Source organism: Streptomyces sp. AC512_CC834 (genome assembly GCF_019049325.1).
GTDB lineage: Bacteria > Actinomycetota > Actinomycetes > Streptomycetales > Streptomycetaceae > Streptomyces.
The window spans coordinates 114,929-228,424 of sequence record NZ_JAGMUO010000011.1; the positions used below are offsets into that span (position 1 = coordinate 114,929).

At 71.2% G+C, this 113,496-nt stretch carries 105 protein-coding genes, 5 tRNA genes and 1 riboswitch (2 of these 111 only partly in view); of the genes, 36 read left to right on the forward strand and 74 right to left on the reverse strand.

Annotation, left to right across the window (positions count from 1 at the left end; translation table 11 throughout):
• Positions 1–978, forward strand: the 3' portion of a protein-coding gene (locus KUM40_RS02340; RefSeq protein ID WP_217162250.1) for an FAD-dependent monooxygenase. Its footprint begins 225 nt before the window's first position; the window shows 978 of its 1,203 coding nt (coding positions 226–1,203); its start codon lies off the left edge, out of view; the stop codon is at positions 976–978.
• On the opposite strand, the gene thiD is transcribed toward KUM40_RS02340, so the two are convergent.
• Both thiD and KUM40_RS02350 read right to left on the reverse strand, forming a co-directional pair.
• The gene (gene thiD, locus KUM40_RS02345; RefSeq protein WP_217162252.1) at positions 959–1,807 is read right to left on the reverse strand and encodes a bifunctional hydroxymethylpyrimidine kinase/phosphomethylpyrimidine kinase; all 849 of its coding nucleotides are present in this window, start codon (positions 1,805–1,807) and stop codon (positions 959–961) included. The two genes, KUM40_RS02340 and thiD, sit on opposite strands and share 20 nt — an antisense overlap.
• Entirely contained in the window at positions 1,804–2,772 is a 969-nt protein-coding gene (locus KUM40_RS02350; protein ID WP_217162254.1) for a thiamine-phosphate kinase, read from the reverse strand. The genes thiD and KUM40_RS02350 overlap by 4 nt, the downstream gene beginning before the upstream one ends.
• 245 nt (positions 2,773–3,017) lie before the next feature.
• Here KUM40_RS02350 and KUM40_RS02355 point away from each other — a divergent pair, with 245 nt between their 5' ends.
• Entirely contained in the window at positions 3,018–3,251 is a 234-nt protein-coding gene (locus KUM40_RS02355; protein WP_019328745.1) for an Lrp/AsnC family transcriptional regulator, read from the forward strand.
• A 257-nt stretch (positions 3,252–3,508) separates the two neighbouring features.
• Here KUM40_RS02355 and KUM40_RS02360 read toward each other — a convergent pair whose 3' ends face one another.
• From KUM40_RS02360 to KUM40_RS02370, 3 genes are all read right to left on the reverse strand, one after another.
• The gene (locus KUM40_RS02360; RefSeq protein WP_217162256.1) at positions 3,509–4,678 is read right to left on the reverse strand and encodes a D-alanine--D-alanine ligase family protein; all 1,170 of its coding nucleotides are present in this window, start codon (positions 4,676–4,678) and stop codon (positions 3,509–3,511) included.
• 163 nt (positions 4,679–4,841) lie between these two features.
• Positions 4,842–5,852 (reverse strand): NAD(P)H-dependent glycerol-3-phosphate dehydrogenase, encoded by a 1,011-nt coding sequence (locus tag KUM40_RS02365; RefSeq protein WP_217162261.1) that lies wholly within the window; start codon positions 5,850–5,852, stop codon positions 4,842–4,844.
• The gene (locus KUM40_RS02370; RefSeq protein WP_217162263.1) at positions 5,849–6,694 is read right to left on the reverse strand and encodes a 1-acyl-sn-glycerol-3-phosphate acyltransferase; all 846 of its coding nucleotides are present in this window, start codon (positions 6,692–6,694) and stop codon (positions 5,849–5,851) included. Before KUM40_RS02370 ends, KUM40_RS02365 begins: the two co-directional genes overlap by 4 nt.
• Before the next feature lie 143 nt (positions 6,695–6,837).
• Between KUM40_RS02370 and cofC the strand changes: the two genes are divergently transcribed.
• Together cofC and KUM40_RS02380 are read left to right on the forward strand one after the other, a co-directional pair.
• Positions 6,838–7,476 (forward strand): 2-phospho-L-lactate guanylyltransferase, encoded by a 639-nt coding sequence (cofC, locus tag KUM40_RS02375; protein ID WP_217162265.1) that lies wholly within the window; start codon positions 6,838–6,840, stop codon positions 7,474–7,476.
• Positions 7,477–7,486: 10 nt separating this feature from the next.
• Positions 7,487–7,702: a hypothetical protein gene (locus KUM40_RS02380; protein WP_217162266.1), complete on the forward strand. Its 216-nt coding sequence runs from the start codon at positions 7,487–7,489 to the stop codon at positions 7,700–7,702.
• Between the two features lie 156 nt (positions 7,703–7,858).
• On the opposite strand, the gene KUM40_RS02385 is transcribed toward KUM40_RS02380, so the two are convergent.
• The 4 genes from KUM40_RS02385 to leuC all read right to left on the reverse strand — a co-directional run bounded on the left by KUM40_RS02385 (position 7,859) and on the right by leuC (position 11,183).
• A complete protein-coding gene (locus tag KUM40_RS02385) occupies positions 7,859–8,509 on the reverse strand; it encodes an HU family DNA-binding protein (protein WP_217162269.1) in 651 nt (216 codons plus the stop codon).
• Between the two features lie 138 nt (positions 8,510–8,647).
• Positions 8,648–8,878 carry a hypothetical protein gene (locus KUM40_RS02390; RefSeq protein WP_030188537.1) on the reverse strand — a complete coding sequence of 77 codons (231 nt, stop codon included), beginning with the start codon at positions 8,876–8,878 and terminating at the stop codon, positions 8,648–8,650.
• 275 nt (positions 8,879–9,153) lie between these two features.
• Positions 9,154–9,747 carry a 3-isopropylmalate dehydratase small subunit gene (leuD, locus tag KUM40_RS02395; RefSeq protein WP_217162271.1) on the reverse strand — a complete coding sequence of 198 codons (594 nt, stop codon included), beginning with the start codon at positions 9,745–9,747 and terminating at the stop codon, positions 9,154–9,156.
• A 5-nt stretch (positions 9,748–9,752) separates the two neighbouring features.
• Positions 9,753–11,183 carry a 3-isopropylmalate dehydratase large subunit gene (gene leuC / locus KUM40_RS02400; protein ID WP_217162273.1) on the reverse strand — a complete coding sequence of 477 codons (1,431 nt, stop codon included), beginning with the start codon at positions 11,181–11,183 and terminating at the stop codon, positions 9,753–9,755.
• Positions 11,184–11,380: 197 nt separating this feature from the next.
• Here leuC and ndgR point away from each other — a divergent pair, with 197 nt between their 5' ends.
• The gene (ndgR, locus tag KUM40_RS02405; RefSeq protein WP_217162275.1) at positions 11,381–12,097 is read left to right on the forward strand and encodes an IclR family transcriptional regulator NdgR; all 717 of its coding nucleotides are present in this window, start codon (positions 11,381–11,383) and stop codon (positions 12,095–12,097) included.
• A 78-nt stretch (positions 12,098–12,175) separates the two neighbouring features.
• On the opposite strand, the gene KUM40_RS02410 is transcribed toward ndgR, so the two are convergent.
• The 7 genes from KUM40_RS02410 to KUM40_RS02440 form a co-directional block, all read right to left on the reverse strand.
• Positions 12,176–12,715 (reverse strand): DUF4188 domain-containing protein, encoded by a 540-nt coding sequence (locus KUM40_RS02410; RefSeq protein WP_217162277.1) that lies wholly within the window; start codon positions 12,713–12,715, stop codon positions 12,176–12,178.
• Positions 12,716–12,846: 131 nt separating this feature from the next.
• Positions 12,847–12,919: transfer RNA gene (locus KUM40_RS02415), tRNA-Glu, on the reverse strand.
• Between the two features lie 44 nt (positions 12,920–12,963).
• Positions 12,964–13,035: transfer RNA gene (locus KUM40_RS02420), tRNA-Gln, on the reverse strand.
• A gap of 20 nt (positions 13,036–13,055) precedes the next feature.
• Positions 13,056–13,128, reverse strand: a tRNA-Glu gene (locus KUM40_RS02425).
• 87 nt (positions 13,129–13,215) lie between these two features.
• Positions 13,216–13,288 (reverse strand) — tRNA-Glu (locus KUM40_RS02430).
• 40 nt (positions 13,289–13,328) lie between these two features.
• Positions 13,329–13,400 (reverse strand) — tRNA-Gln (locus KUM40_RS02435).
• A gap of 92 nt (positions 13,401–13,492) precedes the next feature.
• Positions 13,493–14,227 carry an HAD family hydrolase gene (locus KUM40_RS02440; protein ID WP_217162279.1) on the reverse strand — a complete coding sequence of 245 codons (735 nt, stop codon included), beginning with the start codon at positions 14,225–14,227 and terminating at the stop codon, positions 13,493–13,495.
• A 107-nt stretch (positions 14,228–14,334) separates the two neighbouring features.
• Between KUM40_RS02440 and KUM40_RS02445 the strand changes: the two genes are divergently transcribed.
• Positions 14,335–14,619 (forward strand): hypothetical protein, encoded by a 285-nt coding sequence (locus KUM40_RS02445; RefSeq protein ID WP_217162281.1) that lies wholly within the window; start codon positions 14,335–14,337, stop codon positions 14,617–14,619.
• Between the two features lie 19 nt (positions 14,620–14,638).
• Here the strand turns inward: KUM40_RS02445 and KUM40_RS02450 are convergent, their stop codons facing one another.
• The 4 genes from KUM40_RS02450 to KUM40_RS02465 all read right to left on the reverse strand — a co-directional run bounded on the left by KUM40_RS02450 (position 14,639) and on the right by KUM40_RS02465 (position 17,721).
• On the reverse strand, positions 14,639–15,034 hold the full coding sequence (locus tag KUM40_RS02450) for a RidA family protein (protein ID WP_217162282.1): 396 nt from the start codon (positions 15,032–15,034) through the stop codon (positions 14,639–14,641).
• A 143-nt stretch (positions 15,035–15,177) separates the two neighbouring features.
• On the reverse strand, positions 15,178–16,662 hold the full coding sequence (gene gltX, locus KUM40_RS02455; protein ID WP_217162284.1) for a glutamate--tRNA ligase: 1,485 nt from the start codon (positions 16,660–16,662) through the stop codon (positions 15,178–15,180).
• Complete coding sequence (locus tag KUM40_RS02460) at positions 16,655–17,431, reverse strand: fumarylacetoacetate hydrolase family protein (RefSeq protein ID WP_217162286.1); 777 nt, start codon at positions 17,429–17,431, stop codon at positions 16,655–16,657. The genes gltX and KUM40_RS02460 overlap by 8 nt, the downstream gene beginning before the upstream one ends.
• A gap of 101 nt (positions 17,432–17,532) precedes the next feature.
• A complete protein-coding gene (locus KUM40_RS02465) occupies positions 17,533–17,721 on the reverse strand; it encodes a hypothetical protein (protein ID WP_217162484.1) in 189 nt (62 codons plus the stop codon).
• Positions 17,722–18,322: 601 nt separating this feature from the next.
• On the opposite strand from KUM40_RS02465, the gene KUM40_RS02470 reads away from it, so the two are divergent.
• The 8 genes from KUM40_RS02470 to KUM40_RS02505 all read left to right on the forward strand — a co-directional run bounded on the left by KUM40_RS02470 (position 18,323) and on the right by KUM40_RS02505 (position 29,237).
• Positions 18,323–22,360: a nitrate- and nitrite sensing domain-containing protein gene (locus KUM40_RS02470; protein ID WP_217162288.1), complete on the forward strand. Its 4,038-nt coding sequence runs from the start codon at positions 18,323–18,325 to the stop codon at positions 22,358–22,360.
• 9 nt (positions 22,361–22,369) lie between these two features.
• Entirely contained in the window at positions 22,370–22,783 is a 414-nt protein-coding gene (locus tag KUM40_RS02475; protein ID WP_217162474.1) for a roadblock/LC7 domain-containing protein, read from the forward strand.
• 111 nt (positions 22,784–22,894) lie between these two features.
• Positions 22,895–23,293, forward strand: a complete 399-nt coding sequence (locus KUM40_RS02480; protein ID WP_003973454.1) for a DUF742 domain-containing protein — start codon at positions 22,895–22,897, stop codon at positions 23,291–23,293.
• On the forward strand, positions 23,274–23,849 hold the full coding sequence (locus KUM40_RS02485; protein WP_030188517.1) for an ATP/GTP-binding protein: 576 nt from the start codon (positions 23,274–23,276) through the stop codon (positions 23,847–23,849). Before KUM40_RS02480 ends, KUM40_RS02485 begins: the two co-directional genes overlap by 20 nt.
• Positions 23,850–24,250: 401 nt before the next feature.
• Positions 24,251–27,583 carry a nitrate- and nitrite sensing domain-containing protein gene (locus tag KUM40_RS02490; RefSeq protein WP_217162290.1) on the forward strand — a complete coding sequence of 1,111 codons (3,333 nt, stop codon included), beginning with the start codon at positions 24,251–24,253 and terminating at the stop codon, positions 27,581–27,583.
• An 11-nt stretch (positions 27,584–27,594) separates the two neighbouring features.
• Positions 27,595–28,008, forward strand: a complete 414-nt coding sequence (locus KUM40_RS02495) for a roadblock/LC7 domain-containing protein (RefSeq protein ID WP_030948713.1) — start codon at positions 27,595–27,597, stop codon at positions 28,006–28,008.
• A 94-nt stretch (positions 28,009–28,102) separates the two neighbouring features.
• A complete protein-coding gene (locus KUM40_RS02500) occupies positions 28,103–28,675 on the forward strand; it encodes a DUF742 domain-containing protein (RefSeq protein WP_217162292.1) in 573 nt (190 codons plus the stop codon).
• Entirely contained in the window at positions 28,656–29,237 is a 582-nt protein-coding gene (locus tag KUM40_RS02505; RefSeq protein ID WP_009314218.1) for an ATP/GTP-binding protein, read from the forward strand. Before KUM40_RS02500 ends, KUM40_RS02505 begins: the two co-directional genes overlap by 20 nt.
• A gap of 334 nt (positions 29,238–29,571) precedes the next feature.
• Here KUM40_RS02505 and KUM40_RS02510 read toward each other — a convergent pair whose 3' ends face one another.
• From KUM40_RS02510 to KUM40_RS02520, 3 genes are all read right to left on the reverse strand, one after another.
• Positions 29,572–29,769: an acyl-CoA carboxylase epsilon subunit gene (locus KUM40_RS02510; protein WP_123626370.1), complete on the reverse strand. Its 198-nt coding sequence runs from the start codon at positions 29,767–29,769 to the stop codon at positions 29,572–29,574.
• 17 nt (positions 29,770–29,786) lie between these two features.
• Complete coding sequence (locus KUM40_RS02515) at positions 29,787–31,370, reverse strand: acyl-CoA carboxylase subunit beta (protein ID WP_217162294.1); 1,584 nt, start codon at positions 31,368–31,370, stop codon at positions 29,787–29,789.
• Between the two features lie 154 nt (positions 31,371–31,524).
• A complete protein-coding gene (locus KUM40_RS02520; protein WP_217162476.1) occupies positions 31,525–33,879 on the reverse strand; it encodes a polysaccharide lyase 8 family protein in 2,355 nt (784 codons plus the stop codon).
• Between the two features lie 165 nt (positions 33,880–34,044).
• On the opposite strand from KUM40_RS02520, the gene KUM40_RS02525 reads away from it, so the two are divergent.
• A complete protein-coding gene (locus tag KUM40_RS02525; RefSeq protein ID WP_217162296.1) occupies positions 34,045–34,602 on the forward strand; it encodes a YceI family protein in 558 nt (185 codons plus the stop codon).
• Here KUM40_RS02525 and KUM40_RS02530 read toward each other — a convergent pair.
• Together KUM40_RS02530 and KUM40_RS02535 are read right to left on the reverse strand one after the other, a co-directional pair.
• On the reverse strand, positions 34,589–35,170 hold the full coding sequence (locus KUM40_RS02530) for an isochorismatase family protein (RefSeq protein ID WP_217162298.1): 582 nt from the start codon (positions 35,168–35,170) through the stop codon (positions 34,589–34,591). The genes KUM40_RS02525 and KUM40_RS02530 overlap by 14 nt on opposite strands.
• Positions 35,171–35,174: 4 nt before the next feature.
• The gene (locus KUM40_RS02535; RefSeq protein WP_217162300.1) at positions 35,175–35,837 is read right to left on the reverse strand and encodes a TetR/AcrR family transcriptional regulator; all 663 of its coding nucleotides are present in this window, start codon (positions 35,835–35,837) and stop codon (positions 35,175–35,177) included.
• A gap of 75 nt (positions 35,838–35,912) precedes the next feature.
• Between KUM40_RS02535 and KUM40_RS02540 the strand changes: the two genes are divergently transcribed.
• The gene (locus KUM40_RS02540; RefSeq protein ID WP_217162302.1) at positions 35,913–36,851 is read left to right on the forward strand and encodes a DMT family transporter; all 939 of its coding nucleotides are present in this window, start codon (positions 35,913–35,915) and stop codon (positions 36,849–36,851) included.
• 14 nt (positions 36,852–36,865) lie between these two features.
• Here KUM40_RS02540 and KUM40_RS02545 read toward each other — a convergent pair whose 3' ends face one another.
• The 3 genes from KUM40_RS02545 to KUM40_RS42040 all read right to left on the reverse strand — a co-directional run bounded on the left by KUM40_RS02545 (position 36,866) and on the right by KUM40_RS42040 (position 40,349).
• Positions 36,866–38,218, reverse strand: coding sequence for a hypothetical protein (locus KUM40_RS02545; RefSeq protein ID WP_217162304.1), 1,353 nt, complete (start codon positions 38,216–38,218; stop codon positions 36,866–36,868).
• A 91-nt stretch (positions 38,219–38,309) separates the two neighbouring features.
• Positions 38,310–39,914: a citramalate synthase gene (gene cimA, locus KUM40_RS02550; RefSeq protein WP_217162306.1), complete on the reverse strand. Its 1,605-nt coding sequence runs from the start codon at positions 39,912–39,914 to the stop codon at positions 38,310–38,312.
• Positions 39,915–40,223: 309 nt separating this feature from the next.
• A complete protein-coding gene (locus KUM40_RS42040) occupies positions 40,224–40,349 on the reverse strand; it encodes a hypothetical protein (RefSeq protein WP_302180785.1) in 126 nt (41 codons plus the stop codon).
• A gap of 403 nt (positions 40,350–40,752) precedes the next feature.
• Between KUM40_RS42040 and KUM40_RS02555 the strand changes: the two genes are divergently transcribed.
• Both KUM40_RS02555 and KUM40_RS02560 read left to right on the forward strand, forming a co-directional pair.
• Positions 40,753–41,088 carry a hypothetical protein gene (locus KUM40_RS02555; RefSeq protein WP_217162308.1) on the forward strand — a complete coding sequence of 112 codons (336 nt, stop codon included), beginning with the start codon at positions 40,753–40,755 and terminating at the stop codon, positions 41,086–41,088.
• Positions 41,089–41,323: 235 nt separating this feature from the next.
• Complete coding sequence (locus KUM40_RS02560) at positions 41,324–42,481, forward strand: serine hydrolase (RefSeq protein WP_217162310.1); 1,158 nt, start codon at positions 41,324–41,326, stop codon at positions 42,479–42,481.
• Positions 42,482–42,542: 61 nt separating this feature from the next.
• On the opposite strand, the gene KUM40_RS02565 is transcribed toward KUM40_RS02560, so the two are convergent.
• From KUM40_RS02565 to KUM40_RS02580, 5 genes are all read right to left on the reverse strand, one after another.
• Complete coding sequence (locus KUM40_RS02565) at positions 42,543–43,631, reverse strand: branched-chain amino acid aminotransferase (RefSeq protein ID WP_217162311.1); 1,089 nt, start codon at positions 43,629–43,631, stop codon at positions 42,543–42,545.
• A gap of 335 nt (positions 43,632–43,966) precedes the next feature.
• A complete protein-coding gene (locus KUM40_RS02570) occupies positions 43,967–45,019 on the reverse strand; it encodes a 3-isopropylmalate dehydrogenase (RefSeq protein ID WP_217162312.1) in 1,053 nt (350 codons plus the stop codon).
• Between the two features lie 80 nt (positions 45,020–45,099).
• Complete coding sequence (locus tag KUM40_RS42045; RefSeq protein ID WP_302180786.1) at positions 45,100–45,231, reverse strand: hypothetical protein; 132 nt, start codon at positions 45,229–45,231, stop codon at positions 45,100–45,102.
• A 306-nt stretch (positions 45,232–45,537) separates the two neighbouring features.
• Complete coding sequence (gene pruA, locus KUM40_RS02575; protein ID WP_217162313.1) at positions 45,538–47,178, reverse strand: L-glutamate gamma-semialdehyde dehydrogenase; 1,641 nt, start codon at positions 47,176–47,178, stop codon at positions 45,538–45,540.
• Positions 47,179–47,226: 48 nt separating this feature from the next.
• A complete protein-coding gene (locus tag KUM40_RS02580) occupies positions 47,227–48,153 on the reverse strand; it encodes a proline dehydrogenase family protein (RefSeq protein WP_217162314.1) in 927 nt (308 codons plus the stop codon).
• Positions 48,154–48,317: 164 nt separating this feature from the next.
• Between KUM40_RS02580 and KUM40_RS02585 the strand changes: the two genes are divergently transcribed.
• Positions 48,318–49,538, forward strand: coding sequence for a CdaR family transcriptional regulator (locus tag KUM40_RS02585; RefSeq protein ID WP_217162315.1), 1,221 nt, complete (start codon positions 48,318–48,320; stop codon positions 49,536–49,538).
• A 139-nt stretch (positions 49,539–49,677) separates the two neighbouring features.
• Here KUM40_RS02585 and serA read toward each other — a convergent pair whose 3' ends face one another.
• The 6 genes from serA to KUM40_RS02615 form a co-directional block, all read right to left on the reverse strand.
• On the reverse strand, positions 49,678–51,267 hold the full coding sequence (gene serA, locus KUM40_RS02590; protein WP_217162316.1) for a phosphoglycerate dehydrogenase: 1,590 nt from the start codon (positions 51,265–51,267) through the stop codon (positions 49,678–49,680).
• A 300-nt stretch (positions 51,268–51,567) separates the two neighbouring features.
• Positions 51,568–52,566: a ketol-acid reductoisomerase gene (gene ilvC / locus KUM40_RS02595; protein ID WP_217162318.1), complete on the reverse strand. Its 999-nt coding sequence runs from the start codon at positions 52,564–52,566 to the stop codon at positions 51,568–51,570.
• 118 nt (positions 52,567–52,684) lie between these two features.
• Complete coding sequence (gene ilvN / locus KUM40_RS02600; protein WP_217162329.1) at positions 52,685–53,209, reverse strand: acetolactate synthase small subunit; 525 nt, start codon at positions 53,207–53,209, stop codon at positions 52,685–52,687.
• A gap of 21 nt (positions 53,210–53,230) precedes the next feature.
• Complete coding sequence (locus KUM40_RS02605) at positions 53,231–55,090, reverse strand: acetolactate synthase large subunit (RefSeq protein ID WP_217162331.1); 1,860 nt, start codon at positions 55,088–55,090, stop codon at positions 53,231–53,233.
• 243 nt (positions 55,091–55,333) lie between these two features.
• The gene (locus KUM40_RS02610; RefSeq protein ID WP_254394450.1) at positions 55,334–58,504 is read right to left on the reverse strand and encodes a bifunctional diguanylate cyclase/phosphodiesterase; all 3,171 of its coding nucleotides are present in this window, start codon (positions 58,502–58,504) and stop codon (positions 55,334–55,336) included.
• A 311-nt stretch (positions 58,505–58,815) separates the two neighbouring features.
• The gene (locus KUM40_RS02615; protein ID WP_217162333.1) at positions 58,816–59,757 is read right to left on the reverse strand and encodes a 2-hydroxyacid dehydrogenase; all 942 of its coding nucleotides are present in this window, start codon (positions 59,755–59,757) and stop codon (positions 58,816–58,818) included.
• A gap of 75 nt (positions 59,758–59,832) precedes the next feature.
• Here KUM40_RS02615 and KUM40_RS02620 point away from each other — a divergent pair, with 75 nt between their 5' ends.
• Both KUM40_RS02620 and KUM40_RS02625 read left to right on the forward strand, forming a co-directional pair.
• Positions 59,833–60,831 (forward strand): aldo/keto reductase, encoded by a 999-nt coding sequence (locus tag KUM40_RS02620; protein WP_217162335.1) that lies wholly within the window; start codon positions 59,833–59,835, stop codon positions 60,829–60,831.
• Between the two features lie 525 nt (positions 60,832–61,356).
• A complete protein-coding gene (locus KUM40_RS02625; RefSeq protein ID WP_254394417.1) occupies positions 61,357–62,532 on the forward strand; it encodes a sorbosone dehydrogenase family protein in 1,176 nt (391 codons plus the stop codon).
• An 8-nt stretch (positions 62,533–62,540) separates the two neighbouring features.
• Here KUM40_RS02625 and KUM40_RS02630 read toward each other — a convergent pair whose 3' ends face one another.
• The 16 genes from KUM40_RS02630 to KUM40_RS02705 form a co-directional block, all read right to left on the reverse strand.
• Positions 62,541–62,738, reverse strand: a complete 198-nt coding sequence (locus KUM40_RS02630; protein ID WP_217162338.1) for a DUF6191 domain-containing protein — start codon at positions 62,736–62,738, stop codon at positions 62,541–62,543.
• Between the two features lie 38 nt (positions 62,739–62,776).
• Positions 62,777–65,959 carry a LuxR family transcriptional regulator gene (locus KUM40_RS02635; protein WP_217162339.1) on the reverse strand — a complete coding sequence of 1,061 codons (3,183 nt, stop codon included), beginning with the start codon at positions 65,957–65,959 and terminating at the stop codon, positions 62,777–62,779.
• Positions 65,960–66,114: 155 nt separating this feature from the next.
• Positions 66,115–66,300, reverse strand: coding sequence for a hypothetical protein (locus KUM40_RS02640; RefSeq protein ID WP_217162341.1), 186 nt, complete (start codon positions 66,298–66,300; stop codon positions 66,115–66,117).
• Between the two features lie 198 nt (positions 66,301–66,498).
• Positions 66,499–67,149 (reverse strand): hypothetical protein, encoded by a 651-nt coding sequence (locus tag KUM40_RS02645; protein ID WP_217162343.1) that lies wholly within the window; start codon positions 67,147–67,149, stop codon positions 66,499–66,501.
• Between the two features lie 35 nt (positions 67,150–67,184).
• Positions 67,185–67,769: a GNAT family N-acetyltransferase gene (locus KUM40_RS02650; RefSeq protein ID WP_217162345.1), complete on the reverse strand. Its 585-nt coding sequence runs from the start codon at positions 67,767–67,769 to the stop codon at positions 67,185–67,187.
• Positions 67,747–69,993 (reverse strand): MMPL family transporter, encoded by a 2,247-nt coding sequence (locus KUM40_RS02655; protein ID WP_217162352.1) that lies wholly within the window; start codon positions 69,991–69,993, stop codon positions 67,747–67,749. The genes KUM40_RS02650 and KUM40_RS02655 overlap by 23 nt, the downstream gene beginning before the upstream one ends.
• A 222-nt stretch (positions 69,994–70,215) precedes the next feature.
• On the reverse strand, positions 70,216–71,730 hold the full coding sequence (gene gatB, locus KUM40_RS02660) for an Asp-tRNA(Asn)/Glu-tRNA(Gln) amidotransferase subunit GatB (protein WP_217162353.1): 1,515 nt from the start codon (positions 71,728–71,730) through the stop codon (positions 70,216–70,218).
• Between the two features lie 15 nt (positions 71,731–71,745).
• Positions 71,746–71,985, reverse strand: coding sequence for a hypothetical protein (locus KUM40_RS02665; RefSeq protein WP_217162355.1), 240 nt, complete (start codon positions 71,983–71,985; stop codon positions 71,746–71,748).
• On the reverse strand, positions 71,982–73,475 hold the full coding sequence (gene gatA / locus KUM40_RS02670; RefSeq protein ID WP_217162357.1) for an Asp-tRNA(Asn)/Glu-tRNA(Gln) amidotransferase subunit GatA: 1,494 nt from the start codon (positions 73,473–73,475) through the stop codon (positions 71,982–71,984). The genes KUM40_RS02665 and gatA overlap by 4 nt, the downstream gene beginning before the upstream one ends.
• Positions 73,476–73,480: 5 nt before the next feature.
• Positions 73,481–73,777: an Asp-tRNA(Asn)/Glu-tRNA(Gln) amidotransferase subunit GatC gene (gene gatC / locus KUM40_RS02675; protein WP_003973500.1), complete on the reverse strand. Its 297-nt coding sequence runs from the start codon at positions 73,775–73,777 to the stop codon at positions 73,481–73,483.
• 317 nt (positions 73,778–74,094) lie between these two features.
• Positions 74,095–74,274 carry a hypothetical protein gene (locus KUM40_RS02680; RefSeq protein WP_217162359.1) on the reverse strand — a complete coding sequence of 60 codons (180 nt, stop codon included), beginning with the start codon at positions 74,272–74,274 and terminating at the stop codon, positions 74,095–74,097.
• A 32-nt stretch (positions 74,275–74,306) separates the two neighbouring features.
• Positions 74,307–76,529 carry a bifunctional diguanylate cyclase/phosphodiesterase gene (locus KUM40_RS02685; RefSeq protein ID WP_217162361.1) on the reverse strand — a complete coding sequence of 741 codons (2,223 nt, stop codon included), beginning with the start codon at positions 76,527–76,529 and terminating at the stop codon, positions 74,307–74,309.
• Between the two features lie 257 nt (positions 76,530–76,786).
• Entirely contained in the window at positions 76,787–78,994 is a 2,208-nt protein-coding gene (gene ligA / locus KUM40_RS02690) for an NAD-dependent DNA ligase LigA (protein WP_217162363.1), read from the reverse strand.
• A gap of 15 nt (positions 78,995–79,009) precedes the next feature.
• On the reverse strand, positions 79,010–80,005 hold the full coding sequence (locus tag KUM40_RS02695; RefSeq protein ID WP_217162365.1) for a methionine synthase: 996 nt from the start codon (positions 80,003–80,005) through the stop codon (positions 79,010–79,012).
• Positions 80,006–80,187: 182 nt separating this feature from the next.
• The gene (locus KUM40_RS02700) at positions 80,188–80,886 is read right to left on the reverse strand and encodes an SDR family oxidoreductase (protein WP_217162367.1); all 699 of its coding nucleotides are present in this window, start codon (positions 80,884–80,886) and stop codon (positions 80,188–80,190) included.
• Between the two features lie 18 nt (positions 80,887–80,904).
• A complete protein-coding gene (locus KUM40_RS02705; protein WP_217162369.1) occupies positions 80,905–81,444 on the reverse strand; it encodes a TIGR00730 family Rossman fold protein in 540 nt (179 codons plus the stop codon).
• Positions 81,445–81,561: 117 nt separating this feature from the next.
• Between KUM40_RS02705 and KUM40_RS02710 the strand changes: the two genes are divergently transcribed.
• Positions 81,562–81,885: a DUF427 domain-containing protein gene (locus KUM40_RS02710; protein WP_217162370.1), complete on the forward strand. Its 324-nt coding sequence runs from the start codon at positions 81,562–81,564 to the stop codon at positions 81,883–81,885.
• A 37-nt stretch (positions 81,886–81,922) separates the two neighbouring features.
• Positions 81,923–82,702 carry an alpha/beta fold hydrolase gene (locus KUM40_RS02715; RefSeq protein ID WP_217162372.1) on the forward strand — a complete coding sequence of 260 codons (780 nt, stop codon included), beginning with the start codon at positions 81,923–81,925 and terminating at the stop codon, positions 82,700–82,702.
• Positions 82,703–82,717: 15 nt separating this feature from the next.
• Here the strand turns inward: KUM40_RS02715 and KUM40_RS02720 are convergent, their stop codons facing one another.
• Positions 82,718–83,287, reverse strand: a complete 570-nt coding sequence (locus KUM40_RS02720) for an ATP-binding protein (protein ID WP_308401050.1) — start codon at positions 83,285–83,287, stop codon at positions 82,718–82,720.
• A 348-nt stretch (positions 83,288–83,635) separates the two neighbouring features.
• Between KUM40_RS02720 and KUM40_RS02725 the strand changes: the two genes are divergently transcribed.
• From KUM40_RS02725 to KUM40_RS02740, 4 genes are all read left to right on the forward strand, one after another.
• Complete coding sequence (locus KUM40_RS02725) at positions 83,636–84,487, forward strand: helix-turn-helix transcriptional regulator (protein WP_217162374.1); 852 nt, start codon at positions 83,636–83,638, stop codon at positions 84,485–84,487.
• A 2-nt stretch (positions 84,488–84,489) separates the two neighbouring features.
• Positions 84,490–84,702: a DUF397 domain-containing protein gene (locus tag KUM40_RS02730; RefSeq protein ID WP_217162376.1), complete on the forward strand. Its 213-nt coding sequence runs from the start codon at positions 84,490–84,492 to the stop codon at positions 84,700–84,702.
• Positions 84,703–84,778: 76 nt separating this feature from the next.
• Positions 84,779–85,048: a Scr1 family TA system antitoxin-like transcriptional regulator gene (locus KUM40_RS02735; RefSeq protein WP_302180789.1), complete on the forward strand. Its 270-nt coding sequence runs from the start codon at positions 84,779–84,781 to the stop codon at positions 85,046–85,048.
• An 8-nt stretch (positions 85,049–85,056) separates the two neighbouring features.
• Positions 85,057–85,398 (forward strand): DUF397 domain-containing protein, encoded by a 342-nt coding sequence (locus tag KUM40_RS02740; RefSeq protein WP_217162380.1) that lies wholly within the window; start codon positions 85,057–85,059, stop codon positions 85,396–85,398.
• On the opposite strand, the gene mnmA is transcribed toward KUM40_RS02740, so the two are convergent.
• Positions 85,283–86,410: a tRNA 2-thiouridine(34) synthase MnmA gene (gene mnmA / locus KUM40_RS02745; protein WP_217162382.1), complete on the reverse strand. Its 1,128-nt coding sequence runs from the start codon at positions 86,408–86,410 to the stop codon at positions 85,283–85,285. The genes KUM40_RS02740 and mnmA overlap by 116 nt on opposite strands.
• Positions 86,411–86,470: 60 nt before the next feature.
• On the opposite strand from mnmA, the gene KUM40_RS02750 reads away from it, so the two are divergent.
• Positions 86,471–87,235 (forward strand): N-acetylmuramoyl-L-alanine amidase, encoded by a 765-nt coding sequence (locus KUM40_RS02750; RefSeq protein WP_217162383.1) that lies wholly within the window; start codon positions 86,471–86,473, stop codon positions 87,233–87,235.
• Between the two features lie 82 nt (positions 87,236–87,317).
• Here the strand turns inward: KUM40_RS02750 and KUM40_RS02755 are convergent, their stop codons facing one another.
• The 3 genes from KUM40_RS02755 to KUM40_RS02765 all read right to left on the reverse strand — a co-directional run bounded on the left by KUM40_RS02755 (position 87,318) and on the right by KUM40_RS02765 (position 89,111).
• On the reverse strand, positions 87,318–88,487 hold the full coding sequence (locus KUM40_RS02755) for a cysteine desulfurase family protein (RefSeq protein WP_217162385.1): 1,170 nt from the start codon (positions 88,485–88,487) through the stop codon (positions 87,318–87,320).
• Positions 88,488–88,603: 116 nt separating this feature from the next.
• Positions 88,604–88,891 (reverse strand): DUF4190 domain-containing protein, encoded by a 288-nt coding sequence (locus KUM40_RS02760; protein ID WP_217162387.1) that lies wholly within the window; start codon positions 88,889–88,891, stop codon positions 88,604–88,606.
• 52 nt (positions 88,892–88,943) lie between these two features.
• Complete coding sequence (locus KUM40_RS02765) at positions 88,944–89,111, reverse strand: hypothetical protein (RefSeq protein ID WP_217162389.1); 168 nt, start codon at positions 89,109–89,111, stop codon at positions 88,944–88,946.
• A gap of 128 nt (positions 89,112–89,239) precedes the next feature.
• Here KUM40_RS02765 and KUM40_RS02770 point away from each other — a divergent pair, with 128 nt between their 5' ends.
• The gene (locus tag KUM40_RS02770; RefSeq protein WP_217162391.1) at positions 89,240–89,875 is read left to right on the forward strand and encodes a TetR family transcriptional regulator; all 636 of its coding nucleotides are present in this window, start codon (positions 89,240–89,242) and stop codon (positions 89,873–89,875) included.
• A 61-nt stretch (positions 89,876–89,936) separates the two neighbouring features.
• On the opposite strand, the gene KUM40_RS02775 is transcribed toward KUM40_RS02770, so the two are convergent.
• A complete protein-coding gene (locus KUM40_RS02775) occupies positions 89,937–90,797 on the reverse strand; it encodes a thioesterase family protein (protein ID WP_217162393.1) in 861 nt (286 codons plus the stop codon).
• A gap of 50 nt (positions 90,798–90,847) precedes the next feature.
• Positions 90,848–91,621, reverse strand: coding sequence for a TioE family transcriptional regulator (locus KUM40_RS02780; protein ID WP_217162480.1), 774 nt, complete (start codon positions 91,619–91,621; stop codon positions 90,848–90,850).
• Between the two features lie 68 nt (positions 91,622–91,689).
• On the opposite strand from KUM40_RS02780, the gene KUM40_RS02785 reads away from it, so the two are divergent.
• Positions 91,690–92,895, forward strand: coding sequence for an erythromycin esterase family protein (locus tag KUM40_RS02785; protein WP_217162395.1), 1,206 nt, complete (start codon positions 91,690–91,692; stop codon positions 92,893–92,895).
• Between the two features lie 28 nt (positions 92,896–92,923).
• Here KUM40_RS02785 and KUM40_RS02790 read toward each other — a convergent pair whose 3' ends face one another.
• From KUM40_RS02790 to KUM40_RS02830, 9 genes are all read right to left on the reverse strand, one after another.
• Positions 92,924–93,583 (reverse strand): trimeric intracellular cation channel family protein, encoded by a 660-nt coding sequence (locus KUM40_RS02790; RefSeq protein ID WP_217162396.1) that lies wholly within the window; start codon positions 93,581–93,583, stop codon positions 92,924–92,926.
• 70 nt (positions 93,584–93,653) lie between these two features.
• On the reverse strand, positions 93,654–94,952 hold the full coding sequence (locus KUM40_RS02795; RefSeq protein ID WP_217162397.1) for an ABC transporter ATP-binding protein: 1,299 nt from the start codon (positions 94,950–94,952) through the stop codon (positions 93,654–93,656).
• Positions 94,953–94,981: 29 nt separating this feature from the next.
• Complete coding sequence (locus KUM40_RS02800) at positions 94,982–96,079, reverse strand: ABC transporter ATP-binding protein (protein ID WP_217162398.1); 1,098 nt, start codon at positions 96,077–96,079, stop codon at positions 94,982–94,984.
• Complete coding sequence (locus KUM40_RS02805; RefSeq protein WP_217162399.1) at positions 96,076–97,074, reverse strand: ABC transporter permease; 999 nt, start codon at positions 97,072–97,074, stop codon at positions 96,076–96,078. Before KUM40_RS02805 ends, KUM40_RS02800 begins: the two co-directional genes overlap by 4 nt.
• A gap of 108 nt (positions 97,075–97,182) precedes the next feature.
• Positions 97,183–98,985, reverse strand: coding sequence for an ABC transporter substrate-binding protein (locus tag KUM40_RS02810; protein ID WP_217162401.1), 1,803 nt, complete (start codon positions 98,983–98,985; stop codon positions 97,183–97,185).
• Positions 98,986–99,055: 70 nt separating this feature from the next.
• Positions 99,056–100,063 carry an ABC transporter permease gene (locus KUM40_RS02815; protein ID WP_217162402.1) on the reverse strand — a complete coding sequence of 336 codons (1,008 nt, stop codon included), beginning with the start codon at positions 100,061–100,063 and terminating at the stop codon, positions 99,056–99,058.
• A 354-nt stretch (positions 100,064–100,417) separates the two neighbouring features.
• Positions 100,418–101,215: an enhanced serine sensitivity protein SseB C-terminal domain-containing protein gene (locus KUM40_RS02820; protein ID WP_217162403.1), complete on the reverse strand. Its 798-nt coding sequence runs from the start codon at positions 101,213–101,215 to the stop codon at positions 100,418–100,420.
• A gap of 191 nt (positions 101,216–101,406) precedes the next feature.
• On the reverse strand, positions 101,407–102,174 hold the full coding sequence (locus KUM40_RS02825) for an enhanced serine sensitivity protein SseB (protein WP_217162404.1): 768 nt from the start codon (positions 102,172–102,174) through the stop codon (positions 101,407–101,409).
• 151 nt (positions 102,175–102,325) lie between these two features.
• A complete protein-coding gene (locus KUM40_RS02830) occupies positions 102,326–102,994 on the reverse strand; it encodes an ATP-binding protein (protein ID WP_217162405.1) in 669 nt (222 codons plus the stop codon).
• A 179-nt stretch (positions 102,995–103,173) separates the two neighbouring features.
• A riboswitch (glycine riboswitch) is annotated at positions 103,174–103,267 on the forward strand.
• Between the two features lie 156 nt (positions 103,268–103,423).
• On the opposite strand from KUM40_RS02830, the gene gcvT reads away from it, so the two are divergent.
• The 4 genes from gcvT (at position 103,424) to KUM40_RS02850 (ending at position 107,766) form a co-directional block, all read left to right on the forward strand.
• Positions 103,424–104,557, forward strand: coding sequence for a glycine cleavage system aminomethyltransferase GcvT (gene gcvT, locus KUM40_RS02835; protein ID WP_217162406.1), 1,134 nt, complete (start codon positions 103,424–103,426; stop codon positions 104,555–104,557).
• An 85-nt stretch (positions 104,558–104,642) separates the two neighbouring features.
• Complete coding sequence (gcvH, locus tag KUM40_RS02840; protein ID WP_217162407.1) at positions 104,643–105,020, forward strand: glycine cleavage system protein GcvH; 378 nt, start codon at positions 104,643–104,645, stop codon at positions 105,018–105,020.
• Positions 105,021–105,034: 14 nt separating this feature from the next.
• On the forward strand, positions 105,035–106,300 hold the full coding sequence (glyA, locus tag KUM40_RS02845; protein WP_217162408.1) for a serine hydroxymethyltransferase: 1,266 nt from the start codon (positions 105,035–105,037) through the stop codon (positions 106,298–106,300).
• Positions 106,301–106,398: 98 nt separating this feature from the next.
• Entirely contained in the window at positions 106,399–107,766 is a 1,368-nt protein-coding gene (locus tag KUM40_RS02850; RefSeq protein WP_217162409.1) for an L-serine ammonia-lyase, read from the forward strand.
• Between the two features lie 126 nt (positions 107,767–107,892).
• Here KUM40_RS02850 and KUM40_RS02855 read toward each other — a convergent pair whose 3' ends face one another.
• Together KUM40_RS02855 and KUM40_RS02860 are read right to left on the reverse strand one after the other, a co-directional pair.
• On the reverse strand, positions 107,893–108,627 hold the full coding sequence (locus tag KUM40_RS02855; RefSeq protein WP_217162411.1) for a D-Ala-D-Ala carboxypeptidase family metallohydrolase: 735 nt from the start codon (positions 108,625–108,627) through the stop codon (positions 107,893–107,895).
• A 150-nt stretch (positions 108,628–108,777) separates the two neighbouring features.
• Entirely contained in the window at positions 108,778–109,071 is a 294-nt protein-coding gene (locus KUM40_RS02860) for a hypothetical protein (RefSeq protein ID WP_217162413.1), read from the reverse strand.
• A 195-nt stretch (positions 109,072–109,266) separates the two neighbouring features.
• On the opposite strand from KUM40_RS02860, the gene KUM40_RS02865 reads away from it, so the two are divergent.
• Positions 109,267–110,631, forward strand: a complete 1,365-nt coding sequence (locus KUM40_RS02865; protein ID WP_217162415.1) for a hypothetical protein — start codon at positions 109,267–109,269, stop codon at positions 110,629–110,631.
• Between the two features lie 106 nt (positions 110,632–110,737).
• On the opposite strand, the gene KUM40_RS02870 is transcribed toward KUM40_RS02865, so the two are convergent.
• Positions 110,738–113,188, reverse strand: coding sequence for an NB-ARC domain-containing protein (locus KUM40_RS02870; protein WP_308401051.1), 2,451 nt, complete (start codon positions 113,186–113,188; stop codon positions 110,738–110,740).
• 140 nt (positions 113,189–113,328) lie between these two features.
• Here KUM40_RS02870 and KUM40_RS02875 point away from each other — a divergent pair, with 140 nt between their 5' ends.
• Positions 113,329–113,496, forward strand: the beginning of a protein-coding gene (locus tag KUM40_RS02875; RefSeq protein WP_217162417.1) for a glycoside hydrolase family 25 protein. The gene runs 387 nt beyond the window's last position; the window shows 168 of its 555 coding nt (coding positions 1–168); the start codon lies at positions 113,329–113,331; its stop codon lies off the right edge, out of view.

A 113,496-nucleotide genomic window follows, 5' to 3' on the forward strand; every position in this document is an offset into this window, starting at 1 on the left:
ACCCACATGGGCCGGCAGACCGTCGTGGACGCCGACGGCACCCCGCGGGTGGACCTGCCCGCCGAGATGATGAGCGGGGACGTCGAGATCTTCCGCGGCGAACTGGCGAAGATCCTCCACGAGCGCACGAAGGACACCGTCGAGTACGTCTTCGGCGACTCGGTCGCCACGCTCACCGACACCCCGGACGGCGTGGACGTCACCTTCGAGCAGGGCGCCCCCCGCCGCTTCGACCTCGTCGTCGGCGCCGACGGCCTGCACTCGCGCACCCGCCGCCTGGTCTTCGGCGACGAGTCCCGGCACCTGCGCTTCCTGGACCACTACGTGGCCGGCTTCGGCATCCCCAACCACCTCGGCCTCGACCGCGCCGGCCGCCTCTACAGCGAGCCCGGCCGCGCCGTCTGCGTCGGCAACTACGACGGCGACCCGGAGCGCGCGGGCGCCCTGCTGGTCTTCCGCTCGGAGCAGTTGGCGTACGACCGGGGTGACGTGGCCGCGCAGAAGCGGATCCTGCGGGAGCGGTTCGCGGGGATGGGCTGGGCGGCGCCGGACGTGCTGAAGGCGCTGGAGGAGGCCGACGACCTGTACTTCGACGCGATCGCGCAGATCCACGTCGACCGGCTCGCCAAGGGGCGCGTCGCCCTGCTCGGCGACGCCGGGTACGGCGCCACCATGGGCGGCATGGGCACGGGCGTGGCGATCGTCGGCGCCCACGTCCTCGCCGGGGAACTCGCCCTGGCGGGCGGCGACCACCGCACCGCGTTCGCCGAGTACGAGAGCAGGATCCGGGACTTCGCCAAGGGCTGTCAGAAGATCTCCGGCAACGCGGGCCCGTTCTTCGCGCCGCCCACCGAGCGACGTATCCGCAGCCGCGACCGCATGTACCGGCTGCTCGGCCACCGCGTGATGGCCGGCTTCTTCAAGCGGCTCACTGAGAGGGCCGCCACGGGCATCGAGCTCAGGGAGTATCCCGCCTGAGCGCCCAGCCGTGGTCCACCGGTCCGATGCCGTCGCCGAGCGGGAACCCGGCCGCGATCGCCCCGGTGACGTACTCCTTGGCCGCCGCCACCGCCTCCGGCACCGACTGCCCCTTCGCCAGCCCGCACGCCACGGCCGAGGCGAGGGTGCAGCCCGTGCCGTGGGTGTGCCGGTTGTCGAGGCGGGGGGCGCGCAGCCAGTGCTCCTCGGAGCCGTCGGTGAGCAGGTCGACGGCGTCGCCGGCCAGGTGGCCGCCCTTGATCAGCGCCCAGCGCGGCCCGTACTCCAGCACGGCAGCCGCGGCCCGGCGCAGATCGGTGTCCGACTCGACCTGTACGCCGGTGAGTTGGGCGACCTCGTCGAGGTTCGGGGTGGCGACGGTGGCCACCGGCAGGAGCCTGGTGCGCACCGAGTCCAGCGCGGAGGCGGCGAGCAGCGCGTCCCCGTGCTTGGAGACGCCGACCGGGTCGACGACGGCCGGGGCGTCCGTGGCGCCGATCAACTCCGCGACGGTCTCCACCAGTTCGGCGGAGGAGAGCATCCCGGTCTTGACCGCCTGGACGCCGATGTCGTCCACGACGCTGCGGTACTGGGCCCGCACCGCGTCCACGGGCAGTTCCCAGGCGCCCTGCACGCCCAGGGAGTTCTGCGCGGTGACCGCGGTAAGCACGCTCATGCCGTGCGTGCCGAGGGCCAGCATCGTCTTCAGGTCGGCCTGGATGCCTGCGCCGCCGCCGGAGTCGGAGCCCGCCACGGTGAGTACCAGGGGCGGGACCAGAGGCGGGGCCGGGGGCGGGACGGCGGGCTGGGCCGGGGGTGGCGGTGTCACGACTCCACGTCCCCGCCGAAGTGGTCCCAGCCGCCCTTGCTCGTCCACGGCGCCCCGTCCACGGTCACCTGGGGCAGCGCCGAGGGGTTGAGGACCTCGCCGATGACCTTCCAGCGGGCGGGCAGCTTCACGTCCGGCGGGAAGGTCGCCACGATCGCGTGGTCCTCGCCCCCGGTGAGGACCCACTGCATGGGGTCGACGCCGACGGCCTGCCCGATGTCGTTCATCTGGGACGGGATGTCGATCTGCCCGGAGCGGACGTCGATCCTGACCTTGCTGGCCTCGGCGATGTGCCCCAGGTCGGCGATGAGCCCGTCGCTCACGTCGCACATCGCGGTGGCGCCGAGCCCGGCCGCGGCCGGACCCGCGTGGTAGGGCGGCTCGGGGCGGCGGTGGGCCTCGACGAAGGCGCGCGGCGAGCGGAAGCCGCGGGAGAGCACGGCGAACCCGGCGGCGGACCAGCCCAGCCAGCCGGTCACCGCGACGAGGTCGCCGGGCCGGGCACCGCCCCGGGTGACGGGCTCCTGGTTGCGCAAATCGCCCAGCGCGGTGATGGAGACGGTGATGGTGTCGCCGCGCACCACGTCGCCGCCGACCACGGAGGCGCCCGCGACCTGGCATTCGTCGCGCAGTCCGTCCATCAGCTCGGTCGGCCAGGTCACCGGCAGTTCGGCGGGCACGACCAGGCCGAGCAGCAGCGCGGTCGGCACGGCGCCCATGGCGGCGATGTCGGCCAGGTTCTGCGCCGCCGCCTTGCGGCCCACGTCATACGCGGTGGACCAGTCGCGGCGGAAGTGCCGCCCCTCCACCAGGATGTCGGTGCTGGCCACCACCCTGCGGTCGGGCGCGGCCACCACCGCGGCGTCGTCGCCGGGACCGACCCGGACCGCCGGGGTGGTGGTGAGACGGGAGGTGAGCTCCCTGATGAGCCCGAACTCCCCCAGCTCACCAACAGTCCCCTTCATCGCCTTGGCTCCCCTTCTGTCTGTGTCCGTGTCCGTGCCTGTGTCCGTGCCCGGTCGCGCGTCATCTCTGTCCTCGTTACGGTCGAAATGACCGTCGTCACGGTCGGCGTGATCGTCAACTCGTGTCATTCCGGCACCCCGGCGCGCAAGGCCCGAGGCCCGCGGGTCTCCCCGCGGAGAGCGGCTACGCGATACCGTGGCGTTCCTTTTCCCCACATGATCCTCGTGGCCGCTCTGGAGGTTCCGTGGTACAGGCGTACATCCTGATCCAGACGGAGGTCGGCAAGGCGTCGACCGTCGCCGAGACGATCAGCAAGATCCCTGGAGTGATCCAGGCCGAGGACGTGACAGGACCTTACGACGTCATCGTCCGCGCCCAGTCCGACACCGTCGACGAACTGGGTCGCATGGTGGTCGCCAAAGTCCAGCAAGTGGACGGCATCACCCGTACTCTGACCTGTCCGGTCGTCCATCTCTAGCCCCCTCTCCGCCCGCTCGCTCCCGCACCGGTTGATCGTCGCCGCAGGCTGCTCCTCAGCAGACGACAGCGAGTCGGCGGCGGTTCCCGGCCCCGGGCCGGGATCGCCATGCTGTGGCGTAACCCTGACAACCGGACAACCGGACCAGGCGCTGCCGCCTGCGGGCAGCGGGCAACGGACCGGGAAAACCCGCTGATCATACTGCGAGAAGGCGATCCCCGAGGGGATCGCCTTCTCGTTCGTGCGCGGGGGACGTCTCAGCGCAGTCCCGTGGGCCGCCGCAGCGCCGCCCGGACCAGCCGGTCCACCAGTTCCGGATAGCTCACGCCGCTCGCCTGCCACATCTGCGGGTACATGGAGATCGGTGTGAAGCCGGGCATGGTGTTGATCTCGTTGATGACGAACTCGTCGTCCTCGGTGAGGAAGAAGTCCGCGCGCACCAGCCCCTCGCAGGAGGCCGCGTCGAAGGCCGCCACGGCGAGCCGCTGGACCTCGGCGGTCTCCTCGGCCGTGAGCGGGGCCGGCACGACGCCGGGGGTGGAGTCGATGTACTTGGCCTCGAAGTCGTAGTACGCGTGCTCCGTGGGCGGCGGGATCTCGGCGGGGACGGAGGCACGGGGGCCGTCCTCGAACTCCAGCACCCCGCATTCGATCTCCCGGCCCCGCAGCGCCGCCTCGATGAGGATCTTCGGGTCGTGGCGGCGGGCCTCCTCGATCGCCTCGTCGAGGCCGGAGAGGTCGTCGACCTTGGTGATGCCGATCGAGGAACCCGCGCGCGCGGGCTTCACGAACAGCGGCCAGCCGTGCTCGCCGGCGAAGTCGACGATCTTCCTGCGGGCGCCGGGGCGGTCCTGTTCCCACTCGCGGGGCCGGATCACCACGTACGGGCCGACCTTCAGCCCGTAGGAGGTGAAGACCGCCTTCATGTACTCCTTGTCCTGGCCGACGGCCGAGGCGAGCACGCCCGCGCCGACGTAGGGCACACCGGACAGCTCCAGCAGCCCCTGGAGGGTGCCGTCCTCGCCGTACGGGCCGTGCAGCACGGGGAAGACGACGTCGACCTCGCCCAGCGCCTTGGGCACCGAGCCGGGTTCGCTGTAGACGACTTCACGGTTCGCGGGGTCGACGGGCAGCAGCACGCCGCCCTCGGTCGACTCGGCGAGTTCCTCGACGTCGGGCGTACGGCGCTCGGTGATCGCCATGCGTTCCGGTTCGTCGGCGGTGAGGGCCCAGCGGCCGTCTCTGGTGATGCCGATCGGCAGGACGTCGTACCGCGTCCGGTCGATGGCCGCGAGGACGGCGCCGGCGGTGACCACGGAGATCCCGTGTTCGGAGCTGCGCCCGCCGAACACGACGGCCACACGCGGTTTCCGAGGCGGCCGCTCCGGGCTGCGCTCAGGGCTCTGGGGGAGGTTCTCGGTGCTCATATCGCGTTGAGGGTACCCGCCCGTGCGGCCCCGAGACAGCGTCGGCGGGGCCGCGTGGCGCGGGGTGGAGCCGCAGGTTCCGTCCGGCGTCGCCGGGCGTCGCCCAGCGTGGCCCGGCATCGCTCGGCGTCGTTCGGCATCGCTCGGCGTCGTTCGGGATCGCTCAGCGTCGTTCGGGCTTCGCGCTGCGCGACATCAGCTCCTTCACGGCGACCACCGGGGACTTGCTCTCGTGGACGATGGCGACGACCGTCTCGGTGATCGGCATGTCGACGCCGTGCCTGCGGGCCAGATCCAGCACCGACTCGCAGGACTTGACGCCCTCGGCGGTCTGCTTGGTGACCGCGATGGTCTCCTCGAGGGTCATGCCCTTGCCGAGGTTGGTGCCGAAGGTGTGGTTGCGCGACAGCGGCGAGGAGCAGGTCGCCACCAGGTCGCCCAGACCGGCCAGTCCGGAGAACGTCAGCGGGTCGGCGCCGAGTGCGACCCCGAGGCGGGTGGTCTCGGCGAGGCCGCGGGTGATGAGGGAGCCCTTGGCGTTGTCGCCGAGGCCCATGCCGTCCGCGATGCCGACGGCGAGACCGATCACGTTCTTCACGGCGCCGCCCAGCTCGCAGCCGACGACGTCGGTGTTGGTGTAGGGGCGGAAGTACGGGGTGTGGCAGGCGGTCTGGAGGCGCTGGGCGACGGATTCGTCGGGGCAGGCGACCACGGCGGCGGCCGGCATGCGGGCGGCGATCTCACGGGCCAGGTTGGGCCCGGTGACCACGGCGATGCGCTCGGCGCCGACCTTGGCGACGTCCCCGATCACCTCGCTCATCCGCATCGCGGAGCCGAGTTCGACGCCCTTCATCAGCGACACCAGGACCGTGCCGGGCGCCAGGAGCGGCGCCCAGTCGGCGAGGCCCGCGCGCAGCGTCTGGGACGGGACGGCGAGGACGGTGAAGTCGGCGTCGCGTGCGGCCTCGGCGGCGTCGGTGGTGGCCCGCAGGTTCTCGGGGAGTTCCACGCCGGGCAGGTAGTCCGGGTTGGTGCGGGTGGAGTTGACGGCGTCGGCGAGTGCGGCGCGGCGCCCCCATAGGGTGACGTCGCACCCCGCGTCGGCGAGGACCGTGCCGAAGGCGGTGCCCCAGGATCCGGTGCCGAAGACGGCCGCCTTGACCGGCTTGCTCACGTGCTCTGCCCTTCTGCCTGCGGTCCCTGCGTCCGTGTCCTCGTCGACCGCGGCTGCGTCGGGCGTGGCTGTGACTGCCTCGGCTGTGGTGACTGCCTCGGCTGTGACTGCGTCTGCGTCCGGCGCCGCTGCTCGATCCGCTCGCGGCGCGGGTCGTAGGGGGTTTCGGGCGCCTTCTCGCCGCGGATCTCCTCCAGGTGGCGGGTGACGGCGGCCATGATGACCTCGGTCGCCTCCTTCAGCAGCTCCGCGGTCATCTCCTTGTCGTAGAACCGCGCCAGGTCGACCGGCGGGCCGGCCAGCACCTGGTGGGTCTTGCGCGGCAGGAGGCTGGGCTTCTTGGCGTAGGGCGGCAGGAGTTCGTTGCAGCCCCACTGCGCGACCGGGATCACCGGGCACCTGGTCTGAAGGGCGACGCGCGCGGCACCGGTCTTGGCGGTCATCGGCCAGCCGTCGGGGTCGCGGGTGAGGGTGCCCTCGGGATAGAAGGCGACGCACTCGCCGCGCTCCACGGCGTCGATCGCGGCCCGGAAGGCGCTCAGCGCGTCCGTGCTCTCGCGGTAGACGGGGATCTGTCCGGTGCCCCGCATCGCGGCGCCGACGAAGCCCTTCCGGAAAAGGGCGCTCTTCGCCAGGAATCGCGGGACGCGCCCGGTGTTGTACTGGTAGTGCGCGTACGCGAAGGGGTCGACGTGCGAATTGTGGTTCACGGCGGTGATAAATCCGCCCTCGGCCGGAATGTTCTCCATTCCCCGCCAGTCCCGCTTGATCAGAACCACCAGCGGCGGTTTGCAGATCACCGCGGCCAGGCGGTACCAGAAGCCGATTCTGCGGCGGGGCACGCTGACACCTTTCCTCCAGGGCCTGGGGCCGCACAAGTGTCGCCCCGGGCCGCCCGTCTGTCGAGAACACCGTACGCCCCGAAGAGTGAACCGCCAGGTCCCCCGGGTGACAATGACGGCGACGAGATAAGGACGGAACGCTCGTGCAGTGGACCTTGGTCGTACCCGTGAAGCCCCTTGCCCGGGCCAAGAGCAGGCTGTCGGACACCGCGGACGACGGGGTGCGGCCGGGGCTCGCGCTGGCGTTCGCACTGGACACCGTGGCGGCGGCGCTGGCCTGCCGGGAGGTCGCCGATGTGGCAGTCGTCACGGACGACGCACGGGCCGGACGGGAACTCGCGGCGCTCGGTGCGGGCGTGGTCGCGGACGAGCCCGGCGGCGGCCTGAACGCCGCGCTGGCGCACGGGGCGGCCGTGGTACGGGCGGCGCGGCCCGAAAGTGCGGTGGCCGCGCTCAACGCCGATCTTCCCGCACTCCGGCCCGCCGAATTGGCGCGGGTGCTGGCGGCGGCCACGCAATTCCGGCGCGCTTTTCTCCCGGACGCGGCCGGAATCGGCACCACCTTGCTGGCCGCGGCGCCGGGCTGTGAATTGGCCCCCGCTTTCGGCCCGGATTCGCGGGCCCACCACCGCGCCTCCGGCGCGGTGGAACTACGCCTCGGCGCGGTGGATTCCGTACGGCAGGACGTCGACACCGGCGATGATCTTCGCACCGCGCTGACGCTCGGGGTGGGGCCCCGTACGGCCGCGGTGACGGCGCGGCTGCTGATCGCCGGGCAGTAGGCTGCCCGGCATGCAGGCGACCGCGTACACGTACGACCCCGAAAGCCGCAGCGGGCAGGTGCTGCTCGACGACGGCACGCCCTTGCCCTTCGACGCGGCGGCGTTCGACGCGGGGGGCCTGCGGCTGCTGCGGCCCGGGCAGCGGGTGCGGATCGAGACCGAGGGCGCGGACACGAACTCGGACACGGGCCGCCGGATCACGCTGGTGACACTGCAGACGCTCTGATCGGCGGGGGCTTCCCGCCGGACCCCGGACACGCCGCGGGCCGGACTCCGAGAGGGAGTCCGGCCCGGCGCGTGAGTGCCCCTGTGCCTGTTCGCCTGCTGCTGCCTGCCAGTGCCTGCCAGTGCCTGCTACTACTTGCTACTGGCTACTGGCCTGCTACTTCTTGCGGGCGGTGGCCTTCTTGGCGGTGGTCTTGCGGGCGGTCGACTTCTTGGCCGGGGCCTTCTTGGCGGTCGCCTTCTTCGCGGGGGCCTTCTTGGCCGCGGTCTTCTTCGCCGCAGCCGTGGTGCTCTTGGCCGCGGACTTCTTGGCGGTGGTCTTCTTCGCCGTCGTCTTGGCGGCGCCGGTGGTCTTCTTGGCGGTCGCCTTCTTCGCCGACGCCTTCTTGGCCGCGCCCGTGGCCTTCTTCGCGGCGCCGGTGGCCTTCTTGGCGGCGGCCTTCTTGCCCGCGGCCTTGGAGATCGTGGCCGACGGGCCGGACAGGCTGCCCTTGGGGGCCTTCTTGACCGCGATGTCGTTCTTCGGGAGCTTCTTCGAGCCGCTCACCAGGTCCTTGAAGCCCTGGCCCGCGCGGAAGCGCGGCACGGAGGTCTTCTTGACCCGAACCCGCTCTCCCGTCTGGGGGTTGCGGGCGTAGCGGGCCGGACGGTCGACCTTCTCGAAGGAACCGAATCCGGTGACCGAGACCCGGTCGCCCGAGACCACGGCACGGACGAGGGCGTCCAGGACCGCGTCGACAGCGTCGGCGGCCTGCTGCCTGCCGCCCACCTTGTCGGCAATCGCTTCTACGAGCTGCGCCTTGTTCACGTCTTCCCCTTCGGAGACATCGCCAGAACGAATGTGTTCAAGCTTTTTCGCACGTTAGGCAGATATATACCGCAAATCAAACACGAAACGGGCTAATCACCCTTGTGCCGCAACGAACTCGGGCTGTCCCGGGCCTGTTCAGCCGTCCTCTTCGGGGAATCGACCCGCGTCGAGGTCGGCGGTGAACCGATCCAGACGCCTTGCCGCACCGGCGAGATCGTGTTTGGCCGCGGCCGTAATGACCAGCAGCTTCCGGGTCAGCGCCATCCGTACGCCCTCCGGGACTTGCAGTGCGCGCACTCTTGTGTGCGCTTCCTTGAGCCGGACCGCGACCGCCGTATAGAGCTCGAGTTGGCCGTCGTGTTCCATGCACAGATTGTGCCATCTGGGGCGAGTTGTCGCCTGCGCAGGGGGCAACTGCCGCCTCAAACGGCCTTCCGGGCACACCCGGAAGGCCAGCCTTCATGAGGTGCGTACCCCGGCAACAACGCCTCTAACGTGGGAAGTTGCGCGCCACATCCGTGACAGGCGCAGGCGGGCGGGACAAAAAACGGCCGTACCCCCGATCGGGCTGATCGGGGGTACGGCGAGGGTGTTGGGTGGCCGAAACTCGACCTTGCGGAGCCTCCTGGAAGTCCCGGGGGTCAGACCTGGACGGTCTGCGGCTTGAACGACGGGCGCTTCGCCTCGTACGCGGCGATGTCCGCCTCGTTCCGCAGGGTGATCGAGATGTCGTCCAGCCCGTTCAGCAGCCGCCAGCGGGAGTTCTCGTCCAGCTCGAAGGAGGCCGTGACGCCCTCGGCGCGGACCTCGCGGGCCTCCAGGTCGACCGTGATCTCGGCCTGCGGGTCCCGCTCCGTGAGCTCCCACAGCGCGTCCACGATCTTCTGCTCCAGGACCACCGTGAGCAGGCCGTTCTTCAGCGAGTTGCCGCGGAAGATGTCGGCGAAGCGGGAGGAGATCACCGTCTTGAAGCCGTAGTTCTGCAGCGCCCAGACGGCGTGCTCGCGCGAGGATCCGGTGCCGAAGTCGGGCCCGGCGACCAGCACCGTGGCGCCCTCGCGCTCGGGCCGGTTGAGCACGAACTCCGGGTCCTTGCGCCAGGCCTCGAACAGCCCGTCCTCGAACCCGTCCCGGGTCACCTTCTTGAGCCAGTGGGCGGGGATGATCTGGTCGGTGTCGACGTTGCCGCGGCGCAGCGGGACGGCCCGGCCGGTGTGCTTGGTGAACGCTTCCATGGCTCTCAGACTCCTGCGGGCGTGCGGACGTCGGCGGCGGACAGGTCGGCCGGGGAGGCCAGGTGGCCCAGGACCGCCGTCGCGGCCGCGACCTGCGGCGACACCAGGTGGGTGCGGCCGCCCTTGCCCTGCCGTCCCTCGAAGTTGCGGTTGGAGGTGGACGCGGAGCGCTCACCGGGGGAGAGCTGGTCCGGGTTCATGCCCAGACACATCGAGCAGCCCGCGTGCCGCCATTCGGCGCCGGCCTCCTTGAAGACCACGTCCAGGCCCTCGGAGACGGCCTGGAGCCCCACCCGCGCGGAGCCCGGCACGACCAGCATGCGTACGCCGTCGGCGACTTTGCGGCTCCGGACGATCTCGGCGGCGGCGCGCAGGTCCTCGATGCGGCCGTTGGTGCAGGAACCTACGAAGACGGTGTCCACGTTGATGGAACGCAGCGGCTGTCCGGCCGCCAACCCCATGTACTCCAGGGCCTTTTCGGCGGCGAAGCGCTCCGAAGCGTCTTCGTACGAAGCCGGGTCGGGGACGGCGGCGGACAGCGGCGCGCCCTGGCCGGGGTTGGTGCCCCAGGTGACGAACGGGGCCAGCTCGGCGGCCTCGATGACCACCTCGGCGTCGAACTCGGCGTCGTCGTCGGTGCGCAGCGTCTTCCAGTACTCCACCGCCGCGTCCCACTCCGCGCCCTCGGGGGCGTGCGGGCGGCCCTGGAGGTAGGCGAAGGTGGTCGCGTCGGGGGCGATCATGCCCGCGCGGGCGCCGGCCTCGATCGACATGTTGCAGATGGTCATCCGGGCCTCCATCGAGAGCTTCTCGACGGCTTCGCCGCGGTACTCCAGGATGTAGCCCTGGCCGCCGCCGGTGCCGATCTTCGCGATGATCGCCAGGATCAGGTCCTTGGCCGTGACGTCGTCGGGCAGTTCGCCGTTGACGGTGATCGCCATGGTCTTCGGGCGGGCCATGGGCAGCGTCTGGGTGGCCAGCACGTGCTCGACCTGGGAGGTGCCGATGCCGAACGCCAGGGCGCCGAAGGCACCGTGCGTGGAGGTGTGCGAGTCGCCGCAGACCACGGTGGTGCCGGGCTGGGTCAGGCCGAGCTGCGGGCCGACGACGTGCACGACGCCCTGCTCGACGTCGCCCAGCGGGTGCAGCCGGACACCGAACTCCGCGCAGTTGCCCCGCAGCGTCTCGAGCTGGGCCCGGGAGACCGGGTCGGCGATGGGCTTGTCGATGTCGAGCGTCGGGGTGTTGTGGTCCTCGGTGGCGATGGTCAGGTCGAGCCGGCGCACCGGACGGCCGCTCTTGCGGAGGCCGTCGAAGGCCTGCGGGCTGGTCACCTCGTGCAGCAGGTGCAGATCGATGAAGAGGAGGTCGGGCTCGCCCTCGGCGCGCCGGACGACATGGTCGTCCCAGACCTTCTCCGCGAGTGTCCTACCCATCGCTTTCCCTCCGGCCGGCGACAGCGCGCCGACCCAACTAGAGATCTTGGGGAAGCGGTGCCCTCACCCCTGTGTTTCCGGGCAACCGCCACCAGGCCCTTTCGTCACGGGCCGTTGTGACTTCGTGCCATCCAGAGTGGCGCGTTCCACGGAAAATTGAACTTGCGTTTCACAGAGTGAGACGGGAGTATCGTTTCATGGACAACAGTAGCGGCGTCGGCGTTCTGGACAAGGCGGCCCTCGTCCTGAGCGCTCTGGAGTCCGGCCCGGCCACCCTCGCGGGGTTGGTCGGTGCGACCGGACTGGCACGACCCACGGCCCACCGCCTGGCCGTGGCGCTGGAACACCACCGTATGGTGGCGCGCGACATGCAGGGCCGCTTCATTCTCGGCCCGCGCCTGGCCGAACTGGCCGCGGCGGCCGGCGAGGACCGCCTGCTCGCCACGGCGGGCCCGGTCCTCACCCACCTGCGCGACATCACGGGCGAGAGCGCTCAGCTCTACCGCCGGCAGGGCGACATGCGCATCTGTGTGGCCGCGGCCGAGCGCCTGTCGGGCCTCAGGGACACGGTCCCGGTCGGCTCCACGCTCACCATGAAGGCCGGCTCCTCGGCGCAGATCCTGATGGCCTGGGAAGAGCCCGAGCGCCTCCACCGCGGCCTTCAGGGCGCCCGTTTCACGGCGACGGCCCTGTCCGGCGTGCGCCGCCGCGGCTGGGCCCAGTCCATCGGCGAGCGCGAGCCCGGCGTCGCGTCCGTCTCCGCGCCGGTGCGCGGACCCTCCAACCGCGTGGTGGCCGCCGTCTCCGTCTCCGGCCCCATCGAGCGCCTCTCGCGCCACCCCGGCCGTATGCACGCGCAGGCGATCATCGACGCCGCCGGCCGCCTCTCCGAGGCACTGCGCCGCACCGGCTGACCATCCAGGACACCTGGACACCGGACACCTGACCGGTAACGGGCCCGCCTCAACGCCGCGGCGGGCCCCGCTCCGTTCTCAGACCCTGTCCGGGGCCTCTTCCCCGGCGGCCGCCTGCTCCTTCGACCGGTACGCGAACCGGTCCCGCGCCCGCATGCCCCGCTGCTCGAGCGGCACCTGTCCGTGCGCCGCCGCGAGGCCGAAGGCGGGCATGTCCGCGTAGATCGACTCGTACGACCCCTCGGGCACGACGTACGACTCGTGCCACAGCCCGACGTGCCCCCGGATCTTCCCCTTCCGTTCCTTCCGGTTGATGATCGCCCAGGCCCGGTGGTGGAACGTGTCGGGCGAGTGCGCGTACCGGTAGAGCTTCTCCTTGGACTCCCAGTACTGGACGACGTAGTACGTCCGCGGTGAGGCCGTCAGCAGGACGTGTCCCAGCAGTCCGCGTTCCGGGTCCTTGGCCAGCTCGCGGAGCATGCGCGGCATCGCCAGGAGGACGGGCAGCCAGTGGTGCACGGCCCAGAAGTGGTTGATCCGCATGCCGATCAGCAGGACGGTCACGTCCCCCTCGGCCGCGGCGGTGGTGCGGGCCGCTGTCGCGGACTTGCCCGGCATGACGCCTCCCCGTGTTGTCGAGCTGCACTGTCCGGATACAGCTCAGATGGTGGCGCCGTCCGTGGGGAGACACAAGGGAGTTGACGCACGAAGGGGCTCCCGCCGAAGCGGGAGCCCCTTCGGGACTCTTGTACCCCCGACCGGATTCGAACCGGCGCTACCGCCTTGAGAGGGCGGCGTGCTAGGCCGCTACACAACGGGGGCGTGGATCTTGCAAGCGTTCAATGTTGCACCGCCGCAGATCCGAGCTGGTCTACCAGGACTCGAACCTAGACTAACTGAACCAGAATCAGTCGTGCTGCCAATTACACCATAGACCAATGTGGTTTAGACCAGTTCGTACCCCCGACCGGATTCGAACCGGCGCTACCGCCTTGAGAGGGCGGCGTGCTAGGCCGCTACACAACGGGGGCCCTAGCGATCCCCACCCGGCGGTAGCCGGATGTTGTCCACGTGTGGACAGCGGGAGCGACCCAAGCTGTCCTCGCGGGAAGGATCTGTACCCCCGACCGGATTCGAACCGGCGCTACCGCCTTGAGAGGGCGGCGTGCTAGGCCGCTACACAACGGGGGCTTTGCGGATGGTGATCCGCGGCGCAGATAAGCTCTGCGAGCTGGCCTACCAGGACTCGAACCTAGACTAACGGAACCAGAAACCGTCGTGCTGCCAATTACACCATAGGCCACTGAAACGCAACCCCCGTTGGAGGTCTTGTCTTAGCGTGCGCCCCCGGATTTCCGACCTTTCGGCCCGCTCTCCGGCGGCGCAGGAAGAACATTACCTGAAGGTGGACGGGGCTCCAAAACGGGTATCGGCGCCGAGGAGCGCGGGAAGTTCGGCGAGAGAGGCGATGCGACGCGGCCCGGCCGGCGGGTCGACGGTCGCGTACACGCCGCCGCGGTCGATCCACACCGAGAGCAGTCCGGCATCCGCGGCTCCGCGTCCGTCGATCTCCGGGTGGTCCCCCACGTAGGCCACCTCGGACGGGGTGAGCGCGAGGGCGTCGCACGCCGCGAGGAAGGCTCCGGCCTCGGGTTTGGAGACGCCCAGCTCGGCGGCGCACAGGATGGCCTCGAAGCGGTCGTGCACACCGAGGACGCGCAGCTTGCGGTCCTGGACGGTGACGCTGGAGTTGGAGAGCACGGCGTGCCGGTGGCTGGCGGCGAGGGCGTCGAGGACGGGCAGGACGTCCGGGAAGAGGGACCAGGCGGCCTCGTAGTGCGTGACGTACCGCTGGAACCAGTCGTCGACCTCGGCGTCCGTCAACTCCGGCCGGCCCAGGAAGACCCGGGTGCGGTCGCGCCGCTGCGTGACGAAGTCCACCTCGCCGGCCGCGAAGCGGGCCCACTGCCGGTCGGTGATCTCCCGCCACCGCACGAGGGCCTCCTCCGCCGATCCGTACCCGGCGAGGAGTCCCTCGGCGACCAGGTGGGCGCGCATGCCCTCACGGTCGGCGGTGGTGTAGTCGAAGAGAGTGTCGTCGACGTCCCAGACCACGGCGCGAATGCTCATGATCCGACGGTACGCCGGGACGGGGTGGGCATGGTGCTCTTCGGCGGTCCGGGCATGCGCGGATGCCGTAGCGTGGGCAGACCGACGAGCGAAAGACCGAGCCCGCCATGACCTCGCGTCGCGTCCAGTTCACCGTCGAGGCCCGTGCGGCCTACGACGACCTGCCCGGCGAGCGCCGGGCCCATCTGGACCGGGCCGTGCGAATACTGGCCCGTGACCCGTTCCGGAAGAACTCGACCGCTCAGCTCGGCCCCGACGAGCACCTGCGCAAGGCTTACGTCGCTCCTGGCGTGATGCTGGAGTACATGGTGGCCGGAGCGGTCATGGTCGTCGTCGTACTGGAGATCTTCGACGAGAGCGCCTATCTCGTCGACGAGGCCGACGCGCAGTGACCCTCACTCGCGGGCGGCATCACTGGGCGGCGAGGCCCTCGATCTCGATGAGCATCCGCGGGTCGGACAGGGCCCGGACCTCGGCCAGCAGGCTGGCGGGGCGGCAGTCCGCGTCGGCCAGTTCGCTCAGCACGGCGTCGTAGTTGGCGGTCACCGTCTCGATGTCGACGGTGAAGATCCTGATCTGGACGAGGTCGCTCAGGGCGAACCCGGCTTTGCGCAGCGTCTCGTCCAGGCGCCGGAACGTCAGCCGGATCTGGCCGCGGATGTCGCCCACGGCTGCGATGCCGCCCTCGTCGTCGCGGGCCTCGTGACCGGCGAGCACGAGCCAGCGTTGCGGCTGTTCGACGACGACCGCCCGGTTGTAGGCCAACCGGTCCCCGAAGAAGCGTGGGTCGATGTCCTTACGGTGCATGCGCCCCAGTCTGCCGGGACGGCCATCTCGACGCCGGGTGTCGTGACCCGGGCGGGGGACGCGGGCGGGGGACGCGGGCGGGACGCGGGTGCGGCGGAGGGGCGGCGGCCTGCGCGGCTGCCGCCCCTCACCCCGGCGGTGCGTTACGCCGCGAGCCTCGCCAGCGCCGCGTCGATGCGGGCCAGCGCCTTCTCCTTGCCCAGGACCTCCAGGGACTCGAAGAGGGGCAGGCCGACCGTGCGGCCGGTGACGGCGACGCGGACGGGGGCCTGGGCCTTGCCGAGCTTGAGGCCGTGGGTCTCGCCGGCGGCCAGGACGGCCTCCTTGAGAGACTCGGAGGACGTCCAGTCGGCGGCGTCCAGCTTTTCCCGGGCCGTGCTCAGGAGAGCGTCCGAGCCCTCCTTCATCGCCTTCGTCCAGCTCGCCTCGTCGAAGACCGGCTCCGGCAGGAACAGGAAGTCGACGTTGTCCGTGATCTCGGAGAGCACCTTCAGGCGGGTCTGCGCGTGCGGCGCGATGGCCTGCCACTTGGCCTCGTCGAAGTCCGCGGGCGCCCAGGGTGCGACGGGGGCCTTCAGCCAGGGACGGCAGCGCTCGGTGAAGTCCTTGACCTCGAGGAGGCGGATGTGATCGCCGTTGATCGCCTCGCACTTCTTCAGGTCGAAGCGCGCCGGGTTGGGGTTGACGTCGGAGACGTCGAAGGCGGCGACCATCTCCTCGATCGTGAAGATGTCCTGGTCGGCGGAGAGCGACCAGCCGAGCAGGGAGAGGTAGTTGAGCAGGCCCTCGGGGAGGAAGCCGCGCTCCCGGTAGAGGTTGAGGCTCGACTGGGGGTCGCGCTTGGACAGCTTCTTGTTGCCCTCGCCCATGACGTAGGGCAGGTGACCGAAGGCGGGGACGTCCTTGGCGACGCCCAGCTCGATCAGCGCCTTGTACAGGGCGATCTGGCGCGGGGTGGAGGAGAGCAGGTCCTCGCCGCGCAGGACGTGGGTGATCTCCATCAGGGCGTCGTCGACCGGGTTGACGAGCGTGTAGAGGGAGGCGCCGTTGGCACGGACGATGCCGTAGTCCGGGACGTTCTCCGGGAGGTAGGTGATCTCGCCGCGGACCAGGTCCGTGAAGGTGAGAGCCTCGTCGGGCATCCGGAAGCGGACGATGGGCTCGCGGCCCTGGGACGTGTACTCCTCGACCTGCGCGGCGCTCAGGTCGCGGCAGTGGCCGTCGTAGCCGGAGGGCTTGCCTGCGGCGCGGGCGGCCTCGCGGCGGGTGTCCAGCTCCTGCTGGGAGCAGTAGCAGCGGTAGGCGCGGCCGGCGTCGAGGAGTTTCCGCGCGACGTCCTGGTAGATGTCCATGCGCTGCGACTGGCGGTACGGCGCGTGCGGGCCGCCGACCTCGGGGCCCTCGTCCCAGTCGAAGCCCAGCCAGCGCATCGAGTCGAGGAGCTGGTCGTACGACTCCTCGGAGTCGCGGGCCGCGTCGGTGTCCTCGATGCGGAAGACCAGCGTGCCCTGGTGGTGCCGGGCGAACGCCCAGTTGAACAGGGCGGTGCGGACCAGGCCCACGTGGGGGTTGCCGGTGGGGGACGGACAGAAACGGACGCGTACGGGGGAGCCGGGTGCGCTAGCCACGCTTGACAACCTTGTTGGTGAGTGTGCCGATGCCTTCGATGGTGACGGCGACCTCGTCGCCGACGCTGAGGGGGCCGACGCCGGCCGGGGTGCCCGTGAGGATCACGTCGCCGGGCAGCAGCGTCATCGCCTCGGAGATGTTGACGATCAGATCCTCGATGGAGTGGATCATCTCGCTGGTGCGGCCGAGCTGGCGCTGGCCGCCGTTGACCGTGAGCTGGATGGTCAGATCGCTCGGGTCCAGGTCGGTCTCCACCCAGGGGCCGAGCGGGCAGGAGGAGTCGAAGCCCTTGGCCCTGGCCCACTGCTTCTCGCGGCGCTGCACGTCGCGGGCGGTGATGTCGTTGGCGCAGGTGTAGCCGAAGATCACGTCCTTGACGCGTTCGCGCGGGACCTCGCGGCACATGCGGCCGATGACGACGGCGAGTTCGGCCTCGTGGTGCAGTTCCTCGGAGAAGGAGGGGTACTGGATGGCGTCGCCGGGGCCGATCACCGAGGTGGACGGCTTGAAGAAGGCGAACGGGGCGTCGGGCACCTCGTTGCCGAGTTCGCGGGCGTGCTCGGCGTAGTTGCGGCCGAAGGCGACGACCTTGTTGGGGAGTACCGGCGGCAGGAGCCGCACCTTGCTCAGGGGCACCTTGGTGCCGGAGAGCTCGTAGTCCGCGAACGGGATGCCCTTGATGATGTCGAGGACGAGCTGGTCCGGCTGGTCGCCCTCGACCGCGCCGAAGGCGACGTTCCCGTCGATGGAGAACCTGGCGATGCGCACGGGTTGCTTGGCCCCTTGACTGAGCTGGCTGGAGTCTGACGCTCCAGGCTAACGCGGCAAGAGGCCCCTGGCCGCTGAACGGTCGGCTGCCCGGTGTCGTACTACTCTGCGGCGGACGCCGCGACCGGAATCTCCATCAGCGTCGTGCGCCGGGGGTTGGCGGTCTGGGCGGGGAGCTCGACGGCGTGCTCCAGTTGTTCCGGCGTCTGCAGGTCGTCGGCGCCCTCGAGGTGCGCCAGCGTCGTGCGTCGCGGGTTGGCGATCTTGTGGAACATCATCGTCGTCTTCACGGTTGTACGAAGCCCTGTCATGTCCGGGCGCCCGAGGGGCTGGTGATACCCCTGCGAGGGCGCGGGTTGTCGGTTTTGCCTTCTCTGTAAAGCGTCAGGCTAAACATGCGATTCCCCGCCAACCCTGGGGGAGCCCACGATCTGGGTGTGAGTTTCCTCACTTATCAAGGGTCAAACCGGTCAATTGCGACGACAACGCCACCCCGACTAAACCGACATTGCACACCTGAAGGCACCATTCCGCTGCTGATCATGGCGACTGGGACACCCTCCACACCTCGACGATTCGCGCACATACATCCGGTTTGCGGGTGATCATCTTCTACGTCTGGTGACTCGACCCTCACGTGCTGTCACGTATCTCACGGCCTGTCCCATGGGCCTTGTTGGAGATCCTGCACTGTGCTGGAATTCCACGGACCGCCGCGGGATCGAGCCGGCGCAAGGGGGCGCACACCAGCGCCGAGCGGCGGCGAGAAGGGGGAGCCAGCGCCGGTCACTCACGACCAACACAGGGGCGTATTCAGGGCGCCCCTATGACGCCGACACCGTGCCCAGCCGTTCACGCGGAGGGGCGCCTGGTCCAGAGGTTGCGACGCTAGTGCAGGGACGTTTCAAGAGGGATGGCAGCGCTTCGGCAGAGCCGGAGCCGCAGGGCGGGACTGGCCCCAAGGCCGTCGGCTCCTCGCCCCAGCACGCCCAGAACCCGGGCCAGGACCAGTCCGGCGACGGCCAGGAGCGCGCCGGTCAGGCGACGGGCCCGTCCGCAACCGGCGAGAAGCCACCCAAGAAGCCGGCCAAGGGCTCGACCGGCCCCGGCCCGCGAATAGCGCTGCGCAACTGGCGGATCTCCACCCGTCTGGTGTCGCTGCTGGCGCTTCCGGTGGTCGCGGCGACCTCGCTGGGCGCACTGCGCATCAACCAGTCGCTGGAAGACATGCAGCAGCTCGAGAACATGAAGCTGCTGACCGAGATGACCAAGCAGGCCACGGAGCTGGCCGCCGCGCTCCAGGAGGAGCGCGACCAGTCCGCCGGCCCGCTGGCCCACGACTCGCAGTCCAGCGCGATCTCCGTCAAGGGCGACCGCGAGCAGACCGACCGGGCCCTGAAGAACTTCCTCGACCAGTCCGAGCAGATCGACGCGGCGAGCAAGGACGGCCAGCTCGTCGGCGTCCGGGACAGTCTCGTCGGCATCGCGAGCGACCTGAACGACCTGACCAAGATCCGCAGCACGGCGTACGAGGCGGAGGACAACTCGACCCAGACGGTCGAGTCCTACCACCGTCTGATCACCCACCTGCTCGACCTCTCCCAGGACATGGCGGAGGCGACCAGCAACTCCGACATGATCCAGCGCACGCGCGCCCTGTCGGCCTTCTCCTCGGCCAAGGAGTACGCGTCCATCCAGCGCGCTGTCCTCGCCGCGGCGCTTCCCGCGAACAACACCAGCAAGGGCGACCTCTCCGAGAACGACCGGCTGTACGCCCAGTCCGCGCTGCAGAGCCAGACGTCCGAGCTGCGCAGCTTCACCAGCATCTACGGCGAGGGCGCGGAGGACGTGCTCAAGCCGATCACCGAGGGCAACCCGGTGATCGAGACGTCCGACCAGTACGCCGGTCGCGCCCTCAGCAGGGAAAACGGCTTGGCGGGCCTGAAGTCCCGGTCCTACCAGGACTGGCTGGACGACAGCTCCACCAAGATCCAGCAGATGAAGAACATCGAGCTGAAGCTGCTGGAGGACATGGAGCAGCAGGCTCGCGAGCTGCGCAACGAGTCCGAGCAGGAGGCCATCCTCTCGGGTGTCCTGATCCTGCTCGTGCTCGGCGTCTCCCTGGTCGGCGCGTTCGTCGTGGCCCGGTCCATGATCCGCTCGCTGCGCCGCCTGGAGGACACCGCGACCAAGGTCGCCCAGGACCGTCTGCCCGAGCTGGTCAAGCAGCTCTCCGAGACCGACCCGCAGGACGTCGACACCTCGGTGGAGTCGGTCGGTGTGCACTCCCGGGACGAGATCGGCCGAGTGGCCTCGGCCTTCGACGACGTGCACCGCGAGGCGGTCCGCCTCGCCGCCGAGCAGGCCCTGCTGCGGGGCAACGTCAACGCGATGTTCACCAACCTCTCGCGCCGCTCCCAGGGTCTGATCCAGCGCCAGCTCTCGCTGATCTCCGAACTGGAGTCCCGCGAGGCCGACCCGGACCAGCTCTCCTCGCTGTTCAAGCTCGACCACCTCGCGACCCGCATGCGCCGTAACGGTGAGAACCTCCTGGTCCTTGCCGGTGAGGAGCCCGGCCGCCGCTGGACCCGGCCGGTCCCGCTGGTCGACGTGCTCCGTGCCGCCGCCTCCGAGGTGGAGCAGTACGAGCGCATCGAGCTGGCCTCCGTGCCGACCACCGAAGTCGCCGGCCGTGTGGTCAACGACCTCGTGCACCTGCTCGCCGAGCTGCTTGAGAACGCGACCTCGTTCTCCTCGCCGCAGACCAAGGTCAAGGTCACCGGTCACGCGCTGCCCGACGGCCGCGTGCTGATCGAGATCCACGACACCGGTATCGGCCTCTCGCCGGAGGACCTGGCCGCGATCAACGAGCGGCTCGCCTCGCCGCCCACCGTGGACGTCTCCGTCTCCCGCCGCATGGGTCTGTTCGTGGTCGGCCGCCTCTCGCAGCGCCACGGCATCCGCATCCAGCTCCGGCCGTCCGACTCCGGTGGTACGACCGCGCTGGTCATGCTGCCCGTCGACGTCGCCCAGGGCGGCCGCAAGCCGCAGCCCAAGCAGGGTCAGTCCGCGGGCAACGGCGGTCCCGCCGCCGCGCAGGCCGCCGCCGGTGTCGCCGCTGCCCGCCGTGGTGGCCAGGGCGGCGGTGCCCTCGCGGGCAGCGGTGCCTTCGGCGGTGGCGGTGCCCTCGGCGCCGGTGCGCCGGGCGGCCGGCTCGGTGCCGGTCCGGGACCGCGGGCCGCACTGCCCGGGCGCGACGCGGGCGGTTTCCCGGGTGCGCCGGGTGGCGCGCGCGGGCCCCAGTCCCCGGCGGGTCCGGGCCAGCAGAACCGACCGGCTCCGGCCGGCGCGGGTGCCGGTGCTGGTGCCGGTGCCGGTCAGGCGCCCGGTGCTCCGCAGGGCCTCCAGGCCGCGGGCATGAACGCGGCGCAGGGCAACGCCTCGCAGGCCAACGCATCGCAGGGCCAGGACATGTTCGGCGGCGGACGCGGTCCCTCCGCGCCCCCGCAGCGCGGCAAGCGCCGGGGCAACGGCAACGGCGACGCCGAGCAGGGCCGTCGTCCGCAGCTACCGCCGCGTGGCGGTCCGCGGGCCGAGCTGCCCGGCGGCAACCCGCAGCCGCGCGTGCCGAGCTGGAGCGACGAGAACGCGCAGCCGCCCGTGCCGCGTGCCTCGCTGGACGCCCCGCGCGGCCACGACGAGCCGGACAGCTCCCGCACCGGCCGGACGCCGCGCCACGACGAGCGGCAGGGCCCGGGTTCGACCGCGGAGATGCCGGCGGTGCCGCGGTTCGGCGAGCCCCAGTCCCCCGCCGCCACGGCCGAGTTCGCCCGCCCCGACTTCGACGCCCCGGCACCGCGCCGGGACGAGCCGCAGAACACGGGCCAGTTCGCCCAACCCGGCCAGAACCAGTACGAGCAGGATCAGTACGGCGGCCAGGACGACTACGGCCAGGACCAGTACGAGCAGGATCAGTACGGGCAGGGTCAGTACGGGCAGGGCCGGCAGGGTCAGAACAACCAGTACGGCCAGGGCGGCCAGGGCGGCTTGGACTCCCCGCAGAACGACCAGTTCGCGCGGCCCGAGCCGGGCGCCCCGCAGCAGGGCGGCGGAGCCTTCGTCCGCTCGGACGTCTTCGGCGGCGGCCAGCCCTCGCAGGCGGCTCCGAACGACCCCGCCCAGGCCGACCGGTTCCCCGGCGCCCAGGGCTACGACAACGGCTCCACCGGACAGCACAACCTGCCGGGCCGTCAGAACCCGGCCGCCACCGGCCAGTTCGAGCGCCCGCAGGCGGGCGGCACGCACGGCGGGAACGACTTCGGCGCCCCGCGTCCGCCGGCCCCGCAGCGTCCGGCCCCGCAGCGTCAGGCCCCGCAGCGCCCGGCCCCCCAGGAGCCCGCGGGCCAGAACGCCAACGGCACTCCCCCGCAGCAGCGGCCCGCAGACGGATGGGCGCTGCCCCCGGCCGCCGGTCCCGGTGACGGACGGACGCCGCTGTACGACACGCTGGAGACCAACTGGTTCCACGGCGACCGCGAGGCGAGGGCGCAGCAGGCCGCCCCGGCCGCGGCCCCGGAGCCGCAGGCCACCCAGCCCCAGACCCCGGCGGCCCCTCAGCGGCCCGCCACCTCCGCCTGGCGCAGCTCGCCGAACGACGATCTCGTCCGGCAGGCGGAACGCGTCCGGCAGCCGGCCGCGGGCGGAATCACCACCTCCGGCCTCCCGCGCCGGGTACCCCGGGCCAACCTCGTCCCGGGGACGGCTCAGCAGCAGTCGCAGCAGAGCGGTCCGGCGGTTTCGCGTGCGCCCGACGACGTGCGCGGCCGGCTGACCAATCTCCGTCGGGGAATCGCACAGGGCCGTCAGGCCGGTACCGGTAACGAACAGACCGGCAGCTATCCGCGGCCCACTCACCAGCAGGAGCGTTAGTTGAGTCCGATGAGCCAGGCGGCACAGAACCTGAACTGGTTGATCACGAATTTCGTGGAGAACACCCCAGGGGTGTCCCACACGGTCGTCGTGTCCGCCGACGGACTCCTTCTGGCCATGTCGGAGGGCTTCCCGCGCGATCGCGCCGACCAGCTCGCGGCCGTCGCCTCGGGGCTGACCTCGCTGACCGCGGGGGCGTCCCGCATCTTCGAGGGCGGCAACGTGGCACAGACGGTCGTGGAGATGGAACGAGGGTTCCTTTTCCTCATGTCCGTCTCGGACGGCTCGTCCCTCGCCGTCCTCGCGCACCCGGAGTGCGACATCGGCCTCGTCGGCTACGAGATGGCGCTCCTGGTCGACCGCGCGGGTGCGGTCCTCACACCCGACCTGCGCGCTGAACTACAAGGCAGTCTGCTCCACTGATCGGATCCGGCACCACCCGTGTTACCAAATCACCGTCCGGCCGCCACAATCCCCCCACCGGCCTCGTCAGACGGCTTGACTGACCGACTTGCTGTCCCGCCCGGAGGATTCATGACCCCGCCCACCGCCTCTCATGATCCGTACGCGGAGCCGTACGAGGACGAGGGCGACCAGCCGCTGGTACGTCCCTACGCGATGACCGGTGGCCGGACCAGGCCGCGCTACCAGCTCGCCATCGAGGCGCTGATCAGTACGACGGCCGACCCGGCAGCGCTCATGGGGCTGCTCCCCGAGCACCAGCGCATCTGCCACCTGTGCCGCGAGGTGAAATCGGTGGCCGAGGTGTCGGCCCTGCTGGCGATGCCGCTCGGTGTGGCGCGGATCCTGGTCGCGGACCTCGCGGAGGCCGGACTCGTCGCCATTCACCAGCCTGGCGGAGACGAGAACAACGGCGGTGCGCCTGACGTGACACTGCTCGAAAGGGTGCTCAGTGGACTTCGAAAGCTCTGACGGAGGCCGGGCGACCACCTCCGCGAAGATCGTGGTGGCCGGCGGCTTCGGCGTCGGCAAGACCACGTTCGTGGGCGCCGTCTCCGAGATCAATCCGCTGCGCACCGAGGCCGTGATGACCTCGGCCAGCGCCGGGATCGACGACCTCACACACGCCGGGGACAAGACGACCACGACGGTCGCCATGGACTTCGGCCGCATCACGCTCGACCAGGACCTGATCCTGTACCTGTTCGGTACGCCGGGCCAGGACCGGTTCTGGTTCATGTGGGACGACCTGGTGCGCGGCGCCATCGGCGCGGTCGTGCTGTGCGACACGCGCCGGCTGGCCGACTGCTTCCCGGCCGTCGACTACTTCGAGAACAGCGGTCTGCCGTTCGTCGTCGCGCTCAACGGCTTCGACGGGCAGCAGCCGTACAACCCGGACGAGGTGCGCGAGGCGCTGCAGATCGGTCCGGACACCCCGATCATCACGACGGACGCCCGGCATCGCGCCGACGCCAAGTCGGCACTGATCACGCTGGTCGAGCACGCGCTGATGGCCCGCCTGCGGTAGGTCCACGGGCGGTCACAGCCAAGTCGGCAGGGTCTACGTCACGTGGCGTAGACGGGACGGAGCCGACTGTGTCCTTTGACACGGTCGGCTCCGCTGTTCATAACGTTTCGGCAGAGGAATCGGGTGGTATCGACACGCGACGCGGTCAACTGGTCTCGCTGCGCGCACGAATGCCCCGTCTTTTGACGGGCCTCGCTCTTTATGACCGTTTTACGTGGGGCTTACATCACGTGTAACCCCCGCGTTCCACTGTTTGGAAGAGCGCTGGTCGCCGTGCTGGAATGCCGGAACCGTCCAATGGTCGAAGACGTACTCAGCAGTAGCACGTACTCGATGACGGACCGGGTTCTGAGACACAGCGGCACGACACAGGTGCCGACCGCCGAGAGGTTGTTGGTCGAGTGAGGCGAAGCAAGAACAGTCCCGAGCCATCGGCCCGGGGCAACTTCACCCCGCCGCCGCGCACAGCGGCGCCCGCCCCCGCGCCCACTGCGGAACCCAAGGCCGAACCCGCGCCGAGCGGCGGCCGGTTCTCGCCGCGCAACTGGCGGGTGGCCACCCGGCTGAACGCGATCCTGCTCATACCCGTGCTGGTCGGCCTCGTCATGGGCGGCTTCCAGGTGAAGAGCTCGATCGACACCTGGCAGGACGCCCAGGACGCCGAGAGCACCGCGCGCCTGGTACGGGCCTCCCTCGGCTACGCCAACGCCCTCTACAACGAGCGCGACATCACCGCGGCCCCGCTGCTGCAGGGCAAGGGCGAGAAGGACACGACCGTCACCCAGGCCCGTGAGGCCACCGACGAGGCGGCCGACGCGTTCGACGTGGCGGCCCAGGGCATGCCCGGCAAGGCCGGACTGGAGCGCCGGCTGAAGGTGTTCCGCGAGCAGGAGCCCAAGCTCCAGACGCTGCGGGCGGCCGCGTACACCTCCAAGCTCAAGGGCGTGGAGACCGAGGAGGGCTACACCGGCATCGCCCACCCCCTGATGGAGTTCGCCAACGAGCTCGGTCTGGGCACCGGCAACATCACCTCCTACGGCCGTACCGTCTACGCGATCTCGCTGACCAAGGCCGCGCTCTCCCTGGAGCGCTCCATCGGCATGCACATGCTGGTCAAGCCGGGTCCTGAGCCCAGCCACCTCGCCAGCCAGCGCGTCGCCCTCTCCTCGTACGCCTATCTCGAACGCATCGCGATCGAGGAGTACATCGGCGGCGGTACCGAGGCGGACGCGCAGAAGCTCGAGGACGCCGAGGCGAAGCTCAAGAAGGACGGCGCGGCCATGGCCAAGGAGGCCAAGGCCAAGGACCCGGACTACGTGCCGCCGCCGGCCAATCCCACCACGATGATCTCGGAGCTGGCCGGGCTCGAGTCCACGGACACCAGTGCGCGGGCCGAGCTGGCCGGGCAGGGCATCACGCCGGAGAACTGGTGGGCGGTCAACACCCTCAAGTTCGACGCGTACCAGAAGATCGAGTCGGACCTGGACGACAGGGCGGTGTCCGAGGCGTCCACGATCGCCGACGACGCCGAGCGCGACGCCTACATCACGGGTGCCGCGGTCGTCATCGCGCTGCTCGCCGCGTTCATCCTGGCCGGCATGGTGGCCCGCCAGATGAGCCGCTCCATGCGCCAACTGCGCAACGCCGCCTTCGGCATCGCCGAGCAGCGCCTGCCGATGCTGGTCGACCAGCTCTCCCGCACCGACCCCGGCCGGGTCGACACCCGGGTGCAGCCGATCCCGATCACCTCGAGGGACGAGATCGGCGAGGTCGCCCGCGCCTTCGACCAGGTGCACCGCGAGGCCGTCCGGCTCGCCGCCGAGCAGGCCCTGCTGCGGGGCAACATCAACGCGATCTTCACCAACCTGTCGCGCCGCAACCAGTCGCTGATCGAGGGCCAGCTCAGCCTGATCACCGAACTGGAGAACAACGAGGCCGAGCCCGACCAGTTGGAGAACCTCTTCCGGCTCGACCACCTCGCCACCCGTATGCGCCGCAACGGCGAGAACCTGCTGGTTCTCGCGGGCGAGGAGCCCGGCCGCCGCTGGGACCAGCCGGTTCCGCTGGTCGACGTGCTGCGCGCCGCCTCCTCCGAGGTGGAGCAGTACGAGCGCATCGAGCTGTCCGGCGTGCCGGAGGCGGAGATCCACGGCCGGGCCGTGACCGACCTCGTGCACCTGCTCGCCGAGCTTCTGGAGAACGCCACCACGTTCTCCTCCCCGCAGACCAAGGTCCGCGTCACCGCGACCCGGCTGCCCGACGGCCGCGTGATGGTCGAGATCCACGACAAGGGCATCGGCCTGACCGCCGAGGACTTCGCCGACATCAACCACAAGCTGGCCAACCCGCCGACGGTGGACGCCGCGATCTCGCAGCGCATGGGTCTGTTCGTGGTCGGCCGGCTGTCCGACCGGCACGGCATCCGCGTCCAGCTCCGCCCCTCCGGCGAGCAGGCGGGCACCACCTCGCTGGTCATGCTCCCGGACGCCATCACCCACGGTGGCGGCGGCGAGCAGCAGCCGCGCGACGAGTTCACCGTCTCGCAGATCATCCCGGAGCAGAACTTCCAGGGCGAGAACTTCGGCCAGGTCGGTCAGCCCATGCGCACCGCCGCCGAGCTGGGCTTCGACGACAGCCGGTACGCCGAGATCCCCGACGACATACGGGAGCTGGACCCGGTCGGCCGCTCGCTGATGCGCGAGGAGCGCCGCGCGGCCCTGGAGGCCCAGTCGCCCCCCGAGCTGCCGGGTCCGGCGGACCACGGCGGCGCCGAGAGCGCCGGGACGCCCGGGTTCCAGGACCGGTTCACCGGTCAGCAGCCCGGCTACGACCCCGGCGGGGACGGCTACCAGGGGCAGCAGCAGAACATCGGGTACGACCAGCAGAGCGGCGGGTACGACCAGCAGTCGGCGTACGCCGATCAGCAGCAGGCCTACCAGGAACCGCGGCAGCCGTCGTACGACGAGCAGTACTACGCGCCGAACGGCGGCCTGCCCGGGAACGAGGGCTACGCGGCCAACGGCGGTTACCCGGACCCCGGCTACCCGCAGCCCGGCCAGAACGGGCAGAACGGGCAGAACGGGCAGCAGCCGGCGGGCTCCGGCTCCCCCTCCCCGGAGAACTACTCGGCCTTCGAACAGCGACGCCACCAGGACGACTGGCCCCAGCAGGACGGATACCGGAACGGCTATCCGGACCAGTACCCCGCGGGTGCTCCTGGGGCGCAATCCGCGCAGGCCGCTGACGTGAACGAGGCGGACCGCGTAGGCTTCGACCGTCCGGGGCCGGCCCCCTCCGCCGCCCACGAGCTCACCGACGCCGGTCTTCCCCGCCGCGGATCCACCGCGAGCGGTGCGGGCGGAGCGGGCGACGCGGGGCACGTGAGCCAGGAGACGCCGGCCGCCGCCCCGGGAACGAACGGCGCGGACACCTGGCGGTCGGCCAACGACGACCGCTGGCAGCAGGCCTCGGCGCTGAGCAAGCCCAAGGCGGGCGGGGTGACCTCCTCGGGCCTGCCGCGACGGGTACCCAAGGCCAACCTGGTCGAGGGCGCCGCCGAAACCACTCCACAGGGAGGCCCCCAGGTCTCCCGCGCTCCGGAAGACGTCCGGGGCAGGCTGAGCAACCTGCGGCGCGGCGTCGAGCGAGGCCGCAACGCAGGCAGTGAAACGAACGGCCAGGGCACGGGGAATGAACACCGTGGTCCTGACAGCACCTACAACCAGGAGCGTTAGTTGTGAGCCCGATGAGCCAGGCGGCGCAGAACCTGAACTGGTTGATCACCAACTTCGTGGACAACACCCCGGGGGTGTCCCACACGGTGGTGGTCTCCGCCGACGGACTCCTTCTGGCGATGTCCGAAGGGTTCCCCCGCGACCGAGCCGATCAGCTCGCGGCCGTCGCCTCCGGTCTGACCTCGCTGACCGCCGGTGCCTCGCGCATCTTCGAGGGCGGCAGCGTGAACCAGACGGTTGTGGAGATGGAGCGCGGATTCCTCTTCCTCATGTCCATCTCCGACGGCTCGTCCCTCGCGGTTCTTGCACACCCCGAGGCGGACATCGGTCTCATTGGGTACGAGATGGCCCTTCTGGTGGACCGTGCGGGCACGGTTCTGACCCCCGATCTGCGGGCCGAGCTCCAAGGGAGCCTTCTCAACTAAAGGACAGACGGTGCGTTTTGGCGTCCCGTGGCCGTAAAGTTTCGGGACGCGGCTCCACAGCGATGGGTGCCAGGCACAGTCGGAGGAGGAAAAAGTGGCAACACCCCCAGGCGGTCCGTCATCGGGCAACTGGTCGTACGGCCCCGGTCAGGGACCGAGCGACGGCTCGGCGAACGGCTACGGCTACCCCTCCGTGCCGCGTCACCGGCAGCCGTACGCGCCGCAGGGCCCCGGCCCTTCGCCGTACGACCAGCCGCACGCTCCGCGCATCCAGCCCGTGCAGCCGCAGCGCCGCACCCCTGAGCCGGCGCCCGCAGGGGCGTCGAACAACCCCCTGGTGCGCCCGTACGCCATGACGGGCGGCCGCACCAGGCCCCGGTACCAGCTCGCCATCGAGGCGCTGGTGCACACCACCGCGCAGCCGCACCAGATGCAGGGCCAACTGCCCGAGCATCAGCGGATCTGCAACCTCTGCCGGGAGATCAAGTCGGTGGCCGAGGTCTCGGCCCTCCTGACGATCCCTCTCGGCGTGGCCAGGATCCTCGTCGCCGACTTGGCGGAGGCGGGCCTGGTCGCCATCCATCAGCCCGGCGGCGACGAGAGCGCCGGCGGCCAGCCAGACGTGACACTGCTCGAAAGGGTGCTCAGTGGACTTCGCAAGCTCTAGCGGAGGGCCTTCCCGCTCCACCACTTCCGCGAAAATCGTGGTGGCGGGCGGCTTCGGCGTGGGCAAGACCACGTTCGTCGGCGCCGTCTCGGAGATCAATCCGCTGCGCACCGAGGCCGTGATGACATCCGCGTCCGCGGGCATCGACGACCTCACCCATACGGGGGACAAGACGACCACGACGGTCGCCATGGACTTCGGCCGCATCACGCTCGACCAGGACCTGATCCTGTACCTGTTCGGTACGCCGGGCCAGGACCGGTTCTGGTTCATGTGGGACGACCTGGTGCGCGGCGCCATCGGCGCGATCGTGCTGGTCGACACGAGGCGGCTCGCCGACTGCTTCCCCGCCGTCGACTACTTCGAGAACAGCGGTCTGCCGTTCGTCATCGCCCTCAACGGCTTCGACGGGCAGCAGCCGTACAACCCGGACGAGGTGCGCGAGGCGCTGCAGATCGGCCCGGACACCCCGATCATCACGACGGACGCGCGGCATCGCGCCGACGCCAAGTCGGCACTGATCACTCTCGTGGAGCACGCGCTGATGGCCCGCCTGCGGTAGCGCCGGCACTCCGCCCACCCTGCGGGCAGCCGTGCCCCTCCCCTTAGCCTGCGGGCAGCCGTGCCCTCCTCCCCCCCCAGCCTGCGGGCAGTCGTGCCGCTGGGGCGGCACCCGTCCCAAAGAGGGCGGCACCCCGTTAGCGCCGGGTTGCGCGACGCCCCCTGCGGCCACCGGGCTGCCGGGGGCGGTTTCGTTGCCGGGTGCGGGTGCGTCGTGGCTTGGCGCGCAGTTCCCCGCGCCCCTAGGTGAGTTGCCTGGCCCGGCGTCGAGCAGGCACCCCCATAAGTAGAAGGCCCCTCCGAAGCGGAGGGGCCTTCTACTTATGGGTTCAGGGTCAGCGCCAGCTATGGGGTGCGCGGAAGCCCGGTTCGCGCTCCAGGCGGCGCCAGCCCGCGCGGGCTCGGCCGCCGCCGTGGGTCGGGGCGATCTCGACGGGGCGGGCCGCGGCGCGGGCCAGGAGGAGGGCCGTGATGGCGGCGACTTCCTCGGGCTCGGCGTGGCCCTTCTCGACGCGGATGTCGGGAGTTGACATGGAGGTGGCTCCTCGGGTCACTGCGGCGGGTTGCCGTGCTTGCGGGAGGGCAGGTCGGCGTGCTTGGTGTGGAGCATCGCCAGGGACTGGACGAGCACCTCGCGGGTCTCCGCGGGGTCGATGACGTCGTCGACCAGGCCGCGTTCGGCCGCGTAGTAGGGGTGCATCAGCTCGGCCTTGTACTCCTTGACCATGCGGGCCCGCATGGCCTCGGGGTCCTCGGCGTCGGCGATCTGACGGCGGAAGATGACGTTCGCGGCGCCCTCGGCGCCCATGACGGCGATCTCGTTGGTCGGCCAGGCGTACGTGAGGTCGGCGCCGATGGACTGACTGTCCATGACGATGTAAGCACCTCCGTACGCCTTGCGCAGGATGAGCGAGATCCGCGGCACGGTCGCGTTGCAGTAGGCGTACAGCAGTTTGGCGCCGTGGCGGATGATGCCGCCGTGCTCCTGGTCGACGCCGGGCAGGAAGCCGGGTACGTCCAGCAGGGTGATGATCGGGATGTTGAAGGCGTCGCACATCTGGACGAAGCGCGCGGCCTTCTCGCTGGCCTCGATGTCGAGGACGCCGGCCAGGGCCTGCGGCTGGTTGGCGACGATGCCGACGACCTGTCCGTCGAGGCGGGCCAAGGCGCAGATGATGTTGCGGGCCCAGCGCTCGTGGACCTCGAGGTACTCGCCGTCGTCGACGAGTTCCTCGATGACCTTGGCCATGTCGTACGGGCGGTTGCCGTCCGCGGGGACGAGGTCGAGGAGCACGTCGGAGCGGCGGTCCGCGGGGTCCGAGGACTCCGCGCGGGGCGGGTTCTCCCGGTTGTTCTGCGGGAGGAGGGAGAGGAGGTAGCGGACCTCGGCGAGGCAGGTCTCCTCGTCGTCGTAGGCGAAGTGGCACACGCCGGACGTCTCGGCGTGCACGTCGGCGCCGCCCAGGCCGTTCTGGGTGATCTCCTCGCCGGTGACGGCCTTGACCACGTCCGGGCCCGTGATGAACATCTGCGAGGTGTCGCGGACCATGAAGACGAAGTCGGTCAGGGCGGGGCTGTAGGCCGCGCCGCCCGCGCACGGGCCGAGCATCACGCTGATCTGCGGGATGACCCCGGACGCCCTGGTGTTGCGCTGGAAGATGCCGCCGTAGCCCGCGAGGGCGCTGACCCCCTCCTGGATGCGGGCTCCCGCGCCGTCGTTGAGGGAGACGAGCGGCGCGCCCGCCGCGATGGCCATGTCCATGATCTTGTGGATCTTCGTGGCGTGGGCCTCACCCAGCGCACCGCCGAAGATCCGGAAGTCGTGGGCGTAGACGAAGACCGTGCGGCCCTCGACCGTCCCCCAACCGGTGATGACACCGTCGGTGTACGGCTTCTTGGCCTCAAGGCCGAACCCCGTCGCCCGGTGCCGGCGCAACTGCTCCACCTCACGGAAGGAGTCGGGGTCCAGGAGCAGCTCGATCCGCTCCCGTGCCGTCAGCTTGCCCTTGGCGTGCTGCGCCGCCGTCGCCTTCTCGCTCGGCCCGGCCAGCGCCTGCGCACGAATCCCGTGCAGCTCGGCCACTCGCCCGCGCGCGTCCGTCGGCTCACCCGGCGCCTCATCCAAAACGGTCATGTAGCGACTCTACGAAGCCGACCAAGGAATGCGAGCCGTCGACTCCTCACAGTCTCCGGCCCGTTTTCCTGGTAGCACCGAACAGAACCCCCACCGCATGCAGCCCTTTCGACTGCTCAGAGGCCCTCAGTCTTGTAGGGGTCGTACAAACCCGTTAGCTGAGAGTCACCTCACATTCATGGGTGGTACATACCACCCCTGGAGTGACGCGGAGGTGCAGTCGGCGGCCTGCAGCGAGGATCCGGACCGTTTCGTCGGCCCGGATCACCGCCCCCACCGGGTGGTCCCAGATGATCTCCACGGGTTCCCCCGAGCGCGGCGGTTCGCTCACGCAGAGCGTAGCCGTACGGCCCCGGCGACGGACCAGGACGCTCGCCCCGGCCGTCGCGGTGAGCGGGCCTGCGGTGCCGGGCTTCCAGAAGTTGGCGGCCGTCAGTCCGAGCGAGCGGGCGGCGACCGCCTGGCACCGGTCGTCGTTGGAGAGGACCGTGAGCCAGTGGCGGTCGGCGGCACGGCGCGCCACCGCCCGTCGGGAGGCGCCCGGCATGAGGACGTACACGTAGCCGGCGTCGGTCGGGTCCGTGCCGTGGTCCAGCCAGAGGGTCTGCAGGCGGCGGGTGCGGCGCTCGGTCGTGCTGGTGGTGTTGATGTCGGACCAGGAGCCGGTGCGGTCCTCGCGCAGGGTCCGCAGTTCGCCGCCCTCGGGCACGATCCAGCCGCCGTGGCCCTCCAGGTGGGCCCAGTGCCGCCCGCGGGCGAGGGCGGGGGTGTGCTCGCCTCCTTCCCCCAGGTTGCGGTTGTCGACGACCGTCTCGACCGGGACGCCGTCCGCGCAGGTGATGCCGGCTCCCAGGCAGGCCACCGCGTCGTCGAGGAAGAACCAGGACTTGCGGGCTTCGAGGGTCGAGCCGAGCCCCTTGAGATGCTGCCCGACGGCCGCGTACTCGCCGTCGGTCGTGCCGCCGACCCAGCGCACGTCCGGTTTGGGCTCGCCCCACTCGCCGCCCGCCCGGTCGGCCAGGCGCTTGGTGGAGACGGTGGTGCCGGGCAGCCGGTACCAGTCGACGGTCGGCCAGAACCAGTCCGTGTATTGATCGGCCCGATCGGCCCGATCCGGAGCAGACCCGTTCGCCCACCAGAGCAGCATCCCCGCGCCGGTGTGCCAGCCGCGCGGGTTCTCGCCGTTGCCGCACTCGTAGTGGGCGATGCGGTCACTGGCCATGGCGAGGGCCGCGGTGAAGGCGGGGCGGCGGTGGACGGCGCGGTCCATGGCCGCGAAGAGGTGGTGTCCGGTGGGTTCGGGCGCGGCCTCGCCGGGCGCGTCGGCGATCGCGTGCAGCCGGGCCAGGTCGGCGACCGGGAACTGGGGCGCGGTGAGCAGGGGGGTGACGGTGTCCCGCTCGATCCAGCCCTTGATCCGGGCGTACCAGCGTTCCCGTTCGGCGTCGCTCGCGCCGCCCGCGAGGACCGCCATGGCGGCGATGAGCTGCTGGCCGTGGAAGTGGTCGCTGCGCATGACGTGCAGGTCGTCGCTCTTGAGGTAACCCCGGCTGATGGCGCGGCCGTTGACCGTGTCCATGGCGAGTCCGTCGTGGATCAGGGGTGCGTAGGCGCGCTCGACGCTGTCGAGGATGATCTGCCGGCCGGGGTCCGTCACCTCCCACTCCGAGCCGGCCAGCAGGGTGAACAGCCGGCCGAGCCCGTCCAGCATGACTTGGCCGTACGTCCCCGAGTAGGCGACCCAGGTGTGCTGGACGAACGAGCCGTCGGCGTAGAGCCCGTCGCCCTTGGTGACGTACGGGAAAACCGGTGAGAGGGCGTCGCGGGCCAGCGCGAGCTTGGCGGGTGCCCGGCCCAGGATGCCGCGCAGCGCGACGGAGCGGCACAGGTCGACGCGGTTGGCGCCGGTGGAGGTGCCGGTGTAGTCGCCGAGCATCGAGTCGGGGACGAAGTGGTCGACGGCGGCGCAGGCGGCGGCGACGCGGTCGGCGCCGAGGTGGTTGTACAGGGCGGCCGTGATGTCCGTCAGGAGCCGGGGGCTGCCGATCTGCCATTCCCACCAGTTGCCGTAGCGGGTGGTGGCGGGGTTGTAGACGGTGGCCGAGAGGTGGTCCAGGCCGCGCAGGATGTCGGTGAGGAGGGCCGGGTCGCCGGTCGAGCCGGTGCCCTCCTGGACGTACGCCTCGGTCATCGTCCACAGGCGTCCGTAGGCGAAGGTGATGCCCGCGGGCGGGTCGAAGGGGTGGTCCGGCCACAGGGACGTGGGGGTGGGGGCCATGGTGGCGCGGTGGTCGCGGGCGCGTTCACCGGTCTCGGCGAGGCGGGAGGCGTACGGCTCGGCGGCCGGGTCGTAGCCGGTGCCAAGCGCGATGTTGAGCCAGCGCAGGCGCAGGGCCTCGTAGGGGTCGGCCGCGGCTGCCGCCCGGGGGACGGACGTGAGGGCGGCGGCCGTCGCCGCGGCGAGCAGGACTGCGCGGCGGGTGGGGGCGGTGGGGCGCTGTGGGGTCATGCTCATGCCGTCTATCACGCCGAGGGGTGGGACGGGAACGGTGCCGCGGCACGTGGTGTGGAGTGGCTGATGGCGCGTGCTTGATGGCGTCATGGAATAGGTCTAGAGTCGAGACCGTTGAACTGGTTGAACATTCAACATCAAGACCTTCTCCGGAGGCTGACCATGACCACCACCCCCGACCTCTCCACGCTGACCGGCGAGTACACCGTCGACCCCGCGCACTCCGCGATCGGCTTCACCGCACGCCACGCGATGGTCACCAACGTCAAGGGCAAGTTCCTCGACTTCACCGGCACGCTGCACCTGGACGGCACGGACCCGTCCCGTTCCACGGCGTCGCTCGACATCACGATGGACAGCATCGACACGGGCTCCCCCGACCGTGACGGCCACCTCAAGAGCTCGGACTTCTTCAAGACGGACGAGCACCCGACGATGACCTTCCGGTCCACCAAGGCGGAGTCCCTGGGCGGCGACGACTACCGCATCACCGGCGATCTCACGGTCCTCGGCACGACCAAGCCGCTCACCATCGACCTGGAGTTCAACGGCGCGGCCAAGGACCCGTTCGGCAACGAGCGCGTCGGCTTCGAGGGCAAGTCGGAGATCAAGCGCTCGGAGTGGGGGCTCACCTGGAACGCGGCGCTGGAGACGGGCGGCGTACTGGTCTCCGACAAGATCAAGCTGAACTTCGACATCTCTGCGATCAGGCAGGCATGACGCCCCGCGCCCCCGGGGAGGGGGCGACGAAGTCCACGTCGGCGGCGGCCCGGACCCGGATACTGCGGCCGGGCCAGCCGATCGTCCGGTAGATCGCGTTGTACTGGGCGATCGAGCGGTCCGCCGGAACGAGGTCGCCGGCGTCCGCCTCGGTCCGCACCGACGTGGTGTGCCCGTCGGCGACGACGAGCAGGTCGTAGCCCCGGCTCAGCGCCTGCCGTGCCGTGGTGTCCACGCAGATCTCCGTGGCGAACCCGGTCACGATCACCTCGGTGACGCCGAGCGCCTTCAGGGTCGCGTCGAGGCCGGTGTGCAGAAAGCCGTCCGGGGTCGTCTTGTCGACGACCGTTTCCCCCTCCCGGGGCGCCAGCTCGGCCACGACCTGCCAGCCCTCGCTCCCGGGCACCATGCCCTCGTCCCCCTGCCGCACGGTCACCACCGGCACCCCGGCCGCTCGCGCCCGCTCGCTCAGTGCGGCGATCGCGGCGACCGTCCCGGCCGCCCGGTGGGCCATGGCGACGGTGGCGTTCTGCATGTCGATGACGAGGAGCGCGGTTCCTGACGGCATGGGCTCACCGTAGTGGTGTGTCCCGGCCCGGCGCCGCCCCGTTTCCGAGCAGGGCGCGCACCTGGTCGAGAGCCTGCCCGAAGGGGTCGAAGGGGTCGGGGAAGACCCCGAGACCGTGCGTGACCAGGGCGCCCTCGTGGAGCAGCATCAGCGTCCGTCCCAGCCGGTCCGCGTCCGCCGTGCCGGTCTCCCGGGCGAGACGGGTGAACAGGTCGAGCATCCACGCCTTCTGCGCCACGATGACCGGGTACGCCGGATGCGCCGGGTCGCCGATCTCGGCGTGCGCGTTGATCATGCTGCACCCCTTCGCCCCGTACTCCGCCGCCCACGCGCGCGAGGCCTCGAAGACCGCCAGGACCCGGGAGACCGGCCCCTGCCCCGCGACCGCGTCCAGCCGGCGGGCGAGTACGTCCCGCCACCGCTCGTCGCGGCCGGCCAGGTACTCGACGACGATCTGCTCCTTCGATCCGAACCGGTCGTACAGGGTCTTCTTGGTCACCCCGGCCTCGGCGGCGATGAGGTCCACGCCCACGGCGTGGATGCCGCGCTCGTAGAACAGCCGCTCCGCCGCCGCCAGCACGCGTCGCGCGCCGGGCGTAAGCCGGACCCGGTACGGCTTCTGCGCCGACTCCACTGTCCCCAGCTCCGTTCTCTCCAGCTCCTCCATACCGCACAAGTATACCGGTCTGTATAGTGGGCACTCCAAAACGAGTACACCGATCTGTCTACTAGAGGAGGCGAGATGAACGCCCTGCTCTCGGCCGCCTTCGTACTGTGCTGGAGTTCCGGCTTCATCGGCGCCAAGCTCGGTGCGGAGTCCGCGGCCACGCCCACCCTCCTGATGTGGCGTTTCCTGCCGCTCGCCGCGGCCCTGGTCGCCGCGGCGGCCGTCTCCCGGGCGCAGTGGCGGGGCCTGACGCTCCGGGACGCCGGTCGGCAGGTGGTCATCGGCGCGCTGTCGCAGAGCGGCTATCTGCTCAGCGTCTACTACGCCATCGAGCTGGGCGTCTCCAGCGGCACCACCGCCCTGATCGACGGCGTCCAGCCACTCGTCGCCGGTGCGCTCGCCGGTCCCCTGCTGCGGCAGTACGTCTCGCGCGGGCAGTGGCTGGGACTCTGGCTCGGGCTGTCCGGCGTGGCCACGGTGACGGTCGCCGACGCCGCGGCGGTGGGCGCGGAGGTGGCCTGGTGGGCGTACCTCGTGCCGTTCCTCGGCATGCTGTCGCTGGTGGCGGCCACGTTCCTGGAGGGCCGCTCGCGGACACCGGTCGCGCCGCGGGTGTCCCTGACGATCCACTGCGTGACCAGTGCCGTCCTCTTCTCGGCCCTGGCGCTGGGCGTGGGTGCGGCGACGCCGCCCGCCGACTCGTCGTTCTGGGTGGCGACCGCCTGGCTGGTGGTGCTGCCCACCTTCGGCGGCTACGGGCTGTACTGGCTGATCCTGCGGCGGTCCGGGATCACCGAGGTCAACACCCTGATGTTCCTGATGGCCCCGGTCACGGCCGTGTGGGGTGCCCTCATGTTCGGCGAACCGTTCGGTGTCGCGACCGCCCTCGGACTGGCCGTCGGGCTCGCGGCCGTGGTCGTCGTCCGGCGCGGGAGCGGCGCGTCCCGCACCCGTACCGTGCGCTCGCACGCGGACCGTCCGGCAGTGGAGTCGTCCCCCGCGGGCAGGCGCTGACGGGCCCGCGGGGCTCAGAAGCCGCCGCCGAAGTCCCCTCCGCCGCCGAAACCGCCGCCACCGCCGAAGTCCCCGCCGCCGAAGCCGCCCCCGAAGTCGCCGGAGTCGAAGTCGCCGCCCGAGACGTCGCCGCCCTCGTGGCCGCCGAAGTCGCCGTAACCGCTGCCGTAGCCGGCGCCGTAGGCCGGGCCCGCCATCATGCTGCCCAGCATGGTGCCGACCAGCAGGCCGGGCAGGATGCCGGCGCCGAAGTAGCCGCCCGCCCAGGGGCCGTAGGCCGGGCCCGCGTCCCAGTAGGGGCGGCGGCCCTGATCGGTGTCCACCTCGCGGATCATCGGATCCAGTCCGTCGGACAGCCGGGCCTGGTCGGCCGCGCAGACCGGGACCTGCCGGGTGGCGCCGCCCGGTGGGGTCCAGGTGGCGTCGGCGACCGACGGGCCGTGGCGCGGGTCGAAGAAGCAGGGCGGACGGCGGTCGGGCAGCGGCTCGCCCTCGCGGCGGGCGGCGAGCAGCGCGAGCGAGAACCGGCCGTCCTCCACGGCCTGGGTGACGGCGCGCACGTCCTCCGGCTTACGGGCGTCCGCCATGTACGTCTTGGACCGCTCGTAGGCGTCGAGGGCGTGTTCGTAGTCCGCCCGCATCGCGTCGTCGGCGCCCGGTTCCGCCGGGTGGAAGTCCAGGCGGTCCAGCTCCTCGCCGAACGCCGTGATGTCCTCGTCGACCACCACCCGCAGCCGTTCGAGCGCGACCCGCTGCTCCTCCTCACGGCGCAGCCGGTTGCGCCGGGCCAGCGCGTAGGCGCCCGCGCCGGCCGCCGCCACGACCGCGCCGGCCGTGATCAGGGCGCCCGTGGACACCGAGGCGCCGCCGGAGTCCCAGGACGAGGGGGCGGAGCCTCGCACGCTGCGCAGCGCGTCGTCGACGAAGTCGTTGAGCTGGGCCTTGGTGTCGCCCGCGCCCTGTGCGGCGGTGACCAGGTTGTCCACGCCCTGGCGGCTCAGCACGCTGCTGTCGGCGCGCGCGTCGAACTGGTCGCCGAGCCGGACGCCGTACAGGCCGGTGATACCGGTCTCCGTGCGGATGTTCCGGAAGAGGTTCTCGGTCGGCTGGTCGGCCGGGAGGACCGCCACGAAGACGGGTTCGTCCGCGTCCTCGATCTTGTCGGCGAGCGCCTCCGCGTCCGCCTCGGACAGCAGGTCGGAGGCGGCCGGGTCCACGTACACGGGACTTTCGCGCAGGGCCGCGCCGATCTCGGAGACGTCGGTGGCCGCCTGCGCGCCGGGCGCACCGGCCAGCAGCAGCGCGAGCGCGGCGACGACCGGCGCGATCAGCAGGCGTATGAGGACTTGAACACGGACGCCCTTCATACCTTCGAAAGTACCCGAATACGCCTCAATGAGACATAAGTGCGAGCCGGGAAGCTTGCGGGGGGAGGGGGGAGGCCGCCGGGGTTGCCGCTCACGCGGCGGGGGTGACCCCCGCCCGCAGCAGTCCGTACGCGTAGGCGTCCTCCAGGGCCTGCCACGAGGCGGCGATGACGTTCTCCGCGACGCCCACCGTGGCCCACTCCCCCGCGCCGTCCGACGTGGAGATGAGGACCCTGGTCGTGGACTGGGTGCCGTGCACGCCCTCCAGGATGCGGACCTTGTAGTCGACCAGGTCGAGCTTGGCCAGCTCCGGGTAGATCTTCTCCAGGGCCACGCGCAGGGACCGGTCCAGGGCGTTGACCGGGCCGTTGCCCTCGGCGGTGGCGACGATGCGCTCGCCCTTGGCCCACAGCTTGACCGTGGCCTCGTTGGCGTGGGTGCCGTCGGGGCGGTCCTCGGTGATCGCGCGCCAGGACTCGACATCGAAGTACTTCAGCGGCCTGCCCTCGACCTCGGCGCGCAGCAGCAGCTCGAAGCTCGCGTCCGCGGCCTCGTAGGTGTAGCCCGCCAGCTCGCGCTCCTTGACCCGCTCCACGACCCGGCCGACCAGTTCGCGGTCGCCGCCGAGGTCGATGCCGAGCTCCTTGCCCTTCAGCTCGATGGACGCGCGGCCGGCCATGTCGGAGACCAGCATCCGCATGGTGTTGCCGACCTGCTCGGGGTCGATGTGCTGGTACAGGTCGGGGTCGACCTTGATCGCGGAGGCGTGCAGGCCGGCCTTGTGGGCGAAGGCGGAGACGCCCACGTAGGGCTGGTGGGTGGAGGGGGTGAGGTTGACGACCTCGGCGATGGCGTGCGAGATCCGGGTCATCTCGCGCAGCCGGCCCTCGGGCAGGACCTGCTTGCCGTACTTCAGCTCCAGCGCGGCCACGACCGGGAACAGGTTGGCGTTGCCCACGCGCTCGCCGTAGCCGTTCGCCGTGCACTGCACGTGGGTGGCGCCCGCGTCGACCGCGGCGAGGGTGTTGGCGACGGCGCAGCCGGTGTCGTCCTGGGCGTGGATGCCGAGCCGGGCGCCGGTGTCGGCCAGCACCGTGGCGAGAACGGCCTGGATCTGCGCCGGGAGCATGCCGCCGTTGGTGTCGCAGAGGATGACGACGTCGGCGCCCGCCTGAGAGGCGGTCCGCACGACAGACTTCGCGTACTCGGGGTTGGCGCGGTAGCCGTCGAAGAAGTGCTCGCAGTCGACGAAGACCCGGCGGCCCTGCGCCTTGAGGTGGGAGACCGTGTCCGCGACCATCGCCAGGTTCTCGTCCAGCGTGGTCCGCAGGGCCAGCTCGACGTGCCGGTCGTGCGACTTGGCGACCAGGGTGATCACCTGGGCGCCGGACTCCAGAAGCGCCTTGACCTGGTGGTCCTCGGCGGCGGTCGCGCCCGGGCGGCGGGTGGAGCCGAAGGCGACGAGCTGGGCGTGCTTGAAGTCGATCTCCTGCCGGGCCCGGGCGAAGAACTCGGTGTCCCGCGGGTTCGCGCCGGGCCAGCCGCCCTCGATGAAGCCCACACCGAAGTCGTCCAGGTGCCGTGCGATGGCCAGCTTGTCCGCGACCGTGAGGTTGATGCCCTCGCGCTGCGCGCCGTCGCGCAGGGTGGTGTCGAAGACGTGGAACGAATCGTCGAGTTCGCTGGTTGCGGTCATGATCTGAAGGCTCCTGTATGGGATCTCGGTCTACCGGAATGACCGGCTCCACCGTCCTTCTATGATCCCGTGCGCTCTTTTCCCGGCTTGGGGTGGGCCAGGAAAGCGAAAAACCTCTCGCGGGTGCGAGAGGTCTGCGCGCGGGTCGAGGACGACGGTGTCCACCCGTACCTGGTCGTACGTGGCGGTCACTGCGGACCGGCGCGCCTGCTGCCAATAATCATGGCGAACGAGAGCACGCTCGCAGTCTGGCACATTCCGCCCCGCTGCTCACCGTCCGTCTCAGGATGCGAGCGGTGAGCGTTCGGATCACTCACCGACGACGCCCGCACCCGACGGCGTCCGCGTCTCCCGCACCTCCTCGGTGCTCGGGACACCGAGGGCCGCCGTACCGCCGAGCAGCGCGGCGAGGAAGGCAGCGGCCCCGGCCAGCACCCAGCGCCGGGCACGCGTCCCGCGTAGCGGGGCAGCGTCTCGGCGACGCGGGAACGAGGCGGGGGCCGGGACCGGGGCCGAGACCAAGCCCGGGACCGGGACCGGGGCCGAGACCAAGCCCGGGACCGGGACCGGGGCCGAGACCAAGCCCGGGACCGGGACCGGGGCCGAGACCAAGCCCGGGACCGGAGCCGGAGCCGAGACCGGGGCCGAGGCCAAGCCCGGGACCGGAGCCGGAGCCGGAGCCGGGGCCAGGTCCGGGGCCGAGACCGGGGCCGAGGCCAAGCCCGGGACCGGAGCCGGAGCCGGAGCCGGGGCCAGGTCCGAGGCCGAGACCGGGGCCGAGGCCAAGCCCGGGGCCGAGGCCAGGCCCGAGGCCGAGGCCAGGCCCGAGGCCGTGGCCGTGGCCAGGCCCGTGGCCGAGACCGGGGCCGAGACCGGGGCCGTGGCCGTGGCCGAGGCCGAGGCCGAGGCCGAGGCCGGGGCGGCGAGGGAGGTCGGCCGGGTGGCGGGCAGGGGCGCCGCCGACTCCCGGGCCGCCGACTCCGGGGCCGCCGACTCCCAGGCAGCCGAGTTCCGTGCCGACGGCTCCCGGGGCGCCGCGCACGCGATGCGGGTGCGTGCGTCCGGCCAGGCCTCCGCCTCCTCGCCCCGCAGTCCGCACGCGGCGACGAACGCGACGACCAGTTCCGCGCGCGGCAACCGGTCCCTGCCGAGCATGGTCGCCGCCGTGGAGTAGGGCAGCACGTGGCCCGCGTCCGCAGCCCGGCGTTCCAGCAGGCGGTAGCTCGACCCGGACCAGGCCTTCAGGCGCCGCAGCGCCGCGACGAAGTCGGCCGGGCCGGTGTCCGGCGGGACGGGTGGTGCCGTGGTCATGGTCATTCCCCCTGGTGAGCCGTCCGGATCCGGGTTCGCACAAGCTCGAACACCCTGACAGCTTGAGGAACCCGGCGAGCGGCGGTCAACCTCGGCGCATGTTCTCCCACTTGAACCCGACACGTTCGCGACGCCACGGCGCGGTCACCGCGGTCACCGCGGTGGCCCTCGCGGCGCTGCTGTTGCCCGCGGGGTGCGCCGGACCGTCCGCCGGGGCCGCCACGGGCCCGCGCGACGGGGACTCGGTCGCCGACTTCGTGCACCGGACCCTGCCCGCCGGTATCAGCGGAACCGTGCTGGCCGCGCACGGCGACGACCTCGTGTACTGCGCGGGGTTCGGCACGGCCGACCGCGCGGCCGGGACCCCCGCGAGCTGCCGCACGGTCTACGACATCATGTCCGTGACCAAGCAGTTCACGGCGGCCGCGATCCTGAAACTGGAGGTGATGGGCCGGCTGCGCGTGAGCGACCGGATCGACAGGTTCCTCGGCCCGGTGCCCGCGGACAAGCGTGACATCACCATCGAGCAACTGCTCACGCACACGTCGGGCCTGGTGGAGGCGCTGGGCGACGACTACGAGCCGATCTCGCGGGACGAGCTGGTGCGCCGGGCGCTGGCCTCGGCGCCGCGTTCCGCGCCGGGCGAGGAGTGGCACTACTCCAACACCGGGTACAGCCTGCTCGCCGCGATCGTCGAGAAGGCCTCCGGGCAGGGTTACGAACAGTTCCTCGCCCGGCAGTTGTTCGCACCCGCCGGGATGCGGCACACCGGCTATGTGCTGCCCCGGTGGCCGCGCCGCCTGGTCGCGGTGGAGTACGCCGCCCGGGGACGCGAGCACGGCAGGCCGTACGACCACGACTGGGCCACCGACGGACCGTACTGGAACCTGCGGGGCAATGGCGGGATGCTCTCCACCGCACCGGACCTCCTGCGCTGGCACCGGGCGCTGATGGACGACACCGTCCTGCCCGCCGAGGCACGGGCCGAGCTGTTCGAGGCCCGGGTGCCGGAGCCCGACTCCGAGGACTCCTACGCGTACGGCTGGAACGTCCGTGAGCTGCCCGGCGGCCCCTTCGCCTGGCACGACGGCGGCAACGGCTGGTCGCTGGCGCTCCTCGGGCGCACCCTGCGCGACGGCGTGCTGGTGTTCTGGGTGAGCAACCACGCCTACCGGCACGGCCGGTGGAATCTCGAGGACCGGGCCAAGACGCTGACGCAGGGCATCGTGGACCGGGTGCGCGCGGAGGGAGAGTGACGGTACGGGGCCGCCCGTTCGAGGAGCGGGCGGCCCCGCACCGGTCCGCCGGCCGTGGTGCTCAGGCCGGGGTGTGCATCCACCCGTGCTTGTCCTCGGCGGTGCCGCGCTGGAGGTCGAGCAGCGCGTCCCGCAGCCGCTGCGTCACCTCACCCGTCTCGCCCCCGCTCTGCTGCCACTGCGCACCGGCCCGCTTGACCGTGCCGACGGGCGTGATCACGGCCGCCGTACCGCAGGCGAAGACCTCCGTGAGGGTGCCGTTCTCGGAGTCGCGCTGCCACTGCTCGACGGAGACGCGGCCCTCCTCGGCCTCGTAACCGAGGTCGCGGGCGACGGTGAGCAGGGAGTCGCGGGTGACGCCCTCCAGGATGGAGCCGGTGAGGGTGGGGGTGACGATTCTGTCCCCGTACACGAAGTACAGGTTCATGCCGCCGAGTTCCTCGACCCACTGGTGCTCGACCGCGTCGAGGTAGCAGACCTGGTCGCAGCCCTTGGTGGCGGCCTCGGCCTGCGCGAGCAGGGACGCGGCGTAGTTGCCGCCGGTCTTCGCGTCGCCCATGCCGCCGGGGACGGCGCGGACACGGTCCTCGGAGACCCAGATGGAGACCGGCTTGACGCCGCCCGGGAAGTAGGCGCCGGCCGGGGAGGCGATGACCAGGAAGAGGTACTCGTTGGCCGGCTTGACGCCCAGGCCGACCTCGGTCGCGATCATGAAGGGGCGCAGGTAGAGGGACTCCTCACCGCCGTGCGCCGGGACCCAGTCCCGGTCCTGGCGCACCAGCGCGTCGCACGCCTCGAGGAACGTCTCCACCGGCAGCTCCGGCATGCCGAGCCGGCGCGAGGAGGCCTGGAAGCGCCGCGCGTTCTTCTCCGGCCGGAAGGTGGCGACACTCCCGTCGGGCCGGCGGTAGGCCTTCAGCCCCTCGAAGATCTCCTGCGCGTAGTGCAGGACCATGGTGGCCGGGTCTAGGGAGAGCGGGGCGTACGGCACGAGCTGACCGTCGTGCCAGCCGCGGCCCTCGGTCCACTTGATCGTCACCATGTGATCGGTGAAGTGGCGGCCGAACCCGGGGTTGGCCAGGATCGCCTGCCGGTCTGCGTCGGAGAGCGGCTTGGCGGAGGGCTTGAGCTCGATCGTGGGCGTCGTCATGGGGTGAATGTCCTTCGCTTCCTGGCAGACGTGCGGGCAGCGTCCGTGTCCGGCCGGGGGTCCGGGGGTTGTCCCCCGGGAGATGCAGTACCGGTTTTGATGTGTGACGGGCCGCTGTCACGCCCGTACGGCCGGTGGCCGGTGCTAGGACGTCCGAGCATTCCCTCATGTCGCGGCTTCGTGTTCGATTGTCGCGCACGACCGGTGACGGATGAAACGGGGTGAATGCGGCCCAGGGTCTGATGGTCGCACCTGGCGGACGCAGGGAAAAGCCGCCGGGTGCCTTGTTTCTTGGACCCGGCGGCTTCGAAAGGTTGGATTTCGAGTGCGCCGGATCAGCCGGCTACTCGTACGGCGAGGGCGTCGCCGATCTCGGAGGTGCTCCGCGCGGGCAGGCCGGCGCGTTCGCCGAGGTCGGCGGAGACGGCTTCCTCGATGCGGGTCGCCTCGTCCTCGTGGCCGAGGTGGCGCAGCAGCAGGGCGACGGACAGGACCGTGGCGGTGGGGTCGGCCTTGCCCTGTCCTGCGATGTCGGGCGCGGAACCGTGCACCGGCTCGAACATCGAGGGGAAGTCGCCCAAGGGGTTGATGTTCCCGCTGGCGGCGACGCCGATGCCGCCGGAGACGGCCGCGGCGAGGTCGGTGATGATGTCACCGAAGAGGTTGTCGGTGACGACGACGTCGAAGCGGGCCGGGTCGGTGACCAGGTAGATGGTCGCGGCGTCGACGTGGATGTAGTCGGTGGTGACCTCGGGGTACTCCGCGGCCACCTTGTTGAAGATGTTGGTCCACAGGTGGCCAGCGAAGGTCAGCACGTTGTTCTTGTGGACCAGCGTGAGCTTCTTGCGCGGGCGGGCCTGGGCGCGGGCGAAGGCGTCGCGGACGACGCGCTCGACGCCGTAGGCCGTGTTGACGGAGACCTCGGTGGCGACCTCGTGCTCGGTGCCCTTGCGGATGGTGCCGCCGTTGCCGGTGTACGGGCCCTCGGTGCCCTCGCGGACGACGACGAAGTCGATCTCCGGCTGTCCGGCGAGCGGGGTGGCGACACCCGGCAGCAGCTTGGACGGCCGCAGGTTGACGTGGTGGTCGAAGGCGAAGCGGAGCTTGAGCAGGAAGCCGCGCTCCAGGACACCGGACGGCACCGACGGGTCGCCGATCGCGCCGAGCAGGATGGCGTCGTGCGCCTTGAGGGCGTCGAGATCGGCGTCGGTGAGGGTCTCACCGGTGGCGTGGTAGCGCCGGGCGCCGAAGTCGAACTCCTTGGTCTCCAGCTTCACATCCTGCGGAAGGACGGCGGAGAGGACCTTCAGGCCTTCGGCCACGACCTCCCGGCCGATGCCGTCACCGGGGATCACTGCGAGATTGAGGCTGCGAGAACTTGCCGACATGTGCGGCACCCTACCCCTCGTCCCACGGGATGACATGCGGCGTCCGGCATGCGGACGGACGCCACGGTCGTCCGCGCGGCTCAGTGACCGGTGGCGCCGCCGTTGTCGCGGCGGTCGAGGGCACGCTGGAGGGCGGCCGCGGCGTTCTTGCGGTCGGAGTCGGTCGTACGGGAGAGGTGGCGGACTCGGCGGCGGACGGTCGTCTCGGCCATGGGAATCGACTCCTTCGGCACACGGAGAGCGCGGAAAGCGAGCGGTACGGAGAGACGCCGGAAGGGGCGGGGAGCGCGGTGCCGCAGGGGTTGCCTGCACGAGGACCGGCTCACGACCGCCATCCGCTCGATCGAGCGGGACGTTCGGCTCCTACAAAGTTAAGGGAGCGCGGAGCGTCTGTCTCCACAATTACTCGGACTTCCTACTATCTGAGACGGTGCCTTCGGCCACCCGGCCCCGACCTGCGAAAACGCCCGGCGGGCCAGGTCGGTCGACCTGGCCCGCCGGGCGCTGCCCACGGAACGTCAGCCCATGTGGGGGTACGTGTAGTCGGTCGGCGCGACCAGCGTCTCCTTGATGGCGCGGGTCAGGGTCCAGCGCATCAGGTTCTGCGGGGCACCGGCCTTGTCGTTGGTGCCGGAGGCACGGCCGCCGCCGAAGGGCTGCTGGCCGACCACGGCGCCGGTCGACTTGTCGTTGATGTAGAAGTTGCCGGCCGCGTAGCGCAGCTTCTCCATCGTGTACGCCGCCGCCGCGCGGTCGCCCGAGACGACCGAGCCGGTGAGCGCGTAGTCCGACACCGACTCCATCTGGGTCAGCATCGTGTCGTACGCGTCGTCGGCGCTGTCGTCGTACACGTGCACGGCGAGGAACGGGCCGAAGTACTCGGTGCGGAAGACCTCGTTCTCCGGGTCGGAGCACTCGACGACGGTCGGACGGACGAAGTAGCCGACCGAGTCGTCGTAGGAGCCGCCCGCGACGATCGTGCAGGTGTCGTCCGTCTTGGCGCGGTCGATCGCGGCCTTGTTCTTGGCGAAGGACCGCGCGTCGATGACGGCGCCGACGAAGTTCGACAGGTCGGTGACGTCACCCATGGTGAGGTAGTCGACCTCGGCGGCGAACTCCTCCTTGAAACCGTCGTTCCAGATCGACGCCGGGACGTACGCGCGCGAGGTGGCGCTGCACTTCTGGCCCTGGTACTCGAAGGCACCGCGGGTCAGCGCGGTCTTGAGCACCGCGCGGTCCGCGCTCGGGTGGGCGACCAGGAAGTCCTTGCCGCCGGTCTCGCCGACCAGGCGCGGGTAGGTGCGGTACTTCTCGATGTTGTTGCCGACCGTCTTCCACAGGTGCTGGAAGGTCTTGGTCGAGCCGGTGAAGTGGATGCCGGCGAGGTCGCGGTGCTCGAGCGCGACGTTGGAGACCTCGATGCCGTCGCCGGTGACGAGGTTGATGACGCCCTTGGGCAGCCCGGCCTCCTCGAGGAGCCGCATGAGCAGCACGGCGGCGTGGGTCTGGGTCGGGGACGGCTTCCAGACCACCACGTTGCCCATGAGGGCGGGGGCGGTGGGCAGGTTGGCCGCGATCGCGCTGAAGTTGAAGGGCGTGATCGCGTAGACGAAGCCCTCCAGCGGGCGGTGGTCCATGCGGTTCCACACGCCCTGGGAGTTGGCCGGGGGCTGCTCGGCCAGGATGTTCCGGGCGTAGTGGACGTTGAAGCGCCAGAAGTCGATCAGCTCGCAGGGGCTGTCGATCTCGGCCTGCTGGGCCGTCTTGGACTGGCCGAGCATGGTGGAGGCGGCGATCGTCTCGCGCCACGGGCCGGACAGCAGCTCGGCGGCGCGCAGGATGATCGCCGCGCGGTCGTCGAAGGACATCGCGCGCCACGCGGGGGCGGCGGCCAGGGCGGCGTCGATCGCGTCCTGGGCGTCCGCTTGCGTGGCGTTGGCGTACGTGCCCAGGCGGGACTTGTGGTTGTGCGGCTGCACGACGTCGAAGCGCTCGCCGCCGCCCATCCGCCGGACGCCGCCGATGGTGCAGGGCAGGTCGACCGGGTTGTCGGCCAGCTCCTTGAGCTTGACCTCCAGACGGGCACGCTCGGGCGAGCCGGGGGCGTAGCCGTGCACCGGCTCGTTGACGGGGGTGGGGACCCGGGTCACAGCGTCCATGGTTTTCGATACTCCTTTAACTGAGCGGGTTGTGCGAGCGGTGTGGGCTCAGCCCTTGCTGACCATCGAGCGGGCGAAGAACCGGAGGTTCGCCGGCTTCTCCGCGAGACGGCGCATGAAGTAGCCGTACCAGTCGGTGCCGTAGGCGGTGTAGACGCGCATGCGGTGCCCCTCGGCGGCCAGCCGCAGGTGCTCGTCGCCGCGGATGCCGTACAGCATCTGGAACTCGTACTCGTCGAGCTTGCGCCCGGCGGTGCGGGCCAGCTCCTGGGCGATGGAGATCAGGCGGGGGTCGTGCGACCCGATCATCGGGTAGCCCTCGCCCTCCATCAGGGTGCGCAGGACACGCACGTACGCCTTGTCGATCTCGTGGCGCTGCTGGTAAGCGACCTCTGCGGGCTCCTTGTAGGCGCCCTTCACCAACCGTACGCGAGAGCCGCTGTCGGCGAGCCGGCGCGCGTCGGCCTCGGTGCGGAAGAGGTAGGCCTGGATGACGCAGCCGGTCTGCGGGAAGTCCTTCCGCAGCTCCTCGTGGATGGCGAACATCGAGTCGAGGGTGGTGTGGTCCTCGGCGTCGAGCGTGACCGTGGTGCCGGCCTCGGCGGCGGCCTCGACGACCGGGCGGACGTTCTTCAGGGCCAGCTCGTGGCCGCCGTCCAGCGCCTGGCCGAACATCGACAGCTTGACCGACATCTCGGCGCGGGTGCCGAGGTCGAGCGGGCCCAGCCGGTCGATCAGCTCCAGGTAGGCGTCGCGGGCGGCCTCGGCCTGCGCGGGGGTGGTGATGTCCTCGCCGACGACGTCCATCGTCAGTTCCAGGCCCTGGTCGGTCAGGCTCCGGATGATCGGCACGATGTCGTCGACCGTCTCGCCGGGGATGAACCGGTCGACGACCGGCCTGGTCACGGGCGTGGCCGAGACCAGCCGACGCATCCGGTCGCTGCGCGACGCGGCGAGAATCACGGGACCCAGCACGGGGCACCTCCACTTACCAACCAACACGAGGCCGTAGCCCGACGAACGGGGGACGGCACGGAGAACCACCGTGAAATCTAAGGATCCTCCCGATCGTCGGCCATCGACACCTGTCACGCATCCGTGCCGCAGATCTCAGACATGTGTATGAAGGCGGCGCCTGAATGCGGCAGAATGCCCGGGTGACGACGGATTCGAAGGGTGACTACCAGGAGCTGGTCGACGAGGTCTCCGAGCTGTTGGGCGCGCCCGCGACGCTGGAGAACCGCGACTTCGAGCTGATCGCCTTCGGCGCGTACGACAGCGAGGGCGACCTCGATCCCTCCGCCCTGGATCCGGTGCGCACCCGTTCGATCCTGACCCGGCGCTCCACGGCCGCGGTCCGGGCGTGGTTCGAGAGCTTCGGCATCACCCGCGCGACCGCCCCGGTCCGTATCCCCCCGACGCCCGAGGCGGGGGTGTACCGGGGGCGCACCTGTCTGCCGGTACGCCATCGGGGTGTCGTCCTCGGCTACGTGTGGCTGCTGGACACCGACCCCGGTCCGACGCGGCGGCAACTGACGGCGGCCATGGAGGTCACGGCACGGATCGGCGCGCTGCTCGCCGACGAGGCGCAGCACGGGGCGGACCTGAGCCGGGAGCTGCGGGCGGTGCTGACCGCCGAGCGGGACTGGCAGCGGGACATGGCCGTGGCGGAACTGCGCAGCGCGCTGGGCGCCCGGGCGGACACCCCGCACGCGGTGGTCTGCGTGGCGCCGTGGCCCTCGGCCGACCCCGACGACGCGCCCTCGGTCCGTACGGTGCCGGGGGCGACGGCCCTGTGCACGGTGCCGTGGGAGGCCTCGGCCGTGTCGCTGGCGCTGCTCGTCCGGCTGCGCTCGGCGGACCTGCCGGCCCCGGCGACGTCGGCGGCGGGGCGGCTGCTGGAGCGGTTGGGGGCCGGCGGCACGAGCGGGACGGCGGGCGTGGCGGCGGGCGTGGCGGCCGGTGTCTCGGCGCCGCGCACGGGGCTCGCGGAGCTGGGGGCGGCCTGGTGGGAGGCGTCGGCGGCGGCACGGACGGCGCGTGCCGAGTCGCGGTTCGGGCCGGTGGCGCAGTGGACGTCGATCGGCGCGTTCCGCCTGCTGACCGCGCTGCCCCCGCACGCCGCCCACGATCCCGCCGTACGGGCGCTGCTCTCCCCCGCCCACCGCGAACTCGCCCGTACCGCCGAGGTGTACCTGGACTGCGCGGGCCAGGCCGGCCGCGCCGCCGCCGAGCTGGGCATCCACCGCCAGACGCTGTACTACCGCCTCTCCCGCGTCGAACAGCTCACGGCCCTGGACCTGGACGACGGCGAGGACCGGCTGCTGCTGCACATGGCACTCAAGGCGCGTCGCCTGTAGCTGGGGCTGGGACACGTCAGGGTGCGCCCGGAAGCGGGCACAGAAGGCATGAAAGCAGAGAAGGCATGGAAAACGCCGGACGGGCCGACCGACTCGGCCCGTCCGGCGTTTGAGGATGAGGTTCCTCGAACGAGTTTCCTCAGACCAGGTTCACCGACCGGGCGGACGTCGCCCCGATCTCCGCCGAGACCTCCGCCAGCGCCCCGGCGGGCACCGTGTCGTCGACGGTGAGGACGGCCAGCGCCTCGCCGCCCACCGTCGCACGGGCCACCTGCATGCCGGCGATGTTGACGCCGGCCTCGCCGATGACGCGGCCGACGGTGCCGACGACGCCGGGGCGGTCCTCGTAGCGCAGGACGACCATGTGGTCGGCGAGGGCGAGGTCCACGTCGTACTCGCCGACGGCGACGATCTTCTGGAGGTGCTTCGGGCCGGCCAGCGTGCCGGAGACCGACACCTCCTCGCCGTCCGCGAGGGTGCCGCGCACGGTGACGACGTTGCGGTGCTCCGGGGACTCCGAGCTGGTGGTCAGCCGGACCTCGACGCCGCGCTCCTGGGCGAACAGCGGGGCGTTGACGTAGGAAACGGTCTCGTCGACGACATCCTCGAAGACGCCCTTGAGGGCGGAGAGTTCCAGCACCTTCACGTCGTGCTGGGTGATCTCGCCGTAGACCTCGACGTCGAGGCGGACGGCGACCTCGCCGGCGAGCGCGGTGAAGATGCGGCCGAGGCGCTCGGCGAGGGGCAGGCCCGGCTTGACGTCCTCGGCGATGACGCCGCCCTGGACGTTGACCGCGTCGGGGACCAGCTCACCGGCGAGGGCGAGGCGCACCGACTTGGCGACGGCGATGCCGGCCTTCTCCTGGGCCTCGTCGGTGGAGGCGCCGAGGTGCGGGGTGGCGACGACCTGGTCGAACTCGAACAGCGGCGAGTCCGTGCAGGGCTCCTTGGCGTACACGTCGAGGCCGGCGCCGGCGACGCGGCCCTCCTTGAGCGCCGAGTACAGCGCCTCCTCGTCGACGATGCCGCCGCGCGCGGCGTTGACGATGCGGACGCTCGGCTTGACCTTGCGCAGCGCCTCGTCGCCGATCAGGCCGAGGGTCTCGGGGGTCTTGGGCAGGTGGACGGTGATGAAGTCGGAGACCTCGAGCAGTTCGTCGAGCGACAGCACCTTGACGCCCATCTGCGCGGCCCGCGCGGGCTGCACGTAGGGGTCGTAGGCGACGACCTTCATGCCGAAGGCGGACATGCGCTGCGCGACCAGGGCGCCGATGCGGCCGAGGCCGACGACGCCGAGGGTCTTCTCGGCCAGCTCGACGCCGGTGTACTTGCTGCGCTTCCACTCGCCGTTCTTCAGCGCGGCGTTGGCCTGCGGGATGTTGCGGGCGGTGGCGACGATGAGGCCGCAGGCCAGCTCGGCGGCGGTCACGATGTTGGAGGTCGGGGCGTTGACCACCATCACGCCGGCCTTGGTGGCGGCGGAGACGTCCACGTTGTCCAGGCCGACACCGGCGCGCGCGACGACCTTGAGCTTCTTGGCGGCGGCGACGGCCTCGGCGTCGACCTTGGTGGCGGAGCGGACCAGGATCGCGTCCACGTCGGCGATGGCCGGGAGCAGTTCGGCCCGGTCCGCGCCGTTGCACTGGCGGATCTCGAAGTCGGGGCCGAGCGCGTCCACGGTCGCGGGCGACAGCTCTTCGGCGATGAGTACGACAGGTTTCGAGCTCACGTGAGTCCTCACAAGTCCAATGCGGACGGCCGTCCCGACGGCCGCAGGCGGTGGAGGGTTGGTGGCCGCGTGGAAGACGCACGACGCTGTGGGCCTGACGCGTATGTTGTGCAGCAGTGTAGTGGCGTGGCGGACGCCGTCCTGCGCCTGAGCGGAAGGATCACCCGGAAGTGGCTGTACAGGGTGGCCAACGCGAATTCAGCCAGCGAATTCAGCCCCTCCGGCGTTTGAGGAGCGGGTTCGGGGCGGAGCCCCGTGACGGCGCCCGAGACGCGGGGCACCATCACGGGGCGACACGGCCTACGCCTCTTCGTCGACCCAGCTCATGAGCTTGCGCAGCTCCTTGCCCGTGGTCTCCAGGAGGTGCTCGGAGTCCTGCTTCTTGTACTCGTTGTACTTCTTCAGACCGCCGTGGTACTCGTCCATCCAGTTCTTGGCGAAGGTGCCGTCCTGGATCTCGGCGAGGACCTTCTTCATCTCGGCCTTGGTGGCGTCGGTGATGATCCGCGGGCCGGTGACGTAGTCGCCCCACTCGGCGGTCTCGGAGATCGACCAGCGCATCTTCTCCAGGCCGCCCTCGTACATGAGGTCCACGATCAGCTTCAGCTCGTGCATGCACTCGAAGTAGGCGATCTCCGGCTGGTAGCCGGCCTCGGTCAGCGTTTCGAAGCCCGCCTTGACCAGCGCCGCCGTACCGCCGCACAGGACGGCCTGCTCGCCGAAGAGGTCGGTCTCGGTCTCCTCGGTGAAGGTCGTCTTGATGACGCCGGCGCGGGTGCCGCCGATGCCCTTCGCGTACGCCAGGGCCAGCTCGAAGCCGTTGCCCGTGGCGTCCTGCTCGACGGCCGCGATGCAGGGAACGCCGCGGCCCTCCTCGTACTGGCGGCGCACCAGGTGGCCCGGGCCCTTGGGGGCGACCATGCAGACGTCCACGCCGGCCGGGGGCTTGATGAAGCCGTAGCGGATGTTCAGGCCGTGGCCGAAGAACAGCGCGTCGCCGTCCTTCAGGTTGTCCTTGATGTGCTCCTCGTAGACCTGGGCCTGGATCGGGTCCGGGACGAGGATCATGATGACGTCGGCCTCGGCGGCGGCCTCCGACGGGCTCACCACGCGCAGGCCCTGCTCCTCGGCCTTGGCCTTGGACTTGGAGCCCTCGTGCAGACCGACGCGCACGTCGACACCGGAGTCGCGCAGCGACAGGGCGTGGGCGTGGCCCTGGCTGCCGTAACCGATGACCGCGACCTTGCGGCCCTGGATGATGGACAGGTCGGCGTCGGCGTCGTAGAACAGCTCGGCCACTGGGTTCTCTCCTTGTGTGCAGGTGTTGCGTCCCACCGTATGCCGGTGGGGGGACGGGAGGTTTCGGGGTCTCGGAATACGGGCGGCCCGCCTTCCGGCCGGCCGCCCGCCCGCGTCGTTATGCGGACCGGTCGAGTGCGCGCAGCGAGCGGTCCGTGATCGAACGGGCGCCGCGGCCGATGGCGATCGTGCCGGACTGGACGAGTTCCTTGATGCCGTACGGTTCCAGCATCCTGAGCATGGCGGACAGCTTGTCGCTGCTGCCGGTGGCCTCGATGGTGACGGCCTCCGGGGAGACGTCGACGGTCTTGGCGCGGAACAACTGGACGATCTCGACGATCTGGGAGCGCGTCTCGTTGTCGGAGCGCACCTTCACCAGAACGAGTTCGCGCTGGACGGCCTGGTTGGGCTCCAGCTCGACGATCTTGAGCACGTTGACGAGCTTGTTGAGCTGCTTGGTGACCTGCTCGAGCGGGAAGTCCTCGACGCTCACCACGATGGTGATGCGGGAGATGTCGGGGTGCTCGGTGACGCCGACGGCGAGCGAGTCGATGTTGAAGCCGCGGCGGGAGAAGAGGGCGGTGATCCGGGCGAGGACGCCGGGGGTGTTCTCCACCAGGACGGAGAGCGTGTGCTTGGACATGGTCTCTTGAGTCTCTCTCGCTCAGTCGTCTTCGTTGTCGCCGAAGTCGGGGCGGACGTCCCGGGCGGCCATGATCTCGTCGTTGGAGGTGCCGGCGGCGACCATCGGCCAGACCATCGCGTCCTCGTGGACGATGAAGTCGACGACGACGGGGCGGTCGTTGACGGAGTTCGCCTCCTCGATCACCTTGTCGAGGTCGGCGGGGTCCTCGCAGCGGATGGCGTAGCAGCCCATGGCCTGAGACAGCTTCACGAAGTCGGGGACCCGGGTGCCGGCGCCCATCTGCGTGTTGTCCGCGTCCGGTCCCGAGTGCAGCACCGTGTTGGAGTAGCGCTGGTTGTAGAACAGCGTCTGCCACTGGCGGACCATGCCGAGGGCGCCGTTGTTGATGATGGCGACCTTGATCGGGATGTTGTTCAGGGCGCAGGTGGTCAGTTCCTGGTTGGTCATCTGGAAGCAGCCGTCGCCGTCGATCGCCCAGACGGCCCGGTCGGGCATGCCTGCCTTGGCGCCCATGGCGGCCGGGACGGCGTAGCCCATGGTTCCGGCGCCGCCGGAGTTCAGCCAGGTGGCAGGCTTCTCGTACTGGACGAAGTGCGCGGCCCACATCTGGTGCTGGCCGACGCCGGCCGCGAAGATCGTGCCCTCGGGTGCGAGCTGTCCGACGCGCTCGATGACCTGCTGCGGGGAGAGCGAGCCGTCTCCGGGCTGGTCGTAGCCGAGGGGATAGGTCTCGCGCCAGCGGCTGAGGTCCTTCCACCAGGCCGCGTACCTCGACGCGGCGGCCTCGCCCTTGTTGCCCTCGTCGTGCTCCTTCTGGACGGCCTGCACGAGGTCGGCGACGACCTCGCGGGCGTCGCCGACGATCGGGACGTCGGCGGCGCGGTTCTTGCCGATCTCGGCCGGGTCGATGTCGGCGTGGACGATCTTGGCGTACGGGGCGAAGCTGTCCAGCCTGCCGGTGACGCGGTCGTCGAAGCGGGCTCCGAGGGCGACGATCAGGTCGGCCTTCTGCAGCGCGGTGACGGCGGTGACCGCACCGTGCATGCCCGGCATTCCCACGTGCAGCGGGTGGCTGTCGGGGAACGCGCCGAGCGCCATCAGGGTGGTGGTGACGGGCGCTCCGGTGAGTTCGGCGAGGACCTTCAGCTCGGCGGTGGCACCGGCCTTGAGGACGCCGCCGCCGACGTAGAGCACGGGGCGCTTCGCGGCGGAGATCAGCTTGGCCGCCTCGCGGATCTGCTTGGCGTGCGGCTTGGTGACCGGGCGGTAGCCGGGCAGGTCCATGACCGGCGGCCAGGAGAAGGTGGTCTTCTTCTGGAGGATGTCCTTGGGGATGTCGACCAGGACCGGCCCCGGACGGCCGGTGGAGGCGATGTGGAACGCCTGCGCGATCACCCGGGGGATGTCCTCGGCCTTGGTGACCAGGAAGCTGTGCTTGGTGATCGGCATGGTGATACCGACGATGTCCGCCTCCTGGAAGGCGTCCGTGCCGATCGCGGCGGACACCACCTGCCCGGTGATCGCGACCAGCGGCACGGAGTCCAGGTTGGCGTCGGCGATCGGGGTGACCAGGTTGGTGGCACCGGGTCCCGAGGTCGCCATGCAGACGCCGACCTTGCCGGTGGCCTGCGCGTAGCCGGTGGCCGCGTGGCCGGCGCCCTGCTCGTGGCGGACCAGGACGTGGCGCACCCTGGTGGAGTCCATCAGCGGGTCGTAGGCCGGAAGGATCGTCCCACCGGGAATGCCGAATACGGTGTCGGCGCCGACCTCCTCGAGAGAGCGAATGAGGGACTGCGCACCCGTGACGTGCTCGGGGGCGGACTGTCCTCCGGATCGGGGCCGGGGCTGCGGGTGAGCCCCGGTGGCCTGCTCGGTCATCGGCGTTCTCTTCTCGATGCTGAGGGTTTTTGCGAGGTTTGTACGATCTTCGGCTGCTGCTCGGCCGGTGCCTGTGCAACAAAAAACCCCTCGTGCCGTAAGGCAAGCGAGGGGAGCGCGCCGGGTGTGGGTCGCGGGGAGTCCGAGTAGGTCCGGACGTCACCAGCTTCAGCCGACGCGCTTTCCAAGTACGAGAATTCGGGTGCGCATGGCACTGACCTTCCTCCCGGCGCGCACTCACTGTCAAGTGGGTGGGACGGGAGTCTCATTATGTGAGCGAAGGGCCGTGCCACCACCCAGGACGGCCGGCAGCCCGGAGGCGACCTGGCCGACGGCCTGGCCGGTGGGGGTGTTGCCGACCCCCTTGGTGTACACCCCGCCGGCGCCCGCGAAGGCCGGTTCGGCCGGCCCGTGCGGCACCGGATAATGGCCGATTCCGAGCGCCCTGCGCAGCCGGTACTCGTCCAGCGCGCCGGAGAACGCCATGCCCTGTCCGTGCGTACAGCCCATCGCGCGCAGGGCGACGATCTGTTCGGGCAGGTCCACACCATCGGCCACGGACTTCAGCCCGAGGTCGGTGGCGATGCGCAGCAGACCGCTGGTGATCTTGTGCAGTCGCGCCGACTCCACGACACCCTCGACCAGGCCCCGGTCGAGCTTGAGGACGTCCACGGGCAGCCGCCGCAGGGCGGTGATCGCCGCATAGCCGTTGCCGAACCCGTCCAGCGCGATCCTGACGCCCACCCTTCGCAGGGCGTTCAGCCGGCGGTCCAGCTCGTCGAGACCGACCCGTGGATCGATGTCCGACAGCTCGATCACAAGAGAGCCGGGTGGCAGTCCGTGCCGGGTCAGCAGGGCCTCCACGGAGCCCAGCGGCATGGAGCGGTCCAGCAGGCGGCGGGCGCCGATGCGTATGGCCACGGTCACGGACAGCCCGGTCGCCGCGCGCTCGGCGGCCTGTTCCACGGCCTCCCGGAGCACCCAGCGGTCCAGTTCGGCGGTCCTGTCGCCGTCCTCGGTCACCCGCAGGAACTCGGCCGGGGTGAACAGCACGCCCTGCGAGGAGCGCCACCGCGCCTGGGCGCAGACCGACGTGATCCGGCCGTCCGCGAGGGAGACCACCGGCTGGTGCAGCAGCGCGAACTCGCCGTCGTGCAGCGCGGCCCGCAGGCGGGTGGCCAGCTCGGCCTTGCGTACGACGTCCTGCTGCATCTGCGGCCGGTACAGCTCGACGCGTCCCTTGCCGCTCGCCTTCGCCCGGTACATCGCCAGGTCGGCGTTGCGCAGCAACTCGCCTGCTCCCAGGCCGGGTTCGGCGAAGGCGACGCCGATGGAGGCGTTGACACGGACATCGTTGCCGTCGATGAGGTAGGGCTGCGAGAGGGTCATGCGCAGGCGGTCGGCGAGTTCCCGGATGTGGCCCTCGCGGGCTGCCCGGTCCCGGACGCCGTCCCCGACGATCAGGGCCGCGAACTCGTCGCCGCCCAGTCTGGAGGCGGTGTCCCCCTTGCGCACGGCCTCGTGGAGTCTGCGGGCGGCCTGGACGAGCAGCTCGTCCCCGGCCTGGTGACCGATGGTGTCGTTGACGCCCTTGAAGCCGTCGAGGTCGATGAAGAGCACGGCCGTCCCGCGCAGGGCGGCGCCGCGGTCCAAGGCGCGGCGGCCGGACAGGGCCTGCTGGACGCGCCGGGTGAACAGGGCGCGGTTGGGCAGGTCGGTGAGCGGGTCGTGTTCCGCGTTGTGCTGGAGCTGTGCCTGGAGGCGCACTCTCTCGGTGACGTCGCGGCTGTTGAAGATGAGGCCGCCGTGGTGCCGGTTGACGGTCGACTCGACGTTGAGCCAGCCTCCTTCCCCGGACCGGAAGCGGCACTCGATGCGCGTGGTGGGTTCCTCGACCGGGCTGGCGGCCAGGAACCGGCGTACCTCGTGCACCACGCAGCCGAGGTCCTCGGGGTGGATGAGCCCGGCCAGTTCGCTGCCCACGAGTTCCTCCGCGGGGCGTCCGTAGACGCCGGCGGCGGCCGGGGAGACGTAGCGGAGGATGCCGTTGGGCGCGGCGATCATGATGACGTCGCTGGAGCCCTGCACCAGGGAGCGGAAGTGGTTCTCCTTCTGGGCCAGTTCCTGGGTGAGGACGATGTTGTCGAGCAGCATGATGCCCTGCCGGACGACGAGCGCGAGCACCACGGTGCCGCCGGTCAGCAGCACCACGCGGTCGACGCTGCGGCCGTTGAGAACGTTGTAGAGGATGCCCAGGGTGCAGACCGCGGCCGCGAGGTACGGGGTGAGCGCGGCCAGGGACCCGGCGATGGGCCGGGAGGCCGGATAGCGGCCTCGCTCGCCGCCCTGTCCGGGGCCTGGGCCGGGGCCGGGCAAGGAGGTCGAGGCGGAGGTGGAGGCGGACGTGGAGGTGGAGGTGGAGGTGGCGGGGGGCGTGGGCTGGTGGCCGGTGCCGCGCTGTCCGGGCATGTGCTCGCGCACCACGCGTGTGTGCCCGCCGGGACCCTCCCCGTGCGACGAGGGCCGCCGGTGCCGGGACACCGCCCAGGGGGCGTACGCGAGCAGCAGGGAGCCGGCGAACCAGCCCGCGTCGAGCAACTGTCCGGAGCGGTAGCTGTTGTGCAGCAGCGGCGAGGTGAACAGGGCGTCGCACATCACCGTCAGGGCGAGCGCGCCGATGGCGGTGTTGACCGCGGATCTGCAGACCGGTGACCGCCTGAAGTGCAGCGCGAGCACCATGCTGACGAGAGCGATGTCGAGCAGCGGGTACGCCACGGAGAGCGCGGAGTGCGCCACGCTGGACCCGCCCCCGGCCTTCGCCGCCTGGGCGAGCGCGAGGCTCCAGGCCAGGGTCAGCAGCGAACCGCCGATCAGCCAGGCGTCCAGGCCCAGGCAGATCCAGCCGGCCTTCGTCACCGGCCGCTTGGCCAGCACGAGCAGCCCCACGATGGCGGGCGGCGCGAAGCACAGGAAGAACAGGTCGGCGTAGCTGGGACTGGGCACGGGCACCCGGAGTACGACCTCGTACCACCCCCAGACCAGGTTGCCCAGGGACGCCATCGCCGAGGAGAGGGCGAAGAGCAGCCAGGCGGGTCGAAAGCGGACGCGGCGCCCGCGGGCGTAGAGGAAGCAGGAGACGGCGGCGGCGCCCGCGGCGGCGCTCAGCCCGAAGTCGCCCATGATCTTGGCGACGTACTCCGAACCCCAGCCGAGCGCGGCACCGACGGCGTAGGCCGCGCAGACCAGGGCCAGCACGAGCTGGCGGACGAGGGGCGGTCCGCCGACGGCGGCCGAGGGCCGGGACAGCAGCGGTCCGGGCGGGGCCTGGGTGCGCAGCACTCCGTCCAGAGTGGGCACGGGGGGCGGACTCACCGTGGCCTCCCGGTCCGCACCGCTCCCGCGCCCCACGGACATCGGCGGGCCGGCCGGCCCCGTCCGCGTGCGGTCGTGGCCGTGGTCGTGGCCGTGGCCGTGGCCGTGCGCCAGGGTCGCCGGCGGCGGCTCCGCCGCGTCGGATCGTTGGTCCATAGGCCGTGCATCGCCCGTCGCCCCCCTCACAGTCTGAGATGTCCATCCCCGGCGCCGTACGGTGCGCGGCGCATCCCCTGTCGGACGATACACCAGTCTCGTCACTCAGGGACATAGCTTCTCTACGCTCCGTGACGACCAGCGGATATGCGCGTACCCACCGCATCCGGGGAGTTGCGGAGGGTACCCGAAACGGATTACGCGCCCGTCGTCAGGATCACGTTGCGCAGCGGTTCCTGGTTCACGAAACGGTTCAACTGGTCCACCAGCAGCCGCTTGGCGCGCGGCAGGAAGGCGGAGGTCGGCCCGCCCGCGTGCGGGCTGACGACTATGCCGGGAGCATGCCACAGGGGATGGCCCGGCGGCAGCGGTTCGGGGTCGGTCACGTCGAGGGCCGCGGTGAGGCGTCCGCTTTCCAGTTCGGCGAGCAACGCTTTCGTGTCCACGACCGGTCCGCGCGCGACGTTGACGAGCAGGGCACCGTCCTTCATCCGGGCCAGGAACTCCGCGTCGGCCAGGCCGCGGGTGGCCTCGGTGAGCGGTGTGGAGAGGATGACGACGTCGGCCCGAGGGAGCAGGGCGGGCAGCTCGGTGAGCGGGTGCACGGGCCCGCGCTCCGTGGTGCGGGCGGAGCGCGCGACGCGCACCACCGGCGCGACTTCGAACGGCACGAGCCGGTCCTCGATCGCGGCGCCGATCGCCCCGTACCCGACGATGAGGACCGTCCGGTCCGCGAGCGCGGGCCGGAACCCGCCGAGCCACTCGCCGCGGTCCTGCGCCCGCACGAAGTCCGGGATGCCGCGCAGCGACGCAAGGATCAGGGCCAGGGTCAGCTCCGCGGTGCTGGCCTCGTGCACACCGCGCGCGTTGCACAGGCGTACGCCCGCGGGCAGGTGCTTCAGGCCGGGCTCCACGTGGTCGATGCCCGCGGAGAGGGTCTGGACGACCTGGACGGAGCGCATCTGGGGCAGCGGCCGTACGCCGACCATGCTGGGCTTCATGTAGGGGACGACGTAGAACGCGCAGTCGGCCGGGTCGGCGGGGAAGGTCTCCTCGCCGACCCAGTGGCGGTAGGCGGGGCCCTCGGGGAGGCCCTCGATGTCGTCCGGCGGGATGGGCAGCCACACGTCAGCAGTCATGGTCAGGAGGCTATGTCAGGGGGCGAAGAGGCAGAGGTTAGGTTGGGTGACCTGACGAGGGAGGGTCACGACCAGGTGGAGCGCAGGACGATCGGCGCGACGGCGCTCGCGGTGGGGGCCGTCGGACTGGGGTGCATGCCGATGAACTGGGCGTACAGCGCGTCCCGGCAGCGGGGCGACGAGTCGGTCAGGGCGGTGCACCGGGCCCTCGACCTGGGTGCTTGCCTGCTGGACACGGCGGACATGTACGGCCCGTTCACCAACGAGCTACTGCTGGGGCGGGTGTTGCGGGAGCGGCGGTCCGACGCCTTCGTGTCGACCAAGGTCGGTCTGCTGGTGGGCGAGCAGCACATCGTGGCCAACGGCCGTCCCGGCTATGTGAGGCGGGCCTGCGACGCCTCGCTGCGCCGGCTCCAGACGGACGTCATTGACCTCTACCAACTGCACCGGGCCGACCCCGAGATACCCGTCGAGGAGACCTGGGGCGCGATGGCGGACCTGGTGCGGGCCGGGAAGGTACGGGCGCTCGGCCTGTGCGCGGTCGGCGCGCGGTCGGCCCGGCGGCCCGGGGCGCGGCTGCACGACGCGACGATCCGCCAACTGGAGCGGGTGCAGCAGGTCTTCCCCGTGAGCGCCGTGCAGGCCGAGCTGTCGGTGTGGTCGCCGGAGGCGCTGCGGACGCTGCTGCCCTGGTGCGTCTCGCGCGGCGTCGGCTTCCTCGCCGCGATGCCGCTGGGCAACGGCTACCTGACCGGCACGCTGACGCCCGGCCAGGGCTTCGAACCGGAGGACCTGCGCGCCCGGCATCCCCGCTTCACCGCCGAGATGATGGCCGCCAACCAGCCGATCGTGGCCGCGCTGCGCCGGATCGCGGCCCGGCACGGCGACGGGGTCACCGCGGCGCAGGTGGCGCTGGCCTGGGTGCTGGCACAGGGGCAGCACGTGGTGCCGGTGCCCGGCACCAAGCAGGAGCGCTGGGTGACGGAGAACGCGCGGGCGGCAACGCTGCGACTGACGGAGCACGACCTGGCGGAGATCCGCGGGCTGCCGCCGGCCCAGGGCTCCTGGGAGTAACGGTCACGCCCCTCCGCCGCGGGGGCCGCTACCGGCCCCGGGCCGGATCCGCGCCGGGTCCGCCGCGGAATCCGCCACAGAGCTCGCCGCCGGATCCGCCGCCGGGCCCGCTGCCGGGTCGGCTGCCGGATCCGCCGAGGAGTCCGCCACGGGATCCGCCGCCAGGTTCGCCGCAGGGCAAGCCGCGGGGTTCGCTGCCGGATCCGCCGCCCGGCCCGCCACGGGATCCGCCGCCCCGCCCGCCGGATCCGCCGCCGGGCCACTGCCGGACCCGCCGCAGGGCTCGCTGCCGGGTAAACCGCGAGTTTCGCCGCCGAGCCCGCTGCCGAGTCCGCCGCGCGGTCCGCCGCCAGGTTCGCCGGCGGGCCCGCCGCCAGGTCGGCCGCCCGGTTCGCCGCCGGATCCGCCGCGCGGTTCGTCGCGGGGCCCGCTGTCGGTTCGCTGGTGGGTTCGGGATTCGGGGATCGGGAACTTGGGGAGCGCGTGCGGTGTATGACAGGGGGAACCCGCCGCGTCGAAGGGACCATGATCGTGCAACGTCGAGCCGTGCCGGCCGTGCTGGCCGCCGCTCTCCTGCTGACGGCCGGCTGCTCCTCCGGCTCCTCCGACGGCGCGGACCCGTCGGGAGCGGACGGCAGCACCTCCCCGACCAGTACGGCGGCCCAGTCCTCGCCCGCCGGATCACCCGCCGAACAGACGCCGCCCGCGAAGGGCTCTGTGAAGGTGCTCCGTACGGTCGCCACGGGGCTGAAGAGCCCCTGGGGTCTGGCTCCGCTGCCAGGCGGGGACCTGATCGTCTCCTCGCGCGACGAGGCCACGCTCACGCGGGTCGACGACAAGACGGGCAAGAAGACCGAGCTGGGCGAGATCCCCGGGGTGTCCCCGTCCGGCGAGGGCGGCCTGCTCGGCATCGCGCTCTCCCCCGACTACGCCTCGGACCACATGATCTACGCGTACTTCACCTCCGCCTCGGACAACCGCATCGTGCGCGTGCTGTACGACGAGAAGAAGCCGTCCGGGGAGCAACTGGGCGCGCCGGACACGGTCTTCCGGGGGATTCCCAAGGGCGTCATCCACAACGGCGGGCGGATCGCGTTCGGCCCCGACAAGATGCTGTACGCGGGCACGGGCGAGAGCGGTGACAAGGGCCTGTCGCAGGACAAGGAGTCCCTCGGCGGCAAGATCCTGCGGATGACGCCGGACGGCGAACCGGCGCCCGGCAACCCCTTCCCCGACTCCCCGGTGTACTCGTACGGCCACCGGAACGTGCAGGGGCTGGCCTGGGACGACAAGCAGCGGCTGTTCGCCTCGGAGTTCGGTCAGGACACCTGGGACGAGCTGAACGCGATCAAGCCGGGCGACAACTACGGCTGGCCCGAGGCCGAGGGCAAGGGCGGCGGCTCCGGGTTCCACGACCCCGTCGCGCAGTGGAGTACCGACGAGGCCTCCCCCAGCGGTGTCGCCTACGCCGAGGGTTCGGTGTGGATGGCGGGGCTGGGCGGTGAGCGGCTGTGGCGGATCCCGCTCAAGGGCACGGAAACCTCCGCCGAACCGCAGGCCTTCCTGGAGGGCGAGTACGGCCGGCTGCGCACCGTGGCGCCGGCGGGCGGCGACAAGCTGTGGCTGGTGACCAGCAACACGGACGGCCGGGGCGACGCGAAGGGCGACGACGACCGGATCCTGGAGCTGGAGGTGAAGTAGGCGGCGGCCTACTCGTCCCGCGGGGGCGAGGTCTCCGCCTCGTCGGAGCGCGGCCGCTGGATGACGACCTTGCCCGAGGTGAGGTCTATCGGACCGTGCCCGCCGTCGCCGTCACCGACGTCCTCGCGGGTCAGTTCCAGGCGGTTCTGCTCGTCGCGGGTGTGTTTGCGGCCGGGGGAGAACAGTTCCTCGAATGCGTTGAACACGGTGCCTCCGTCGCTCGGCGTCCCTTACAGCGTAAGCCTCACTCCGTCGAACGGGACGTGAGCCGTTCGGCGGGGAACAGCGCCAGCCGGTGGGCCACCGCGGCCGCCTCGCCGCGGCCGGAGACGCCGAGTTTGGCCAGGATGTTGGACACGTGGACGCTGGCCGTCTTGGGCGAGATGAAGAGCTCCTCGGCTATCTGGCGGTTGGTGCGGCCGTCGGAGACCAGCCGCAGGACGTCGCGCTCCCGGCCGGTCAGGCCCAGGGCGTCGGCCGGGTCGACGGGCGCGGCGGCTGCGGCAGCGGGTCCGGCGGTGCCGCCGAGCGTGAGGCGGGCGCGCCGGCCGAGCAGGCCGACGGCGTCGGACAGCGGGCGTGCGCCGAGGTGGTCGGCGACGGTACGGGCCAGGCGCAGCAGCTCGGTGGCGCGGGCGCGCTCGTCCTCGCCGCCCGTCGCGAGGAGGGCGCCGGCCAGGCGGCGGCGGACGCGGGCGAGTTCGTAGGGGCGCTCCAGGCATTCGAAGGCGGTGACCGCCTCCGACCAGGTCTGCGGGGTGTCCAGGCCGTGGGCGCGGTGGAGTTCGGCGCGCACCCACCTCTCGTGGGCGGCCCAGACCGGGGCGCCCGTCGTCAGGGACCTCGCGGCCTTGGCGAGGCGTTCGAGGATCTCGGCGCGCCCCTCTTCGGCGGCCGGCAGGGCGCGCGCGTCGGCCTCCGCCTCGGCGGCGGACAGCAGCAGCGGCCAGCCGTAGCGCTGGGTGCCGGGCGGGAAGCCCGCGTCCAGGACCCTGCCGAGTTCGGCGCGCGCGTCCGGGAGGCGGCCCTCGGCGGCGGCGATGCCGACGGTGAGGGCGGCCAGCGGCAGGTGGTGCTGCGGCATGGGGTCGTGCGTGCCGTAGGCGGCGCGGGCCTCGGCGAGCAGCCTGGCGGCCTCGGAGCGCTCGCCGCGGGCGAGGGTGACGACGGCGCGCTTGAGTGCGGCGCCGCCGCGTGGTGCGGGGCTGCGGCCCGGCGCTCCGGCCATGTCCGCCGCCTCGAGGGCCTCGTCCCAGCGGCCCAGGGAGATGAGTGACTCGGCGAGGTTGCCCCAGACCCAGGCCTCGGACTCCAGCAGGCCCATCCGCCGGGTGAGGTCGACGCCCTCGCGCAGGATGGTGAGCGCCTCCTCGGAGCGGCCGACGCTCTCCAGGGTCGAGGGCAGGTTGACGTGGCTGCGGGCCACCACGGCGGACCGGTCCTGTGCCACGACCAGATCCCTGACCTGGAACATCTCCGTGAGTCCCGCGTCGATGTGCCCCGCGTCCACCATCAGGCCGCCGAGGGTGAGCCGTGCGTTGAGCTCGATGTCGTCGGCGCCCACCATGCGCGCGTACTCGACGGCCCGTTCCGCGGCGGTCACCGCGCCGGGGCCGGGGCTGTGGAGCATCGACCAGTTCGCGGACATGGCCAGCACCTCGGCGTGCACCTGGGAGGGCGGCAGGCCGCGGACCAGTTCCTGGGCGATGCCCAGCTCCCGCCAGCCGTCGCCGCGGCCCTGCGCCTGGACCAGCAGCGAGCGCTGCGTCCAGAACCAGGCCGCGCGTTGCGGTTCCCGGTCGCTCGCGTCCGCGTCCGCGTCCGCATCCACGTCCGCATCCGCGCCGGTGCCGGCTGCGGCGCCGGCGTCCTGGTCGTCCTCCAGCAGGCGCAGCGCCCGCTTGGTGATCTTCATGGCGCGCTCGCGCTCCCCGCACAGCCGTCCGGCGACGGCGGCCTCGGCCATCAGGTCGAGGTAGCGCAGGGGCGTGGTGGCCGGGTCGCAGCCGCAGGGAGGGTAGACCTCGGTGTAGTCGACGGGGCGCAGGGTGGCGCGTACGTCGTCGGGGGTGGCGTCCCACAGTTCCATCGCGCGCTCCAGCAGTCGGAGCTGCTCGGAGTAGGCGTGCCGGCGGCGGGCCTCGACGGAGGCGTCCAGGACGGCGGGCAGGGCCTTGGCGGCGTCGTGGGCGTGGTACCAGTAGCTGGCCAGGCGCATCACGCGTTCGGCGGCGGGCACCAGGGCCGGATCCGCGTCCAGGGCTTCGGCGTAGCGGCGGTTGAGGCGGGAGCGTTCGCCGGGGAGCAGGTCGTCGCCGACGGCCTCGCGGACCAGGGAGTGGCGGAAGCGGTAGCCGTCGCCGTCGGGCGCGGGGAGCAGGATGTTGGCGTTCACGGCGGAGCGCAGCGCCTCGATGAGGTCGTCCTCGGCGAGCCGGGCGACGGCGGCGAGCAGCGGATACTCGACGGTGGAGCCGCCCTCGGCGACGATGCGCGCGACCCGCTGGGCGCTCTCGGGCAGGGCCTCGACGCGGACCAGGAGCAGGTCGCGCAGGGAGTCGGTGAGGCCGGCGCAACTGCCCTCGTGGGCGGCGACGGCGAGTTCCTCGACGAAGAAGGCGTTGCCGTCGGAGCGTTCGAAGATCTCGTCGACCTGGCGCGGGTCGGGCTCGTGGGCCAGGATCCCGGCGATCTGGCGGCACACCTCGTCCCGGGTGAAGCGGCCGAGTTCGAGGCGGCGGACGGTGCGCAGCCGGTCGAGTTCGGCGAGCAGGGGGCGCAGCGGGTGGCGGCGGTGGATGTCGTCGGAACGGTACGTGGCGAGGACGACGAGGCGGCCGGTGCGCAGGGTGCGGAAGAGGTAGGCGATCAGGTGGCGGGTGGAGGCGTCGGCCCAGTGCAGGTCCTCCAGGACGAGTACGACGGTGTGCCGGGCGGCGACGCGCTCCAGCAGGCGGGCGGTGAGTTCGAAGAGGCGGGCCATGCTCTCCTCGTCGTGCCGGCCGCCGCCGGTGGCCTGCACGCTCTCGCCCAGTTCGGGCAGCAGCCGGGCCAGCTCCTCCTCCTGCCCTGCGGCCGCGTCGGCCAACTCGGCGGGCAGCAGGCGGCGCAGGGCGCGCAGGGCGGTGGAGAACGGGGCGAAGGGCAGCCCGTCGGCGCCGATCTCGACGCAGCCGCCCAGCGCGACGACGGCTCCCCGGCGGGCCGCGGCGGCGGCGAACTCCTCGACGAGGCGGGTCTTGCCGACGCCCGCCTCGCCGCCGAGCAGCAGTGCCTGCGGCTCTCCCCCGACGGCGGACGGGCCGGCGGACGGGCCGGCGGCGTCTCCACCGTCGGCGCGGGCGAGCGCCTCGTTCAATGTGCCCAGTTCGCCGGTACGGCCGACGAACACGGGGCTGACGGACCTGGTCTCCACGGACCCGAGCATCGCACGCGGGTCCGACAACGGGGCACCGGTTTTCAACGGAGCACCGGTTTTCGGCGGGCGAACCGCTACGGGGACGACGGCGGGGAGAGGGGCGGGAACGACGCCGGGGAGGGAGGCCGTGCGGCCTCCCTCCCCGGCTCCCCCGTGCACCCCGTTCACGCGACCCGGGCGGACCGGTGCCGGCGCTGTCGCGGCGTATGGCTCTCCGCCGCGGCACCGCCGTGCCGGGCCTCCCAGCGGGCGGCGCGCCGGGCCCGGACCACCTCGCGGGCGAGCCGGGCCTCGTCGGCGCGGCGGATCAGCTCGGCGGTGCGGAACTGCTGGATCTCGTACTCGTACATGGTGTGCCCCTCGGTGGGAGTCGGTTTCGGTTTCGGCTTCGCTCTTTGCGATGCCTCAACCTTCGTCTCCCAGGTGGGTGGGCCACATCGGGTAAGTTCCGCATCTTCGGCGCCGGTCGGGGCCTTAGACGTGCGTGAGGGGTCTTAGGGCGCGTGCCTATGGCGCGCTGATGCCCTAAGACCCCTCAGAAGCCCTGGTCAGCCGGTGGAGGGCAGCCCGAGCAGAACGTCCGTGTACTTCAGTACGGCCAGCAGCAGGCCGATGACGCCGAGGGCGACGCCCGCCCAGGCCACCGACTTGATCCACGGGGCCTGCGGGCGGCCGGGCGCGCCGAACGCGGGGCGGGCCAGTACGACGACGCCGACGATCAGCGCGACGAGGGCGAAGACGCCGCCCCACAGCGCGGTGGCGTGCCAGGCGTTGCCGTAACCCTTCTCGATCATGGTGCCGACGTCAGAGGTCGAGGACGTCTCAAGCTGGCCGATCAGTGACTCGCGCGCGGAGGCCAGGGTGCCGACCCAGCTACCGGTCAGGGAGACGATGCCGAGACCGGCGGAGACGACGGCCCCGGCGCCCTGGCCGACGCCGGTGGGGCCGGCCTCGGTGCCGTCGATGCCGTCGGCCTTGTCGATACCGTCGGTCTCGTCGCTGCCGTCGGTCTCGTCCGTGACGCCGGTCTCGTCCGTGACGTCGGTATCCGTGACGTCGGCGTCCGTCGCGGTGGCGTCGTCGGTCTCGGTCTTCGCAGTGGCCTCAGCGGTCTCAGTCGCCTCGGTCGCCTCGGTCGCCCCGTCCGTCTTGTGCTCGTCGGTCTTCACGCCGGTCTCGTCCACTGTCTTCGTTCCCATGCCTCGCACCGTACGGACGCTGTCTGAGAGGTCCCTTAATGATCCTTTTGAGCGGCACGCGCGCGTGCCTCGCGTGCCGCACGCCACTCGGGTGCGAGCACCGCCCACACCTCCGTGTCCTGGCGGACGCCCCGGTAGGGGAAGCTCTCGCGCAACACGCCCTCACGCATCATGCCGAGTCGCCGAGCGGCGTTGACACTCGGGGTGTTCGCCGACGAGGCGTGCCACTCCACGCGGTGCATGCCGCGCTCGTCGAAGGCCCAGTCGATCAGCACGCGGGCGCCCCGGGTGACCAGGCCGCGCCCCGTGCCGGCGGGTTCCAGCCAGCAGCCGATCTCGCAGACGCCGGTGGTGGCGTCGAAGACGCGGTAGAGCAGGCCGCCGACGAGCGTGCCGTCCAGCCACAGCCCGTGCAGGAAGCCGCTGTCGCCTGCGTGCCGGTCGGCGTAGGCCTGGAGCACCTCGCGTGCGGAGTCGACGTCGGTGGCCTTCACCCCGAACGGAATGTGCTCGGTGATGAAGTCCCTGCCGCGGTCCAGGTGGGCCAGGAACTCCTCGGCGTGCCAGGTCTCCAGGCGGCGCAGTTCGGCTCCGTCGTCACCCAGTGATATCGCGTACATCCCGCTGCCGTTCCTCCTCCGCGAGGACGTCCGCCACTTCGGCGTCCGTCACGGCGGCCAGCCTCTCATGTGCGGCCCGGCACTCGGGCGGCTCGATGCTGATGCGCGGCAGGAGGGCGTCCAGGCGGCGCGGCAGCCACCAGTTGGCGCGGCCGAGCAGGTGCATCAGGGCGGGCACCAGGAGGGTGCGCAGGACGAAGGCGTCCAGGGCGACGGCGGCGGCGAGCGCGATGCCGAACATGGCGATCACCCGGTCGCCGCTGAGGACGAAGGCGAGGAAGACCGAGATCATGATGACGGCGGCGGAGTTGATCACGCGGCCGGTCTCGGCGAGCCCGACCCGGACGGCCCGCCGGTTGTCGCCGGTCTCCAGCCACTCCTCGTACATCCGGCTGACGAGGAAGACCTGGTAGTCCATGGAGAGCCCGAAGAGCACCGAGACCATGATCACGGGCAGGAAGGGTTCGATCGGCCCCGCGCTGCCGAGGCCGAGCAGTTCGCTCCCCCAGCCCCACTGGAAGATCGCCACGACGACGCCGAAGGCGGCGGCGACGGCGGCGACGTTCATGACGGCGGCCTTGAGGGGGATGCCGACGGAGCGGAAGGCCAGCAGGAGCAGCAGGCAGCCCAGGCCGACGACGACGCCGACGAAGAGGGGCAGCTTGCCGACGATGACGTCGGCGAAGTCGTCGTAGCCGGCCGTGACGCCGCCCACGTGCACGTCGAGCGCGGTGCCGGACTCGGCGCGCGGGAGCACCTCGGAGCGCAGCCGCTCGACCAGGTCGCTGGTCTGCCGGGACTGCGGTGCCGACTCGGGTACGACGGTGAGGTACGCGGCGTCGCCGCCGGAGTTGTACGTCACCGGTGTCACCGACGAGACGCCCTCGGTGGTGCGCAGGGTGACGTCGAGGTTGTCGAGCGCCAGACGGTCCTCGGCGCCGCGGACCTCGGTGACCAGGGTGAGCGGGCCGTTGACGCCGGGGCCGAAGCCGTCGGCGAGGAGGTCGTAGGCCTGGCGGGTGGTCGTGCCCCTCGGGTCGTTGCCCTGGTCGGAGGTGCCCAGGCGCAGGCCGAGGGTGGGCAGGGCGAGGACGGTGATGACGACGAGGGCGAGGGCACCGAGCAGCTTGGGCCGGCGCTCGACGAACGACGACCAGCGGGCGGCGAACCCGGTGGGCACCTCGGGTTCGGGCCCGTGCTCGGCGAGCCGGCGCCGCTCGCGCCGGCTCAGGGCGCGCGGGCCGATGTACGACAGCAGGGCCGGCAGCAGCGTCACGGAGGCCGCGACGGTGAGGAGCACGGTGAGCGAGGCGGCGACGGCGACGCCGTTGAGGAAGCTCAGCCGCAGGATCAGCATGCCCAGCAGGGCGATGCAGACGGTGGCACCCGCGAATACGACGGCGCGTCCGGTGGTCGCCACGGCGTCGGCGGCGGCCTGGGCCACGGACAGGCCCCGTTTCAGTCCGCGCCGGTGTCTGGTGACGATGAACAGGGCGTAGTCGATGCCGACGCCCAGGCCGATGAGGGTGCCCAGCATGGGCGCGAAGTCGGCGACGGTCATGGCGTGACCGAGCAGGGTGATGCCGGCGTAGGCGGTGCCGACGGAGACCAGCGCGGTGGCGATGGGCAGCAGGGCCGCGGCGACGGAGCCGAAGGCGAGGAACAGCACGACCGCGGCCACGGCCACGCCGACGGCCTCGGCGAGGTGGCTGCCGGTGGATTCGGTGAGCGCTATGGCGCTGCCGCCCAGTTCCACCCGGAGCCCGTCGGTCTCGGCGGCCCTGGCGGTGTCGACGACGGCCCGTGCCTCGTCGGCGCCGATGTCCCGGGAGGCGTCCCCGAGAGTGAGCGGGGCGTACGCGGTGTGGGCGTTCTCGCTGATCAGGGGCGAGTCGGGGTCGTCGTACGGGTTGGTCACCGAGGCCACCCCGGGCAGCTCCGCGATGCGTTCCAGGGTGCGGTTCATGGCCTGTTCGACGTCGGCGGCGCGGACGGTGCCGGTCGTGGTGTGCCAGACGACGGTGTCGCTGTCACCTCCGAGGCCGGGGAAGCCGGAGTCGAGCAGCTCGGAGGCGCGGTCGGAGCCGGTGCCGGGGATCCCGTAGTCGTTGGAGTACGCGGAGCCGGTGACCGTGGCGGCCGTGGCCACGCCGCCGAGGGCGAGGAGCCAGAGCAGGACGGATACGAGGCGACGTTGTACACACCAGCGTGCGAGGGCTGCCACGAACGTGCTCCCAGGGTGTCTGTTTTTGGGATCTTTGACCGGGAACACCGGAAACAGTCGTCCATGGCGCGAACGGCCCGCAAAGAACGCATGAGCAATGCGATGTCACTCTTGCAGGCGGAATTGATCGTTTGCGGACTTAGTGGGCTTATTCACAACAACGGCTCCGGGGGGACGCGTCGCGATCGACGCGTCCCCCCGGAGCTCGCGGTGCACCGGGTCTCAGCCCTCGGTGACGCCCAGCTTCTGAAGGATCAGCTCCTTGACGCGGGCCGCGTCCGCCTGCCCCCGGGTCGCCTTCATGACCGCGCCGACCAGGGCACCGGCCGCGGCCACCTTGCCGCCGCGGATCTTGTCCGCGACGCCCGGGTTGCCGGCGATGGCCTCGTCGACGGCGGCGGTCAGCGCGCCCTCGTCGGAGACGACCTTCAGGCCGCGCCTGTCGACGACCTCGTCCGGCGTGCCCTCACCGGCGAGGACGCCCAGGATGACCTGGCGGGCCAGCTTGTCGTTCAGTTCACCCTTCGTGACCAGTTCGGCGACGCGTGCGACCTGGACCGGCGTGATCGCCAGATCGTCGAGCGCCTTGCCCGACTCGTTGGCGCTGCGGGCCAGCTCGCCCATCCACCACTTGCGGGCGGAGGCCGCGTCGGCGCCGGCGTCGATCGTGGCGACGATCGGGTCCAGCGCTCCGGCGTTGAGGATGGACTGCATGTCGTTGCCGGAGACGCCCCACTCCTCGCGGAGCCGGTTGCGGCGCACCAGCGGCAGCTCGGGCAGGGTGGAGCGGATCTCCTCGACCCACTCGCGCGAGGGGGCCACGGGCACCAGGTCGGGCTCCGGGAAGTACCGGTAGTCCTCCGCCTCCTCCTTCACGCGGCCCGAGGTGGTGGACCCCGTGTCCTCGTGGAAGTGGCGGGTCTCCTGGATGATCGTGCCGCCGTCGTTCAGTACGGCGGCGTGCCGCTGGATCTCGAAGCGGGCGGCGCGCTCCACGGAACGCAGCGAGTTGACGTTCTTCGTCTCGCTGCGGGTGCCGAACTTCTCCCGGCCGTGCGGGCGCAGCGACAGGTTGACGTCGCAGCGCATCTGGCCCATCTCCATGCGGGCCTCGGACACGCCGAGGGCGCGGATGAGTTCGCGCAGCTCACGGACGTAGGCGCGGGCGACCTCGGGGGCGCGCTCGCCCGCTCCCTCGATCGGCTTGGTGACGATCTCGATGAGCGGGATACCGGCGCGGTTGTAGTCGAGCAGGGAGTGCGAGGCGCCGTGGATCCGGCCCGTCGCGCCGCCGACGTGCAGCGACTTGCCGGTGTCCTCCTCCATGTGGGCGCGCTCGATCTGGACGCGGAAGGTCTCCCCGTCCTCCAACTGCACGTCGAGGTAGCCGTCGAAGGCGATCGGCTCGTCGTACTGGGAGGTCTGGAAGTTCTTCGGCATGTCCGGATAGAAGTAGTTCTTCCGGGCGAAGCGGCACCACTCGGCGATCTCGCAGTTCAGCGCGAGACCGATCCGGATGGCCGACTCGACGCCGGTCGCGTTGACGACCGGGAGCGCGCCGGGCATGCCGAGGCAGACGGGACAGGTCTGGGTGTTGGGATCGGCGCCCAGTGCGGTCGAACAGCCGCAGAACATCTTGGTGCGGGTGCCGAGTTCGACATGGACCTCTAGGCCCATGACGGGGTCGTACGACGCGAGTGCGTCCTCGTACGACACCAGGTCGGTCGTGGTGGTCACGGTGAAACTTCCCTCTCAGCCCAGCAGGACGTCGTCGTCGCCGAGGCGCTTCAGCTCGCGGTAGAGGATCGCGAGGTTGGTGACGACCGCGGCGCCGGTCACGACGGCGTCGAGCAGCCGCAGCGTGTCGCTCTCGCCACGCGCCTTCTTGATCTGCTTGTAGACCCCGACGGCGCCGAACGCCGACGTGGCCATCGAGACGTACAGGCCGGACCGGGACTTCTTGAAGCCCTTGGCCTTGGTCAGTGCGCTCACAGCGACGGTGCCTCCTCGATCAGCGGGTGGCCCCACCTTTCCACGAAGGCGGCCTCGACCGCGGCGCCGACCTTGTAGAGCCGGTCGTCCTTCATGGCGGGGGCGATGATCTGCAGACCCACCGGCAGGTTGTCCTCGGGCGCGAGGCCGCAGGGCAGCGACATGGCCGCGTTGCCCGCCAGGTTGGTGGGGATGGTGCACAGGTCGGCCAGGTACATCGCCATCGGGTCGTCGGCGCGCTCGCCGATCGCGAAGGCGGTGGTCGGGGTCGTCGGGGAGACGATCACGTCGACCTGCTCGAAGGCCCGCTCGAAGTCCTGCGTGATGAGGGTGCGGACCTTCTGGGCGCTGCCGTAGTACGCGTCGTAGTAGCCGCTCGACAGCGCGTACGTGCCGAGCATGATGCGGCGCTTGACCTCGGGGCCGAAGCCCGCCTCGCGGGTCAGGGAGGTGACCTCCTCGGCGGAGTGCGTGCCGTCGTCGCCGACGCGCGCGCCGTAGCGCAGGCCGTCGAAGCGGGCGAGGTTGGAGGAGCACTCGGACGGCGCGATCAGATAGTACGCGGACAGCGCCAGGTCGAAGGACGGGCAGTCCAGCTCGACGACCTCGGCGCCCAGCGACTTCAGCAGGTCGACGGACTCGTCGAAGCGCTGGATGACACCGGCCTGGTAGCCCTCGCCGCGGAACTGCCTGACGACGCCGACGCGCATGCCGGACACCGAGCCGTTGCGGGCGGCGTCGACGACGGCGGGGACCGGGGCGTCGATGGAGGTCGAGTCCATCGGGTCGTGCCCGGCGATCACCTCGTGCAGCAGGGCCGCGTCCAGGACCGTGCGGGCGCAGGGGCCGCCCTGGTCGAGGGAGGAGGAGAAGGCCACCATGCCGTAGCGGGAGACACCGCCGTACGTCGGCTTGACGCCGACCGTGCCGGTGACGGACGCGGGCTGGCGGATGGAGCCGCCGGTGTCGGTGCCGATGGCCAGCGGCGCCTGGAAGGCCGCGAGGGCGGCCGAGGAGCCGCCGCCGGAGCCGCCGGGGATCCTGGTGAGGTCCCAGGGGTTGCCGGTCGGGCCGTAGGCGCTGTTCTCGGTGCTCGACCCCATGGCGAACTCGTCCATGTTGGTCTTGCCGAGGATGACGACGTCGGCGGCCTTCAGCCGCTGGGTGACGGTCGCGTCGTACGGCGGGATCCAGCCCTCGAGGATCTTGGAGCCGACGGTGGTGGGGATGCCCTCGGTGGTGAAGATGTCCTTGAGCGCGAGCGGGACGCCGGCCAGCGGGCCGAGCTTCTCGCCGCGCGCGCGCTTGGCGTCGACCTCGCGGGCCTGCGCGAGGGCGCCCTCGCGGTCGACGTGCAGGAAGGCGTGCACCTTCTCGTCGACGGCGTCGATGCGGGCCAGGTGGGCCTCGGTGACCTGGACGGCGGTCAGCTCGCCGGAGGCGATCTTCGCGGCGATCTCGGCCGCGGTGAGCTTGATGATGTCGCTCATGGCGATTACTCCTCCCCCAGGATCTGCGGCACCTTGAAACGCTGCTGCTCCTGGGCGGGGGCGCCGGAGAGCGCCTGCTCGGGCGTGAGCGACGGACGGACCTCGTCCGGCCGCATGACGTTCGTCAGCGGCAGCGGGTGCGAGGTCGGCGGTACGTCTTGGTCGGCGACCTCGCTGACGCGGGCGACCGCGCCGATGATGTCGTCGAGCTGTCCCGCGAAGTGCTCGAGCTCTTCGGGCTTCAGCTCCAGACGCGCCAGCCGGGCGAGGTGGGCGACCTCCTCGCGCGTGATGCCAGGCATGCAGCGTTCCTCTGGGTGAGTGTGTGGTCGGGGCCCATCGGCCTGGGCAAGTCGCTTGTCCCAGTCGATTCGGCCCGATCGGTTTGGCCCAATCCTATGGGGCCGGGCCCCGTGGCCGTTAAACGGTTTCCCCGGGGGCCGCTCCCCGGCGCGCGACGGACGACCGGCGCCGCTGGAAACCCGGTCGCGCCGAGCTGCCTCAGGAGGCGCGGGAGGAGGCGTAGGAGGCGCACGAGGCCCGCGAGGTTTGCGACCGCCGGCTCACCCTGCCGGCCGGGCGATCCGCGCCACGGTCCCGCGGATCACCGCGGGCCGACTCACTCGTCGCTCGCCGCCGCGGGCAGTGCGGCGGCGGCCCGCACCCAGCCCCGGGAGCCGCGGCCGAGCAGCCAGGCGGCGGTCTCGTCGGGCGGCACGGCGGCGGCCACCAGCCAGCCCGATGAGGCCCACGACCACCGGCTCACCCTGCCGGCCGGGCGCTTCGCACCGCGGATCACTGCGGATCACCCGCGGATCACCGCAGGCCGACTCACTCGTCGCTCGCCGCCGCGGGCAGTGCGGCGGCGGCCCGCACCCAGCCGCGGGAGCCGCGGGCGAGCAGCCAGGCGGTGGTCTCGTCGGGCGGCATGGCGGCGGCCACCAGCCAGCCCTGTACGGCGTCGCAGCCCAGGTCGCGCAGGCGCTCCCAGGTCTCGTCGTCCTCCACGCCCTCGGCGACGACGAGCAGTCCGAGCGAGTGGGCGAGGTCGACGGTGCAGCGCACGATCTCGGCGTCCTCGTTGTCGATGGCCAGCCGGGCCACGAACGAGCGGTCGATCTTCAGCTCGCTGACGGGGAGCCTGCGCAGATGGACGAGGGAGGAGTAGCCGGTCCCGAAGTCGTCCAGGGACATCTTCACGCCGTGCCCGGTCAGCGCGTTGAGCGTGTCGGCCGCGCGCTGCGGGTCCTCCAGGAGGACGTGCTCCGTGATCTCGAGTTGGAGCGCTCCCGCGGGAACGCCGTGCCGGGCGAGGCGGGCGGCCACCGAGCCGGCGAACCCGGGCGTGTGGACGTCGCGCGGGGAGACGTTGACCGCGACGGGCACGAAGAGGCCCTGGGAACGCCACCGGGCGACCTGTTCGAGCGCCGTCTCCAGTACGTACTCGGTGAGGTGGGGCATCAGCCCGGAGGACTCGGCGATCGCTATGAACTCGTCCGGCGGCACCCTGCCGCGCTCGGGGTGCACCCAGCGCACCAGGGCCTCAAGGCCCGCGACCTGTCCGTCGAAGCGGACCTTGGGCTGGTAGTGAAGCTGCACCTCGTGGGCGTCCAGGGCGCGGCGCAGGTCGCCGAGGAGCCCGAGCCGGTCCGGGGTGTTGGAGTCCCGCTTGGACTCGTAGACCTCCACGCCCGTACGGTCCCGCTTCGCCTGGTACATCGCCACGTCCGCGCGGCGCAGCAGCCCCTCGGCGTCCAGCGCGTGGTCGGGGAAGACGGCGACGCCGGCGCTGGCCTCCAGGACCAGGGTGAGCCCGTCCAGGTCCATCGGGGAACTGAGCTCGACCACCAGGGCCCGGGCGATCCGGGTCGCCGACGTGGTGGAGTCGGCGACGGGCAGTAAGACGGCGAACTCGTCGCCGCCGAGCCGCGCGGCCTCCGCCCCGCGCGGCAGGGCCTGCCGCAGCCGGTCGGCGGTCTGCAGCAGCAGCCGGTCCCCGGCGAGGTGGCCGAGCGTGTCGTTGACCGACCGGAAACGGTCGAGGTCGATCAGCATCAGGGCGGCGCGGGCACCGATCCGCTCGGCGTCGTCCAGCGCGGTCCAGGTCCGCTCGAGAAGCCACTGCCGGTTGGGCAGTCCGGTGAGCGGGTCGCGCAACTGCTCCTCGGCCCGGGCGCGGGCGATCCACAGGGTGGAGTCGAGGGCGATGAGCGGGATGGCGAACAGCGGCAGCAGCAGCGGCTTGGCGACGGCGACGACGCAGACCAGCGGGGCGATGCCGAGCAGCGCGACGGCGACCAGGCCGTGTCTGACCAGGGCGGTGCGGGCGACGGTGGGCAGACCGACGCGCGGTGTCTGCAGATACCACAGCAGGGCGCGGGTGACGGCGAGGTAGGCGACGGCGACGAGCACCACCTTGGGCGCCGCGTACATCCCCCAGGTGTTCGGGTCCCAGGGGTCCTCGACGGAAGGCACGGAGCCGCAGACACGCAGCACCAGGGCGCCCGCGGCGATGCCGAGGATGTCCACCGCGCCGTGCAGGACGCCCTGCCGCCAGCGGCCCCGGCGGGCTACGCCGACCAGGACGACGACGGTGAGGCTGACCATGCCGGCCGGAACCCAGCCGTACAGCAGCAGGACGGCGAGGGTGAGGGCGGCGCCGGACCCGGTGCCGCCCCACCAGCGGGAGCGGCCGAGCATGACCAGGTGGCCGACGACGATGCCGGACAGCACGGCCAGGGACCAGCCGGCGGTGCCGGACGGGAAGAGGGCGTGGCCGTCGGTGAACGCGTGGTAGAAGCCGGCGCCCAGAACGAAGGCGGCGGCCGCGACGACCGCCGCGGGCAACGCGGGCCAGGCCAGGTGCCGTTCGCCGTCGGGGTCGGACAGGCCGGGGGTGTGGCCCGCGGCCGGCGGTACGGGGCCGCGTGCGACCGCCGCGGGACGCGGGACGCCGCCATCGCGTTGCCCGAACCACCGGCTCACGTGCCGCGTGCCCACCATGCGACGCAGGCGCAGCCGTGAGCCCGCGGCGGCGCTCTCGGTCGGTTCCATTCCCGTCCCTCTCACAGCCGGCGGTGCCCACGCCACGCGGCCCCCGCCTCGACCACCTTCAACGGCTCCGCGTTGGAGACCCCTCCCCCTGTCACGCGTGGCAGGGGGACGCCCCGACCGCGGTCGGACGCGGTCGGCGCACACCTCAACAGTAGGCCGCGGATGGCTTCCAGGGGCACTGGTCGTCGACGGTTGCCCGAATGCGCCCCAGCCACCCGTATGCATCTGATATGCGCCGATCGGGTGGCCTTCAACCGCTATTCCTCAGCCGAAAGTGCGACACCCGCCGCCGCTTCGGCTCCTTGTTCGAGCAGGACGACGAAACCGTCCTCGTTCAGAACCGGCACTTTTAGCTGCATCGCCTTGTCGTACTTCGAACCCGGGTTGTCACCGACCACGACGAACGACGTCTTCTTGGACACCGATCCGGTCACTTTGGCGCCCCTGCTCTGGAGGGAGTCCTTGGCCCCGTCCCGGGTGAAGTTCTCCAGGGTGCCGGTGACGACGACGGTGAGTCCCTCCAGCGGTCGCGGCCCCTCGTCCTCCCCCGTCGACCGGTCCTCCAGCGGGACGCCGGCGGCCTTCCACTTGCGGACGATCTCGCGGTGCCAGTCCACGGCGAACCACTCCTTGACGGCGGTGGCGATGGTGCCGCCCACCCCGTCCGTGCTCGCCAGCTCCTCCTCGGTGGCCTGCTCGATGCGGTCGAGGGAGCGGAACTCCCGCGCGAGGGCCTGGGCGGCGACCGGTCCGACGTACCGGATGGAGAGGCCGTTGATGAAGCGGGCCAGCGGGCGGTTCTTGGCCTCCTCGATGTGGTGCAGCAGCGAGACGGTGTTCTTCTTCGCCTCGCCCTCCTTGTTGGCGAAGACCGTGGCGATCTTCTCCTCGCCCGTCCTGGGGTCGCGCTTGGGCAGCCCGCTGTCCGGGTCGAGGACGTACGCCTTGATGGGCAGCAGCTTGTCGACGGTGAGGTCGAAGAGGTCGCCCTCGTCCACCAGCGGCGGCTCGGACGGCTCGAGCGGTCCGGTCAGCGCGGCCGCCACGACCCCGCCGAAGTGCTCGATGTCCAGGCACTCCCGCCCGGCGAGGTAGGCGACGCGCTCGCGCAACTGGGCCGGGCAGGCACGGGCGTTGGGGCACCGCAGATCGATGTCGCCCTCTTTCATCGCCTTCAGCGGTGTCCCGCACTCGGGACACTCGGCCGGCATCACGAACTCCCGCTCGCTGCCGTCCCTGAGGTCGGCGACCGGCCCGAGGATCTCCGGGATCACGTCACCGGCCTTGCGCAGCACCACGGTGTCGCCGACGAGGACGCCCTTGGCCTTGACGACCTCCTGGTTGTGCAGCGTGGCGAACTCCACCTCGCTGCCGGCCACCGTGACCGGCTCGACCTGCGCGTACGGCGTGACGCGGCCGGTGCGGCCGACCCCCACCTTGATGTCGACGAGCTTGGTGTTGACCTCCTCCGGCGCGTACTTGTACGCGATGGCCCAGCGGGGCGCACGGGTCGTGGAGCCGAGCCGGCCCTGGAGTCGGATCTCGTCGAGCTTGACGACGACACCGTCGATCTCGTGCGCCACCGAGTGCCGGTTCTCGCCGTAGTACGCGATGAAGTCCCGTACGCCGTCGAGGCCGTCCACCACCCTGTTGTGCGGGGAGGTGGGCAGGCCCCAGGTCTTCAGCAGGTCGTACGCCTGGGAGAGACGGGTCATGCCCGAGTAGCCCTGCAGGACGCCGATGCCGTGGACCACCATGTGCAGGGGCCGGGACGCGGTGACGCGCGGGTCCTTCTGGCGCAGCGAACCGGCCGCCGCGTTGCGGGGGTTGGCGAAAGGCTTGTCCCCTGCCTCGTTCAACCGGGCGTTGAGTTCCTGGAACTTCTCCATCGGGAAGAAGACCTCGCCGCGGATCTCGACGCGGTCGGGGACCTTGTCGCCCTTCAGGCGCTCGGGGATCTCGGCGATGGTGCGGACGTTGGGCGTGATGTCCTCGCCGGTGCGGCCGTCGCCGCGGGTGGCGGCGCGGACGAGCCGGCCGCGCTCGTAGGTGAGGTTGACGGCGAGGCCGTCGACCTTCAGCTCGCACAGGAAGTGGTACTCCTGCTCGCCCAGCTCCCTGGCGATGCGCTCGAACCAGGCGGCCATTTCCTCGTCGTTGAAGGTGTTGTCGAGGGAGAGCATGCGCGAGGGGTGCTCTACGGCCGTGAACTCCGTCGCGTACGAACCGGAGACCTTCTGCGTGGGGGACTCGGGGGTGCGCAGCTCCGGATGCCGCTCCTCCAGCTCCTCCAGGGTGCGCAGCAGTCGGTCGAACTCCGCGTCGCTGACGACGGGGGCGTCCTTCACGTAGTACCGGAAGCGGTGCTCCTCGATCTGCTCGGCGAGCTGCGCGTGCCTCTCCCGCGCCTCGGCGGGCACGCTTGTCGTCTCCGCCTGCTTGTCGCCCTGCTTTTCGCCGGCCACCGTATGCTCCTCCCGTTACTCTGGGTTGTCCGCGAGGGATCTCGCCGCCCGGACGCAGTGGGCGAGCGCGCGGCGGGCATACTCCGGGGAGGCGCCCGCGAGTCCGCACGCCGGAGTGACGGTGACCGCCTCCGCGAGCAGCTCCGGACGCAGCCCCAGCCTGCGCCACAGCGTCCTGACACCCATGACGCTACCCGCAGGGTCTGACAACGCGGCGTCCGTGCCGGGCACGACACCGGCGAAGAGCCGGGTGCCGCCCTCGACCGCCTCACCGATCACGTCGTCGTCACGCTCGGTGAGGAGCGCGAAGTCGAAGGAGACGCCCGCGACGCCCGCCCGGCGCAGCAGGGCGAACGGCACGTCCGGTGCGCAGGAGTGGACCACGACCGGGCCGCCGTCGTGCACCCCGGCGATGTCGCGCAGTGCCGCCTCGACGACCTGGCGGTCGACGGCGCGGTGGGTGCGGTAGCCGCTGGCGCTGCGCACCCGGCCGCCCAGGACGGCGGTGAGGGACGGTTCGTCGAGCTGGAGCACGGGCCGGGCACCGGGCACGCGGCGCCGGACCTCCGCCAGGTGCAGGCGCAGTCCTTCGGCGAGGGAGGCGGCGAGGTCGCGGCAGGCACCGGGGTCGGAGAGGACGGCCTCGCCGTTCCTCAGCTCCAGGGCGGCGGCGAGCGTCCAGGGGCCGACGGCCTGGACCTTGAGCGGCCCCTCGTGGCCCTGGGTGAACTCCTCCAGGGCGTCCAGGTCCTCGCCCAGCCAGGCGCGGGCGCGTTTCGTGTCCCGGCCCGGGTGGTCGCCGAGTCGCCAGCCGCTGGGCTCCACGCGCGCGTACAGCTCGACGAGCATGCCGGCGGTGCGGCCGATCATGTCGGCGCCGGGGCCGCGGGCGGGCAGTTCGGGGAGGAAGGGGAAGTCCTCGAAGGTGCCGGTGGCGGTCTTGGCGGCCTCGCGGACGTCGTGGCCCGGGAGGCTGCCGATGCCGGTGGCGGGGGCGAAGGTGTCGTTCACGGGGCAAGCGTACGCAGGGGCGCGGGGCTGGATTTCGCCCCCGCCGCCCCTTCCCTTTCCCGTCCCTGGGGGCTGCCGCCCCCAGACCCCCGCTTTCGGCCTGGACGGCCTCGTCCTCAAACTCCCCCAGAGGGGGCACCCCCAACGGGCTGAAGTGTCGCACCGGCGTCACAAAGGAGCCCTTACCTTCCCGGGCGCACCGTCAGGTCGTTGACCTCCGCGTCCTTCGGCAGGTCCAGGGCCATCAGGATCGTCGTGGCCACGGACTCCGGGGCGATCCACTTCTCGGGGTCGTACTCCTTGCCCTCCTGCTGGTGGACCTTGGCCTGCATGGGGCTGGCGGTGCGGCCGGGGTAGACCGAGGTGACGCGGACGCCGTTCGCGTGCTCCTCCTGGCGCAGGGCGTCGGCCAGGGCCTTCAGACCGTGCTTGGAGGCCCCGTACGCGGCCCAGCCGGCGTGGGCGTTCAGGCCGGAACCGGAGTTGACGAAGAGCACGTGGCCCTGGGCGGCGCGGAGCTGCGGGAGCAGGAGGCGGGTCAGCTCGGCGGGGGCGACCAGGTTGACGTTCAACTGGTGGTGCCAGGTCTTCGCGGTGAGGTCGCCGACCGGGCCCAGGTCGACGACCCCGGCGATGTGCAGCAGCGAGTCCACGCGGTCGGGCAGGCTCTGGTGGGACAGGGCCCAGGACAGCTTGCCCGGGTCGGAAAGGTCGCCGACCAGCGTCTTCGCGCCGGGGAACGCAGCGGCCAGTTCCTTCGCGCGGCCGGCGTCGCGCGCGTGCAGCACGATCTCGTCGCCGCGTTCGTGCAGGCGGTGGGCGACGGCGGCGCCGATGCCGGACCCCGCTCCGGTGATCACATGGGTAGCCATGCCCGCCATGCTCGCACCACCGGCGCCTCACTCGATGCCCTGGCTCTCCTCCAGGTAGGCCAGCGCGCCGACCGGCTCTTCGGCGAAGAACACCAGCTCGGTGAGGGGGCGGGGCAGGAAGCCCTCGTCCTCCATCCGGCGGAACTGCTCCTTGAGTCCGTCGTAGAAGCCCGCCGTGTTGAGCAGGACGACCGGCTTGTCGGTGTGCCCGTGCTTCTTCAGCTCGAGGATCTCGGTGGCCTCGTCGAGGGTCCCGGTGCCGCCCACCATGATGACCACGGCGTCGGCCTTCTCCAGCAGCAGCCGCTTGCGCTCCGCCAGGTCCCGCGCGATCACCATCTCGTCGGCGCCCTCGCGCGCCTTGGCCGCCAGGAAGTCCACCGAGACCCCCAGCAGCTTTCCTCCGGACTCCTGCACGCCGTCGGCGACCACCTTCATCAACCCGACGTCGGAGCCGCCCCACACGAGGGTGTGACCGCCCTTGCCGAGCAGTTCGGCGAACTCCTTCGCGGGGCGCGTGTAGCGCTCGTCGAGGTCGGCGGCGGAGAGGAAGACGCAGATGTTCATGGGGCAACGGTACGTTCCCTCGCCGGCGGGAAGAATGCGGCTTCCGGTCGTGCTGTCATCAGCAGAACGCAGAACGCAGAACCGGCTACCGAGGACCGAGGACCGAGGAGAACAATCGTGACCAAGGGACACCGCATCACCGTCGAGCCGAGCGACCGGCACGTGAGCGTGGTGCGCGGCGAGCAGGTGCTGGCGGACAGCGACGGGGCACTGGTTCTTCGGGAGACAGGCTGTCCCGACCGGTACTACATCCCGCCGAAGGACGTACGCCTCGACCTCCTGACCGCCTCCGACACGCGCACGCACTGCCCCTTCAAGGGCGACGCGTCGTACTGGTCGCTGCCGGACGCGGCCGACCTGGTGTGGGCGTACCCGGACCCGAAGCCGGAGGTGGCGGAGATCAAGGACCACCTCTGCTTCTACGACGTCGAGGTGTCCTGAGCGATGAATCGCGTGCCGTAAGGCAGTCTGCACAGGCATGGAGAAGAAGACTCTTTCGCGCGACGGCACGTCCATCGCCTACGAACGCACCGGGCGGGGACCGGCCGTCGTCCTCGTCAGCGGCGCCATGTCGACCGGCGCGACGATCGCGCCGCTGGCCGCGGAGCTGTCGGACCGTCTCGACGTGACCGTGTACGACCGCCGGGGCCGCGGCGAGAGCGGTGACACGGCCCCCTACGCCGTGGAGCGCGAGATCGAGGACCTGGCGGCGCTGATCGAGACGGTGGGCGGCGAGGCGTCGCTCTACGGCATGTCGTCGGGCGGCGCGCTGGTGCTGCGGGCCGCCGCGAGCGGACTGCCGGTGCGCCGCGTCGCCGTGTACGAGGTCCCGTACGCGATGGACGACGCCGCGGTGCGGGCCGCGGCGGCGTACACGGAGCGGCTGACCGAAGCGCTCGGGCAGGGCAGGCGCGGGGACGCGGTGGAGGCGTTCCTGCGTCACACCGGCCTGGGCGAGGAGATGATCCGGGGCGCCCGGCAGTCCCCCATGTGGACCGGCATGGAGTCGGTCGCGCCGAGCCTGGCGTACGACGACGCCGCGATGGGCGACAGCCGGGTCCCGGAGTCCGAGCTGGCGTCGGTCACCGCTCCCCTGCTGGCCCTGGCGGGCGGCGCGAGCGACGCCTGGTGGCACGAGGCGGCCCGCGCGATCGCCGGAGCGGCTCCCCACGGCACCTACGGCACCGTGGAGGGCCAGACACACATGGTAGAGCCGGGCGTACTGGCGCCGGTGCTGATGGAGTTCCTCACCGGGTGAGGAGCGTACGGTCCGTCAGGCGGCGAGAGCGGACGGGCCGGGTTGCGACGGCCCTCTCCCGCCTCCGACGCCGCCGTCCGTCGGCCGGTCCCCGTCACCCAGCACCAGCTCGAACCAGATGCTCTTGCCGCCGACCCCGAACACGGACTCGCCGAGACGGCACCCGCCCCAGTCGTCGGCCAGCAGATCTAGGATCAACAGCCCTCTCCCCCGCTCCACGTCCGGCCCGGCCGACGCGAACGGCACCGGAACGAGCGGGCAGGTGTCCGTGACACTGACCCGCAGCACGGGGTTGGTCCAGCACAACCGGACGGTGGCGGGTCCGAGGGAGTACCGGACGGCATTGGTCGTCAGTTCGGAGGCCAGCAACTCGGCCCGGTCGGTGAACTCACCCAGCCCGTGCGCGCCGAGCACGGCCTTGAGCGTCGTACGGGCGACGGCCGGCCCTCGCGGATCGCGCGGGAAGTGAAGCTCGTACTCCCAGGGTTCGTTGAACGGGATGGGGGCCGGTCCGAGTGCCGGACAGTCGTCCCTCCGTCCTGACGGTTCGGGCATCGACTCGTGTTCCGGTTCCGCATTCTTCACGCGGCACCTCCTTGTGCGTGTGCGTGTCCTGTGCGTGTGCGACGAGTTACGGGTTCGGTTCGTTGAGACGGGGTGAATGGAGTGACGGTTCTCGCGCCGTACGGCGCGGCCCGGCTGGTGCTACCCAGAGGTGGCCTGCCGCCCGCTCCGCCTCTCGTCGGGCCCTGGACGAGAGGCGGAGCGGGCGGTGCGCTTCCTCCCCGAAGGCGGGTGGGTGGCGTGGATCACACGCTAGAGCATGTACTAAAACGTGTGCTACCTACTTCACTAAAACGAGTTTTAATTTGAGATTCGGTGGACGCCTGACCGAACCATCGGCAAACTGTGCGCGCGAGCGAGGAGTTGTTCATGGCACCACGGCAGCAGCCGAGCATCCGTCAACGCCGCTTCGGGGCCGAGCTACGGAGACTGCGGGAGGCCGCCGGTATGTCCGCGCCCGTCGCCGCGACCCGACTTGGCGCGGACCGCACGATGATCTCGAACATCGAAGCGGGGCGGTTCGGCATCAGCGAGGAGCGCCTGCGCCGTCTCGCGAGCATCTACGAGTGCAACGACCCGAACCTGATCGACGCCTTGGCCTCGATGACGGGCGGGCGCCCGAAGGGGTGGTGGGACGAGTACCGAGGAAAGATCCCGCCCGACTTCCTGGATGTTGCCGAAGTTGAGCACCACGCCACCGGCATCAAGACACTCCAGACCGCCCACATCCCAGGCATCTTCCAGACGGAGGACCACGCCAGAGCCCTCTTCGACCTGTTCGTCCCAGCACTGCCGCGCCTGGAGTTGGAGCTTCGGGTGGCCCAGCGGCTCAGCAGGCACCGCGTGGTCGACAGCGTTCCGGGCGTGCCGTACGTCGGCTACGTCCACGAAGCGGCGCTTCGGATGCGAATCGGGGGCAGCCGCATCGCGAGGGCCCAGCTGAACCGGCTCACGGAAGAGAGCGAACGCAGCAACGTCCAGTTGCTCGTGATCCCTTTCAGCGCAGACGGCTTCCCCATGGCAGGCGACACCGTGATGTACGCGTCAGCCTCCAATCCTCACCTGGACACAGTCCAGGTGGACTCGCCGACCGGCGCGGTCTTCTTCGACTCCCCCACTCATCTGGCCAACTTCCGCACGCGGCTGGACTTGGCCGAACAGGTGACGTTGAATCCGAGTGCATCGAGGGACTTCATCCTCGAAATCGCCAAGTCTCTATAGAGGTGTCGACTTTGTCTGAGTTGAAGTGGTTCAAGTCCTCCTTCTCTGAAGCATCCGGCAACGCATGCGTCGAAGTAGCCGTCCACGATGACGAGCGGGTGGCGATACGACACAGCGTCTTTCCCGCACGAGGATTCTCCGTACGTCGATCAACATTCACTTCGTTGGTCAATGCAGTCCAGTCAGGAAGCTTGATTTCCGACAGAAAATATTAGCAATTCCTCAGACATGCCTTAGCATCAACCGCGGCGGCGGGTCCTCAACCACACACTCGAGCCCCACAAGATCCTCCTGACAGCAACCGAGCGGGACAACGTGACCTTGCGCGTGATCCCGTTCACCACGGGTGGCTTCCCTATGGCCGGAGACACCGTCCTCTACGCGGAAGCGGCCAACCCGCACCTGGACACCGTGCACATGGACTCGCCGACCGGAGCAGTCTTCTACGACGCGCCTGTCCAGTTGGAGAACTTCCGCAGACGGCTGGACTTGATCGAGAAGGCAGCGTTGACTCCAAGAGAGTCAGCCGACTTCATCCACACGGTGGCCCGAGAACTGTAGGAGCATCCATGCTGTCTGAACCGCGTTGGCAGAAGTCTTCGTACTCGGAAACGGGTGGCAACAACTGCGTAGAGGTCGCCACTCTGGACGACCTTTCCATAGGCATCCGGGACAGCGTTCGCCGGGACATGACCTTTTCAATCGAACGAACCGCCTTCACTTCATTCGTTCGATCTGTCCGATCCGGCATTTTTGGAAGTTGGCGAGGCCGAGCTGGACGAGCAGGCGTTCGTGTCAGGCCGCCGACGCCGCGCGCACCGTGGACGCGATCGTCGCCGAGCCCACCACGCGGGTGCCGTCGTACAGCACGATCGCCTGGCCGGGGGCGACGCCGCGGACGGGCTCGGTGAAGGAGACCTCCAGCGAGTCGTCGACCAGCTCGGCGCGTACCTCCGTCTCGCCGCCGTGGGCGCGGAGCTGGGCGGTGTAGGCGCCGGGGCCGGTGGGGGCCGCGCCGCACCAGCGGGGCTTGATGGCCCGCAAACCGTCGACGTCCAGCGCCTTCGCCGGGCCGACCGTCACCGTGTTGTCCACCGGCGAGATGTCCAGGACGTAGCGGGGCTTGCCGTCGGGGGCCGGGGTGCCGATCTTCAGGCCCTTGCGCTGGCCGATGGTGTAGCCGTACGCGCCCTCGTGGGTGCCGAGCCGGTTGCCCGCCTCGTCGACGATGTCGCCCTCCGCCTTGCCCAGACGGTTGGCCAGGAAGCCCTGGGTGTCGCCGTCGGCGATGAAGCAGATGTCGTGCGAGTCGGGCTTCTGGGCCACCGCGAGGCCCCTGCGTTCGGCCTCCGCGCGGATCTCGTCCTTGGTGGTGAGGGTGTCGCCGAGCGGGAACATCGCGTGGGCGAGCTGGCGGTCGTCGAGCACGCCGAGGACGTAACTCTGGTCCTTGGCCATGTCGGAGGCGCGGTGCAGTTCGCGGACGCCGTCCTCGCGCAGGATCACCTGGGCGTAGTGGCCGGTGCAGACGGCGTCGAAGCCGAGGGCCAGCGCCTTGTCGAGGAGCGCGGCGAACTTGATCTTCTCGTTGCAGCGCAGGCACGGGTTCGGGGTGCGGCCGGCCTCGTACTCGGCGACGAAGTCCTCGACCACGTCCTCCCGGAAGCGGTCGGCGAGGTCCCACACGTAGAACGGGATGCCGATGACGTCGGCGGCGCGGCGGGCGTCGCGTGAGTCCTCGATGGTGCAACAGCCCCGGGCGCCGGTGCGGAAGGACTGCGGGTTCGCGGAGAGCGCGAGGTGGACGCCGGTCACGTCGTGCCCCGCCTCGGCCGCGCGGGCGGCGGCGACGGCGGAGTCGACTCCGCCCGACATGGCGGCGAGGACGCGGAGGGGGCGGGTGCTCTGCGGAGTGTCAGTCATAGCCCCTCCAGAGTACGGGGAGCCGGGAACCGGAGCGCGCGGGTATTCGTCAAACAGCACATGGGGGCGAAGCGCGAATCCACGAGTGACTCCGCCGGTGGCTCCGAAGACGGGTCGACCGGTGGAGCCGGGGACGCGGATCGGCGCATCGGCAGGCGGGCGCTGATCGTCGGCGGTGCGGCGGCGGCCGTGGGCACCGGCGTGCTGGCCCGCGACGAGCTGGCCCACCTGTGGTGGCGGTTGCCGGGCGTCGAGCGGCCCCGTGACGAGGGCGTCGTCGACTATGCGGGCGCCCGCTGGGTGTCGGCGTCGGACGCGAACTGGCGGCAGGCGGACCGGCCGGACGACTTCGACATCGACATGGTGATCATCCATGTCACACAGGGCAGCCTCGTCAGTGCCGTGCGGGCCTTCCAGGACCCGGGGCACAAGGCGTCCGCGCACTACATCGTCGGGCAGGACGGGCACGTGACGCAGATGATCCGCGAGCTGGACGTGGCGTACCACGCGGGCAACCTCGACTACAACGAACGCAGTGTCGGCATCGAGCACGAGGGCTTCGTGGACCGCCCCCAGGACTTCACCGACGCGATGTACGCCGCCTCCGCGCGGCTGACGGCGGCGGTCTGCGCGCGGTACGGGATACCCATGGACCGCGAGCACATCATCGGCCACGTGGAGGTGCCGGGCACCGACCACACCGACCCGGGGCCGCACTGGGACTGGGACCGGTATCTGAAGCTGGTGCGCCGGGCGGCCACGAGCGCTCCGTCGAGCGGTCCGTCCGGCAGTCCGTCGAGCGGCCCCTCGAGCTCCGGCGTCTAGCGCCGACTCCGGCATCCGGATCCGGCGTCCGGCTCCGGCGTCCGGCTCCGGCGTCCGGATCGGTCCCGCCGAGCCCGTCCCGCTAGGACAGTCCTGCCGCCCGGGCCCGTTCCACCGCGGGGCCGATCGCCTTGGCGACCGCCTCCACGTCGGCCGGGGTGGAGGTGTGGCCCAGCGAGAAGCGCAGGGTGCCGCGGGCCAGGTCGGGGTCGGTGCCGGTGGCCAGCAGGACGTGGCTGGGCTGGGCGACGCCCGCGGTGCAGGCGGAGCCGGTGGAGCACTCGATGCCCTGGGCGTCGAGCAGGAGGAGGAGGGAGTCGCCCTCGCAGCCGGGGAAGGTGAAGTGGGCGTTGGCCGGCAGGCGGCCCCCGGGTGACGGGTCGCCGCCGAGGATGGCGTCCGGGACGGCCGTGCGGACGGCGTCGACCAGGTCGTCGCGCAGGGCGCCGATCTCACGGGCGAACCATTCGTGCTGCTCGGCGGCGATGCGGCCGGCGACCGCGAAGGAGGCCACGGCGGGGACGTCGAGGGTGCCGGAGCGCACATGGCGTTCCTGGCCGCCGCCGTGCAGGACCGGTACGGGGCTGTACTCGCGGCCCAGCAGGAGCGCGCCGATGCCGTAGGGGCCGCCGATCTTGTGGCCGGAAACGGTCATGGCGGCGAGCCCGGAGGCGGCGAAGTCGACCGGGAGCTGACCGAAGGCCTGGACCGCGTCGGCGTGCAGGGGTACGTCGAACTCGGCCGCCACGTCGGCGAGTTCACGGACCGGCATGATCGTGCCGATCTCGTTGTTGGCCCACATGACGGTGGCGAGGGCGACGTCGCCGGGGTTACGGGCGACGGCCTCGCGCAGCGTCTCGGGGTGGACGCGGCCGTGCGCGTCGACGGGCAGGTACTCGACGGTGGCGCCCTCGTGTTCGCCGAGCCAGTGGACGGCGTCGAGGACCGCGTGGTGCTCGACGGGGCTGGCCAGGACCCGGGTGCGGGCCGGGTCGGCGTCGCGGCGGGCCCAGTACAGGCCCTTGACGGCGAGGTTGTCGGCCTCGGTGCCGCCGGAGGTGAGGACCACCTCGCTGGGTCGGGCGCCGAGCGCCTCGGCGAGGGTCTCGCGGGCCTCCTCGACGGTGCGCCGCGCCCGGCGGCCGGACGCGTGGAGGGAGGAGGCGTTGCCGGTGACGCCCAGGTGTGCGGCGAGTGCCTCGACCGCCTCGGGAAGCATCGGGGTGGTCGCGGCGTGGTCGAGGTAAGCCATGGTGAGGCCGATTCTACGGGGCACTTGTGCCCGGCCTCAGAGCAAGGTCGGCCCCGTCCGCTCGCGGGTGGCCGCGCGGATCGTGGCGCGGATCCTGGCGCGGATCGTGGGCGGGCTCACAGGCTCCAGGACATGGTGCTGTCCGCGGACATGAACGCCACCAGGACCAGCAGGTCGGCGACGCCCAGGCCGAGTCCGAGCAGCGCCCGGCCGCGGCGGGCGGTGCCGCGCCACAGGGCGACGGTCGCCAGGGCGATGGCGATGGGGCCCAGGAAGACGTTGAGGACGAGCAGGCCGAGCAGGCCGAGGACGAAGGAGGCGACGGCCATGCCGTCGGTGTCCCGGATGCCGGTCCGGCGGGCGGTGTCGGCGGCGGTGCGGGTGACCGGTGCGGTGAGCTGCATGAGGTTCTCCCTGCTGTGCGGTTCGTGCGTCCGTGTACGACGGTTCAGTGCGTCAGTGGGCGGAGGTGCTCCGTCGGCGGCCGTGCCGCTCGCGGATCGCGAAGATGCCGAGCCAGACGGCGATGACCAGGCCGGCGGCGACGGAGAAGGTGAGCGGTGCGTGGGCGACGGTGCCCAGGACCACACCGAGGAGCAGGAGTGCGACGACGAGGAACAGCATGGATCGGATCCCCCAGACTTCCGTGAACGATCGCGGTGACAGTTCGCGGTTACAGTTGTTCACTGACTACTCAGTCTAACGTGCCGCACGGCTTTTCAATTCCAGAAAACAGTTGTTAACTGCATGGCATGAGTCACACCCCCGGCGTTCGGCAGGCGCAGAAGCGGAAGACCCGGCAGGCGCTCCTGGACGCGGCGCTGGGCCTGCTGGAGGAGCAGAGCCTGAGCAGTCTGGGGCTGCGCGAGGTCACCCGCGCCGTGGGCGTCGCCCCGACCGCCTTCTACCGGCACTTCCGCTCCACGGCCGACCTCGGCGTGGCACTGGTCGAGGAGGCGCTGGGCAGCCTGCACCCGATGATCCGGACCACGGTGTCACCGACCGAGGACAGCGACGAACGCATCGCCCGCGCGGTCGAGTTGATCGCCGGTCATGTGGCCGCGCATCCGGCACACGTGCGTTTCATCGCGCGGGAGCGGCACGGCGGGGTGCAGCCGGTGCGCGAGGCGATACGCGAGCAACTGGCGCGGTTCGCCGAGGAGGTGAAGGCCGAGCTGGCCAAGGACGCGGTGTCGGCGGGCTGGAGCGATGCCGACCTGCGGATGCTCGCGGGCCTCTACGTCGACCAGATGCTGATCACGGCCTCGCTGTTCCTGGAGGCGCTGGAGGCGGTGGAGGCCCCCGAGGAGGAGCGCCGGCGAGCGGCACGAACGGCGGCCCGGCAGCTACGGCTGATCAGCATCGGCCGCGCGCACTGGCTGGACTGACGGGCGATCGGCCGCCGGGGTACGGCTCGGCCCCGGCGGCCGTAACGACGTATCGCCCGGGTCAGGCGAGCCGCACCCGGGCCAACTGGCGGGACTGGGCGACCAGGCGGTCGGCGCTGTCCCAGACCTCGGCGTCCTCCTCCAGGAAGCCGCCGGCGAGGTTGCGGGTGGTGATGGAGACCCGCAGCGGACCGGGCGCCGGGCGGCACCGCACGTGCACGGTCAGCTCGACCGTCGGCACCCAGCCCTTGAGCCCCAGTTCGAAGGCGGTCGGCGGGAGCGCGTCGACCGCGAGGAGCAGCGAGAGCGGGTCGGCGTCGCGGCCGTCGGCGAGCCCGAACCAGGCCCGCATCTCACCCCGTCCCGAGGGCTGCCCCAGCGCCCAGCCCAGCGTGGCGGGGTCGAGCTTGAGCCCGAGCCGGTCGGCGATGGCCGAGCTGCCATCGAGGGGGGCCGGGCCGTCCTCCGGGCCGAAGCACTGGTCCATCGGCGGGATCGCGGGCGGCTTCGCCGAGGTGCGGACGTCGTCGGGGAGCGTGCCGAGGTCGCCGTAGGAGGCGAGGACGCGGATGCGCTCGACCTCGTCGCCCTCGTCGTCGTACTGGAAGAGGGAGGCCTGGCCGGTGGAGAGGGTGCGCCCCGTGCGGACGGTCTCGGTGCGCACGACCGCCGGTCCTGGCCGGGAGGCGGTGAGGTAGTGCGCCGTGACGGTGAAGGGGTCGGCGTGCGGGAGGGCTTCGCCGAGGGCGCGGCCCAGGACGGCCAGCAGATAGCCGCCGTTGACGGCGTTGACGATCGTCCAGCCGGCCGACAGGTCGATGTCGTAGACGCCGGGGGCGCGCCGGGTGACGGCGGTGTCCCGGTCGAACTCGCTGTCGCCGATGGTGGCCCGCGTGGCCGCTGGGGAGGCTGCTTCTGGCATGACTGCACGGTACAACAGGAAACTACTAAGCGGTAGCTTTGCAAGGATTTCTAGGTTGCCTCCGGGTCACCGACCCGTTCCCGTTCCCGTTCCCGCTCGCGCAGGTACGCCTCCAGTGCCACTGCCCCGGTCAGCATCGCCCGGCCGCGGGCGGACACGCGGTCGTGCCACTCACGCAGGGCTGCCTCCAGCGGTTCCCGTCCCCCGGCCGACCGCACCTGGGCGATCACGGTCGCGATCCGCTCCAGCGGATAGCCGCCCCGCCTGAGCTGGTGGGCGAGGCGGGCGTCCCGTACGTCGGCCGCGTCGTAGCGCCGGTATCCGGTCAGCGGGTCGCGACGCGGGCGCACCAGTCCGGCGCGCTCCCACTTGCGCAGGGTCGCGGGCCGGATGCCCAGCTCCGCCGCGAGCGCCCCGATGAACCCGCCGGCCGACCCCGGCGCGCCCCCGGCGGCCTCGGGCGCCAGGTCGCGCAGCGCGCCCTCCACGGCCTCCAGTGTGCGCCGGTCGTCGAGCAACTGCGCGTGGCTCTCGTCGATCAGCCGGAGCGCCTCGCCCACCGCAACCTCGCCCACCGCACTCTCGTTCACCTCCCGCATCACCGAAGCCGCCGCCCGGTGCCCGTGGCCGGGTACCAGGGCGAGGAACGCGTCGAGGGCTCGGGCGTGCAGCGCGGTGTAGGCGCGGTAGCCGTGGGCCGTGCGAGCGGCGGCCGGGAGGATGCCGGCCGCCTCGTAGTTCCTGACCGCCTGCGCCGACAGACCGTGCGCGCGGGCCAGGTCTACCGGCCTGAGTCTTTCCCCGCTTTGAAGGTTGGCGGCCAAAGGTTCCACGCCCTCCCACACTCACGCGTCAAAGTTTCAACCGAAAGTTCAACGATACCGTTGAAGCCATGGCCGAACGCATCCAGGACATCGCCCATCCCCTCGACGCCGTCGCCCTCAGGCGGCTGTTCCCGGCCCCGCCCAGGCTGCTCGCGCTGGGCGAGCCCACCCACGGCGAGGACGCTCTGCTCGACGTGCGCAACGACCTGTTCCGGCAACTCGTCGAGCAGCACGGCTACCGGACGATCGCGATCGAGAGCGACTGCCTGATGGGGCTGGTCGTGGACGACTACGTCACGTCGGGCACCGGCACCCTCGACGAGGTCGTGGCACGCGGGTTCAGCCACCCCTGGGGCCCGAGCGCGGCCAACCGGGAGCTGGTGCGCTGGATGCGCGCGTACAACGAGGACCGGCCCGCGGACGAGCGGGTCCGCTTCGCCGGTTTCGACGGACCGCTGGAGATCACCGGCGCCGCGAGCCCCCGGCAGGCGCTCACCGCGCTCCACGGCCACCTCCTCTCGGCCGGGGTGGACCCGGTCCTGCTCCCCTGCACCGCTCAGACGCTGGACCGCCTGCTCGGCGCCGACGACCGGTGGACCGAGCCCGAGGCGATGACGGACCCGGCCCGGTCCGTGGGGCGGTCGGCCGAGGCCGGGGAGCTGCGGACGATCGCCCACGACCTGGTGTCGCTGCTCGACGAGCAGACACCGCACCTACTCGCGGCGGCCTCGCGCGAAAGCTGGGACCGGGCTCGCCTGTACGCACGCACCGCGACGGGCCTGCTGAGCTACCACTACTGGATGGCCGACACCTCTCCGGCCCGCATGAACCGCCTGCTGGGCGTGCGGGACCGGATGATGGCCCGCAATCTCCTCGCGCTCGCCGACCGGGGGCCGGCGTTCGTCCACGCCCACAACTCCCACCTCCAGCGCGAGCGGAGCACGATGCGGATGTGGCAGGGGCCGGTGGAGTGGTGGAGTGCCGGCGCGCTGGTGAGCGCCCGGCTCGGCGGGGAGTACGCCTTCGTGGCCACGGCTCTCGGCACGATCCGGCACCAGGGCGTGGACACACCGCCGCCGGACAGCGTCGAGGGGCTCCTGTACGCGCTCCCGGAGAACCCCTGCGTCATCGGCGCCGGGCGGCTGGCCGAGGCCCTCGGCGACCCGCGTCCCGCGCCCCGCGTGTCCCCCTGGTTCGGCTACGCCTCGCTCGACCCCGCCCACCTGGACACGACCGACGGCGTCGTCTTCGTCAAGGACATGCCTCACCCCTAGGACGTGCTGGCCCTTGGCGGGAGCCGGGTCAGTCCCCCTCCACCACCGTCGAGCGCCGGTTCCAGGCGCGCGGTGCACGCCAGTGGAAGCGCAGGGCGAGCAGGCGCAGGACGAAGGCCGTGACGACGGCGAGCGCGCTGGTGAACGGGGTGAGCGCCTCGTAGCGGATGCACAGCGCGACCATCGCGGAGCCGACGATCGCCGGGACGGCGTAGAGGTCGCGGTCCCAGCGCAGCAGGGAGGGCACCTCGTTGGCGAGCACGTCGCGCAGGACGCCGCCGCCCACCGCGGTGGTCAGGCCCAGGCAGGCGGAGGCGGTCAGGCCGAGTCCGTAGTCGTACGCCTTGGTGGTGCCGGCGACGCAGAACAGGCCGAGCCCGGCCGCGTCGAAGATGTTCACGCCGCTCTGGAGGCGCTCCACGTGGGGGTGGAGGAAGAAGACCAGCAGCGTGGCGAAGAGGGGGGTGATGAAGTACCCGAGGTCCGTGAAGGCCGCGGGCGGCACGGCGCCGATGACCAGGTCCCGGAACAGCCCGCCGCCCAGCGCGGTGACCTCGGCGAGGACGGCGATGCCGAAGACGTCGAAGTTCTTGCGCACGGCCAACAGCGCGCCCGAGATGGCGAAGACGAAGATGCCGACCAGGTCGAGCGTGTGCTGGACGGTGGGGCTGAAGAGTTGCTCGTACACCCTTCTATTCTTACCTGCCAATGAGCCCCTGCCTTACAAACGAAGGCAGGGGCTCACGGACGGGGCGAGGTCACTTCTCCTTGGCGGGAGGCTCCTCCTTGGCGGGAGACTTCTCCTCGGCACCGGCGGCACCCTCGGCGGCGGGCTCGTCGCCGTCCGCTGCGTCGCCGTCCGCTGCGTCGCCGTCCGCCGCGTCGCTCTCCGCGTGCTCCTCCTCGACCTCCGCGGCGACCGCCGCCGAGGTCGCCGCGGACTCCGCCAGGGCGTCCTCCGACACCAGCTCCGCCGCCTCCTTCGCGACGGTGAGCAGGACGACGTCCTGCGGGGCCTGGTCCTCGAAGTTCTCCGGGTGGTGGCAGGCCACCTGCTGGCCCGGCCGCAGCTCCTTCAGCGGCGGCTCGGTGGTCGTGCAGACCTGCGTCGCCTTCCAGCACCGGGTGTGGAAACGGCAGCCGCTCGGCGGCGAGATCGGCGAGGGCACGTCGCCCTTGAGCAGGATGCGCTCGCTCTTGGCCGACTTGCGCGACGGGTCCGGGATCGGCACCGCCGACATCAGGGCCTTGGTGTACGGGTGCATCGGCGTCTTGTAGAGCAGGTCGCGGTCGGCCAGCTCCATGATCTTGCCGAGGTACATCACCGCGATCCGGTCCGAGACGTGCCGGACGACGGACAGGTCGTGCGCGATGATCACGTACGTCAGGCCCAGCTCGCTCTGGAGGTCGTCGAGCAGGTTGACGACCTGGGCCTGGATCGACACGTCGAGCGCGGAGACCGGCTCGTCGGCCACGACGAGCTGCGGGTTGAGCGCGAGCGCGCGGGCGATGCCGATGCGCTGGCGCTGACCGCCGGAGAACTCGTGCGGGTAGCGGTTGTAGTGCTCGGGGTTGAGCCCGACCACCGACAGCAGCCGCTGCACCTCCTTCTTGACCCCGCCCTCGGGCTGGACGTCCTGGAGCTTGAAGGGGGCGCTGACGATCGTGCCGATGGTGTGGCGCGGGTTCAGCGAGGAGTACGGGTCCTGGAAGATCATCTGCACGTCGCGGCGCAGCGGACGCATGCCGCCGACCCCGAGGTGGGTGATGTCCTTGCCCTGGAACTCGACCTTGCCCGCGGTCGGCTCGAGGAGCCGGGTGATCAGCCGGCCCATGGTCGACTTGCCGCAGCCGGACTCGCCGACAACGCCCAGCGTCTCGCCGGACCTGACCTCGAAGTCGATGCCGTCGACGGCGCGGACCGCGCCGACCTGGCGCTGCAGCAGGCCCTTCCTGATCGGGAAGTGCTTCTGCAGCCCGGTCACCTTCAGCAGGGTCTCGCCGGGGGCGGCGTCCTTGGTGAGGGTGGTGCCGCTGGTCTGTGCGGGGATGGTCACCGCTTCGTCCTCTGCCTTCGCTTCGTCACTCACAGCTTCGGCGCAATCTCTTCGGTCCAGATACGCTCCCGCTGCTCCTGCGACATGTGGCAGGCGGCCCAGTGCGTGCTGCCGACCTGGGTCAGCTCGGGGCGGACCGTGCGGGTCACGTCGTCCTTGGGCACGTCGGCGTACGGGCAGCGCGGGTTGAAGGCGCAGCCGGACGGGAGGTTGATGAGGGAGGGCGGCGAGCCCTTGACCGGGGTGAGGCGTTCCTGCTGGTCGCGGTCGAGCCGCGGCATCGAGCCGAGCAGGCCCCAGGTGTAGGGGTGCCGGGGCTCGTAGAACACCTTCTCCGCCGGGCCGCGCTCGACGCACCGGCCGCCGTACATCACCAGGAGGTCGTCGGCCAGCTCGGCGACGACGCCCAGGTCGTGGGTGATGATGATGACCGCGGAGCCGAACTCCTTCTGTAGATCCCGGATGAGGTCGAGGATCTGCGCCTGGACGGTCACGTCCAGGGCGGTGGTCGGCTCGTCCGCGATGAGCAGCTCGGGGTTGTTGACCAGCGACATCGCGATCATCGCGCGCTGGCGCATACCGCCGGAGAACTCGTGCGGGTAGCTGTCCGCCCGCTTGTCCGGCTGCGGGATGCCGACGCGGTCGAGCATCTCCACCGAGCGGCGTTTGGCGGTCTTCTTGTCCACCTTGTGGTGGATGCGGTACGCCTCCACGATCTGCTGCCCGATCGTGTAGTACGGGTGCAGCGCGGACAGCGGATCCTGGAAGATCATCGCCATCTCGCGGCCGCGCAGCTTGCGCACGTGGTCGGGGTCGGCGGACAGCAGCTCGGTGCCGTCCAGCCAGATCTCGCCGGATATCCGCGCCTTGCGCTTGCCGTACTGGCCGGCGGTGTGCAGGCCCATGATGCCGAGCGAGGTCACCGACTTGCCGGAGCCGGACTCGCCCACGATGCCGAGGGTCTTGCCCTTCTCCAGTTGGAAGGAGAGCCCGTCGACGGACTTGACCAGGCCGTCGTCGGTCGGGAAGTGGACCTTGAGGTCGCGTACTTCCAGGAAGGCGGTCGGCGCGGGCGAGGTGGCGGTGGGCTCGCCCACCGCTGCCCCGCTCTTGCTGAGGTCGGTCATGCGAGCCTCACTCGGGGGTCGATCACGGCGTACAGGACGTCCACCACGAGGTTGGCGATCAGCACCGCGAGAGAAGTGATCAGGACGACGCCCAGGATAAAGGGCAGGTCGTGGTTCTGGATCGCGTCCAGCACCTTCTGGCCGAGGCCGGGGAGGCTGAACGTGGTCTCGGTCAGGATCGCGCCGCCCATCAGGGCGCCGAGGTCCATGCCGAGCATGGTGAGCAGGGGGGTCAGGGTCGACCGCATCGCGTGCTTGCTGATGACGACCTGTTCCTTGAGGCCCTTGGCCCGAGCGGTGCGGATGTAGTCCTCGCCGAGGATCTCCAGCATGGTGGCGCGGGTGATCCGGGCGTACATCGCGGCGTACAGGAAGGCCAGGGTGATCCAGGGCAGGATCATGCCGCCGAACCAGCCGGTGAAGCTCTCGTCCAGAGGTACGAACTGACCGTCGATCCAGCCGAGTCCGTAGGAGAAGATCGCCAGGCTGAGCAGACCGGTGAAGTAGATGGGGAGCGAGACACCCGCCAGGGCGACGACCATCGCACCGCGGTCCCACAGCGTGCCGCGCTTGAGGGCGGAGAGCACACCGGCGGCCACGCCGAAGATCAGCCACAGTACGGCGGCGCCGAGCGCGAGAGCCAGGGTCACCGGGAAACGCTCGGTCAGGACCGGCCAGACGGACTGCTCGGTCTTGAAGGAGTAGCCGAAGCAGGGCGCGGCGCAGTTGGTCACGTCGCCGCCGGACGCGTAGGTGCGGCCCGCGAAGAGGCCCTTGAAGAACTCCCAGGCCTGGACGAGGACCGGGTCTCCCAGACCCAGCTTCTCGCGCACGCCCTCGACGGCGGCGGGGTCCGCCTGCTTGCCGACGAAGTTCAGGGCGATGTCGACCCCCGCCCACTTGGGGACGAGGAAGAAGATGCAGAAGACCACCAGGATGATGACCACGAGCATCACTGCGGCGGCGAACAGCCGCCTGATGAGGTAAGCGAGCACGGGTTGCGGCCCGCTGCGTCCCACGGGCCGCCGGAGATTTTCCGGCGGCCCACGGTCACGCCGCGCCGGCCTTCACCTGCCTTTCGTGCCGTACGGCGGGTGTACCGGTTACTTCTTGGGGTTCTTCAGACCGATGTTGACGAAGTCGTACATACCGCTGTACGCGTCGGTGGTGTACACGTTCGCGATGTCGCTGGAGCGCCAGTTGAGGAACTTCTCGAAGACGAAGGGCAGGTAGTACGCGCCCTCCATCACCTTGTGGTTGATCTCCGTGGCGATCTTCTTCTTGCCCGCGTCGTCCTTCGCGGTCAGGTAGTCGGCGAAGAGGCCGTCGATCTTCGGGTCGTCGATCATCGCGAAGTTGTTGTTCGCGCTGTCGAGGATGTAGTCGCTGTGCCACAGCGGCAGACCGTAGCCCTGCACGGACGGGAAGTCCGGGCCCCAGCCCATGATGATGATGCCGTAGCCCTTCTTGGCCACGTTCGTGGGGCTGCCGATGACGCTGGCGTACTGCGAGCCGTCGTACTGGTCGATCTCGACGTCGATGTTGACCTTCTTCAGCGACGCCTGGAGGGACTCGGCGGTGGCCACCTCGACCGGCTTGTTGTTGCGGACCGCGATGGTGGTCTTGAAGCCGTTCGGCTTGCCGCAGGCCTTCAGCTCTTCCTTGGCCTTCTCGACGTTGCCGTTCTTGTTGGCACCGGCCATCTCGTACGGGTCGTACTTCTGGCCCTCGGAGCCCGGGACGGCGGGCGGCAGCATGTTGGTGCCGATGTCACCACCGGCGACCGGGCCGCCGCGCGCGGTCTGCAGGGACACGTGGTCGGCCCCGTAGAGCACGGCCTTGCGGCAGTGGATGTTGTCGAACGGCTTCACGTTCTGCGGGAACACCGCGTACCGGATGTAACCCGAGACCGGGTTGTCCAGGTTGGCCTTGTGCTCCTTCAGGGCGGTGGTGCGGCCCTGCGGGGACAGACCGGTCTGGGCCAGGTCGATGTCGTAGTCGCCGGCGATCAGGCGGGCGTCCATGTCGTTGGCGTTGGAGAAGAACTTGATCGTGATCTTGTCCGGGTACGCCTTGCGGACCGGGTCCGAGCTCTGCTTCCACTCGGTGTTGCGGACCAGGGTCAGGTCCTTGCCGGGGTTGTAGGACTCGAACTTGTACGGGCCCGAGGAGAACGGGTGCAGGCCGTACTTGGACTTGGTGTCCTTGTCCTGGCGGACCGGCGACGCCGAGGTCAGCGCGAGCATCTCCTCGAAGTCCGAGTTGGCCTTGGGCAGGTGGAAGACGATCGTCTTGTCGTCCGGCGTCTCGATCGCCTTCAGGCCCAGCTTGTCCTTGGACTTGTCCTTGTACGGACCCTTGTACTCGCCCTTGGGGTCGAGCACCTCCTTGAGGTACGTCGGGCCGCCGGACAGCACGTCCTGCGCCCAGACGCGCTCGATGCCGTACTTGACGTCCTTGGAGGTGATCGGCTTGCCGTCCTCCCAGGTGACGCCGTCACGCAGGGTGTACGTGTAGGTCTTGCCGTCGTCCGAGACCTTGGCGAGCCCGGTGGCGAGGTCGGGGGTGGCCTCGGCTCCGGCGGCGCCCGGCTCCGTCTTGTTCGTGACGAGCTGGCGGCTGTAGTAGCGGGAGAAGTTCCACATGAAGCCGTAGTAGCCACGCGTGGTGTCCCACGAGTCGGCGTCCTGCGTGCTGGCGAACTTCAGCGTGCCGCCCTTCTTGGCCTCGGAGGCCTGGGCGACCTTGTTGTTGGCGGCGTCGTAGCCGGCCGCGCCGTTCTTCGAACCGCCGCCGCCGTCGTCATCGCCGCCGCCGCCGCACGCCGCCGTGGTCAGCAGCGCGGCGACCACTGCGGCAGCGGCCAAAGCCTGCTTGCGCCGCCCTGAGGTGCGTTGGGTAGTCACGATCTCGGATCCTCCGGATTAGATGAGAGACCCCGTGCAGGTGCCACGGGTCGCTTTGCGGTACGGCAGGTCAGCGGGAACCCTTCGGGTCCAGCGCGTCGCGAACGCCGTCACCGAAGAGGTTGAAGGCAAGAACGGTGATGAAGATCGCCACACCGGGGACCACCATGTACGTGGGGTCCGACTTGTAGTAGTCGATCGCGCTCGAGAGCATCTGTCCCCAGGACGACGTGGGCGGCTTGACGCCCACGCCGAGGAAGCTGAGCGCCGCCTCGGTGAGGATGTTGGTGGGGATCATCATCGTCGTGTAGACGATGATCGGCGCCACCAGGTTGGGCAGCAGTTCCTTGAACAGGATGTAGAACCGTCCGGCACCCAGCGATCTCGCCGCCTCGACGTACTCCCGCTCGCGCATCGAGAGTGTCTGACCGCGGACCACGCGGCCGATGTAGGGCCAGCCGAAGAAGCCGATGACCACGATCATCATGAGCAGGCGCACCCCCGTGCCGCTCAGCCCGAGCATGTCGTCCGGCATGACGGAGACCAGGGCGATGATGAACAGGAGCTGCGGGAAGGCCAGCAGGCCGTCCATGATCCGGCAGATGAGGGAGTCGACCCAGCCGCCGAAGAAGCCGGCCAGGACACCGAGGATGGTGCCGAGGACCACGGCGACCATCGCGGACAGGAAGCCGACCAGCAGCGAGATCCGCGAGCCGTGGACGATGCGGGCGAAGATGTCGCGGCCGTTGACCGGCTCCACCCCGAGCCAGTGGTCGCCGCCGATGCCGCCGAGGCTCCCCTTGGGAGTGCCGAACAGCGGGTCGATCATGTCCTCGTTGTACGCGTTGGGTTCCTGGCCGTAGATGGAGGTGATCACGGGCGCCAGCACGGCGACCACGATGAGGATCAGCACCACGATGCCACCCGCGAGGGCCAGCCTGTCCCTCTTCAGGCGCTCCCAGGCGATCCGGCCCAGGGATCGCCCTTGTACCGACTTGGTCTCGGCGCCGGCGACAGCCGCTTCCTCTGTCGCACTCGGGGCCGCTTCCGCGGTCGGCTCGTGCAGTGGTGCCGTCATCTGGCAGGGACCCCTCTCAACCGGCGGTAGCCGGCCCACACTTGCCGCGGTAGCGGCGTGATCAGTCCGTCGTACGTCGTACAAAGAGGCGAGCATCCACCCCTTGTTGCGGGAGTCTTCAATGCTTTGGCGATCTGTAGCCAGACTTGACGAGGAATGGATGCGCAACCGTGATGCTGTTTGAGGTGTTCCGTTATCCGGACAGTGGGTAACGGGGGCCGGACATGGGCGAGTTGGGACATCAGGTACAAGGAGGCGCTTTTACGCCCTCATCTACGCGCGAAGACCGCCTCTGTCGCCTCTGTTGACCAAGCCGCCGGAGCCCGGCCGGAGCCCGTCCGGACCCCGCGTCCGTCAGTACCGGCTACCGGCCGGAGGGTATCCGTACCCGCCCGCCGGCGCCTGGGCGGGGGCGGCCACGTGGGCTTCGCGGTCGTAGAACGGACGGGCGTTCGCCCGCAGCCACATGGCGACCGGGTCGTGGGCGTCGGTCATCGCCACCGTCGACACCGGCAGCCCGTCCGGTACCGCGCCGACGGACTGCTGCATCATCGCGCGCACCGCGTCGACGGCCGGCGGGGAGGTGTCGTACACGTCGAGTCCGATGGCGAGATACGGCGCCCCCAGCGCCGGCTGCACCCAGGCGCGGCGCAGCGCGCGGACCGCGGGGGTGCGGTGGGCGTTCTGCGCGAGCAGGGCGTAGAACTGGGGGATCTCGACGGCCGGTTCGGACAGCCGCAGCGGCCCGGCGGCCTGACGGTCCAGGCCGGAGGCGATACGGCGCAGATCCAGCCAGGGGATGCCGACGCCGCCGCCGGGTGCGTGCGGGTTGAGCCAGAGGCCGTAGTGGTCCGGGTACAGGGCGCGGGCCACCTCCAGACCGTCGACCACCTCGTACGACCGGTTCCAGCCGCTGGCCGACAGCTCCTGGGCGGAGGTGACACAGGGCGCGTAGCCGTACCCCTCGACCTCCATGTTTCCGTACTGGGCGTCCGCGGAGCCGGCCTGGCCGTGCCACAGCAGCATCCAGACCTGGCCGGAGGTGGGGGTGGCGAGTGCGCGCAGCAGGGCCTCGTAGGCGTCGTAGCGCCCGGGCGTCACCTGGCGCAGCATGTGCTCGACCTGCCCGGTCGTGGTGCCGCTGGCGCTCACGCGTATCGCCCCTTCGAGAAGTCCCGGTTGTGGAACCAGCTTAAGGCTCCGCCGGGTGCGGGGGTGCCTACGAGCTCGGGGCTTCCTGCCGTCCGGCGGGTACGGGTTTCATCGTGGTTGCTCGCGCCCGCGCGGCGGAGCCGCACATGTCACGGCCCCGCGCCCCTTGGGGGCGCTTGCCCTACCGGCGATTACAAGTCGCGGTCGTAGAACGGGCGGACCTTCTGTCGCATCCAGTCGCAGACCGGGTCCTGGGCCGCCTCCAGGAGGACCAGGTTGACCTGCCACTTCGGGGGGGCCTTGGTGAGGGCCCGGCCGAGGGCGTCCAGGGGGAGGGCGCGGGCGTCGCCCTCCCAGTGGGTCAGTTCGACGCCGACGAACAGGGTCGGGTCGGCGGTCTCGACGGCGGCCAGGCAGCGGCGTGCGGTGCGCACGACGCCGGTGGCGGCGAACTCGGCGGAGGCCGCGGCCAGGAAGTCCACCGGGTCGTCCTGCCAGTCCGGCTCGAAGAGGCGGACCCGGCCGCCGGACGCGAGCCCGTCCAGCGGGGTGCGCCCGGCCCGGCACAGCTCGGCCACGGCCGGTGGCGGCAGCGGGATGCCGACCACGCCCTCCGGGTTCACGGCGATGCCGATCTGCGGGGGCAGGCCGCGGGCGAACTCCGCGGCGGGGGCGACCGTGTACGCCATCTGCGCCCCGGCGACCTGGCGGAGCTGTTCCTCGGAGCTGAACACCGGCACGTAGGCCTGGCCGTCGACCTCCAGGGAGGGCAGGTCGAGGGGGCCGCTGTGCGGGCCGCCGCCGTTGGGCAGGGGGACCCAGACGAAGCTGCGGCCGAGTACCTCCACGATCCGGCCGCCGGCGCCCGGTACGCCGAGGGAGGCGGACAGCACCTCCTCCAGCTCGTTGCCGGGCCATCCGCCGTGCGGGTGGGGGTGTGCCTGTGCCGGGAAGTTCATCTGCCTGCCTACCGCCTGCCTGGTACCGCTGTCCGTGCTGCTGTCCGTACGGCTGTCCGTACCGCTGCCCGTGCCGCTGTCCGTACGGCTGCCCGTACGGCTGTTCGTGGCTGAAAGGCTAACCCGTTCGGCCCCGTGCCCCTACGATCCGTCACCCGGTGAAGGCGATCCGGTGGAGTGTGTCGGCCGCCGCGCGGTCCAGGACGACCGCCGAGGCGCAGCCGACGGGCAGGGTGCCCCCGGTCACCGCGCGCAGCAGGCGGGAGTTGGCCGCGCGGTGCCGCAGGAACGCGTACCGCGTCACGCCCCGGCCGCGCTCGCGCTGGCCGGCCAGGGCCTCGCCGGCGGCGACGTCGAGCAGCAGCAGGTGCAGGGTGCCGTCGCGGCGGCGGGCCTCGCGGGCCAGCCAGCCGCGCACCCAGGCCTGCGTGCCGCAGTCGTGCACGACGACGCCCTCGCCGGAGCGCAGCGCGCGGCGCAGTCCGGCGTAGTGGGCGAGGCGGACCAGGGGGCGGTAGAGCCCGTACGGCAGGAAGCGCGGCATGCGGCGGTCCCAGCGGTCGCGGGTGTCCTGGGAGTCGATGCGCCGGCCGCGCACGGTGCGCTCCATCAGCGTGGACTTGCCGCTGCCGGGCAGGCCGGTGATCACCACCAGGTCCCGGGGTCCGAAGAGCAGGGCGTGCGGGCTGCGGCCGTCGCGGTCCCGCAGGTCGCGGACGACGGGTGCGGGCAGTTCGGCGCACGCCTCCGGGGCCGGGGCGGCGGGCTGCTCGGGCAGCGCGAGCCCCGCGGTCGTGGCGTACGCCGTGGTCCTGTTCACCGTGATCGTCCTCCCCTGGGGCGGTTCACGAGTTCCCGTCCCCGTCGAGTGTAAAGAGAAGGTAATGCGCAGGTCTCGCGTTTTCGTTCGCTTACTGCCACAAGCCGGTTACAGATCACGGTCTGCCACGGATGGACCTGTCGTGCAATGATGGCGGCGCCAACTGCATACCGGCCGTTTGAATCCGCGCGGGAGAGTCCCCGGCCGCGCCGGGGCGCCGAAGGAGCAAGTCCCTCCCTTGAATCTCTCAGGCCCCGTTACCGCGCGGGCGAGGCACATCTGAAAAGCGGACCGCCCCCGACGGCGGTCCCACCCAAGGTGCAAGCCGCTGATCGCCGTACTCCGGTGGCCAGGGCGAACCTCTCAGGTTCCGATGACAGATGGGGAGGACCGACCTCGCCACGTCCTGTCCTGGGAGACGACCGACCGATGAGCAGTACCGAACCCCGCCGTACCGCGCTGGATGCCACGCATCGCGCGCTCGGCGCGACGATGACCGACTTCGCCGGCTGGGACATGCCGCTGCGCTACGGCTCCGAGCGTGAGGAGCACGTCGCGGTGCGCACCCGGGCCGGTCTCTTCGACCTCTCGCACATGGGTGAGATCACCGTCACCGGGCCGCAGGCGGCCGAGCTGCTGAACTTCGCGCTGGTCGGCAACATCGGCAGCGTGAAGCCGGGCCGGGCCCGCTACACCATGATCTGCCGCGAGGACGGCGGCATCCTGGACGACCTGATCGTCTACCGCCTGGGTGACACCGACGCCGCGTCTTCTCACTACATGGTGGTCGCCAACGCCTCCAACGCCCAGGTCGTGCTCGACGCGCTGACCGAGCGGGCGGCCGGCTTCGACGCCGAGGTGCGCGACGACCGCGACGCCTACGCGCTGCTCGCCGTCCAGGGTCCCGAGTCCCCGGGCATCCTCGCGTCGCTCACCGACGCCGACCTGGACGGCCTGAAGTACTACGCCGGGCTGCCCGGCACGGTGGCGGGCGTCCCGGCGCTGATCGCGCGCACCGGCTACACCGGCGAGGACGGCTTCGAGCTGTTCGTGAAGCCGGAGCACGCCGTGGAGCTGTGGGAGGCGCTGACCCGGGCGGGCGAGGGCGTCGGCCTGGTCGCGTGCGGCCTGTCCTGCCGGGACACGCTGCGCCTGGAGGCGGGCATGCCGCTGTACGGCAACGAGCTGACGACCGCGCTGACGCCGTTCGACGCCGGTCTGGGCCGGGTGGTGAAGTTCGAGAAGGAGGGCGACTTCGTCGGACGCGCCGCGCTGACCGAGGCCGCCGAGCGCGCCGCCTCGGAGCCGCCCCGCGTCCTGGTGGGCCTGGTCGCCGAGGGCCGCCGGGTTCCGCGCGCCGGGTACCGGGTGGTCGCGGGCGGCGAGGTCGTCGGCGAGGTCACCTCCGGCGCCCCGTCCCCGACGCTGGGCAGGCCGATCGCCATGGCGTACGTCGACCCCGCGCACGCGGCGCCGGGCACGGAGGGTGTCGGTGTGGACATCCGGGGCAGCCACGAGCCGTACGAGGTCGTGGCGCTGCCGTTCTACAAGCGCCAGAAGTAAAAGACTGGGCGTCGGCCCTTTCGTCATCCCGCCGCCCATCACCCCCTTCACCAGCCACTTCCTCGCGTACAGGAGAATTCAGGCCATGAGCAACCCCCAGCAGCTTCGCTACAGCAAGGAGCACGAGTGGCTGTCGGGCGCCGAGGACGGCGCCTCGACGGTCGGCATCACGGAGCACGCGGCCAACGCGCTCGGTGACGTCGTCTTCGTGCAGCTTCCCGAGGTCGGCGACTCGGTGTCCGCGGGCGAGACCTGCGGCGAACTGGAGTCGACCAAGTCGGTCTCCGACCTGTACTCCCCCGTCTCCGGCGAGGTCACCGAGGTCAACGAGGACGTCGTCAACGACCCGTCGCTGGTGAACAGCGCTCCCTTCGAGGGCGGCTGGCTGTTCAAGGTGCGGATCACGGACGAGCCGGCCGACCTGCTCTCCGCCGACGAGTACACCGCCTTCGCCGGCGCCTGAGGAGACACGGACACATGTCGCTTCTGAACACCCCCCTGCACGAGCTGGACCCCGACGTCGCCGCCGCCGTCGACGCCGAGCTGGACCGCCAGCAGTCCACCCTCGAGATGATCGCCTCGGAGAACTTCGCCCCGGTCGCGGTCATGGAGGCCCAGGGTTCGGTCCTCACCAACAAGTACGCCGAGGGCTACCCCGGCCGCCGCTACTACGGCGGCTGCGAGCACGTCGACGTGGTCGAGCAGATCGCCATCGACCGGGTCAAGGCCCTCTTCGGCGCCGAGCACGCCAACGTACAGCCGCACTCGGGCGCCCAGGCCAACGCGGCCGCGATGTTCGCGCTGCTCAAGCCCGGCGACACGATCATGGGTCTGAACCTCGCCCACGGCGGGCACCTGACCCACGGCATGAAGATCAACTTCTCCGGCAAGCTCTACAACGTCGTTCCCTACCACGTCGGCGACGACGGCCAGGTCGACATGGCCGAGGTGGAGCGCCTCGCCAAGGAGAACCGGCCGAAGCTGATCGTGGCCGGCTGGTCGGCCTACCCGCGCCAGCTCGACTTCGCCGCGTTCCGCAAGGTCGCGGACGAGGTCGGCGCGTACCTGATGGTCGACATGGCGCACTTCGCCGGGCTGGTCGCGGCGGGCCTGCACCCGAACCCGGTCCCGCACGCGCACGTGGTGACGACCACCACGCACAAGACGCTGGGCGGCCCGCGCGGCGGTGTGATCCTCTCCACGGCCGAGCTGGCCAAGAAGATCAACTCCGCCGTCTTCCCCGGTCAGCAGGGTGGCCCGCTGGAGCACGTGGTGGCCGCCAAGGCCGTCGCCTTCAAGGTCGCCGCGAGCGAGGACTTCAAGGAGCGCCAGGGCCGTACGCTGGACGGTGCCCGCATCCTGGCCGAGCGCCTGGTGCGGGACGACGCGAAGGCGGCGGGCGTCTCCGTCCTGACCGGCGGCACGGACGTCCACCTCGTCCTGGTGGACCTGCGCGACTCCGAGCTGGACGGACAGCAGGCCGAGGACCGCCTCCACGAGGTCGGCATCACGGTCAACCGCAACGCCGTCCCGAACGACCCGCGTCCGCCGATGGTGACCTCCGGTCTGCGCATCGGTACGCCGGCCCTGGCGACCCGCGGCTTCACGGCCGAGGACTTCGCCGAGGTCGCGGACGTGATCGCCGAGGCGCTGAAGCCGTCCTACGACGTGGAGGCCCTCAAGGCCCGGGTGAAGACCCTGGCCGACAAGCACCCGCTGTACCCGGGTCTGAACAACAAGTAGACACCGCGCGTGTTCGGGGCGCCGTGCCCGCCACAAGCAGGCCCGGCGCCCCACCCGAAGCACCACCCTCTGCACCACCCCCGTTCTGAGGAGTCCCCGTGGCCATCTCGGTCTTCGACCTGTTCTCGATCGGCATCGGCCCGTCGAGCTCGCACACGGTCGGCCCGATGCGCGCGGCCCGCATGTTCGCCCGCCGACTGCGGGGCGAGGAGGTGCTGGACTCCGTGACCTCGGTCCGCGCCGAGCTGTACGGCTCCCTCGGCGCCACCGGCCACGGCCACGGCACGCCCAAGGCGGTACTGCTCGGCCTGGAGGGCGACTCGCCGCGCACAGTGGACGTGGAGTCGGCCGACGAACGCGTCGAGAAGATCAAGTCCGCGGGCCGCCTCCGCCTCCTCGGCGAGCACGAGATCGCCTTCGCCTACGACGACGACATGGTCCTGCACCGCCGCAAGGCCCTCCCCTACCACGCCAACGGCATGACCCTGTGGGCGTACGACGCGCAGGGCACGGAGCTGCTGACCAAGACCTACTACTCGGTCGGCGGCGGCTTCGTCGTCGACGAGGACGCGGTGGGCGCGGACCGCATCGTGCTCGACGACACGGTGCTGAAGTACCCCTTCCGTACCGGCAACGAGCTGCTGCGCCTGGCCCGGGACACGGGCCTGTCCATCTCTGCGCTGATGCTGGAGAACGAGCGGGCCTGGCGCGACGAGGACGAGATCCGCGACGGCCTGCTGGAGATCTGGCAGGTGATGCAGGCGTGCGTGGACCGCGGCATGACCCGCGAGGGCATCCTGCCGGGCGGCCTGAAGGTGCGCCGCCGGGCCGCGAACACCGCGCGCAAGCTGCGCTCCGAGGGCGACCCGAAGGCCCTGGCCATGGAGTGGATCACGCTCTACGCGATGGCCGTGAACGAGGAGAACGCAGCCGGCGGCCGGGTCGTCACGGCCCCGACCAACGGCGCCGCCGGCATCATCCCGGCGGTCCTGCACTACTACGTGAACTTCGTCCCCGGCGCCGACGAGGACGGCGTGGTCCGCTTCCTGCTGGCCGCGGGCGCCATCGGCATGCTCTTCAAGGAGAACGCCTCCATCTCCGGCGCCGAGGTCGGCTGCCAGGGCGAGGTCGGCTCCGCCTGCTCCATGGCGGCCGGCGCCCTCGCCGAGGCGCTGGGCGGCTCCCCCGAGCAGGTGGAGAACGCCGCCGAGATCGGCATGGAACACAACCTCGGCCTCACCTGCGACCCGGTCGGCGGCCTCGTCCAGATCCCGTGCATCGAACGCAACGGCATGGCCGCGGTCAAGGCGGTCACGGCGGCACGGATGGCGATGCGGGGCGACGGGTCCCACAAGGTGTCCCTCGACAAGGTCATCAAGACGATGAAGGACACCGGCGCGGACATGTCGGTGAAGTACAAGGAGACGGCCCGGGGCGGACTCGCGGTGAACATCATCGAGTGCTGACCGGATTGAGCGGGCACTCGTTGCTGCCGAGGCTGTTGACGGAGTAGTCCACCACCTTTCCGATGGACCAGCCGTCGTCGTACAGCTCGACCTTCACGGCGTTGCCGCCCCCGCGGCAACGCCGGGTCAGATCCCGCAGTTGGGGGCCGACCAGTACGGCGACGGGTCGAAGGCCACGTGGGTGTGGTCGTTGTGGCCGGGGTAGCCCGGGCCGAGGATCTCCGAGAAGCCGTGGGTCCTGGCCTGCTGGGCGAGCCGGCAGAAGCTCGGTGTGCCGGTCAGGTCGGCGGCGTCGCCGTAGAGGTGGCGGCTGGTGGACGAGCCGCCGACGGCGTTGTTGCAGGCGCGGGAGCGGAAGCCGCTGGAGATCGTGATCGGCACGTCACCGAGGGCGTGCCGCATCGCCTCCAGTTTCCACATGGTCTTCAGCGCGTTCAACTTGGCGGTGGACGCGGAGACCGCGCCGCCGGACCAGGTGGAGTTGCACTTGTTGAGTTCCGCGTAGGTGAAGTGGACGGGGGTGCAGTCCCCGTCCTGGAGGGCGTAGATCTTGCTGAAGGTCGCCGGTCCTGCGACGCCGTCCGCGCCCAGGCCGTAGGCGGACTGGAACTTCTTCACGGCGGCGGCGGTCCGGGCGCCGTACTGACCGTCGTAGGAGAGCCGTTCGCCGGAGGTGACCCAGCCGGCGACGCGGATCTGGAGCTGCGTCACGTCGCTGCCGGAGGAGCCCTGCCGCAGGGTGCGGTTCCAGGTGTAGCAGGAGTCGGCCTGCGCGGTGCCGGCGGTGGCGCCCACACCGACGGCCGCACCTACCATGATCATGACAAATGAGACAAGCAACCGTGACACGCGTCTGAACATCTCGGCCTCCCGAGCATCTCCGTCCAAGGTGGTCCGATCGTGGACCAGAGCACAGCGTGGGGCACGACGCTACGCGCGTCAACAGGGCCTCGCGGACAGCCGTTCGGCGGTAACATCGGGACGATCACGGCGACAGTGGACTCGACCAATTCAGGGGACCGGACCGGCGATGACGGGTGGGGCGGAGGCGCTGCGGCTGCGGGTGCCGGCCGGTGCGGACGCGGAGCGCTGGGTCACCCGGGCGGGCTGCCGGAGCGTGCTGTTCGTCGTGCACAACGTGACGTCCGCGACGCGACTCCTCGACGTGCTGCCGCTGTTCGACGGCGACCTCCGGGTGCAGATGTTCGCCACCTGCACGGGCTCGTCGCCCTTCCTCGCCGGAGTGCCCGAGCTGCTGGCCCGGGCGGGGATGCCGGTGCTGCCGTGGGAGCAGGCCAAGGACACGGCGTTCGACCTTGCGGTGTCGGCGAGTTACGGGGGCGAACTGGGAGAGATACAGGGGAAGTTGGTCATACTCTCCCATGGTGTTGGCTACAATAAGAGGCTGGCTACACCGGACACCGGACACCGGACACCGGACACCGGACACCGGACACCGGACACGGAGATGGAGATGGCCTCCGGTCGCCCGTCTTCGGGATGGCGCCGGAGTGGGTTCTCGAGGACGGGCGTCCCATCGCCACCGCGACCGTGCTGTCCCATCCCGAGCAGGTGGAACGGCTGCGCGCGGCCTGTCCCGAGGCCGCGCCCACCGCGGTACTCGCCGGGGACCCGTGCTACGACCGCATCCTCACCGCGCTCCCCCAGCGCGACCGGTTCCGCCGCGCGCTGGGCGTGGGCCCCGACCGGCGGCTGGTCGTGGTCGCTTCGACCTGGGCGCCCCGTTCCCTCTTCGGCGGAGACAGCGACGACCCCGACGATCTGCTGCCCTGGCTGCTGTCCCGGCTCGCGGCGGAGCTGCCGGCCGACGAGTACCGTACGACCGCCGTCCTGCACCCCAACATCTGGTACGGCCACGGTCCGGGACAGGTCCGGGCGTGGCTGGCGAACGCCCGTCGGGCCGGCCTCGACGCCGTGCCGCCTCTCGAAGGGTGGCGGCAGGCGCTCATCGCGGCCGACTGCGTCCTGGGAGACCACTCCAGCGTCACCTACTACGCGGCGTCCATAGGCGTCCCGGTCCTCCTCGGCGCCTTCCCCGAGCAGGACCTCGACCCCGGCTCCCCGGTGGCCTCCCTCGGACGGACGGCTCCCCGGCTGCTGCGGCACGGCAGCCTGCGCGCGCAGATCGACCGCGCGGTCGAGGCACACGAGCCCGGCCGGTACAAGGCGCTCGCGGAACAGACCAGTTCGGCGCCCGGGGAGTCCGCGGTGCTCCTGCGCCGCCTGTTCTACGGCCTGATGGACCTGCCCGAACCCCGGTCGCACGCGGCGCTGCTCGAACCCCTGCCGCTCCCGCCGTTCCACCCCGCCCGTGCCACCGCCCCGGTCCGGGTCCAGGTCCGGCGGATCGGCGCGGACCCCCCGGAGGTCGACCTCGCGCGGTACGCCGTCGGCGGCGACGAGCCGGATCCGCCCCAGGACCCCGCCGCGCCGGCCGAGTCGGTGCACACGATGGTCGACGAGGAGACCCGGGAGCCCGGCCGGCTGCGCGTCGCCGATGTGGTCGTACGGCGTGCCGACGCGGACGATCCACGGCTCGGCCCGCCCGCCGCCTGGGCGGCGGAGGCCCTGGCGAGCCACCCGTACTGCGGGCTGGTCGCCTACGTCGACGGGCTGGACCGCTGCTTCGTGGGCACCCGGGAGGGAGAGCTGCTGCGGCTGTCCGCGGCGCCGGACCCCGACGGACGGCCCGACCTGTGCGATCCGGCCGCCTACGCCTGCGCGCTCTACGCCTGGACCGCGAGCGGCAGAACCCCGGCCGATGCCGGGCCCGTGATCCGGGTGCGCACCGGGGCCGCCGTGCACCGGGTCACGGTCGAGCCGTTCGCCGTACGGGTGCCCTGAGCGAGGGGCCTGAAGGGCCGCCCCGCCCCTGTCGGCGCATCCGTCCGGCCTGCGGTGGATTCACGAACCGCGGCGGCCGTCCGGCGCGGGCCCCCAGCCTGACGCGTCACGCCTCGATCTCGGTCAGGCGCGACCGCACCCTGGCGAGCGCCGCCTCGTCGTCGTTCCCCGCCTCCGAGAGGCACTGTGCGGCGCCGCGCAGATCCTCCGCCTCCTGCGCGGTGCGTCCGGCGTCGCGGTGGCAGCGTGCCCGCGCGATGAGGGCGTCGGCGAGTTGCAGGCCCGCGCCGTCGGCGGTCATCGCCTTGACGGCCTCGTCCAGGCACACCCGCGCCTGGTCCGGGTCTCCCGCGTCCAGGTGGAGATCGCCCAGGCTCATGTAGACCCGGCCCTCGTTGTAGGGGTCACCGCCGTCGCTCAGGCGCCGGAACCGCGCCAGGGCGTCGTGCAGTTGGGCCGCGGCGGCCGTGAAGCGGCGCTGCTTGGTCCGGGCGCGGCCGATGTGGTGCGTGAGCAGGGCGGTGGCCCGGGGGACGTCCTGTCGTCCGTCACCGTCCGGGCCGATGCGGTCCAGGATCTCCCGGGCCTCCTCGAAGCAGCGCTCGGCCGCCGTGAACTCCCACTGCCGCAGGCGGAGCAGCCCCCGCGCCTCGACGGCGCTCGCCTCCCCCCGGTGGTGGCCGCAGTCCCGGTCCGCCGCCACGGCCTGTTCGAGAGCCGCCTCGGCGTCGTCCGCGCGCCCGGCTCCCATGTGGCCGAAGGCGAGCTGGGTGCACATCCGGCCCACGGCACGCCGGTCGCCGAACTCCGCGGCGCTGCGCCGGGCCGCCTCGACTCCGAGCACGTGGGTGTCGATCCACTGGGCGTGGAAGCCGAGGCGCAGATGCAGGGTCCACATCGCCTCGCACAACTGCCACACGAGGTCGTCGAAGCCGTGCTGATCGGCGGCCCTGATGGCGGCCGCGAGGTTCTCCCGTTCACGGCGCAGGCTCGCCAACGCGCGCTTGCCGTCGCTCCCGTCGCGGTCCGCCGGAAGGACGAGGTCCTGATAGGCGGGGCCGAGCCGCCACCGCTTCGGCATGACCCGGAAGTCCGCGGCGGCCGCGAACCGCAACTGCCCGACGGCCACCCGGCGGACGGCGCCGGAGATCCGGGTGTGCCCGTCCTCGGCCAGCGCCAGTTCCCGGGCGTGGGCGCGGGTCAGGTCGTGGAAGCGGTACCGCTCCTCCCCGACCTCCTCCAGCAGGTTCACCCGGCCCAGTTGTTCCAGGAGCGCGCGGGCCTCCCGGTCCTGGACACCGGCGGCCTGCGCGGCGCACGCGACGGTCACGGTCGGCCAGGCGGCCACCGCGATCGCGCGGTAGAGGGCGGCGCAGTCGGGCGTGAGTTCGCCGTAGGCGACGTCCTGAGCGGCCCGGACCGGGTCGGTCGGGTCGGTCGGGTCGGTCAGGGCTCCTGAGTCGTCGGGGTGCGCGTCTGTCACGTCGGTGCCCTCCCGGTCGTGGCCGTGGATCCGGTCGGACAGCCGGCGCGCGACGCGCTCCCAGCTCAGGTGTTCGCGTACGGCGAGGCCCGCGCCCGTGGTGCACAGCGCGAGCGGGATGCCGCCGGTGCCGTCCGCGACGGCCCGCACGGCGTGGTCGGGCGCGGCGGGTCGATCGTTCCCGACCACTCGCCTGAGCAGGCTCACCGAGTCCTCGGACGACAGCGGTCCCACCGCGAACGGCCGGGCTCCGTGCCGCGCCACGAGGCGACCCGGCCGGTGCCGGCTCGTCACCAGGACCAGACACCCCGGAGAGGCCGGCAGCAGGGGGATCACCTGGGCGTCGTCATGGGCGTTGTCCAGTACGACGATCATGCGGCGGTCGGCCGTGCAGTCGAGGTACAGATCCCGCTGCCGTGCCTCGTCGCCCGGCACCGCGGCGGACGGCACCCCGAGCCGCTCCAGAAACCTGGCGAGTACGTCGGAGGGCGGCAGTGCCGTACCGGCGGACGCGCCGTTCAGGTCCGCGAAGAGGACGCCGTCGGGGAACCGGTCCCCCAGCTCCACGGCGCAGTGCACGACGGCGGCGGTCTTGCCGATACCGCCCGGGCCGGTCAGCGCGGCGATCACGGGCGCTCCCCGCGTACGGTCCTCCTCGTCCAACAGGGCCGTGAGCCAGGCGAGTACGTCCGCGCGGTCGGTGAACACCGCGGTCGTGGGCGGCAGCATCCGCGGCCGGGAGGCACCGTGCGCCACGGCGGGCACGGAACGCGGGGTCAGCCAGGCGGCCTCCCGCACCCACTCCGACACGTCACGGGCGGCCTGCGGGGAGCTGTGGACGAGTTCCATCAGCCGTAACGCGGCCGCCGACCGCTCGGACTCGGTGACGGGCAGGGTGGGCCCGTCCACACCCGCACCCTCCCCGCCCCCGTCCCCATCCCCGACTGGGTCACGTCTCAGCAGGTCGAAGAGTCTCTCGGAGGTGCGCCGGCCCAGCTCGCCGCCGGCTCCGGACAGCGCGCCCGAGGCGACCGTGCCGACCGCCGAAACCACCATGCCCATCAACGGCTCCACGCCGGCCTCCCCCAACTCTCCGTCCCCGCAATGCTATCGACGCGCCGAGCGGTACCCGGTGGGAATCCCCCACCCCCGCACGGGGAATGAGGGACAACAAGACGCGACCACTTCCCCCCACCGCCTCTCAGGGAGGCCCCATGCTGCGCGGCATCGACGTCAGCTCGTACCAGTCCTCCAACTACGACACCGACGGTCTCTCCTTCGTCTTCGTGAAGGCGACGGAAGGCCGTTCGTACGTCAACCCGAAGCTGGCGGCCCAGACGAAACGGGCCCGCGACGCCGGACTGGTCGTCGGCTTCTACCAC

Bases quoted from the DNA above. Each gene is read 5' to 3' on its own strand.
- KUM40_RS02350 (WP_217162254.1), bottom strand. From the start codon at position 2,772: ATGAAGGGGACTGTTGGTGAGCTGGGGGAGTTCGGGCTCATCAGGGAG.
- KUM40_RS02360 (WP_217162256.1), bottom strand. From the start codon at position 4,678: ATGAGCACCGAGAACCTCCCCCAGAGCCCTGAGCGCAGCCCGGAGCGG.
- KUM40_RS02380 (WP_217162266.1), top strand. From the start codon at position 7,487: ATGCAGGCGACCGCGTACACGTACGACCCCGAAAGCCGCAGCGGGCAG.
- KUM40_RS02390 (WP_030188537.1), bottom strand. From the start codon at position 8,878: ATGGAACACGACGGCCAACTCGAGCTCTATACGGCGGTCGCGGTCCGG.
- leuD (WP_217162271.1), bottom strand. From the start codon at position 9,747: ATGGAAGCGTTCACCAAGCACACCGGCCGGGCCGTCCCGCTGCGCCGC.
- leuC (WP_217162273.1), bottom strand. From the start codon at position 11,183: ATGGGTAGGACACTCGCGGAGAAGGTCTGGGACGACCATGTCGTCCGG.
- ndgR (WP_217162275.1), top strand. From the start codon at position 11,381: ATGGACAACAGTAGCGGCGTCGGCGTTCTGGACAAGGCGGCCCTCGTC.
- KUM40_RS02410 (WP_217162277.1), bottom strand. From the start codon at position 12,715: ATGCCGGGCAAGTCCGCGACAGCGGCCCGCACCACCGCCGCGGCCGAG.
- KUM40_RS02440 (WP_217162279.1), bottom strand. From the start codon at position 14,227: ATGAGCATTCGCGCCGTGGTCTGGGACGTCGACGACACTCTCTTCGAC.
- KUM40_RS02445 (WP_217162281.1), top strand. From the start codon at position 14,335: ATGACCTCGCGTCGCGTCCAGTTCACCGTCGAGGCCCGTGCGGCCTAC.
- KUM40_RS02450 (WP_217162282.1), bottom strand. From the start codon at position 15,034: ATGCACCGTAAGGACATCGACCCACGCTTCTTCGGGGACCGGTTGGCC.
- KUM40_RS02475 (WP_217162474.1), top strand. From the start codon at position 22,370: ATGAGCCAGGCGGCACAGAACCTGAACTGGTTGATCACGAATTTCGTG.
- KUM40_RS02480 (WP_003973454.1), top strand. From the start codon at position 22,895: ATGACCCCGCCCACCGCCTCTCATGATCCGTACGCGGAGCCGTACGAG.
- KUM40_RS02495 (WP_030948713.1), top strand. From the start codon at position 27,595: ATGAGCCAGGCGGCGCAGAACCTGAACTGGTTGATCACCAACTTCGTG.
- KUM40_RS02510 (WP_123626370.1), bottom strand. From the start codon at position 29,769: ATGTCAACTCCCGACATCCGCGTCGAGAAGGGCCACGCCGAGCCCGAG.
- KUM40_RS02515 (WP_217162294.1), bottom strand. From the start codon at position 31,370: ATGACCGTTTTGGATGAGGCGCCGGGTGAGCCGACGGACGCGCGCGGG.
- KUM40_RS02520 (WP_217162476.1), bottom strand. From the start codon at position 33,879: ATGACCCCACAGCGCCCCACCGCCCCCACCCGCCGCGCAGTCCTGCTC.
- KUM40_RS02525 (WP_217162296.1), top strand. From the start codon at position 34,045: ATGACCACCACCCCCGACCTCTCCACGCTGACCGGCGAGTACACCGTC.
- KUM40_RS02530 (WP_217162298.1), bottom strand. From the start codon at position 35,170: ATGCCGTCAGGAACCGCGCTCCTCGTCATCGACATGCAGAACGCCACC.
- KUM40_RS02535 (WP_217162300.1), bottom strand. From the start codon at position 35,837: ATGGAGGAGCTGGAGAGAACGGAGCTGGGGACAGTGGAGTCGGCGCAG.
- KUM40_RS02540 (WP_217162302.1), top strand. From the start codon at position 35,913: ATGAACGCCCTGCTCTCGGCCGCCTTCGTACTGTGCTGGAGTTCCGGC.
- KUM40_RS02545 (WP_217162304.1), bottom strand. From the start codon at position 38,218: ATGAAGGGCGTCCGTGTTCAAGTCCTCATACGCCTGCTGATCGCGCCG.
- cimA (WP_217162306.1), bottom strand. From the start codon at position 39,914: ATGACCGCAACCAGCGAACTCGACGATTCGTTCCACGTCTTCGACACC.
- KUM40_RS02560 (WP_217162310.1), top strand. From the start codon at position 41,324: ATGTTCTCCCACTTGAACCCGACACGTTCGCGACGCCACGGCGCGGTC.
- KUM40_RS02565 (WP_217162311.1), bottom strand. From the start codon at position 43,631: ATGACGACGCCCACGATCGAGCTCAAGCCCTCCGCCAAGCCGCTCTCC.
- KUM40_RS02570 (WP_217162312.1), bottom strand. From the start codon at position 45,019: ATGTCGGCAAGTTCTCGCAGCCTCAATCTCGCAGTGATCCCCGGTGAC.
- KUM40_RS42045 (WP_302180786.1), bottom strand. From the start codon at position 45,231: ATGGCCGAGACGACCGTCCGCCGCCGAGTCCGCCACCTCTCCCGTACG.
- pruA (WP_217162313.1), bottom strand. From the start codon at position 47,178: ATGGACGCTGTGACCCGGGTCCCCACCCCCGTCAACGAGCCGGTGCAC.
- KUM40_RS02585 (WP_217162315.1), top strand. From the start codon at position 48,318: ATGCGGCAGAATGCCCGGGTGACGACGGATTCGAAGGGTGACTACCAG.
- ilvN (WP_217162329.1), bottom strand. From the start codon at position 53,209: ATGTCCAAGCACACGCTCTCCGTCCTGGTGGAGAACACCCCCGGCGTC.
- KUM40_RS02605 (WP_217162331.1), bottom strand. From the start codon at position 55,090: ATGACCGAGCAGGCCACCGGGGCTCACCCGCAGCCCCGGCCCCGATCC.
- KUM40_RS02610 (WP_254394450.1), bottom strand. From the start codon at position 58,504: ATGTCCGTGGGGCGCGGGAGCGGTGCGGACCGGGAGGCCACGGTGAGT.
- KUM40_RS02615 (WP_217162333.1), bottom strand. From the start codon at position 59,757: ATGACTGCTGACGTGTGGCTGCCCATCCCGCCGGACGACATCGAGGGC.
- KUM40_RS02625 (WP_254394417.1), top strand. From the start codon at position 61,357: ATGATCGTGCAACGTCGAGCCGTGCCGGCCGTGCTGGCCGCCGCTCTC.
- KUM40_RS02635 (WP_217162339.1), bottom strand. From the start codon at position 65,959: ATGCTCGGGTCCGTGGAGACCAGGTCCGTCAGCCCCGTGTTCGTCGGC.
- KUM40_RS02640 (WP_217162341.1), bottom strand. From the start codon at position 66,300: ATGTACGAGTACGAGATCCAGCAGTTCCGCACCGCCGAGCTGATCCGC.
- KUM40_RS02645 (WP_217162343.1), bottom strand. From the start codon at position 67,149: ATGGGAACGAAGACAGTGGACGAGACCGGCGTGAAGACCGACGAGCAC.
- KUM40_RS02650 (WP_217162345.1), bottom strand. From the start codon at position 67,769: ATGTACGCGATATCACTGGGTGACGACGGAGCCGAACTGCGCCGCCTG.
- gatA (WP_217162357.1), bottom strand. From the start codon at position 73,475: ATGAGCGACATCATCAAGCTCACCGCGGCCGAGATCGCCGCGAAGATC.
- gatC (WP_003973500.1), bottom strand. From the start codon at position 73,777: ATGCCTGGCATCACGCGCGAGGAGGTCGCCCACCTCGCCCGGCTGGCG.
- KUM40_RS02685 (WP_217162361.1), bottom strand. From the start codon at position 76,529: ATGGAACCGACCGAGAGCGCCGCCGCGGGCTCACGGCTGCGCCTGCGT.
- KUM40_RS02700 (WP_217162367.1), bottom strand. From the start codon at position 80,886: ATGGCGGGCATGGCTACCCATGTGATCACCGGAGCGGGGTCCGGCATC.
- KUM40_RS02705 (WP_217162369.1), bottom strand. From the start codon at position 81,444: ATGAACATCTGCGTCTTCCTCTCCGCCGCCGACCTCGACGAGCGCTAC.
- KUM40_RS02715 (WP_217162372.1), top strand. From the start codon at position 81,923: ATGGAGAAGAAGACTCTTTCGCGCGACGGCACGTCCATCGCCTACGAA.
- KUM40_RS02725 (WP_217162374.1), top strand. From the start codon at position 83,636: ATGGCACCACGGCAGCAGCCGAGCATCCGTCAACGCCGCTTCGGGGCC.
- KUM40_RS02740 (WP_217162380.1), top strand. From the start codon at position 85,057: ATGCTGTCTGAACCGCGTTGGCAGAAGTCTTCGTACTCGGAAACGGGT.
- mnmA (WP_217162382.1), bottom strand. From the start codon at position 86,410: ATGACTGACACTCCGCAGAGCACCCGCCCCCTCCGCGTCCTCGCCGCC.
- KUM40_RS02750 (WP_217162383.1), top strand. From the start codon at position 86,471: ATGGGGGCGAAGCGCGAATCCACGAGTGACTCCGCCGGTGGCTCCGAA.
- KUM40_RS02755 (WP_217162385.1), bottom strand. From the start codon at position 88,487: ATGGCTTACCTCGACCACGCCGCGACCACCCCGATGCTTCCCGAGGCG.
- KUM40_RS02760 (WP_217162387.1), bottom strand. From the start codon at position 88,891: ATGCAGCTCACCGCACCGGTCACCCGCACCGCCGCCGACACCGCCCGC.
- KUM40_RS02765 (WP_217162389.1), bottom strand. From the start codon at position 89,111: ATGCTGTTCCTCGTCGTCGCACTCCTGCTCCTCGGTGTGGTCCTGGGC.
- KUM40_RS02770 (WP_217162391.1), top strand. From the start codon at position 89,240: ATGAGTCACACCCCCGGCGTTCGGCAGGCGCAGAAGCGGAAGACCCGG.
- KUM40_RS02775 (WP_217162393.1), bottom strand. From the start codon at position 90,797: ATGCCAGAAGCAGCCTCCCCAGCGGCCACGCGGGCCACCATCGGCGAC.
- KUM40_RS02785 (WP_217162395.1), top strand. From the start codon at position 91,690: ATGGCCGAACGCATCCAGGACATCGCCCATCCCCTCGACGCCGTCGCC.
- KUM40_RS02800 (WP_217162398.1), bottom strand. From the start codon at position 96,079: ATGACCGACCTCAGCAAGAGCGGGGCAGCGGTGGGCGAGCCCACCGCC.
- KUM40_RS02815 (WP_217162402.1), bottom strand. From the start codon at position 100,063: ATGACGGCACCACTGCACGAGCCGACCGCGGAAGCGGCCCCGAGTGCG.
- KUM40_RS02825 (WP_217162404.1), bottom strand. From the start codon at position 102,174: ATGAACTTCCCGGCACAGGCACACCCCCACCCGCACGGCGGATGGCCC.
- gcvT (WP_217162406.1), top strand. From the start codon at position 103,424: ATGAGCAGTACCGAACCCCGCCGTACCGCGCTGGATGCCACGCATCGC.
- gcvH (WP_217162407.1), top strand. From the start codon at position 104,643: ATGAGCAACCCCCAGCAGCTTCGCTACAGCAAGGAGCACGAGTGGCTG.
- glyA (WP_217162408.1), top strand. From the start codon at position 105,035: ATGTCGCTTCTGAACACCCCCCTGCACGAGCTGGACCCCGACGTCGCC.
- KUM40_RS02855 (WP_217162411.1), bottom strand. From the start codon at position 108,627: ATGTTCAGACGCGTGTCACGGTTGCTTGTCTCATTTGTCATGATCATG.
- KUM40_RS02865 (WP_217162415.1), top strand. From the start codon at position 109,267: ATGGCGCCGGAGTGGGTTCTCGAGGACGGGCGTCCCATCGCCACCGCG.